Source organism: Yoonia maritima, from assembly GCF_002933395.1.
GTDB classification, from domain to species: domain Bacteria; phylum Pseudomonadota; class Alphaproteobacteria; order Rhodobacterales; family Rhodobacteraceae; genus Yoonia; species Yoonia maritima_A.
The window spans coordinates 223,296-335,038 of record NZ_PKFN01000008.1 but is presented as its reverse complement, the minus strand read 5'-3'; the positions used below and the strand labels follow the sequence as shown (position 1 = coordinate 335,038).

At 54.4% G+C, this 111,743-nt stretch carries 114 protein-coding genes and 1 other RNA gene (2 of these 115 cut by a window edge); 54 read left to right on the top strand and 61 right to left on the bottom strand.

Annotation, left to right across the window (positions count from 1 at the left end):
- Positions 1-316, top strand: the 3' portion of a protein-coding gene (locus CYQ09_RS08165; RefSeq protein WP_106744920.1) for a hypothetical protein. The gene continues 23 nt to the left of window position 1, outside the view; the window shows 316 of its 339 coding nt (coding positions 24-339); the start codon falls outside the window, past its left edge; its stop codon occupies positions 314-316.
- On the opposite strand, the gene CYQ09_RS08160 is transcribed toward CYQ09_RS08165, so the two are convergent.
- From CYQ09_RS08160 to CYQ09_RS08145, 4 genes are read right to left on the bottom strand one after another with little or no spacing between them, the layout of a single operon-like run.
- Complete coding sequence (locus CYQ09_RS08160; protein WP_106744919.1) at positions 313-2,379, bottom strand: hypothetical protein; 2,067 nt, start codon at positions 2,377-2,379, stop codon at positions 313-315. The genes CYQ09_RS08165 and CYQ09_RS08160 overlap by 4 nt on opposite strands.
- Positions 2,376-5,129 carry a DUF4159 domain-containing protein gene (locus CYQ09_RS08155; protein ID WP_106745459.1) on the bottom strand — a complete coding sequence of 918 codons (2,754 nt, stop codon included), beginning with the start codon at positions 5,127-5,129 and terminating at the stop codon, positions 2,376-2,378. The genes CYQ09_RS08160 and CYQ09_RS08155 overlap by 4 nt, the downstream gene beginning before the upstream one ends.
- Positions 5,130-5,181: 52 nt before the next feature.
- A complete protein-coding gene (locus CYQ09_RS08150; protein WP_106744918.1) occupies positions 5,182-6,051 on the bottom strand; it encodes a DUF58 domain-containing protein in 870 nt (289 codons plus the stop codon).
- The gene (locus CYQ09_RS08145; RefSeq protein WP_106744917.1) at positions 6,048-7,052 is read right to left on the bottom strand and encodes an AAA family ATPase; all 1,005 of its coding nucleotides are present in this window, start codon (positions 7,050-7,052) and stop codon (positions 6,048-6,050) included. Before CYQ09_RS08145 ends, CYQ09_RS08150 begins: the two co-directional genes overlap by 4 nt.
- 70 nt (positions 7,053-7,122) lie before the next feature.
- On the opposite strand from CYQ09_RS08145, the gene CYQ09_RS08140 reads away from it, so the two are divergent.
- Positions 7,123-7,698: a DUF1285 domain-containing protein gene (locus tag CYQ09_RS08140; protein ID WP_106745458.1), complete on the top strand. Its 576-nt coding sequence runs from the start codon at positions 7,123-7,125 to the stop codon at positions 7,696-7,698.
- Here CYQ09_RS08140 and tmpT read toward each other — a convergent pair.
- The 15 genes from tmpT to CYQ09_RS08065 form a co-directional block, all read right to left on the bottom strand.
- Positions 7,695-8,333, bottom strand: a complete 639-nt coding sequence (gene tmpT / locus CYQ09_RS08135) for a thiopurine S-methyltransferase (RefSeq protein WP_106744916.1) — start codon at positions 8,331-8,333, stop codon at positions 7,695-7,697. The genes CYQ09_RS08140 and tmpT overlap by 4 nt on opposite strands.
- A 353-nt stretch (positions 8,334-8,686) precedes the next feature.
- Positions 8,687-9,346: a DUF4130 domain-containing protein gene (locus CYQ09_RS08130; protein WP_106744915.1), complete on the bottom strand. Its 660-nt coding sequence runs from the start codon at positions 9,344-9,346 to the stop codon at positions 8,687-8,689.
- Between the two features lie 86 nt (positions 9,347-9,432).
- On the bottom strand, positions 9,433-10,812 hold the full coding sequence (gene cysG, locus CYQ09_RS08125; RefSeq protein ID WP_106744914.1) for a siroheme synthase CysG: 1,380 nt from the start codon (positions 10,810-10,812) through the stop codon (positions 9,433-9,435).
- The gene (locus CYQ09_RS08120; RefSeq protein WP_106744913.1) at positions 10,809-11,762 is read right to left on the bottom strand and encodes a glycosyl transferase family protein; all 954 of its coding nucleotides are present in this window, start codon (positions 11,760-11,762) and stop codon (positions 10,809-10,811) included. The genes cysG and CYQ09_RS08120 overlap by 4 nt, the downstream gene beginning before the upstream one ends.
- On the bottom strand, positions 11,759-14,335 hold the full coding sequence (locus CYQ09_RS08115; protein ID WP_106744912.1) for a nitrate reductase: 2,577 nt from the start codon (positions 14,333-14,335) through the stop codon (positions 11,759-11,761). Before CYQ09_RS08115 ends, CYQ09_RS08120 begins: the two co-directional genes overlap by 4 nt.
- Positions 14,332-14,670: a nitrite reductase (NAD(P)H) small subunit gene (locus CYQ09_RS08110; RefSeq protein WP_106744911.1), complete on the bottom strand. Its 339-nt coding sequence runs from the start codon at positions 14,668-14,670 to the stop codon at positions 14,332-14,334. Before CYQ09_RS08110 ends, CYQ09_RS08115 begins: the two co-directional genes overlap by 4 nt.
- A complete protein-coding gene (gene nirB, locus CYQ09_RS08105) occupies positions 14,667-17,111 on the bottom strand; it encodes a nitrite reductase large subunit NirB (RefSeq protein WP_106744910.1) in 2,445 nt (814 codons plus the stop codon). The genes CYQ09_RS08110 and nirB overlap by 4 nt, the downstream gene beginning before the upstream one ends.
- 3 nt (positions 17,112-17,114) lie before the next feature.
- A complete protein-coding gene (locus tag CYQ09_RS08100; RefSeq protein WP_106744909.1) occupies positions 17,115-18,791 on the bottom strand; it encodes an ABC transporter ATP-binding protein in 1,677 nt (558 codons plus the stop codon).
- Positions 18,792-18,795: 4 nt separating this feature from the next.
- Complete coding sequence (locus tag CYQ09_RS08095) at positions 18,796-19,869, bottom strand: ABC transporter permease (protein ID WP_106744908.1); 1,074 nt, start codon at positions 19,867-19,869, stop codon at positions 18,796-18,798.
- A gap of 74 nt (positions 19,870-19,943) precedes the next feature.
- Complete coding sequence (locus tag CYQ09_RS08090) at positions 19,944-21,314, bottom strand: CmpA/NrtA family ABC transporter substrate-binding protein (RefSeq protein ID WP_106744907.1); 1,371 nt, start codon at positions 21,312-21,314, stop codon at positions 19,944-19,946.
- Positions 21,315-21,561: 247 nt separating this feature from the next.
- Entirely contained in the window at positions 21,562-22,737 is a 1,176-nt protein-coding gene (locus CYQ09_RS08085; RefSeq protein WP_106744906.1) for a CmpA/NrtA family ABC transporter substrate-binding protein, read from the bottom strand.
- Entirely contained in the window at positions 22,734-23,318 is a 585-nt protein-coding gene (locus CYQ09_RS08080; protein WP_106744905.1) for an ANTAR domain-containing response regulator, read from the bottom strand. Before CYQ09_RS08080 ends, CYQ09_RS08085 begins: the two co-directional genes overlap by 4 nt.
- Before the next feature lie 132 nt (positions 23,319-23,450).
- A complete protein-coding gene (locus CYQ09_RS08075; protein ID WP_162617601.1) occupies positions 23,451-24,665 on the bottom strand; it encodes a hypothetical protein in 1,215 nt (404 codons plus the stop codon).
- On the bottom strand, positions 24,596-25,399 hold the full coding sequence (locus CYQ09_RS08070; protein WP_106744903.1) for a glycosyltransferase family 25 protein: 804 nt from the start codon (positions 25,397-25,399) through the stop codon (positions 24,596-24,598). Before CYQ09_RS08070 ends, CYQ09_RS08075 begins: the two co-directional genes overlap by 70 nt.
- Positions 25,392-26,423 carry an N-acetylneuraminate synthase family protein gene (locus CYQ09_RS08065; RefSeq protein WP_106744902.1) on the bottom strand — a complete coding sequence of 344 codons (1,032 nt, stop codon included), beginning with the start codon at positions 26,421-26,423 and terminating at the stop codon, positions 25,392-25,394. The genes CYQ09_RS08070 and CYQ09_RS08065 overlap by 8 nt, the downstream gene beginning before the upstream one ends.
- 129 nt (positions 26,424-26,552) lie before the next feature.
- Here CYQ09_RS08065 and CYQ09_RS08060 point away from each other — a divergent pair, with 129 nt between their 5' ends.
- The gene (locus CYQ09_RS08060) at positions 26,553-27,260 is read left to right on the top strand and encodes a tyrosine-protein phosphatase (RefSeq protein WP_106744901.1); all 708 of its coding nucleotides are present in this window, start codon (positions 26,553-26,555) and stop codon (positions 27,258-27,260) included.
- Positions 27,261-27,288: 28 nt separating this feature from the next.
- Here CYQ09_RS08060 and CYQ09_RS08055 read toward each other — a convergent pair whose 3' ends face one another.
- Positions 27,289-28,005 carry an acylneuraminate cytidylyltransferase family protein gene (locus CYQ09_RS08055; RefSeq protein ID WP_106744900.1) on the bottom strand — a complete coding sequence of 239 codons (717 nt, stop codon included), beginning with the start codon at positions 28,003-28,005 and terminating at the stop codon, positions 27,289-27,291.
- A gap of 10 nt (positions 28,006-28,015) precedes the next feature.
- The gene (metG, locus tag CYQ09_RS08050) at positions 28,016-29,728 is read right to left on the bottom strand and encodes a methionine--tRNA ligase (protein WP_106744899.1); all 1,713 of its coding nucleotides are present in this window, start codon (positions 29,726-29,728) and stop codon (positions 28,016-28,018) included.
- A 131-nt stretch (positions 29,729-29,859) separates the two neighbouring features.
- Between metG and CYQ09_RS08045 the strand changes: the two genes are divergently transcribed.
- On the top strand, positions 29,860-30,324 hold the full coding sequence (locus tag CYQ09_RS08045) for a hypothetical protein (protein ID WP_162617600.1): 465 nt from the start codon (positions 29,860-29,862) through the stop codon (positions 30,322-30,324).
- Between the two features lie 41 nt (positions 30,325-30,365).
- On the opposite strand, the gene CYQ09_RS08040 is transcribed toward CYQ09_RS08045, so the two are convergent.
- The gene (locus tag CYQ09_RS08040; protein WP_106744897.1) at positions 30,366-31,115 is read right to left on the bottom strand and encodes an SDR family NAD(P)-dependent oxidoreductase; all 750 of its coding nucleotides are present in this window, start codon (positions 31,113-31,115) and stop codon (positions 30,366-30,368) included.
- Positions 31,116-31,288: 173 nt separating this feature from the next.
- Here CYQ09_RS08040 and CYQ09_RS08035 point away from each other — a divergent pair, with 173 nt between their 5' ends.
- Complete coding sequence (locus CYQ09_RS08035) at positions 31,289-32,332, top strand: aldo/keto reductase (RefSeq protein WP_106744896.1); 1,044 nt, start codon at positions 31,289-31,291, stop codon at positions 32,330-32,332.
- A gap of 35 nt (positions 32,333-32,367) precedes the next feature.
- Here the strand turns inward: CYQ09_RS08035 and CYQ09_RS08030 are convergent, their stop codons facing one another.
- Positions 32,368-32,811, bottom strand: a complete 444-nt coding sequence (locus tag CYQ09_RS08030; RefSeq protein WP_106744895.1) for a GNAT family N-acetyltransferase — start codon at positions 32,809-32,811, stop codon at positions 32,368-32,370.
- Positions 32,812-33,069: 258 nt separating this feature from the next.
- Between CYQ09_RS08030 and CYQ09_RS08025 the strand changes: the two genes are divergently transcribed.
- Genes CYQ09_RS08025 through CYQ09_RS08005 form a run of 5 tightly spaced genes read left to right on the top strand, consistent with a single transcriptional unit; the run spans position 33,070 to position 37,108 of the window.
- Positions 33,070-33,984 (top strand): 3-keto-5-aminohexanoate cleavage protein, encoded by a 915-nt coding sequence (locus CYQ09_RS08025; RefSeq protein WP_106744894.1) that lies wholly within the window; start codon positions 33,070-33,072, stop codon positions 33,982-33,984.
- Positions 33,981-34,496, top strand: a complete 516-nt coding sequence (locus tag CYQ09_RS08020) for a lipocalin family protein (RefSeq protein WP_106744893.1) — start codon at positions 33,981-33,983, stop codon at positions 34,494-34,496. The genes CYQ09_RS08025 and CYQ09_RS08020 overlap by 4 nt, the downstream gene beginning before the upstream one ends.
- Positions 34,493-34,738: a hypothetical protein gene (locus CYQ09_RS08015; RefSeq protein ID WP_106744892.1), complete on the top strand. Its 246-nt coding sequence runs from the start codon at positions 34,493-34,495 to the stop codon at positions 34,736-34,738. The genes CYQ09_RS08020 and CYQ09_RS08015 overlap by 4 nt, the downstream gene beginning before the upstream one ends.
- Positions 34,739-34,744: 6 nt before the next feature.
- Positions 34,745-36,199, top strand: coding sequence for a carnitine 3-dehydrogenase (locus CYQ09_RS08010; protein ID WP_106744891.1), 1,455 nt, complete (start codon positions 34,745-34,747; stop codon positions 36,197-36,199).
- 6 nt (positions 36,200-36,205) lie between these two features.
- A complete protein-coding gene (locus CYQ09_RS08005; RefSeq protein ID WP_106744890.1) occupies positions 36,206-37,108 on the top strand; it encodes a DMT family transporter in 903 nt (300 codons plus the stop codon).
- Here CYQ09_RS08005 and CYQ09_RS08000 read toward each other — a convergent pair.
- Positions 37,105-37,782 (bottom strand): NUDIX hydrolase, encoded by a 678-nt coding sequence (locus CYQ09_RS08000; protein ID WP_239495888.1) that lies wholly within the window; start codon positions 37,780-37,782, stop codon positions 37,105-37,107. The two genes, CYQ09_RS08005 and CYQ09_RS08000, sit on opposite strands and share 4 nt — an antisense overlap.
- Before the next feature lie 16 nt (positions 37,783-37,798).
- Positions 37,799-38,185, bottom strand: a complete 387-nt coding sequence (locus CYQ09_RS07995) for a DUF983 domain-containing protein (protein ID WP_106744888.1) — start codon at positions 38,183-38,185, stop codon at positions 37,799-37,801.
- A gap of 198 nt (positions 38,186-38,383) precedes the next feature.
- On the opposite strand from CYQ09_RS07995, the gene CYQ09_RS07990 reads away from it, so the two are divergent.
- From CYQ09_RS07990 to CYQ09_RS07975, 4 genes are all read left to right on the top strand, one after another.
- A complete protein-coding gene (locus tag CYQ09_RS07990; RefSeq protein ID WP_106745457.1) occupies positions 38,384-38,881 on the top strand; it encodes an EF-hand domain-containing protein in 498 nt (165 codons plus the stop codon).
- A 74-nt stretch (positions 38,882-38,955) separates the two neighbouring features.
- On the top strand, positions 38,956-39,543 hold the full coding sequence (locus CYQ09_RS07985; protein ID WP_106744887.1) for an RNA polymerase sigma factor: 588 nt from the start codon (positions 38,956-38,958) through the stop codon (positions 39,541-39,543).
- Complete coding sequence (locus tag CYQ09_RS07980; RefSeq protein WP_162617599.1) at positions 39,536-39,886, top strand: hypothetical protein; 351 nt, start codon at positions 39,536-39,538, stop codon at positions 39,884-39,886. Before CYQ09_RS07985 ends, CYQ09_RS07980 begins: the two co-directional genes overlap by 8 nt.
- Positions 39,879-40,379, top strand: coding sequence for a periplasmic heavy metal sensor (locus CYQ09_RS07975; protein ID WP_106744885.1), 501 nt, complete (start codon positions 39,879-39,881; stop codon positions 40,377-40,379). The genes CYQ09_RS07980 and CYQ09_RS07975 overlap by 8 nt, the downstream gene beginning before the upstream one ends.
- Here the strand turns inward: CYQ09_RS07975 and CYQ09_RS07970 are convergent.
- On the bottom strand, positions 40,368-41,759 hold the full coding sequence (locus CYQ09_RS07970) for a diguanylate cyclase (protein ID WP_106744884.1): 1,392 nt from the start codon (positions 41,757-41,759) through the stop codon (positions 40,368-40,370). The genes CYQ09_RS07975 and CYQ09_RS07970 overlap by 12 nt on opposite strands.
- A 92-nt stretch (positions 41,760-41,851) precedes the next feature.
- Here CYQ09_RS07970 and CYQ09_RS07965 point away from each other — a divergent pair, with 92 nt between their 5' ends.
- Together CYQ09_RS07965 and CYQ09_RS07960 are read left to right on the top strand one after the other, a co-directional pair.
- On the top strand, positions 41,852-42,130 hold the full coding sequence (locus tag CYQ09_RS07965) for a DUF3572 domain-containing protein (RefSeq protein ID WP_106744883.1): 279 nt from the start codon (positions 41,852-41,854) through the stop codon (positions 42,128-42,130).
- 72 nt (positions 42,131-42,202) lie between these two features.
- Positions 42,203-42,901 (top strand): HAD family hydrolase, encoded by a 699-nt coding sequence (locus CYQ09_RS07960; RefSeq protein ID WP_106745456.1) that lies wholly within the window; start codon positions 42,203-42,205, stop codon positions 42,899-42,901.
- On the opposite strand, the gene CYQ09_RS07955 is transcribed toward CYQ09_RS07960, so the two are convergent.
- The gene (locus tag CYQ09_RS07955; RefSeq protein WP_106745455.1) at positions 42,898-43,857 is read right to left on the bottom strand and encodes a zinc ABC transporter substrate-binding protein; all 960 of its coding nucleotides are present in this window, start codon (positions 43,855-43,857) and stop codon (positions 42,898-42,900) included. The two genes, CYQ09_RS07960 and CYQ09_RS07955, sit on opposite strands and share 4 nt — an antisense overlap.
- 70 nt (positions 43,858-43,927) lie before the next feature.
- On the opposite strand from CYQ09_RS07955, the gene CYQ09_RS07950 reads away from it, so the two are divergent.
- The 3 genes from CYQ09_RS07950 to CYQ09_RS07940 are packed head-to-tail and all read left to right on the top strand — an operon-like array spanning position 43,928 to position 45,945.
- Positions 43,928-44,413: a transcriptional repressor gene (locus tag CYQ09_RS07950; RefSeq protein ID WP_106744882.1), complete on the top strand. Its 486-nt coding sequence runs from the start codon at positions 43,928-43,930 to the stop codon at positions 44,411-44,413.
- The gene (locus CYQ09_RS07945) at positions 44,410-45,156 is read left to right on the top strand and encodes a metal ABC transporter ATP-binding protein (protein ID WP_106744881.1); all 747 of its coding nucleotides are present in this window, start codon (positions 44,410-44,412) and stop codon (positions 45,154-45,156) included. Before CYQ09_RS07950 ends, CYQ09_RS07945 begins: the two co-directional genes overlap by 4 nt.
- Entirely contained in the window at positions 45,157-45,945 is a 789-nt protein-coding gene (locus CYQ09_RS07940) for a metal ABC transporter permease (RefSeq protein ID WP_106744880.1), read from the top strand.
- Here CYQ09_RS07940 and dtd read toward each other — a convergent pair.
- The 12 genes from dtd to CYQ09_RS07880 form a co-directional block, all read right to left on the bottom strand.
- Positions 45,942-46,379: a D-aminoacyl-tRNA deacylase gene (dtd, locus tag CYQ09_RS07935; RefSeq protein WP_106744879.1), complete on the bottom strand. Its 438-nt coding sequence runs from the start codon at positions 46,377-46,379 to the stop codon at positions 45,942-45,944. The genes CYQ09_RS07940 and dtd overlap by 4 nt on opposite strands.
- Positions 46,376-47,281: a carbohydrate kinase family protein gene (locus CYQ09_RS07930; protein ID WP_106744878.1), complete on the bottom strand. Its 906-nt coding sequence runs from the start codon at positions 47,279-47,281 to the stop codon at positions 46,376-46,378. The genes dtd and CYQ09_RS07930 overlap by 4 nt, the downstream gene beginning before the upstream one ends.
- An 18-nt stretch (positions 47,282-47,299) precedes the next feature.
- Positions 47,300-48,403: a TFIIB-type zinc finger domain-containing protein gene (locus CYQ09_RS07925; protein ID WP_106744877.1), complete on the bottom strand. Its 1,104-nt coding sequence runs from the start codon at positions 48,401-48,403 to the stop codon at positions 47,300-47,302.
- A gap of 67 nt (positions 48,404-48,470) precedes the next feature.
- A complete protein-coding gene (locus CYQ09_RS07920; protein ID WP_106744876.1) occupies positions 48,471-49,583 on the bottom strand; it encodes an SPFH domain-containing protein in 1,113 nt (370 codons plus the stop codon).
- A 2-nt stretch (positions 49,584-49,585) separates the two neighbouring features.
- Positions 49,586-50,398: a hypothetical protein gene (locus CYQ09_RS07915; RefSeq protein WP_162617598.1), complete on the bottom strand. Its 813-nt coding sequence runs from the start codon at positions 50,396-50,398 to the stop codon at positions 49,586-49,588.
- 11 nt (positions 50,399-50,409) lie between these two features.
- Positions 50,410-51,375, bottom strand: a complete 966-nt coding sequence (locus CYQ09_RS07910; RefSeq protein ID WP_106744874.1) for a DUF2927 domain-containing protein — start codon at positions 51,373-51,375, stop codon at positions 50,410-50,412.
- A 6-nt stretch (positions 51,376-51,381) separates the two neighbouring features.
- A complete protein-coding gene (locus CYQ09_RS07905; RefSeq protein ID WP_106744873.1) occupies positions 51,382-52,572 on the bottom strand; it encodes a toxic anion resistance protein in 1,191 nt (396 codons plus the stop codon).
- Positions 52,569-53,465 (bottom strand): 5-bromo-4-chloroindolyl phosphate hydrolysis family protein, encoded by an 897-nt coding sequence (locus tag CYQ09_RS07900; RefSeq protein WP_106744872.1) that lies wholly within the window; start codon positions 53,463-53,465, stop codon positions 52,569-52,571. The genes CYQ09_RS07905 and CYQ09_RS07900 overlap by 4 nt, the downstream gene beginning before the upstream one ends.
- Entirely contained in the window at positions 53,465-53,668 is a 204-nt protein-coding gene (locus tag CYQ09_RS07895; protein WP_106744871.1) for a hypothetical protein, read from the bottom strand. Before CYQ09_RS07895 ends, CYQ09_RS07900 begins: the two co-directional genes overlap by 1 nt.
- A 14-nt stretch (positions 53,669-53,682) precedes the next feature.
- Positions 53,683-54,501, bottom strand: coding sequence for a TerC family protein (locus CYQ09_RS07890; RefSeq protein ID WP_106744870.1), 819 nt, complete (start codon positions 54,499-54,501; stop codon positions 53,683-53,685).
- Positions 54,502-54,566: 65 nt separating this feature from the next.
- Positions 54,567-55,367 carry a pseudouridine synthase gene (locus CYQ09_RS07885; protein ID WP_106744869.1) on the bottom strand — a complete coding sequence of 267 codons (801 nt, stop codon included), beginning with the start codon at positions 55,365-55,367 and terminating at the stop codon, positions 54,567-54,569.
- A 9-nt stretch (positions 55,368-55,376) separates the two neighbouring features.
- Entirely contained in the window at positions 55,377-56,120 is a 744-nt protein-coding gene (locus CYQ09_RS07880) for a class I SAM-dependent methyltransferase (RefSeq protein WP_106744868.1), read from the bottom strand.
- A 57-nt stretch (positions 56,121-56,177) separates the two neighbouring features.
- Here CYQ09_RS07880 and CYQ09_RS07875 point away from each other — a divergent pair, with 57 nt between their 5' ends.
- The 7 genes from CYQ09_RS07875 to rnpB all read left to right on the top strand — a co-directional run bounded on the left by CYQ09_RS07875 (position 56,178) and on the right by rnpB (position 60,920).
- On the top strand, positions 56,178-56,636 hold the full coding sequence (locus CYQ09_RS07875; RefSeq protein ID WP_106744867.1) for a nucleoside deaminase: 459 nt from the start codon (positions 56,178-56,180) through the stop codon (positions 56,634-56,636).
- Positions 56,633-57,283, top strand: a complete 651-nt coding sequence (locus CYQ09_RS07870) for a ceramidase domain-containing protein (protein WP_106744866.1) — start codon at positions 56,633-56,635, stop codon at positions 57,281-57,283. Before CYQ09_RS07875 ends, CYQ09_RS07870 begins: the two co-directional genes overlap by 4 nt.
- A 39-nt stretch (positions 57,284-57,322) precedes the next feature.
- Positions 57,323-57,610 carry an Asp-tRNA(Asn)/Glu-tRNA(Gln) amidotransferase subunit GatC gene (gatC, locus tag CYQ09_RS07865; RefSeq protein ID WP_106355076.1) on the top strand — a complete coding sequence of 96 codons (288 nt, stop codon included), beginning with the start codon at positions 57,323-57,325 and terminating at the stop codon, positions 57,608-57,610.
- Positions 57,610-59,091, top strand: coding sequence for an Asp-tRNA(Asn)/Glu-tRNA(Gln) amidotransferase subunit GatA (gene gatA, locus CYQ09_RS07860; protein WP_106744865.1), 1,482 nt, complete (start codon positions 57,610-57,612; stop codon positions 59,089-59,091). Before gatC ends, gatA begins: the two co-directional genes overlap by 1 nt.
- 40 nt (positions 59,092-59,131) lie before the next feature.
- On the top strand, positions 59,132-59,860 hold the full coding sequence (locus tag CYQ09_RS07855) for a hypothetical protein (RefSeq protein WP_106744864.1): 729 nt from the start codon (positions 59,132-59,134) through the stop codon (positions 59,858-59,860).
- Positions 59,861-59,919: 59 nt separating this feature from the next.
- The gene (locus CYQ09_RS07850) at positions 59,920-60,540 is read left to right on the top strand and encodes an N-acetylmuramoyl-L-alanine amidase (RefSeq protein ID WP_106745454.1); all 621 of its coding nucleotides are present in this window, start codon (positions 59,920-59,922) and stop codon (positions 60,538-60,540) included.
- Between the two features lie 11 nt (positions 60,541-60,551).
- Positions 60,552-60,920: RNase P RNA component class A (gene rnpB / locus CYQ09_RS07845), an RNA gene on the top strand.
- 47 nt (positions 60,921-60,967) lie between these two features.
- Here the strand turns inward: rnpB and CYQ09_RS07840 are convergent.
- Positions 60,968-62,083: a glycine cleavage T C-terminal barrel domain-containing protein gene (locus CYQ09_RS07840; RefSeq protein WP_106745453.1), complete on the bottom strand. Its 1,116-nt coding sequence runs from the start codon at positions 62,081-62,083 to the stop codon at positions 60,968-60,970.
- 118 nt (positions 62,084-62,201) lie between these two features.
- A complete protein-coding gene (locus CYQ09_RS07835; RefSeq protein ID WP_106744863.1) occupies positions 62,202-62,603 on the bottom strand; it encodes a hypothetical protein in 402 nt (133 codons plus the stop codon).
- A 173-nt stretch (positions 62,604-62,776) separates the two neighbouring features.
- Here CYQ09_RS07835 and rpmG point away from each other — a divergent pair, with 173 nt between their 5' ends.
- On the top strand, positions 62,777-62,944 hold the full coding sequence (rpmG, locus tag CYQ09_RS07830; RefSeq protein WP_008233681.1) for a 50S ribosomal protein L33: 168 nt from the start codon (positions 62,777-62,779) through the stop codon (positions 62,942-62,944).
- 281 nt (positions 62,945-63,225) lie between these two features.
- The gene (locus CYQ09_RS07825; RefSeq protein ID WP_162617597.1) at positions 63,226-64,437 is read left to right on the top strand and encodes a sugar-transfer associated ATP-grasp domain-containing protein; all 1,212 of its coding nucleotides are present in this window, start codon (positions 63,226-63,228) and stop codon (positions 64,435-64,437) included.
- Between the two features lie 36 nt (positions 64,438-64,473).
- On the opposite strand, the gene CYQ09_RS07820 is transcribed toward CYQ09_RS07825, so the two are convergent.
- From CYQ09_RS07820 to CYQ09_RS07810, 3 genes are all read right to left on the bottom strand, one after another.
- Positions 64,474-64,947 carry a cupin domain-containing protein gene (locus CYQ09_RS07820; RefSeq protein ID WP_106744861.1) on the bottom strand — a complete coding sequence of 158 codons (474 nt, stop codon included), beginning with the start codon at positions 64,945-64,947 and terminating at the stop codon, positions 64,474-64,476.
- Between the two features lie 74 nt (positions 64,948-65,021).
- On the bottom strand, positions 65,022-65,798 hold the full coding sequence (locus CYQ09_RS07815) for a Bax inhibitor-1/YccA family protein (RefSeq protein WP_106744860.1): 777 nt from the start codon (positions 65,796-65,798) through the stop codon (positions 65,022-65,024).
- Positions 65,799-65,920: 122 nt separating this feature from the next.
- Complete coding sequence (locus CYQ09_RS07810) at positions 65,921-66,136, bottom strand: DUF1127 domain-containing protein (RefSeq protein ID WP_106744859.1); 216 nt, start codon at positions 66,134-66,136, stop codon at positions 65,921-65,923.
- 114 nt (positions 66,137-66,250) lie between these two features.
- Here CYQ09_RS07810 and CYQ09_RS07805 point away from each other — a divergent pair, with 114 nt between their 5' ends.
- Positions 66,251-67,123, top strand: a complete 873-nt coding sequence (locus tag CYQ09_RS07805; protein WP_106744858.1) for a LysR family transcriptional regulator — start codon at positions 66,251-66,253, stop codon at positions 67,121-67,123.
- On the opposite strand, the gene CYQ09_RS07800 is transcribed toward CYQ09_RS07805, so the two are convergent.
- Positions 67,113-68,072, bottom strand: a complete 960-nt coding sequence (locus tag CYQ09_RS07800) for an NADPH:quinone oxidoreductase family protein (RefSeq protein WP_106744857.1) — start codon at positions 68,070-68,072, stop codon at positions 67,113-67,115. The genes CYQ09_RS07805 and CYQ09_RS07800 overlap by 11 nt on opposite strands.
- Positions 68,073-68,346: 274 nt before the next feature.
- On the opposite strand from CYQ09_RS07800, the gene CYQ09_RS07795 reads away from it, so the two are divergent.
- The 3 genes from CYQ09_RS07795 to CYQ09_RS07785 all read left to right on the top strand — a co-directional run bounded on the left by CYQ09_RS07795 (position 68,347) and on the right by CYQ09_RS07785 (position 70,926).
- Complete coding sequence (locus CYQ09_RS07795; RefSeq protein ID WP_106355104.1) at positions 68,347-68,718, top strand: helix-turn-helix domain-containing protein; 372 nt, start codon at positions 68,347-68,349, stop codon at positions 68,716-68,718.
- A 71-nt stretch (positions 68,719-68,789) separates the two neighbouring features.
- Positions 68,790-69,599 (top strand): inositol monophosphatase family protein, encoded by an 810-nt coding sequence (locus tag CYQ09_RS07790; protein ID WP_106744856.1) that lies wholly within the window; start codon positions 68,790-68,792, stop codon positions 69,597-69,599.
- On the top strand, positions 69,592-70,926 hold the full coding sequence (locus CYQ09_RS07785) for an 8-oxoguanine deaminase (protein WP_106744855.1): 1,335 nt from the start codon (positions 69,592-69,594) through the stop codon (positions 70,924-70,926). The genes CYQ09_RS07790 and CYQ09_RS07785 overlap by 8 nt, the downstream gene beginning before the upstream one ends.
- Here the strand turns inward: CYQ09_RS07785 and guaD are convergent.
- On the bottom strand, positions 70,923-72,215 hold the full coding sequence (gene guaD, locus CYQ09_RS07780; RefSeq protein WP_106744854.1) for a guanine deaminase: 1,293 nt from the start codon (positions 72,213-72,215) through the stop codon (positions 70,923-70,925). The two genes, CYQ09_RS07785 and guaD, sit on opposite strands and share 4 nt — an antisense overlap.
- A 99-nt stretch (positions 72,216-72,314) precedes the next feature.
- On the opposite strand from guaD, the gene mgtE reads away from it, so the two are divergent.
- On the top strand, positions 72,315-73,688 hold the full coding sequence (gene mgtE / locus CYQ09_RS07775; RefSeq protein WP_106744853.1) for a magnesium transporter: 1,374 nt from the start codon (positions 72,315-72,317) through the stop codon (positions 73,686-73,688).
- Entirely contained in the window at positions 73,685-74,236 is a 552-nt protein-coding gene (locus tag CYQ09_RS07770) for a 5-formyltetrahydrofolate cyclo-ligase (RefSeq protein ID WP_106744852.1), read from the top strand. The genes mgtE and CYQ09_RS07770 overlap by 4 nt, the downstream gene beginning before the upstream one ends.
- A gap of 77 nt (positions 74,237-74,313) precedes the next feature.
- Here CYQ09_RS07770 and CYQ09_RS07765 read toward each other — a convergent pair whose 3' ends face one another.
- The 3 genes from CYQ09_RS07765 to CYQ09_RS07755 all read right to left on the bottom strand — a co-directional run bounded on the left by CYQ09_RS07765 (position 74,314) and on the right by CYQ09_RS07755 (position 77,781).
- The gene (locus CYQ09_RS07765) at positions 74,314-75,063 is read right to left on the bottom strand and encodes a YebC/PmpR family DNA-binding transcriptional regulator (RefSeq protein ID WP_106744851.1); all 750 of its coding nucleotides are present in this window, start codon (positions 75,061-75,063) and stop codon (positions 74,314-74,316) included.
- A gap of 72 nt (positions 75,064-75,135) precedes the next feature.
- Complete coding sequence (locus tag CYQ09_RS07760) at positions 75,136-76,917, bottom strand: SLC13 family permease (RefSeq protein ID WP_106744850.1); 1,782 nt, start codon at positions 76,915-76,917, stop codon at positions 75,136-75,138.
- Positions 76,918-76,965: 48 nt separating this feature from the next.
- On the bottom strand, positions 76,966-77,781 hold the full coding sequence (locus CYQ09_RS07755) for a TIGR00282 family metallophosphoesterase (protein ID WP_106744849.1): 816 nt from the start codon (positions 77,779-77,781) through the stop codon (positions 76,966-76,968).
- 106 nt (positions 77,782-77,887) lie between these two features.
- Here CYQ09_RS07755 and CYQ09_RS07750 point away from each other — a divergent pair, with 106 nt between their 5' ends.
- Positions 77,888-78,790 carry a DMT family transporter gene (locus tag CYQ09_RS07750; protein ID WP_106744848.1) on the top strand — a complete coding sequence of 301 codons (903 nt, stop codon included), beginning with the start codon at positions 77,888-77,890 and terminating at the stop codon, positions 78,788-78,790.
- Positions 78,791-78,805: 15 nt separating this feature from the next.
- Here CYQ09_RS07750 and choV read toward each other — a convergent pair whose 3' ends face one another.
- The 3 genes from choV to choX are packed head-to-tail and all read right to left on the bottom strand — an operon-like array spanning position 78,806 to position 81,638.
- The gene (gene choV / locus CYQ09_RS07745; RefSeq protein ID WP_106744847.1) at positions 78,806-79,825 is read right to left on the bottom strand and encodes a choline ABC transporter ATP-binding protein; all 1,020 of its coding nucleotides are present in this window, start codon (positions 79,823-79,825) and stop codon (positions 78,806-78,808) included.
- Complete coding sequence (gene choW / locus CYQ09_RS07740; protein ID WP_106355128.1) at positions 79,822-80,655, bottom strand: choline ABC transporter permease subunit; 834 nt, start codon at positions 80,653-80,655, stop codon at positions 79,822-79,824. The genes choV and choW overlap by 4 nt, the downstream gene beginning before the upstream one ends.
- 59 nt (positions 80,656-80,714) lie before the next feature.
- On the bottom strand, positions 80,715-81,638 hold the full coding sequence (choX, locus tag CYQ09_RS07735; RefSeq protein WP_106744846.1) for a choline ABC transporter substrate-binding protein: 924 nt from the start codon (positions 81,636-81,638) through the stop codon (positions 80,715-80,717).
- Positions 81,639-81,729: 91 nt separating this feature from the next.
- Between choX and betI the strand changes: the two genes are divergently transcribed.
- From betI to CYQ09_RS07705, 6 genes are all read left to right on the top strand, one after another.
- Positions 81,730-82,311 (top strand): choline-binding transcriptional repressor BetI, encoded by a 582-nt coding sequence (gene betI, locus CYQ09_RS07730; protein WP_106744845.1) that lies wholly within the window; start codon positions 81,730-81,732, stop codon positions 82,309-82,311.
- On the top strand, positions 82,308-83,816 hold the full coding sequence (gene betC / locus CYQ09_RS07725) for a choline-sulfatase (RefSeq protein WP_106744844.1): 1,509 nt from the start codon (positions 82,308-82,310) through the stop codon (positions 83,814-83,816). Before betI ends, betC begins: the two co-directional genes overlap by 4 nt.
- Positions 83,817-83,859: 43 nt before the next feature.
- Positions 83,860-85,311: a betaine-aldehyde dehydrogenase gene (gene betB / locus CYQ09_RS07720; RefSeq protein ID WP_106744843.1), complete on the top strand. Its 1,452-nt coding sequence runs from the start codon at positions 83,860-83,862 to the stop codon at positions 85,309-85,311.
- Positions 85,311-86,969 (top strand): choline dehydrogenase, encoded by a 1,659-nt coding sequence (gene betA / locus CYQ09_RS07715; RefSeq protein WP_106744842.1) that lies wholly within the window; start codon positions 85,311-85,313, stop codon positions 86,967-86,969. The genes betB and betA overlap by 1 nt, the downstream gene beginning before the upstream one ends.
- 106 nt (positions 86,970-87,075) lie before the next feature.
- Positions 87,076-87,672, top strand: coding sequence for a thermonuclease family protein (locus tag CYQ09_RS07710; RefSeq protein WP_239495886.1), 597 nt, complete (start codon positions 87,076-87,078; stop codon positions 87,670-87,672).
- 78 nt (positions 87,673-87,750) lie between these two features.
- Positions 87,751-87,993 carry a YdcH family protein gene (locus CYQ09_RS07705; RefSeq protein WP_106744840.1) on the top strand — a complete coding sequence of 81 codons (243 nt, stop codon included), beginning with the start codon at positions 87,751-87,753 and terminating at the stop codon, positions 87,991-87,993.
- 8 nt (positions 87,994-88,001) lie between these two features.
- Here the strand turns inward: CYQ09_RS07705 and CYQ09_RS07700 are convergent, their stop codons facing one another.
- The 3 genes from CYQ09_RS07700 to CYQ09_RS07690 are packed head-to-tail and all read right to left on the bottom strand — an operon-like array spanning position 88,002 to position 91,155.
- Positions 88,002-88,463 (bottom strand): CoxG family protein, encoded by a 462-nt coding sequence (locus CYQ09_RS07700; protein ID WP_106744839.1) that lies wholly within the window; start codon positions 88,461-88,463, stop codon positions 88,002-88,004.
- A 27-nt stretch (positions 88,464-88,490) separates the two neighbouring features.
- Positions 88,491-89,891, bottom strand: coding sequence for a helix-turn-helix domain-containing protein (locus tag CYQ09_RS07695; protein ID WP_106744838.1), 1,401 nt, complete (start codon positions 89,889-89,891; stop codon positions 88,491-88,493).
- A 52-nt stretch (positions 89,892-89,943) separates the two neighbouring features.
- Positions 89,944-91,155 (bottom strand): multidrug effflux MFS transporter, encoded by a 1,212-nt coding sequence (locus CYQ09_RS07690; protein WP_106744837.1) that lies wholly within the window; start codon positions 91,153-91,155, stop codon positions 89,944-89,946.
- 191 nt (positions 91,156-91,346) lie between these two features.
- On the opposite strand from CYQ09_RS07690, the gene CYQ09_RS07685 reads away from it, so the two are divergent.
- The 4 genes from CYQ09_RS07685 (at position 91,347) to CYQ09_RS07670 (ending at position 95,934) form a co-directional block, all read left to right on the top strand.
- Complete coding sequence (locus CYQ09_RS07685) at positions 91,347-92,873, top strand: acyl-CoA carboxylase subunit beta (protein ID WP_106744836.1); 1,527 nt, start codon at positions 91,347-91,349, stop codon at positions 92,871-92,873.
- A 58-nt stretch (positions 92,874-92,931) separates the two neighbouring features.
- Complete coding sequence (locus CYQ09_RS07680; protein WP_106744835.1) at positions 92,932-93,294, top strand: hypothetical protein; 363 nt, start codon at positions 92,932-92,934, stop codon at positions 93,292-93,294.
- Positions 93,295-93,636: 342 nt separating this feature from the next.
- On the top strand, positions 93,637-93,843 hold the full coding sequence (locus CYQ09_RS07675; protein WP_106355155.1) for a hypothetical protein: 207 nt from the start codon (positions 93,637-93,639) through the stop codon (positions 93,841-93,843).
- A 93-nt stretch (positions 93,844-93,936) separates the two neighbouring features.
- The gene (locus CYQ09_RS07670) at positions 93,937-95,934 is read left to right on the top strand and encodes an acetyl-CoA carboxylase biotin carboxylase subunit (RefSeq protein WP_106744834.1); all 1,998 of its coding nucleotides are present in this window, start codon (positions 93,937-93,939) and stop codon (positions 95,932-95,934) included.
- A 5-nt stretch (positions 95,935-95,939) separates the two neighbouring features.
- Here the strand turns inward: CYQ09_RS07670 and CYQ09_RS07665 are convergent, their stop codons facing one another.
- The gene (locus tag CYQ09_RS07665) at positions 95,940-96,410 is read right to left on the bottom strand and encodes a DUF4174 domain-containing protein (RefSeq protein ID WP_106744833.1); all 471 of its coding nucleotides are present in this window, start codon (positions 96,408-96,410) and stop codon (positions 95,940-95,942) included.
- 89 nt (positions 96,411-96,499) lie between these two features.
- On the opposite strand from CYQ09_RS07665, the gene scpA reads away from it, so the two are divergent.
- Positions 96,500-98,626 carry a methylmalonyl-CoA mutase gene (gene scpA / locus CYQ09_RS07660; RefSeq protein WP_106744832.1) on the top strand — a complete coding sequence of 709 codons (2,127 nt, stop codon included), beginning with the start codon at positions 96,500-96,502 and terminating at the stop codon, positions 98,624-98,626.
- Between the two features lie 31 nt (positions 98,627-98,657).
- Here the strand turns inward: scpA and nhaA are convergent, their stop codons facing one another.
- Complete coding sequence (nhaA, locus tag CYQ09_RS07655; RefSeq protein ID WP_106744831.1) at positions 98,658-99,830, bottom strand: Na+/H+ antiporter NhaA; 1,173 nt, start codon at positions 99,828-99,830, stop codon at positions 98,658-98,660.
- Positions 99,831-99,918: 88 nt separating this feature from the next.
- On the opposite strand from nhaA, the gene CYQ09_RS07650 reads away from it, so the two are divergent.
- Genes CYQ09_RS07650 through CYQ09_RS07635 form a run of 4 tightly spaced genes read left to right on the top strand, consistent with a single transcriptional unit; the run spans position 99,919 to position 102,696 of the window.
- A complete protein-coding gene (locus CYQ09_RS07650; protein ID WP_239495885.1) occupies positions 99,919-100,545 on the top strand; it encodes a VOC family protein in 627 nt (208 codons plus the stop codon).
- A complete protein-coding gene (locus tag CYQ09_RS07645) occupies positions 100,542-101,009 on the top strand; it encodes a GNAT family N-acetyltransferase (RefSeq protein ID WP_106744829.1) in 468 nt (155 codons plus the stop codon). Before CYQ09_RS07650 ends, CYQ09_RS07645 begins: the two co-directional genes overlap by 4 nt.
- Positions 101,010-101,020: 11 nt before the next feature.
- Positions 101,021-101,701, top strand: coding sequence for a molecular chaperone DjiA (locus CYQ09_RS07640; protein WP_106744828.1), 681 nt, complete (start codon positions 101,021-101,023; stop codon positions 101,699-101,701).
- Positions 101,698-102,696, top strand: coding sequence for an endonuclease/exonuclease/phosphatase family protein (locus CYQ09_RS07635; RefSeq protein ID WP_106744827.1), 999 nt, complete (start codon positions 101,698-101,700; stop codon positions 102,694-102,696). Before CYQ09_RS07640 ends, CYQ09_RS07635 begins: the two co-directional genes overlap by 4 nt.
- Position 102,697: 1 nt before the next feature.
- Here the strand turns inward: CYQ09_RS07635 and CYQ09_RS07630 are convergent, their stop codons facing one another.
- The 4 genes from CYQ09_RS07630 to CYQ09_RS07615 are packed head-to-tail and all read right to left on the bottom strand — an operon-like array spanning position 102,698 to position 108,264.
- Positions 102,698-104,245, bottom strand: coding sequence for a Ppx/GppA family phosphatase (locus CYQ09_RS07630; protein WP_106744826.1), 1,548 nt, complete (start codon positions 104,243-104,245; stop codon positions 102,698-102,700).
- A 33-nt stretch (positions 104,246-104,278) separates the two neighbouring features.
- The gene (locus CYQ09_RS07625) at positions 104,279-106,447 is read right to left on the bottom strand and encodes an RNA degradosome polyphosphate kinase (RefSeq protein WP_106744825.1); all 2,169 of its coding nucleotides are present in this window, start codon (positions 106,445-106,447) and stop codon (positions 104,279-104,281) included.
- Between the two features lie 57 nt (positions 106,448-106,504).
- A complete protein-coding gene (locus CYQ09_RS07620; RefSeq protein WP_106744824.1) occupies positions 106,505-107,158 on the bottom strand; it encodes a DnaA ATPase domain-containing protein in 654 nt (217 codons plus the stop codon).
- Positions 107,159-107,160: 2 nt separating this feature from the next.
- Positions 107,161-108,264 (bottom strand): AI-2E family transporter, encoded by a 1,104-nt coding sequence (locus CYQ09_RS07615; RefSeq protein ID WP_106744823.1) that lies wholly within the window; start codon positions 108,262-108,264, stop codon positions 107,161-107,163.
- A 171-nt stretch (positions 108,265-108,435) separates the two neighbouring features.
- On the opposite strand from CYQ09_RS07615, the gene proS reads away from it, so the two are divergent.
- The 4 genes from proS to CYQ09_RS07595 form a co-directional block, all read left to right on the top strand.
- The gene (gene proS / locus CYQ09_RS07610; protein ID WP_106744822.1) at positions 108,436-109,776 is read left to right on the top strand and encodes a proline--tRNA ligase; all 1,341 of its coding nucleotides are present in this window, start codon (positions 108,436-108,438) and stop codon (positions 109,774-109,776) included.
- Between the two features lie 163 nt (positions 109,777-109,939).
- Positions 109,940-110,548, top strand: a complete 609-nt coding sequence (locus CYQ09_RS07605; RefSeq protein ID WP_106745452.1) for a DUF2937 family protein — start codon at positions 109,940-109,942, stop codon at positions 110,546-110,548.
- Positions 110,545-111,255 (top strand): ThuA domain-containing protein, encoded by a 711-nt coding sequence (locus CYQ09_RS07600; RefSeq protein WP_106744821.1) that lies wholly within the window; start codon positions 110,545-110,547, stop codon positions 111,253-111,255. Before CYQ09_RS07605 ends, CYQ09_RS07600 begins: the two co-directional genes overlap by 4 nt.
- 16 nt (positions 111,256-111,271) lie before the next feature.
- Positions 111,272-111,743, top strand: the start of a protein-coding gene (locus CYQ09_RS07595) for an ABC transporter permease (RefSeq protein ID WP_106744820.1). The gene runs 785 nt beyond the window's last position; 472 of the gene's 1,257 nt are visible here — the first part of the coding sequence; the start codon lies at positions 111,272-111,274; its stop codon lies off the right edge, out of view.

The following is a 111,743-nucleotide window of genomic DNA, read 5'->3' as shown; positions in this document are numbered from 1 at the left end:
TTTTGCTGCGACGACCGCTTTGGCGGATGCACCCCAAGTGCAGAATGTCATCGTAACTGGCGATAGGGTTGATGTAACCGTGCTGCATCCCGATACGGGCTGGGACCATTATGCGGATGGTTGGGAAGTTCTTGATGCCGATGGCAACCGATTAGGGTTTCGTGAACTGTTCCATCCGCACGAAAACGAACAACCCTTCACGCGATCACAAGCCGGGATCGTCACTCCCGAAGGCGCGACATCGATATTCATCCGCACGCGCTGCAACGTTGATGGTTGGTCGGATGAATTGTTCGAAGTTTTGCTTAGCGACTAACGCCGCCCCTCGCGCAGCCATGCACCTATAATCAGCACCGATGCTAGTAGCAGCCATGCCCATGCCGGCAGTATTGGCGTGATCCTGATGTCTGCCGTTTGGTATGCGCCGCGCGGTGTGATCCCGATCCAGCCGCGCCCATTTGCCGGGCGACCTGTGCGGACCGTACGTATGCTGATGTCGCCGTCCGATACCGGCATGATGCCACCACCTGTAGCTTCGACAAGAGGCGCCAAGGTTTCGCCAGTCGCGATGGTTTGTTCAAACTCGCGGGGGGCAGCGGGGCCAAGCGCGATGACGGATGTCTCTATTCCGTCATCCAAACGGTACAGCCCGATCTCAGGACCGTTCCATAGCGTTTCATACCGTCCGGGTGATACTTCTTTGAGAGTGAGGACCGTTTCAGTCCCATCGGGATGGGTAACCGTCACGTCACCAGTTTCCTCGCTCAGTGTGCGGCGAATGATGCGCATTGTCTGACCGCTTGGTTCAGCCCAAAGCGCCTCTTCCTCAAGTTCGGGTTCTTTCATCATCCAGTGGGCAAGGCGACGCAGCAGTTCCAGTTGCGGACCGCCACCTTCGAAACCGCGATCCCATAGCCAGCTATGATCCGAGGCAATCAGCGAAACGCGCCCTTCTCCGATGCGGTTCAGTGTCAGCAGCGGCCGGTCGTCTAAGCCAGACATGACCGTCGTGGCCTCTGTTGGGACAAGAACGTCAACCAAGCGGAACCAACGCCCCCAACCGGGGCCTTCACCGTCAAGATTGGGTGAGAATTCTTCTAGCCCTTCGGTCACTGGATGGCGCTGTCCGATGTCGGTGATCTGGGGCACGAACCCTTCTTCAAAGACCCGTGCGGTCGGTGCACCGGGCAGGATTTGTCCGAGCGGAGACCGATAGATGCTTTCTGCTGCGCCGTATTCAGGCCCAGATGATACCAGCACTGCGCCGCCTTGTTCAACATACTGACGGATGTTGTCGAAATAGCTGGCGGGCAAAATCCCGCGGCGGCGATAGCGGTCAAAGATGATCAAGTCAAAGTCGTGGATTTTGTCCAAGAACAATTCACGCGTCGGAAACGCGATCAGAGATAGTTCATTGACGGGAACGCCGTCTTGCTTTTCGGGTGGGCGCAGAATGGTAAAGTGAACGAGGTCGACGGTTTGGTCAGACTTCAACAGGTTCCGCCAAGTCCGTTCGCCTGCATGCGGTTCACCTGACACAAGCAAAACACGCAAACGATCACGTACACCGTTGATTTGTACGACGGCAGTGTTGTTACGCGCAGTGAGTTCGCCATCTGCCTCTGGGATCGAAAACTGTAGGACGTTCATGCCACCATGGGGCAGTTCAATTGGGATCTCGATGTCTTGGCCAATGGGGATTGGCAGGCTGATCGGCGTGTCTCCATCCACTGCAATTGATAGCACAACCGCATCAGTTGTCGGAGCAGCCCCTTGGTCGTCTACTCGCAGGGTCAACGTGACTTGTTCGCCCAGAATGGCAAAGGCGGGGGCGTGCGACACAACAAGCCGTCGATCCCAATCGTCGGGTTGGCCGGTTAGCATCAAATGCATCGGGGCGGGCAGGCGCGGTGCGCGTTCAATGTCATGAAGCCGCCCGTCACTAAGTAGAATTACACCAGCGATCCGGCCTTGTGGTTCCTCTGACAGCGCCTCGGACGTTGCGGTCATAAGGGCGGTGCCGCTGTCGCCCTCTCCATCGGCTAAACGCACGATCCGCAGTTCGGTGTTCGGATGCCGGGCGAGCTCTGCCTCGACATTCGCAATCGCGGTTGCGTTCTGGTCGGCCCGGTCAGCAATTTTCTGGCTGGCGCTTTCGTCGACAACAAGCAGGACAATGTCCGACAGTGGCGCACGGTCTTCTTGTTGCAAAGAAGGGCCCGCGATTGCGGCCAGCAAGGCAAGGCCCGCCGCTCCGCGCAGCCAACTGCCGGGCAGGCGGCGCCAAAGCGCAAATGCAAAGGCGAGCACAACCACTGCCGCCACGCCAAGAAGCATTGGCAATGGGATCAGCGGATCAAAAATCAAAGTCTCGGTCATTGTCCCAACCTATCCAGCAGGTCCGGCACATGGACTTGGTCTGATTTATAGTTCCCAGTGAGCACGTGCATGATGACATTCACGCCAAAGCGCAGTGCGATTTCGCGCTGGCGTTCACCTGCCATACCGCGCCCGACGGGTAGCATGGGGGAACCATTCGGGTTTACGGCCCAAGCAGCGGCCCAATTGTTGCCGCCGATGATGACTGGGGTAACGCCATCATTCAGATTGCGGAATGGCATGCCTTCGACTTGGGTCGCACCAATGGGGGCGGCTTCGACCCATACGTCGCGGCTTGCGTAACGGCCGGGGAAATCCTGCAAAAGATAGAAGGTACGCGTCAGCACATGGTCTGACGGGACAGGCTCAAGCGCGGGAATATCAAGTGATCGAGCGATAGCTTGCAGCTTGCGACCTTCGGGTGATCCCGATCCAAATCGCGCGGTGTCAGCGTCACGCGTATCAAACATGATCATGCCACCTGAACGCAGATAGCGGTTTAACTTGGCGTATGCATCATGTGACGGCAGCGGTTGATCTGCGGTAATCGGCCAATAAAGAAACGGAAAGAACGCGAGCTCATCGGTCTCTAAGTCGACACCGATAGGTGCTGACGGCTCGATCGAGGTGCGACGGAATAGGGTTTGCGATAGCCCCAATAGGCCCGCTTCGGCGATTTCGTCAGCTTGGGCGTTGCCGGTTATCACATGGCCCAGCACGACTTGCGACGTGGCCTGAAGCGCGAAGGCGTCATCGGTCTGTGCTTGGGCATCGGGGGCACTAAACATCATCAGCGCGAGCAATGCAGCAACGTCGGCTCTTGGGCCGCGCAGACGCCCGCCAACAGCAAGCGATACGATGACATCAAATAATAACAGCAAGATTGCGGCGCTAAGCAGCCAACCCTTTAATGCGGTCTCATGCAGTGTGGTCATACCTTCTACCGCGATGCGGGCAGGCCAGTTTGCAACGGATAAGACGGTCTCGGGGCTGATCACGTTGACAGCAAGCTGGCGGTCGTCACCCGCGTACAGGCCGGGTTGAAGCAACGGACCGGGGGCTGCGGTAGCAAGAGTCTCGCCTGCGACACCTGGTAGGGCGCTGCCATCTTCGAGCCTGCCGTATGCGTCCAGAACCTTGTTCGGCAACCATGTCGTGCCAGCAAGTTCTGTGGCGTCGGGTGTCGCGGGGCGGGTCGAGACCGCCAATCGTTCAAGCATTTGTACAAAAAGCCCTGAAAGCGGAAGCGAGGACCATTCTGCGTTTGCGGTGACGTGAACCAACACGACCTGTCCTTCGCCTGTGATTTTACGGGTGACCAGCGGCGTACCATCTGCCAGTTGCGCGATGACGCGATCTGCTAGCGTGGGATCGGGCTGCGCCATGACTTGGCTGGTGACGTTGACGTCTTCGGGGATCGAAAGGCCAAAGAAAGGGCTGTCGTTTTCAAACGGGGCCAGTGTCTTGGGTTCACCCCAGCTCATTGCGCCGCCGACAGTGCGGCCACCACTGCGTAAGCGAACGGGCAAAAGTGGGTCTTCTTGGTTGCGACCAAGATCACTCGCCGCCAGTCGCGGCCCAGCAAACCGCAGCAACATACCACCGTTTTCGACCCAATCGTGGACAGCGTCTGTTTCAGTTTCACTTAGCGTTGCAACATCTGCCAGCACGATCACGTCTGGATTGGCGAGCAAGACATCTGACAGAGTACCATCAATAAGGTCGGCAGTCGGTTCTAACGCCTCGCGCAGGTAATAGAGTGGGGAAAGCAATTCCAAACCTTCGCGGCTATCGCTTCCTGCGATCAAAGCTACCTCGCGACGTTTCAGCGCATCATCCGTCAGGCTGACTGCACCGGCAGATCGGTTTCCAGTGACCTCAAACCGTGTGATCCGGTTGCGGAGCTCGGGCGGGAGAACCATGGCTGTTTCGGCATCCGCGTCACCCGCTTCAAATGCCAACGGAACGGTGGCAAGTTGCCGTTCGACACCAGCAGGATCAAGCCCGACTGCAGTGATTTGTGTTTCATAGGCGGCACCGATAGGCGTGCGGGTTGCTGATACGATGACTTGGCCATCTTCGAACCGCGCGGGGCGTACTCCTACTGTCAGTTGGGGCGTTTGGAAAACGGTTACGGGACCTTTGGCTTCAAGGGCTTCAAGCAGCGCGTCACGCCCTTCAAAATCAACGCCGTCAGACAGCCAATAGGTTTCATAGCTGCCTTGTTGCGTGTTGAAATAATTTGCGGTGTCCTGCGGTTGCCAAGGCTTTGGTTGCAGGTTTGGCAAACGGTTTTGCCATTCGTTTGGGGCAGTAAATGGGAGCGTGTCACTCGGAAGGTCAGTCAAGGCAACAACGGCGACGCGACGATCGGCAAGCGCGGCCTCGGTCAGTAGGGCGTTCACACGGTCCATGCGGGCCTGCCAATTGGCTGCTCCGGCCCATGTGCCGTCCAATGCAATGACTAAATCGCCTTGACCTTCGCGTGCGGCCTGCGGGTTCAGTACTGGTCCGGCAAAACCGATAATCACGGCAGCTACAGCCAACAGCCGGAGCAAAAGCAACCACCAAGGCGTGCGGTCCGACTGGCTATCCTCGTCCGCAAGCCCAAGGAGCAACGCCACGCCGGGGAAACGCCGCCGGATTGGCGCAGGTGGTACGGCGCGCAGCAGTACCCATAGGATGGGTAGCGCCGCCAAAGCAACAAGAAGCCAAGGCGCGGTGAAACCTATCGGGCCTAGCGTCCACATCATAGGTCGTCCTTTTGAGTATTTTGAACAAAGCGAGGGGCAGGAGAGTGTATCATGTTCGCCGTTCCAATGCGCCATACAGCCAAAGCAGTGCAGTGGTTGCTGGTTGTCCCGTGTGATGGGTCTGGAATTGCCAACCTGTGGTCCGGGCCAAATGCGTCAACCTATCTTTACGCTCAGCCAATCGGTCGAGGTAACGCTGTTTTAGATCACCAGCTTTGTGCGTTTCATGTTCCAACGCACCAGTCATTGAGGTGAAGATGGTGCGCCCGTCAAAGGGGAAGTCTTCTTCTTGCGGATCAAGGACCTGTAATAGCGCGCCGCGCACGCCACGGTCGGCTGCGCGAAGCAGGGCTTCTTCTACGGGTGCGATGTCCCCTAGAAAGTCGCTGATAAACAGTGCGCGCGAATGCGGTAGCATGCCTTGGGTTTCTGGCGCGCCGTAATCATGGTCACTGTCTTCTGAAAGGATTTGCGCCATTTGCATGATCTGGGCTTCACCGCGACGCGGTGGCAGGCGTAACCCAGTTAGACCGACCCGTTCGCCGCCACGGATAAGCAAGATTGCGGTTGCCAGCCCAAGCATGCGGGCGCGGTTGCCCTTGGTTGGAAGATCGCCGGATTGAAAGCCCATTGATGCCGCTTGATTGACCCATAGCAAGATCGATTGCGCAATCTGCCATTCTTTGTCCTGAACGAAATTAGTGTCGGATCGGGCAGACCGTCGCCAGTCGATACTACGTGCTGCATCAGTCGGTTGCGCAGGTCGATATTGCCAAAATGTATCCCCCACACCTGCGCGCCGCCGTCCGTGGTCACCCAGCAGAACGGTGGTAGCCAGATGTTCTGCCTCGGCCAAAAGTGCGGGCAGCGACGCGGCCAAGCTTTCGGCGTCGGCGCGGAGGTTCAGCGGTGCAGTCATGCGGCGGTTGCGACCTCGGTCACTTGGCTCGCAACGGTATTGATAATATCGGCAATGCTTTCGCCACGCGCGCGCGCAGCAAAGGATAACGCCATGCGGTGTTCCAGAACGGGAACAGCCATGGCACGGACATCTTCGGCAGATGGGGCAAGCCGCCCATCAAGCAACGCTTGGGCACGTACGGTCAGCATCAGCGCCTGCGCGGCACGCGGGCCTGGGCCCCAGCTGACATTCTGGCGGATAATATCTGGTGCATCCGCATCAGGGCGACAGGCGCGGACCAGATCAAGGATTATTTCGACGATATTGTCGCCTACAGGCATACGGCGCAGTAGGGCTTGGGCATCTAGCAGCTCTTGGGCTGTGAACACTGGCGTTGCATCTGCTTCGGCCACGCCGGTCGTTGCGATCAGAATGTCGCGCTCGGTCTGGCGATCTGGATAAGGCACGTCGATTTGCACAAGGAAGCGGTCAAGCTGAGCCTCGGGCAGAGGGTAGGTGCCTTCTTGTTCAATCGGGTTTTGGGTGGCGAGTACATGAAATGGTGCCCCCAGCGGGCGGTGTTCTCCCGCGATGGTGACTTCTTTTTCCTGCATCGCCTGCAATAGCGCGGATTGTGTCCGGGGCGAGGCACGGTTGATTTCGTCGGCCATCAACAGCTGGCAGAAAATCGGCCCTTCGATAAAGCGAAAGTTGCGTGCGCCGCCTTCTGCCGTTTCTAAAACCTCGGACCCAAGAATATCCGCGGGCATAAGGTCAGGCGTAAACTGAATACGGTTGCCATTCAGACCCATCACTGTGGACAACGTGTCGACCAGACGCGTTTTCCCTAGTCCCGGCAAACCGATCAGCACGGCATGTCCACCGCAAATTAGCGAGGTCAAAGTTAGATCAACAACACGGGGCTGGCCAATGAACCGGGCAGCGATGCTGCCGCGTGCGTCTTGCAACTTTGCACCCAAGTTTTCGATTTGGGCGACAAGATCGGCGTGATCTGCCATGACTTTCCTCCGGTTGAACTATATAGGTCTATACCAACAGATAATTGACCGAACCCCAATGGCAAAATCAATGAGCACACAAAAGATTGTGACCCCGTCGGCAGAAAGCATCGCACAGAGCGCGCGCGCGGCCCAAAAAGGCGGATTACCTCCGGTTCACATGTGGAATCCGCCGCATTGCGGGCATATCGACATGCGGATCGCACGTGACGGCACCTGGTTTTATATGGGCACGCCCATTGGTCGACCTGAGCTGGTACGCTTGTTTTCGACGATTCTACGCAAAGACGGTGACGATTACGTACTGGTTACTCCGGTTGAAAAGGTCGGGATTACGGTTGACGATGCCCCATTTGTCGCTGTCGATTTTAATCATGTTGACGATAGTCTTGTGTTTGAAACGAATGTTGGTGACAGTGCAATAGCCGGCAAGGATCACCCGATACGCGTTGAGCGTGATCCAAAGACCGGCGAACCAAGTCCCTACGTACACATCCGCGCAAACCTTGAGGCCTTGATTGACCGCAAATCATTTTATCGGCTGGTTGAGATTGGCGAACATGACACCCATGCCGGTGAACAATGGTTTGGGGTAAGGTCGGGCGGTGTATTCTTTCCCATCGTTCCGGCCAGCGATTTGGATTAACGCGGCGCCAAATGCCAGATCGTTTCCGTTGCGGGTGTCGCTTTGCGCAAGCCACCGCTGACGGGGGCAGTTTGTAGTCGTTCAATCATGTAGGTTTTTTCGTACCGTGCGAACACTTCGTCGGTTGAGATCGAAAATGGCGGCCCATTCGTGGCGGACTGATCATATTCGAAGGTCACAAGTAGTTGCGGAGAAGTGGACGACAGCTCCGCAAGATGCGATGCATAATGTCCCCGCATTTGGTCTGGTAATGCAACAAAAGCGGCACGGTCGATAACTGCGTCAATTTCGCCCAATATTTCTTGGGATAGGGTAAAAATATCGCCTACGAAAATGTCTAACTGTGGTGCGCGGTAGAGTTTGTGATCAGCGCGATCCACTATCTGTGGGGTAACGTTTAGTTCCTCAAACAGTTGGGTGATTGCAAGCGCGCTAAGCTCTGCCCCGACAACGCGATGTCCCTGAGAAAGCAACCATGCGATGTCTCGGGTTTTGCCACATAGTGGGACAAAGATCCGACTATTCGTCACGAGTTGCAGCTTTGGAAAATGCGCGGCGATGAGCGCATTTTCAGTCCCTTCGTGAAACGCGATTTTATTACGTTCCCATCGCGAGTGCCAAAATTCATGTTCCATAGGCGGACCTTTCCAGCAGGGTTACCACGTATCAATGATTGTAGATGCAAAACACACGGCATGTGAATACGTAGCTAAACATTGACGTTTTACGCAAGAACACGCGATGGAGCCGTCTAGCTGGTTCACATGCTGCAAAAGAAATTAGGTATGGCAGCAGTCCGGGCCACTTAACCCTAGGAAGGCTTTACCCCCATACGTTTGTCCGTTTTTTGAAGGGCCATGCGTAAACGATACTGTTGATTTATGAGTGATTATATAAACGTCACCCATTTCGATGCGAAAGAACCCGTCAAATCATGTATCTCCAGCTGGCGTTCGTGGGGGCATCGCGTGAAATCTGTTTGCTCGGGTCAAGCGCCGGGCGCTTGTATTTCGCCCGATGGATTAAACAAATCTCCCAAATACTGGTCGATCCGCGTTTTGCTGCTGGGCCAGTCGGGTTTGGGTTGGCCGGGGTGGAAGCTTAGGTTGCCGTTGATGAATTGGGCAGTCACGTCGGGGGTGGCGATCATCCAGTCTAGATCGGGCAGTCGTTGCGCGAAGTAGGGGGCAATTGGTTCGACCACGTGATGCGTCGGCGCATACCACGCAGCAAAGCTGTGGCGCGCGCCGCCTTGCCGTAAGTCCCGAAAGCTAAGGGATTTGCGCATACGTGCTTGGGCGCGTAGAACATCGTCGTCTAATTGCCGCAACGCGATCAGGTCTGGGTCGCCGCCGTCATTCATCAATCCAGTTTCATTCCGCAACCGCCAAAGCACCGCGTAAAGTCGCGTGAACCTGTCGTCATCCCGATGCCAGACAACCGTCTGCGCCAGTGTCAAGAAGCTTTGCGGGGCCTGCACCCGACGCTTAGCCTCGGGAAGCGGGGTCGCATTGTCGAGCAGCGGCGTGAGCGTTCCTGCGAAATCCCAAAGCACCTCTTTTGGTGGGACGCCAGCGCTGATCAGTCGTTTTGCGGCATCACGCCATACAACGTCGGTTCCGATGCGGGGAAGGGGGACAGTGAACATCAAAGGACTCAGCGCTGTGGTCGTTATGCGTTCATGTTATGTTCCAATTTCGGCAAGGGCAAGTAAAGCTTTGCAATTTGCTTTAGTTAACCTGTGTGCGCGAGCTGAACTGGGGCCGTTTTCCTGTGGCTGAGGAACAGGATCGCTGGGTTGGTGATGCCATGATCGTTGATTGTTTGCGTCAAATCAGCGGCCTTGCATTGCGCGATCTTTTGCGACGGCATCTGTGCATTGGCGACGATGTCGACCTCAACAATATGGGCGAGGCCCGCTGTCGCGAGCGCGGCTTCGATCCGGTCTGCAGTGCCGACGCCCATGTAAACCGCGACGCGCCGTCCTTGCGTCAATAACCCAGCCCAATCGGGGGTGTCGTCGATATGTTCACCGCGGCCTGTGGTCAGCACCAATGTGTCGCATTGGCCGCGTTCAGTGAGGAAGCCGCCCATGGCTGCGGATGCCGCACTTGCCGCTGTGACGCCGGGCACGATTTCGAACGGGATGCCTGCGGCGGTCAGGGCGTCTGCTTCTTCTGCGCCGCGTGCGAATACGCCGGGGTCGCCACATTTCAGGCGTACAACCCGTTGACCTTGGCGCGCCGCTGCAACCAGCAATCCGCTGATTTTATCTTGTGGCCAGCTGTGGGCACCGGGGGCCTTACCGACATAAACGCGTTCCGCGTCGCGGCGTGCGAGGTCTAGGATTTCGGGGTCAATCAGCCGGTCATAAAAGATGATGTCGGCCTCTTGCAGGCGTTGGACACCACGCAATGTGATCAGGTCTTTTGAGCCCGGACCCGCCCCCACAAGGGCCACTGGTGCGGGACCAGCTTGCCCAAATTCGGCTGTTGCGATTGCGTCTTTGATCAGTTGCGCTGCTTCGCGTTCTGCGCCGCGTTTGTGTGCATCGCGGGCAGGGCCGTTAAACACCCAGCGCCACAGGTCGCGGCGTTGACGCGGCTGAAGCCGCATTGCGGCACTGTCACGCAATCGACCAACGACCGCAGCCAGATCACCAAGTCGAGGCTCGAGCAGTTCTTCCATACGCGTTTTGATTTGCCGGGCCAGCACGGGTGCTGTGCCTTCGGTGCCGATCGCGACAACAACGGGCGAACGGTCTACAATAGACGGAGTGATGGCGTCGCATAGGTCTGGGCGGTCCACGACGTTCACGGTCGCGCCTGCGTCCTTGGCCAACGCATGAAGCGCCGAGTCGATGCCGGGGCAGCCGGTTGCGATAAAAACCAGCGCGGTGTCTGTAAAATGTTGTGCCGTGATGGGCGTGTCATCCCATGCGATCTTTCCGGCGGTATGCAGGTCCGCCAGTTCAGGGTCTAGCGACGGTGCGAGGATGGTGATCTGTGCTTCTGTCTTCAGGATCAATCGGCATTTTTGTGCGGCCTGTTCGCCACCGCCTGCAATCACGACACGGCGACCTGCCATGGTTAGGAACATTGGAAAGGTTTTCATGCAGATATCCTTTGCTGGCTATGCCGCTCTGCCCATAGGGCGGCGGCCATCGCGTCGGCTTGTTCAACTGTGTCAGCGGCACCCAAGGTCCACAGGGCGATCCCTGTCGTGCCGATAACTGTGGCTTCGGCAAAGGCATCGGTTTGCGTGCCTGCCCAGATTTGGGTGGCGTCCACTTGGGCTTCGGGTTCGTTCATGCGGCGCGTGTCGTCGCGAAGCGCAAAGGCTTCGGTCTGGTGATGTTCACCATTGCGCAGGCCAAAGATTTGGATGCCCTTGGCAGGGTTGCGTTCAAATTCACCGCCGCCGCCTTTGATCACCGTAAGGTCAGATTGATCCAATAGCGCAGCGGCCTGCGCCTGCAGCCCGCGATAAGACGGGTGGAACACGCCCTGAACCGTTGCGCGGGCGCTGGTCGGGTTCCACATGCGCAGCACGGTGTTGATGCAAGACCGCAGGCCAAAGGTATCGCGAAGCCGCAAGACATCGAATGCCTCTGGCGCGTGGGTTTCAACGGGCAGATAGGTGATTGGCGCGTCGCTGGCATCAAACGGGATGTCAAGCACACCAAGCGCATCGCGCACAGACGCGCCTGTGCTTTGATGAGAGTTCCAGCCGTGCATGACCACGCGGTAGCCTGCCTGCGCAACCAATTTCGCCGACAGCAAGAATAGGGGCGCACCGCGTGTGCGGCCCGCTGCATAAGACGGCCAGTCCAAATCGGCGGACATTGGCGCCGGTGATTTGGCGCGTAGGGCTTGTGTGAAACCTGCGATTTCTTCAGGTATTTCCCCCCGGAAACGCAGGACCATCAAAAAGGCACCTAATGCCTCTGGCTCTGCCTTGCCGTCCAAGATGACTTGCATGGCATTCGCCGCTTCGTCCTGTGTCAGAGGGCGGGCGCGGCCAGCGCCGCGAGCTACTGTTTGGACGAAGGGAGTGAGGGTCATTCAGCGGCCACCGGGATTTGGAATTGCGCGATCAGGGCCGCCAATTCGGGTTTGCAGGACCCGCAGTTGGTGCCAGCGCAAGTTGCTTCGCCCAATGCGGCGACGCTCATGGCACCTTGGCCAATCGCGTCTCGCAATGTGTTTACGCCGACATTGAAGCAGGCGCAAACGGTGGCACCGGGGTCTGGCATGTCTGCTGCTGTTCGACCGGCAAGCGCCGCAAGGCTTGCAACCCCTGATCCAATCAGCGTTGCCGCATGCTGACGGGCGACAACAACGGGGGTGGTGCTCGCAAAGAACAGGGCGCTGATTTGATCATCTTCGATGATTGCAACGCGGACATCGCCAGTTGTGGCGTCATGCATAATGGCCGCGCTACCTGCCTTTGTTCCAGTAATATTGCGCGCCTCATGCTCCCAGTCGCTGGGGGCTTTCATACCCGCAAATTCTGCCTGCCAACCTGTGCTTGTCTTGGCGATGGCATGGTAGGGGCGGCTGGGCTGCATTTGTGCTGCGCTGACCGCAAAACCGTACCAAGCAACGGCGCATTTGCTGGCATCAACTTGTGCGCTTTTCGTGGCGGGTTGGCCCGAGATAGGGTCAACGCCAGTTTCGACCGCGCTATTGACGATACCCGCGGCAGACAGTTGGCGTGTCCAATGCAGTGGCGCGAATAGGTTTCCGGGCGTGACCTTATCGCTGATCAGTGCGCGAAAGATACCTTTGCCCTTTGGACCATAAAGCGTGATCAGTTCTGCAGTATCAACGCCAATTGCATCAGCATCATCGGGATGGATTTCGACATAAGGCTCTGCCAAATGCGCGCCAAGCCGCTGCGATTTGCCAGTACGGGTCATCGTATGCCACTGGTCGCGATTGCGGCCAGTGTTTAGGCGAAATTTACCAGTGCTGAGTTCTGGCGCGGTAGCCGCAATCATGCGTGCCTTGCCGTCCGGGTGATAAAACGCACCATCTGCAAAGAACCGGGTTTGCTTGCCAACGGGCCATTGGGTTGGCGCAAGGCTGTCATAGTCCGCATCAGTTAGCGCTGTTAGATCAAGGTCTTTGCCAAATTGTTGGCTTAGCGCTGTTGTGGCTGCATATTCAGCGAAGATATCGCCAGCGGTTTCATAGCCGAACCCTTCAAAGCCCATACGCTCGGCCACGTCACAGATGATTTTCCAATCGGGGCGCGCCGCACCGGGGGTAGGTAGAAAGGCGCGTTGGCGTGAAATGCGGCGTTCAGAGTTCGTGACGGTTCCGTTCTTTTCGCCCCAACCAGTGGCGGGCAGCAATACATCAGCCAAGTCGCCGGTATCCGTCCGCGCCATGATGTCGGTGACAACCGTGAACGGCACGTTGCTGATCGCCTCTGCCACGCCATCTGCATCAGGAAGGCTAACAGCGGGGTTCGTAGAAATGATCCACAGCGCCTTGATCGTGCCATCGGCGCAGGCCTTGAACAGGTCGACCGCTTTTAACCCCGGCTTGGTGCAGATGGTCGGGCTGTTCCACGCGGCCTGAATGGCATCGCGGTGGTCGGCGTTTTCAATATCAAGGTGATTGGCGAGCATATTGGCCAGTCCGCCTACCTCACGGCCGCCCATCGCGTTGGGTTGTCCGGTGACGGAAAACGGGCCCATGCCGGGTTTGCCGATGCGCCCCGTGGCAAGGTGGCAGTTGATGATCGCGTTGACCTTATCTGTCCCCGACATCGACTGATTAACGCCTTGCGAGTAGATCGTGACTGTCTTTTCTGTACCAGCCCACATCGCGTAAAACTGGGTGATTTCATCGGGGGTTAACCCGCTTGCGGCAGGATCGTCCGCAGTTGCGCTTTCTAGCGCAAGATCAAAGCCGTTGACGTGGGCATTGATGTAATCGCTATTAAGCTTCCCACTATTAGCCAGATGGCTAAGTAACCCGTTGAACAAGGCAACGTCACCGTCGCCTTTGATCTGCAGATGAAGGTCGGCCAAATCGCTTGTTGCAGTAATGCGTGGGTCGATGTTGACGACGCGCATTTCCGGGCGTGCGGCCTTTGCTGCTGCAATGCGTTGATACAGGACCGGATGGCACCACGCGAGGTTGGAACCAACAAGAACGATCAGGTCCGCTTCTTCTAGGTCTTCGTAAGTACCGGGAACCGTGTCAGTGCCAAAAGCGCGTTTATGTCCGGCAACAGAGGATGCCATGCAAAGGCGGGAATTCGTGTCGATATTGGCCGACCCGATGTAGCCCTTCATCAGCTTGTTGGCGACATAATAATCTTCGGTCAGCAACTGCCCTGACACATAAAAGGCAACGCTGTCTGGACCATAATCGCGGATTGCTGCGCTGAACTTTGTCGCGACCAGATCGAGTGCATCGTTCCAACCCGCTTCACGGCCAAGGATCTGCGGTGCGAGAAGACGACCATCGAGATCGATGGTCTCGCCGAGCGCCGACCCTTTGGAACACAGCCTGCCAAAGTTGGCGGGGTGATCAGGGTCACCCTTGATTGTGCCGTCGGGCTGCGCAAGCACGCCACAGCCCACCCCACAATAGGGGCAGGTTGTTTTTACGCATGTCATTCTGCGGCCACCCGTCCGGCAATCGCAGCGCTTGATAACAGCAGTCGCCCACCTTCGACCTTCATCTCATAGGTGCCAACACAGCCTTCGTCCGCGCCTTGGGCTTCGCCTGTTGCCAGATCGAACACCCAGTTGCGCATTGGGTCAGTGACCTTTTCGCCGTGCTGGATACCGTTTGATAGTGGGCCTGCTTTTCCTTCAAGGTATTCGTCCACCGCGTAGAAGTGGCCGGATGCTGTGTGAAATACTGCGATGTCGCCATGCGCTGTACGAACGATACGTGCGCCTTGGACGGGAATGTCAGTTACGCTTCCGATGTCGATGAAATCAGTCATTCTGCAGCTACCTTTGTAAAGTCAGCGAGCGGGGTAAATTCGTGTGAATCCACACCTTTGCGCGCGCGTTCTGCCCATGGGTCAACTTGGTAGAATTTCTGCGAATAGCGGAACCGTTCCGCAAGCGCCGCACGATTTTCTAGGTCGTCTGCGACTTGTTCTTTCACCCAATCAAGACCAACTTTCGCGATCCATTTATATGGGCGGTGCAAGTACTGTGCACCTTCACGGTACAGCTGATAGAAGGCGGATGATACTTCGATTGCTTCTTCTTCGGTCGCGACGGTGACCAACAGTTCTGCTTCTAAAAGGTCCAAACCGGCAGCACCACCGACAAGAATTTGGTAACCACTATCGACGCAGATAATCCCCAAATCCTTACAGGTGCTTTCGGCGCAGTTGCGTGGGCAGCCTGACACGGCAAGTTTGAACTTATGCGGCGACCAAGCACCCCACATCTCGGATTCGATCTTGATACCGAGGCCCGTGGAATCTTGGGTGCCAAAGCGGCAGTGGTCACTCCCGACACATGTTTTCACTGTGCGCAGACCTTTGGCATAGGCTTGGCCGGACATCATGCCTGCCTCGCCCAAATCATACCAAATTGCTGGCAGGTCTTCTTTTTTGACGCCCAGAAGGTCAATGCGCTGGCCGCCAGTGACCTTCACTGTTGGGACCTTGAATTTATCGGCAACGTCGGCGATGGCGCGCAATTCTTTAGGTGTTGTAATCCCGCCAAGCATCCGAGGCACAACAGAGTAGGTGCCGTCTTTTTGGATGTTGGCGTGGACGCGTTCGTTGATGAAACGTGATTTGCCGTCATCGACTTCTTCGCCGGGCCATGCGCAGACCAGATAATAGTTCAGCGCGGGACGGCAAACGTGACAGCCGCCGGGGGATTTCCAGTCCAGGTCCTGCATAACATGCGGGATGGATTTCAATTCTTTGGCGATGATCAGCTTGCGCACGTCGTCGTGGGATAGGTCAGAGCACTTACATATCGTCTCTTTCTCGGGCATCTTGAATTCGTCGCCCAATGTCACGCCCAACACCTGGGTGACTAAGCCAACACATGACCCGCACGATGATCCCGCTTTGGATGTTGCCTTTACCGCGTCAAGTGTATCGGCACCGCCGTTGATTGCAGCGATGATTTGACCTTTGGAAATGCCGTTACACCCACAGATTTCCGCGTCATCTGGTAAGGCTGCAACGGCTGCTAACGGGTCCATGGGGGTTCCCCCCTGATAGGCTGGTCCAAAGATCAGCGTATCGCGCATGTCGGACACATCCGTTGCTTCTTTGATTAGTCCAAAGAACCAGTTGCTGTCGGCGGTGTCGCCGTACATGACCGCACCGATCACTTTGTTCGATTGCAGTACAAGGCGGCGGTAAACGCCACGTGCAGGGTCACGGAACACAATGTCTTCGCGGTCTTCGCCTTCGGCAAAGTCACCAGCGCTGAACAGATCACAGCCTGTTACTTTCAGCTTGGTCGAAATCTCGCGCTGAACGAACGTCGCGGGTTTATCAAGTAGCGTTTTAGCCGCAACTTTAGCTTGGTCATAAAGCGGGGCAACCAGACCAAAAATGGCACCGTCATGTTCGACACATTCACCAACCGCAAGAATATCAGCGTCAGACGTCAGCATTTGGTCGTCCACGTGGATGCCTTTGCCGACAGCCAAGCCGATATCTTGGGCGAGCTTCACATTTGGACGGATTCCGACTGCCATTACCAACAGATCGCATGGCAGTTCAGTGCCATCGTCCAATTGCAGCGCACGTACTTTGCCGTTTTCACCAAGGATTTGTTTGGAGTTCGCCTGACAACGGACAGTGATGCCTTTGTCCACGAGCGCCTTGCGCAGTAGGTAACCTGCGGCTTCGTCCAGCTGACGTTCCATCAGGTGGCCCATGATGTGCACCACGGTCACATCGACGCCACGCGCGGCCATGCCCGCTGCGGCCTCTAGCCCAAGCAAACCACCACCGATGACGACGACCTTGTTGGTTTCGTTCATCGACATCATCAATTCGGTGTCTTCAAGATCACGGTAAGCAATGACGCCTTCCAGATCGTGACCGGGCATTGGGATGATGAATGGGTTCGAACCTGTGCCGAACATCAGCTTGTCATAGGGTAGCTCATCGCCGTTCTCTGCTATCACAACCTTGCGCGCGCGGTCGACACTCGCGACGCGTTCGCCAAAGCGGCAGGTGACGCCGTTCTCTTCGTACCATTCGGCGGAATGGGTGACGATTTCTTCGTATGTCTTTTCGCCCGATAGGACAGGGGACAACATAATCCGGTTATAGTTACCGCGTGGTTCTGCGTTGAACAGGGTCACGTCATAGGCGTTCGGGTCAGCCTCGATTAGTTGTTCCAGCGCGCGGCCAGTAGCCATGCCAGCCCCGATTATGATTAATTTCTGAGTCATGGTTTACTCCGCTGCTATCGATTGTGGCTTTGGTTTCGGCTTGGCGCCGTGTTCGTATTCCTCAAGGAAATCCAGAACCTCTTGGCGGTAGGTGTAGTAATCGGGGTGTTCAAGTAGCGCCTTGCGTGTCCGTGGGCGCGGCAGTTTGACGTCGGTGATTTTACCGATGGTTGCCTGCGGGCCGTTGGTCATCATCACCACGCGGTCAGCAAGCAAGATCGCCTCGTCCACGTCGTGGGTCACGCAGATCGCGGTGACCTTGGTGCGCGACCAGACTTCCATCAACACTTCTTGAAGTTCCCAACGGGTCAGGCTGTCGAGCATCCCGAATGGTTCATCCAACAGCAGCAGTTTGGGAGACAAAGCAAAGGCGCGGGCGATACCGACGCGCTGCTTCATGCCGTTTGACATGCTGACGGCGGATTTATCCATGCTGTCGGCCAGACCAACGCGTTCAAGATAGTATTCGACAACGTCTTGGCGTTCCGCTTGGGACGCTTTGGGGTAGACCTTGTCGACACCAATCGCGACATTTTCTTTGGCTGTGAGCCAAGGGAAAAGATTGGGCGATTGGAACACAACAGCGCGCTCTGGGTCGGCACCTTGCACGTCCCAACCATCAAGACGGATCGCACCCTTTGAAATCGGGTTTAGTCCTGCGGCCATTGTCAACACGGTGGATTTACCACAGCCCGAATGCCCGATGAGGCTGATGAATTCACCTTTGTTTACCTTGAGGTCAAAGTCTTCGACCACAGTCAGGGGACCCTTTGGGGTGGGGTAAATTTTATGCAGCTTCGAGAACGTCAGAAAACCTTCGTCGCGGACGCTTTCTTGGGCTTTGGCAACGGCGGCTGGTACACTATGGATCGGCGTGACATCTGGCAAGAGGCGTGTGCCTTCGACCTTGGACGCGATGCCTTTGTCCATCAGGTATTTCGTGACTGACGCACGCAGTTTCTTGAAACCATCATGGTTGTTCATTTCGGTCCGGTCGCGTGGGCGCGGAATATCGACGCTGAATTCATCGCCAAGCGTGCCATCAGGGTTCAGGGCGATGATCCGGTCGGCCAGAACAATGGCTTCGTCCACGTCGTTGGTGATCAGAACGCAGGTCTTTTTGTCGGCTTCCCAGATGTGTTCGATTTCATCCGCGAGGTTCGCACGTGTCAGCGCATCAAGCGCGGACAGTGGTTCGTCCAGCAACAGAACCTCTGGGTTCATGGCCAACGCGCGCGCGACGTTCACACGTTGCCGCATACCGCCGGACAATTCAGCAGGGCGACGTCCCATCGCATGACCAAGCCCAACCATTTTGACGTAATGGGCAACTTTTTCGGCCTTTTCAGCCTTAGGCATCTTTGGGAACACGCTATCAAGTGCAAGCTGCACGTTGCCCGCTACCGTCAGCCACGGCATCAGCGAATAGTTCTGAAAGATCACGCCGCGTTCCGGGCCGGGGCCTGTAATGGGCGCTTCTTTGAAGGTGACCTTTCCAGATGTGGGCTGTTCCAGCCCTGCCATCAGGTTGATTAAAGTGGTTTTACCGGTGCCGGAAAAACCAAGGAGGACTAGGAATTCGCCCTCTTTCACTTCGAGGTCGATGTTCTTGAGCACATCAGACTTATGCAGTCCTTCGCCAAAGCTTCTTGAGACGTTGTCGAACTTGAGAATGCTCATGGTCTTACCGCTGCTCTGTGAATGTGAACATGGATTGCAGGGCGTACATGACCCGGTCGAGCATGAACCCGATGATCCCGATGGTCAGAACGGCAACCATGATTTTAGCAAGCGACTGTGACGAGCCGTTTTGGAATTCATCCCAGACGAATTTGCCAAGACCGGGGTTCTGCGCCAGCATTTCTGCGGCAATCAGCACCATCCAGCCAACACCCAGTGACAGGCGAAGACCTGTAAAGATCAGCGGCAGCGCCGAAGGTAGCACCAGCTTGGTGATCTTTGTGTAGGTGTTCATTTTCAGAACTTTGGAAACGGACACGAGGTCTTTGTCGATGCTTGCCACACCCAATGCGGTGTTGATCAGCGTTGGCCAAAGTGAACAAAGGGTAACGGTAATCGCAGACACAAGGAACGATTTTGAGAACATACCGTCATTGGTTGCGTAGACGGCTGAGACAACCATCGTCACAATCGGCAACCAAGCGAGTGGTGAAACAGGTTTAAAGATCTGGATCATTGGGTTGATTGCTGCGTTCGCCGTCGGGCTAAGGCCCGCCATGATCCCCAGTGGGATTGCAACGATTGACGCAATCAAGAAGCCAAAGAATACCGTTTTTATCGAGGTCCAGATTTGGTCGTAGTACGTTGGTTTGCCAGTGTAGGGGCGATCACGAACCTTATCCATGTCGCCGTTGGCGATGTGTTCAGCGTTGCGCGCGTCTTGGCGTTCATAGAATGCGACTTCTTTTTCGCCTTCGCGGATAGCGTCAGCGTGCAGGTTGCCGACCTGTTCCCACACGGCCGCAGGCCCGGGGATCGCACCAAGGGATGTTTGTACCTTTGGCGCAAGCGTGCCCCAAGCCACAAGGAAAATACCAATCGCAAGGATCGGCACACCCAACAGACGCCAAATTTCGGAAAACTGGGCGCGTGGGTTGTCGCCTGCGACGGCTTTGAGAATGGGGGTTACCCATGACAGGCCCAAAACTTGGAACCATGCGTCTGCCTTGTTGATCCTTGTGAACAGGCGCGCGCGGCGTGCTTCTGCGTCAAGGGTATCTGGGTCGATTGCGGTCATGATGCTGTTGTCCTGTGGTCTGTTAGGGCAAGTGAGGTGCCCCACCCCAAAGCGGGGTAGGGCGTTATGTTGCGTTAGCCTTGGATTTCATTACCGACGATGATCTGTTCGCCCTTGAGGCCAATAGGCAGGCTGTCCAGATAAGCGTTTGGTGTGCGGCCATCGTAGGCAATGCCGTCGATGATATCCTCAGCAGGTGTTGGTGCTTTGAAGCCGTCGCTGTCCCATGGGAAATCAGCCTCGTCCGCCATGCCTTCGTCGACCAGCAGGCGTGCTGCTTCGAGGTAGATGTCAGGACGGTAGACGTCTTGGGCTGTCTCAATGAACCATTCGTCGGTCTTAGGCTCCGCGATTTGGCCCCAGCGCCGCATTTGGGTCAGGTACCAGATAGCGTCTGAATAGAACGGGTAAGTCGCGTTGTAGCGGAAGAACACGTTGAAATCAGGCACTTCGCGAACGTCGCCTTTTTCGTATTCAAACGTACCAGTCATCGAGTTCGCGATTACTTCGGCGTCTGCACCGACGTATTCAGAGCGCGCCAGAATTTCCACGGCTTCTTCGCGGTTGGCGTTGTCGTTTTCATCCAGCCAGATAGCAGCCCGGATCAGCGCCTTGGTCAGAGCCAATGTGGTATTCGGGTTCTCTTCTGCGAATTCAGCTGACAGGCCGAACACTTTTTCAGGGTTGTTCTTCCAAAGCTCATAATCGGTGATCACTGGAACGCCGATGCCTTTGAATACGGCCGCTTGGTTCCATGGCTCACCAACGCAGTAACCAAAGATTGTACCCGCTTCGAGAGTGGCCGGCATCTGAGGAGGAGGTGTCACAGACAGCAGCACGTCAGCGCCAATCTGGCCGCTGATGTCGTCAGTTGAATAGTAACCCGGCTCTAGCCCGCCTGCGGCAAGCCAGTAACGCAGTTCATAGTTGTGCGTAGAAACGGGGAAAACCATGCCCATGTTGAATGGGATACCTTGGTCTTTGTAGTCTTCAACAACGGGTGCCAGGGCGCTTGCGCTGATTGGGTGCTGTGGACGACCATCGTCCATCAGGGGCACGTTTGGTTTCATCTGTTCCCAGATTTCGTTGGAAACAGTAATACCGTTGCCGTTCAAATCCATAGAAAACGGTGTGATGATATGTGCTTCGGTACCAAAACCGATTGTCGCGGCCAATGGTTGACCTGCAAGCATATGCGCTCCGTCTAGCTGGCCGTCGATGACGCCATCCAGCAGAACTTTCCAGTTCGCTTGTGCCTCAAGTGTGACGTACAGGCCTTCGTCTTCGAAATAGCCGTTTTCATAGGCAACAGCCAAAGGTGCCATATCTGTCAGTTTGATAAAGCCAAACGTCAGGTCCTCTTTTTCTAGGTCAAGGGTTTGACCAATGGCAGTGGTGCCAAGAAGAATGCTGGCTGTCAGCGCAAGTGGGAGGGTCTTAAGCATATTCGCGGTCCTTTCCGTGTAACGCGGCAATGAAAAAAGCCGCCCGATAAATCTACGCAGGGAGGATTGCGCAGAGGTATCGAGCGGCTTTGCTCAAATTAATTTGTCGCCAATCGGTGGAGACATTTAAAAGACGCCATTGTCTTTGTTAGGTCCATCATGGCTTTTGTGTCGGGGTATTCAAGTCGATGTTCGCGGCGGAACGGCGCATAATGCTGCGGTACAGCATTTGCACAATTTTTCATCGCTATTGCGTGTCGAAGTCGAATATCGCGCCATCAAAGAATGCGTCGGGTCCCAGAATCATTTGGCCTGCCGTCGATGAAACGGCGGTGGATGCACGAAGTGCGCCTTCGACTTTTACGGATGCTCCGGGCATGTCGATTCCAAGCGGGCCAAGATATTCGCGGTATAAATCACTACGAAAGCAAGCCATCCCGCGACGCACCGCGTCCTCGTGATCCAGTCCACCCCAGGCCGCTATCCGTTCCGCGATCCAAGCTGCCTGACTGCGCCAAGGAAAATTGCCCGCATTTTTTTGGAAGAATAAAAAATGGTCAGGGCTGATTGGTGGCGTACCTTTGCGGCGGACAATTTGGCCTGAAATTGCGGGGTCAATCGCTTCGTGTGGGAGATCGATATGTTGGCTGCGTGCCAAGATTTCGACTGCGAGGGGCTTATTGGTTGGCTGATCAAGCCAGCGCGTCGCGCGGTAGATGGCGCGGACTAAGCCACGGCTGGCGTCAGGATGCTGTTCAACCCAATCATGGGTTGCGCCCAGTACTTTTTCTGGTGCGAATTGCCAAATGGCGGACCCAGGAAGGATCAGTTCGGCGACCCCTTGTTGAACGGCCGCCGTGCCCCACGGTTCGCCCACGCAAAACATATCGAGCGTCCCGTTTGCGACGGCATCGGCCATGCGAGGCGGTGGAACGGTTATAATTTCGACACGGTTGCTTCGGAATGAAGGATGCGCCGACAGCCAGTGTTCCAACAGCATACGGTGCATCGAAAAAGGAAAGGGGATGCCGATCCGGATGATTTTTCGTTTTGAGCCAAACAATGCCGTTGCAGCAGGGGCTGGGCTGGAAAAATCAGCGGTCCAGCCTGTTTTCTCCATGTCCCGTGCAAGGCTTTGCGATACCCCAATGACGGTGCCATTCACAGATAGCACCATTAGCGCATCGACGGCTGTTGGCATGCCGCTTTGCCCTAATGTCATGGCGAGTGGCATCGGTGACAGCATATGTGCCGCATCAATTTGACCAAGTGCCAAAAGATCACGCAATGCGGACCATGATGGCTGTCGGATTAACTGCAGCTCAATGCCTTCATCGTGTGCAAACCGTAGCTCTCGGGCTATAATTAACGGCGCTGCGTCTATCAGTGGAAGAAAGCCGCATTTTACTTCGTGTATTGTCATCCCAATAAATCCGCGGCTGTGACAAGCGCATGGGCGACATCGATGACCTTGCGGCCTTGGTCCATCGCAGTTTTGCGTAGCAGGCTATATGCGTCTTCTTCATTTATATTGCGCGCGTTCATCAACAGCCCCTTGGCGCGATCAATTGTTTTACGGTCCGTTAGTGCCTGCTTTGCTGCGTCAAGTTCACGGCGCATTTGTTCGACCATTTTGAAGCGCGCGATTGCGGTTTCCAAAACTGGCTTAATGCGGTTTTTCTGCAGTCCGTCAACAACATAGGCGCTCAGCCCCGCAGTGATCGCCGCCTGTGTAAGATCCGCATCTGATCTGTCCACGAACATTGCGACAGGGCGCGCCTTGGCATGCGATATTGCCCCGATATGTTCCAAAGTATCCCGATCAGGGTGGGCGATGTCGATCAGCACAATATCAGGGTCGATCTCTGTCAGCTTAGGGGCAAGCGCCGAAATGTCAGAGACGATAAATACATTCCCCCAACCACCGTCTTTTAACGCGTCAATAATATCTTGCGCGCGCGCAGCGTCAGGTTCAACAACCAAAATTTTCAAGGCGACATCCATAGCACCTGCTAGCAGCGAAGAGGAAAAGAGATAAGCCGCATCGGGGGAAATGCTTTTGGGTGAATGGTATTATAATTTAAAAGTTGAAATTTTAAGCGATGTGGCGTGCTTTTAAGCGGAGCGGTTCATGCCCTAAGCCTCGGGCTGAAATGTGCTGTTCATAAAATTTTGCGTATCCTGATCAATCAGGCCGTCTGCAGCGAGAGGCGCATTGCGATTGGACTTCCATGACGTACTGATCTGTTTGCAATGATAGAATTGAAAACTGTTAAATGGCTTGAATATGTGACGATTGATCTTTTCAAGACTGTGAACACCCCATGTCATCCGGCCCAATCGACTGTCCGGTACGATGCAGTACTTTGTTGGGCACTTACGGTCGCTGTCACGAGCAAAAATGTGATCGCTATGATGGATTTGCCCTTTTGAGCTTTGTGCGTAACGCCAAACTCCGTTGAAGCTTTTGTATTTGAGGGGGGACGCGACAACTGCGTCAAATATGCTGCGATTATTGGGTTCATGAACCAATTCGTCGACATCACAAAGCAACACAGCGCGGGCTTTGGCTAAAAAGCGATCTCGGGCAAGATTAAGGAGTGCGGGCTGTAAAAACTTAGTACTGCCCGCGCCAGTGCAGGTTGTGTGATGCGCGCCGTGGCTGTGTGGTGCGGTCAATACGTCTGCGACCTTCAGGCCGGGAATGCGTGCCAACGTTCGCCGCAGATCTTCGCTGCTGTATGCAGTACTACCGTTATCAGCGATCAAAATGGCATCGACGCCGTGATTGCGCTGATGTGCAAGGCCCCAGTCGTAAACCCAGTTCAGATCATCATTTTTAATCTGCGTATACAATACGTTACATCCGTCATAGCGGCTGTAGTTGGCAGGGTTTACCGGAAGAGTTAAACGTTCTTTTTCAATTTGAATGGATAGGGTTGAACCGATTGCATCGCAGGGCAGATCTAGCGTGTCGAATTTCAAATTCTCGCTAAGGCGATACTGAATTGATGTGTCGTCGACTTTGATATCAGCACTAAGCAGCGTTTTTTTAAAGTCTAGAAGCTTCGGCATAACTAGCCGTACGCACCCTTGGGTTGGCATCCACACACAGTCATAAATGAGTGTGTTGTTGTCGTATCCATCCCAGAATGCTTTATCCTGCACTTCTGTTCCGCGCGGCAGGCCCCTTGTGCCAAACGCGCTGTGGGGCGCGCGCAGGCTTGCGAGAGTGTAAATTTTGCTAAGCAAGAGTTTGGCCATTATGGAAGGATGACATCCTATTTGGGGGGAATGTTTAGCTTGAGAGGCCGAGAGCTCGGCCTGATGCGGCGTTGTTTTATCAACCACCAAGCGCGGCGAATGTAGTTTGCGGCCTTGAGCCGGTAATGTGGTAAACGTTTGTACCATTTGAATTTGTTAACTAAGCCGAAATTGGCCCCGGTGATCGAACTTACGTCGCCGTCATCAACATGGCTTGAAAATGGTTCAAGTCCCATTTGTCGAAAGTCATGTTTGAAGAACCGGTTCAGTTCATGGTCAAATGCTCGAGTTTGTGGCCACAAATTTGGCAACAGCCGTTCTGCAACGCCCTTGTGAAGCAGATAAGTCGCGTTTCCTGTGAATGGCCCAGCATATGCGTTAAGTGTGTATGGTCCCAACGTGCCTTGGCGAATTGGAAGCTTCGCACGGATGCAGTTGAAACGAACGGTATCCCAGTGATCAGCGCCAGCAAGAGCAACGTCAAGGCTTTCTAAGAAGTCTTCGTGAAAGACGACGTCGTCTTCTAAGATCAGCGCCACTTTATAGTCAGATGCTATGAATGCTTCCCAGACGGCGATATGGCTGGCGTAGCAGCCCATCTTTCCGGGAATGATCGGACTGCCCATGTTCCGTGCATAGGCATCAGCATCAGCACGTTTAGCCAATTCATCAGCGTGATCTTTGCCGTAAATCGCTGAGAACCGGGTGTAATTCAACCCGAGCGTGTTCAGCTGATCTTCCATTTCAGCGCGACGCTCAGTGTCACGATCTAGGTTGATTAACCAAATGCCGACATCCGCGCGGGTTAATGGATTAGCCATCGAGATCGGCCCATTTAAGTTGGGTATTCCGTGTGACGGCTTGGGTCAGGGTTTTGCCGACGACTTTGTCAAAATCGTATCCGGCGATTTCACCAGATCCCGGGCGACGGGCCCATATGTCGGCTTCGGTTATGACGTGTCCGGCTGGTAAGTCCCGGTCTGCAACAACGCTGGCACGGGCAAAACGGTAGACGTCTTCTTCGGCGCTTGTACGTTGTTTGGGATTCATCAGGGCCGTATGAATTTCACGGGACCGATCAATGATGTGACGTAGTTCTGACGGATCCATCGAGTTAATAATATCCGGGCCCTTGCGATAACGGCTATCGGTGTAGTGGCGTTCTAAAATGCATGCGCCAAGTGCGACCGAGGCCAGTGCCATTTCTGGCCCAATGGAATGGTCCGAAAATCCGACAATGGCATTGGGGAATGCGTCTTTAAGGTCCGTTACACCTTGCAGTGAAACAATCTCCGGGGGCGATGGATACAGGTTTGTACATTCTAGCAGCGCATATTCGATGCCTGCATCTTCGAGAATTTGTACTGAGGCTCGGACGCTGTCGATACTTTGCATGCCCGTCGACATGATCACAGGTTTTCCCATCCGCGCAATGTGACGGATAAGGGGGAGGTTGTCTGCTTCGCCCGAACCAATTTTGAACGCAGGAACGTCCAGATCGTTTAGGAAATCGGCAGCGGCACGCGAAAATGGAGTGGAAATCCAGATCATGCCGAGGCTCTCGGTGTATTCTTTCAGCGCCTTTTCATCGTCAAGCGATAGTGCGCAGGCGGCCATGACATCCCAGATGGACACATCGGCGTTCGGCGGAAAGATCTGTTTAGCCTCTTCGGTCATCTCATCTTCGATGATGTGGGTCTGGTGCTTGATCATTTCGCAGCCTGCACCAGCAGCAAGACGCACCATTTTCTTGGCGACCTCAAGGTCTCCTCCATGGTTAATGCCGATTTCAGCGATCACCAGCGGCGGGTGCTCTGGGCCAATTTTGCGACCTGCGATTTCCATGTGCATGCTCCTGCGGTATTGTTAATGTGGTTCTACGGTCTTTGACGCGGCGGAGCAATTGCAGTGTGAGCATTGCAATGGATCGGCTCTTGGTCCAAGTGAGATACGATTGATAAAGTAGGGCCTGTGATGATCCGTCGAATAATGAAAAAGCTCGAAAAAAAAGAGCAGAACCTGCGCCAATCATTTGGCCATGACATCACTGATCCGCAAGAACGTAAGCGGTCACAGTTTCATTTCAATTGGCTCGATCATGGGATATTGCGCCTGCGTTGGCATAATTTTGAAGAATTCGCGCCTGGTGCGTATCGCTCGAACCATCCAAATCATGCGCGGTTCGAAGCCTATGCCGCGATGGGGATCAAATCTGTTTTAAACCTGCGTGGTGTGGCTAAGCAGCCGCATTACTTGTTCGAAGTCGAAAGCTGTGAGAGGCTGGGTCTAACCTTGGTGAACTCTCAGATGGCGGCGCGGCGGGCGCCATCGGTCAAAGAACTTACATCTTTGATCAGCGCCTTTGAAACAATCGAACGGCCGTTTTTGTTGCATTGTAAATCAGGTGCCGACCGTACCGGGTTGGCAGCAGCGATTTATCTCATGATGTTTGCGGGGGCGCCATTAAGTGTCGCGCAAAAGCAGCTTAGCTTTCGATTCCTGCATATCCGCAAAACGCATACCGGAATTTTGGATCACTTCTTAGATGTTTATGCGGCACGCATTGCACGATCGCCCATCGCGATCGACGACTGGATTACGACTGAATACGATCCAGAAGCGTTAACGAAGAGCTTTGCGGAAAAGCAGGCAACTTTGAGGTTTTGGCAGGGATGGCGGTAGGCGGCGAAAGAATTTAGCTAAATTCTTTCTATTGTGCTGGCGCACGAACCCCGTCAGAAATTTGTTTACCCATCAAATATTCGATCACGTCCCAGTCAAACGGACTATCGACATCGAGACTGCGTTCATTGGGTACGATGAGCGGAATTACGTGGCCTTCGAATAGGCGGGTCGCGCTGCGCAGGTACGAAGGCTTTACCACATAGACCAATCCAACGTGGTCATATACCATAGGCGCCTGTTGGCGGGCGACAACGCCATGGGGTAGGGGCTTTGACACATGTAGCCCACCAGTCTCGTCGGTCTCTAACATATTGAAATAGGGGTTCTTGCGGCTTTCGCAGCAGGACATGACCATATCGGGCTGTTCTTTGAAGAATAGGTCGAGGCCAGCGTCCACATCCTCGGGCAGGCGCAGGGGAGATGTACAATCCAGATCAAGGAATGCATTCGCAGGGCCGGTTTGTTTTTCGACCTCAAGCAGTGCGTGCTGCCACACGTCCCATTTGGCGGCTGTATCAGTCGCCAAATGGTCGGGGCGCAGCCCGATATCCAATGCGCCGCGTTTCAGCCCATGTTCATACATCTTAGGGCAATCAGTGGACACGACAACATGATCAACGCGGTCATTTTCGAACAACTGGTCCAGCGCCCAATCGATCAGGGGCTTACCATGTAGGTCGCGAAAATTCTTGCCCGGGACGCCCTTGCTGCCCGCACGGGCGCCGATGTGACCAATGATCATTGTCGTCCCCTTAGTCGCGTGTGCCAGCGAAGCGTTCAGCCCATTCTTCGCGCTCTTCGTCGGTGATTTTGCGGAACAGGTTTTCGGGCACCGTGAACGCGTGGCCTGCGGGCAGCGTTTCCACCGCTGCCGCCACATCAGTGGGCCAACTGTCATCAGTCGTCTGCATCGCGGCGATCATCGTCGCTGCAGCATCTGGAATGAACGGTGCTGATAGAACTGCATAGATCCGTATCAGGTTCAGCGCGAGGCGGATTTGCATCGCGGCGGTTTCTGGATCGGTCTTAAACGTCGTCCACGGCGCGTTAGATTGTAGGTATTCATTGCCCAACACCCAAATTGCGCGTAGCTCGGCTGCTGCTTTGCGGACTTCGGTCGCTTCCATATGGGTTTCAAAGGCGCGGATGCGGGTCGTGAGGTCGGCGATCAACTGTTCTTCGGCGCGACCATAGGTGCCACCTGCGGGAACATCCTCAGAGAACTTTGACCGGCAAAATTTTGTCACGCGGCTCACAAAGTTGCCGAGCACATCGGCAAGGTCTTTATTGGTGTCTGTTTGGAACGTTTCCCACGTGAATTCAGCATCTGAGGATTCCGGTGCGTGGGACAAAAGCCACCAACGCCAATAGTCAGAGGGTAGCAATTCAAGCGCTTGGTCCATGAACACGCCACGTCCACGCGAAGTGCTGAACTGACCGCCATCATAGTTCAGATAGTTGAACGATTTGATGTAATCGACCAGCTTCCAAGGCTCTTTTGTCCCCATGATTGTCGCAGGGAACGATAGGGTGTGGAATGGCACGTTATCCTTGCCCATGAACTGGGTGTAGGTCACGTCGTCGGCACCTTTATCTGTGCGCCACCAGCGTTCCCAATCGGTGCCTTTACCTGCATCTTCCCATTCTTGCGCGCAGGCGATGTATTCGATGGGCGCGTCGAACCAGACGTAGAACACTTTGCCTTCCATGCCGGGCCATTCGGCGTCTCCGCGTTTGACGGGTACGCCCCAATCCAGGTCACGGGTGATCCCACGGTCTTGCAGGCCGTCACCGTCTGTCAGCCATTTCTTAGCGATCGATGTCGTAAGAATTGGCCAGTCTGCTTTACTGTCGATCCAAGCTGCCAAGTCGTCCTTTAGCTCTGACTGGCAGAGATACAGGTGTTTTGTTTCGCGGACTTCAAGATCGGTTGAACCGGAAATCGTGGAATGCGCGTCGATCAGGTCGGTCGGGTCAAGCTGTTTGGTGCAGTTGTCACATTGGTCGCCACGGGCGGACTCAAACCCACAGTTAGGGCAGGTGCCTTCGATGTAGCGGTCGGGTAGGAAACGACCGTCTGCAACAGAATATACCTGTTCTTCGGTAACTTCGCGGATCAACCCCATATCGGCCAGACGGCCTGCAAAGGCTTGCGTCAGCTTTTGGTTTTGCGGGCTGGATGAACGACCAAAGTGATCGAACGAAAGGCGAAAGCCGTCGGCGATTTTGGCCTGCACGTCGTGCATTTCGGCGCAGTATTCTGCGACAGGTTTACCTGCCTTGGCCGCAGCCAGTTCCGCCGGTGTACCGTGTTCATCGGTCGCGCATAGGAACAAAACTTCGTTACCACGTGCGCGCATGTAGCGGGCGAACAGGTCAGCGGGCAATTGGCTGCCCACAAGGTTACCAAGGTGTTTAATCCCGTTGATATAGGGGATTGCTGACGTAATGAGGTGACGGGCCATCGTGTTTTCCTATCAATTTGGGCCTATCTAACGGGGTAATGCGTTAGATGCCAGATGTAGTAGGCATCTACTGGCGTTGAACGTTTTGCGACGATACGATGCACTTAGAAAAATCAAAATTGGGACTAACCATGAAAACAATCATATTAGGCGCAGCATTTGCTGCATTGGCGGGCGCTGCAAGCGCACAAAATTTCTACGCAGGTGCGGCACTTGATTATGCATATCCGCATTCGGGTGACACGCAAACACTTGGGTCGCTGATTGGCGGCATTGGCTTTGGGCAAGGTCTGTACAGCTACGGTGCCGAGGTCGAAGTTGGCGGTCACGCGGGCGGCGATGCTGATTATGGCACTCAGCGTTTGCGCGCATGGGGCTCTTACGATCTTGGGACAGTTTCGGCACGCGTCGCTGGTGGTATCACCGAGTATGACCTGCAAAGCGGAAGTGCTGACGGATATAACTTAGGTGTTGGTGTGGAAACCGGGTTTACCGATCGCGTAACACTACGTGCTGAATTTATTCGCGACTTCATGGATGACAATTCAACTGCGGCCGTCACGACAACGCGAATTGGTGCATTCTACAACTTTTGAATAATGTGGTCCGGCCCCGAAATGGGACCGGGCCTTTTCTGTTATTGGGCGGTGTAGCCGCCATCGACCAAGTGATAACTGCCTGTGATGAAACTGGCGTCTTCTGAAAGTAAGAATAGGGTGAGTTTTGCGACCTCTTCTGGTGTTCCAAGCCGCTTGGTTGCGTGCTGGCTGGCAAGATAGGCCATTGTGTCTGCATCCAAATTTTCATCCAGCAAAGGTGTTTTGATAAAACCAGGCCCGATCGAATTGATACGGATGCCTTTATCGCCGTATTCTAAAGCTGCCGATTTTGTCATACCCACGACCCCGTGTTTTGCCGCAACATATGCGCCAGAATTGGCGATCCCCACGGACCCTAAAACAGAAGCAATGTTCACAATTGCGCCTGACCCACCGGTTTCGAGCATCTTTGGGATACCATAGCGAATACCGTAGAAGACGCCGGTTAGATTCACATCAATAACTTTTTGCCAGCTTTCAATGGGGTATTCACCCAATGGTGCGGCCGCGCCGCCAACACCGGCATTGTTGACCAGCATATCAAGGGTCCCGCCAAATTCGGCTGCGGCTTGAACCATGGCGCCAACGTCTTCGGCATCTGAGGTGTCGACCTTAAATGCTCTGGCGTTTTTGCCCAAATTTGCGGCCAGTTCTTCAGCGTGATCCATATTCAGGTCGGCGATCAACACCTTTGCGCCAGCGGTTACAAGTTCTTCGACGATAGCCTTGCCAATGCCGGAACCTCCACCAGTTACGATTGCTGTTTTACCATTGAAATCATAGGCCATTTTGAACTTCCTTTCGAAAATGTCTGTACAACTTATCTAAGTACCAGAGCCCCGAACTAGGAGGCCACTGGCGCGCATCATCTGTGTGTATATGCACAACGCTATTGCAGGGGTTGCGTTGATGAAATGGGTCATTAGTTTTACCCTAACGCTCTCTAAATAGGATAAATTTCATGAAGACCCTTCCCCTTGGCCGCACCGGCATCCAAGTCACTGAATGGTGCCTAGGAACCATGACCTACGGCAACCAAACCCCAGAAGATGATGCGCATAATCAGATTGATATGGCGTTAGATGCTGGGATCAATTTTTTGGATACGGCCGAGGCCTATCCCGTTAACCCGATCAAAGCAGAGACTGTCGGCCTGTCTGAAGAAATCGTTGGCAACTGGTTGGCCAAGACCGGGCGCCGCGATGAGGTTATTATTGCGACCAAAGTTTCCGGAAATAATCCGGGCTGGGTGCGCGACGGCAAAGGTTTTGACGGTGGTAACATTCGCGAAACGACTGAGGCGTCGCTGAAACGCTTGAAAACAGACGTTATCGACCTTTACCAACTGCATTGGCCCGATCGAGGGTCCTACATGTTCCGCCAAAACTGGACCTTTGATCCGTCAGGTCAGAACCGTCAAAAGACGCTTGACCATATGATGGGCGTGCTGACCACATTGGGTGATTTGGTGAAAGAAGGTAAAATTCGCGCTGTTGGTACATCGAACGAATCCGCATGGGGTATGACCAAATGGGTTGATCTGGCCGAAGAGGCTGGCTTGCCGCGTATGGCATCAGTGCAGAACGAATATTCCCTGCTTTGCCGTCTGTACGACACTGATATGGCCGAGATGTCCGTGAACGAAGATGTGACGCTTTTGTCGTTCTCTCCGCTTGCATGTGGGTTGCTGACAGGGAAATACCAGAACGGTGCATTGCCAGAAGGTAGCCGTATGGCGATCAACGGCGACCTTGGCGGCCGCAAATCAGACCGCGTGTTTGAAGTGACACAAGCCTATCTTGATCTGGCTGCGAAACACGGTGTCGATCCCGTGCACATGTCGATGGCATGGCAACGCACACGTCCGTTCCCCGTTTCCGCAATCTTCGGCGCGACCACGTCTGCGCAGTTGGAGCAAATTTTGGGCGGCAAAGACGTTGTACTTAGCGATGAGTTGGTTGCTGAGATTGATCAGGTGCACAAAGCGCACCCAATGCCCTATTAAGTAGGGTGGATCGGGATCCACCCTACGGGGTGGGTCTAAATCGTCATTTGAAATCTTGGGCCGGGGCGCGTTGTGATCTCGGCCCAACCCATTGCCCGGTAGGCGGCCGCAGCGCCGGGGTTATCGGGGGCGGTGCCAATTGTTAGCCTGGTCGCGCCGTGCGCCTGAGCATGCTCTTTGGCCGCTGCGACAAGGCGCCGACCAACCCCGCGCCCCCGCATTTCTTCATTCACATACAAATGCAAGATATCGACGCTATCGCCGTCGTTCATGGGCCGCCAATGCATGACCAGTGCGGCATAGCCGACGGCCTGTGCGCCCTTGCGTGCGATCAACCCAACCAGTGGTCCGTCAATGAATTTCGTTTGGGTCTCTGCAAATCCGCGCGTGCAGGTGTCGCCGTGGAACGCACAAAGCTTGCTTATCATATCCAGAAGCTCTGGGATGTCTTTTGGTGAGACTTGATTGATTTTTATCATCGGAATTGTCCTTTGCGTTTGCCGCAAGGACACAAGAATAACCTGAACACCCTTGCGGGCGTATCGGTGTCTTTGATGTCAGGAAAGAACCGGCCGCCGCGATATGGGGCCGGTAAAATAAACTGCTGCGATGTGCATACAAATGGTCATGCCGCAGTCCTGCCAGATGCCGGGATGGTCTGTCAAGAATTCCGCCTTGTGGCACTGGCATTTTTCAGTGAGTGTCGCAGCAAGTTGATCTAACCACGGGAGTTCCCCATGCCACTCACTATGAACCGCGAGGTTTTTATCACCTGCGCTGTGACCGGATCGGGCGCGACCCAAGACCGTAGCCAACATGTGCCGCGTTCACCGAAGCAGATTGCAGATAGCGCGATTGATGCTGCCAAAGCGGGCGCTGCCGTCGTGCATTGCCATGTGCGTGATCCCGATACTGGCGCACCTTCGCGACGGCTGGACCTGTACCGTGAGGTCACCGACCGCATTCGTGACGCAGAGGTCGATGTCGTCTTGAACCTGACCGCAGGGATGGGGGGCGATATTGTGTTTGGTGGCGTTGAGGCACCGTTTCCGACCGTAGAGGGTACCGACATGATTGGCGCGACAGAACGCGTTGCCCATGTCGCCGAATGCTTGCCAGAGATTTGCACGCTTGATTGCGGCACGATGAACTTTGCCGAGGCAGATTATGTCATGACGAATACGCCGGGCATGTTGGTTGCAATGGGGCGCATGATGACCGAATTGGGCGTGAAGCCTGAAATCGAAGCCTTTGACACCGGGCATCTTTGGTATGCAAAGCAGCTTGTCAAAGATGGTGTGTTGGACAGTCCCGCGCTCGTTCAGCTTTGTATGGGGGTGCCTTGGGGTGCGCCTGATGATCTGAATACATTTATGGCGATGGTGAACAACGTACCTGATGACTGGACGTTTAGTGCCTTTGGGCTTGGGCGGTCGCAAATGCCCTATGTCGCAGCAAGCGTGCTGGCGGGCGGTAACGTACGTGTTGGGTTAGAAGATAATCTGATGCTAGATCGTGGCGTTATGGCGACAAACGCGCAGTTGGTTGAACGGGCGGTCGGAACGATTGAAAACCTTGGCGCACGTGTGATCGGCCCCGCAGAGGTACGTGCCAAATTGGGCCTAACCAAACGCGCACCGGTGACCACATGAGAATTTTATTCGCAATACTCCTGCTTGCTAGCTGTGCGCCGATGGCCGTCTACCGCGATGTCGATGCACCGATTTCATCGAAAGCGCTGTTTGAACCAGCCCGCTATGTTGGTGTGTGGCACGAGGTGGCGCGCTATCCCGTGCCGTTTGAAAAGGACTGCGCGCGGGCCATAGCGGAATATGGCCTGCTCGACAACGGCACCCTGTCGGTGCTTAATATTTGCCGCAACGCAGATGGCACCGAACGGTCGCGCATCAATGGAAGTGCAAACGTCGTTGGCCCCGGCCGCCTAGTGGTGCGTTTTGACGGCGTGCCGTTTGTCGCTGCCGATTACTGGGTTCTTTGGGTGGATGACGGCTATCGCACGGCGGTTGTTGGCGCACCCAATGGCAAGTCGGGGTGGATTTTAAACCGTGATCCTGAAATACCCGCGGATAGGTTGCGCGCTGCGCGCGATATTTTAAAGTTTAATGGCTATGACCTTAGCCAGTTGATGGAGGTTACCCCATGAAGAAATTGATCTTGGGATGTATTGTATTTTTGTCTGCTTGCGAGACTGGCGGGGCGATGGGGGGAAGTGCGGGAATGCACGAATACCTTGTTATCGGAAACCGGATGACGTTTGAGCAGTGCCGCGCGCGTGGTGGTTTGATTATCCGTGACCACGGCAGTGCGATGGTGGCATGTGATCCATCGGTCCGTGGTGAACCTGTTCCGGCTGATGAATTCAATCACCCTTCTGCACAAGGCTAGTACCAAGTGACACAAACGGCAGCAATCATCGGCGGTGGCGTCATTGGCGGTGGTTGGGCCGCTCGGTTTTTGTTGATGGGCTGGGATGTCCGGGTTTTCGACCCTGATCCAGAGGCCACCCGGAAGATTGGCGAAGTCATTGCCAACGCACGTCGTTCCCTACCGGGGTTGTCAGACGTTGCGCTACCAGCCGAAGGCAATCTTAGCTTTCACGACACGATGTCTGATGCGGTTCAAGGCGCATCGTGGATTCAGGAAAGCGTACCGGAACGCCTACCACTTAAGCGCAAGGTTTATCAGACGCTGCAGGACCATTGCGCGCATGACGCTGTGATCGGGTCATCGACCAGTGGTTTCAAGCCCAGCGAATTGCACGGATGTGCTACGCGCCCCGAACAGATCGTGGTCGCGCATCCGTTCAACCCGGTTTATCTGCTGCCCTTGGTGGAACTGGTTCCCGGCGAGAAAACGTCGGCAACTATCACCGCTACAGCCAAAGAAATCCTGACCGCCATCGGCATGTACCCTTTGCACATCAAGGCCGAGATCGACGCGCATATCGCAGATCGCCTGCTAGAGGCAGTTTGGCGAGAGGCCCTTTGGTTGATCAACGATGGGATCGCCACGACGGAAGAAATCGACGACGCCATCCGCTATGGCTTTGGCCTGCGCTGGGCGCAGATGGGTCTGTTCGAAACCTACCGCATTGCCGGTGGCGAAGCAGGCATGCGCCATTTCATCGAACAGTTCGGCCCTTGTCTAAAATGGCCTTGGACCAAGCTGATGGATGTGCCGGAACTGACGGACACGTTGATTGATAAGATCGCAGATCAGTCTGATGCGCAGTCGGGCGCCATGTCTATTCGCGAACTTGAACGCACCCGCGATGATAACTTGGTCACGATCCTTCGGGGACTAAAGGCGCAAGATTGGGGGGCGGGGGCGTTGCTGAATGCCCAAGACCAGCGGAACGCAGGCAAGCCCGTTCTGCCCAATGACCGCAAACCAATTGTGACGGTTGAACGGGCCGTTCCGCTAGATTGGACAGATTACAACGGTCACATGAACGAGGCACGGTATCTACAAGCCTTTGGTGATGCGTCTGATCAGATGATGCTGCTTGCCGGTGTTGATGCGGATTATATCGCTGCCGGTGCCAGCTACTTTACCGCTGAAACTCACATCCGCCACATCGACGAAGTGCATGCAGGTACAGTGATCCGTGTCGAGACCCAAGTGCTTTCTGGTGCGGGCAAAAAGATGCATCTGTTTCACCGGATGCTTGCTGGTGACCGCGAACTCGCGACGGGGGAACATATGTTGATCCACGTGAGCCTTGAAACGCGCCGCGCCTGTGATCCGTCATCAAAAGTGTCTGCCGCTCTACAACAGGTCGCCACCGCACACGCCGCGTTGCCAATGCCGCAAGGCGCGGGCAAGTCGGTTGGTGTGAAGGGGTAGCCCAACATGGAGCTTTGGATCCCGATCACGCTTGCAGCGGCATCGGCGCAGGCGCTGCGGTTTATGCTGCAAAAACACTTGCGTGGTATGCAGCTATCGACGGCAGGCGCGACCTTTGCACGGTTTATCTATTCGTCACCATTGGTCGTTCTAATCGCGATCATCTATGCGCGTACCAGCGGGCAGGGTGTTCCCCAAATCCCTGCGTCTTTTTGGCCCTATGCGATTGCTGGCGGTGCCTCGCAGATCTTGGCGACGATGTGTGTTGTAGCACTGTTCAGTCATCGCAACTTTGCTGTCGGGATCACGTTTAAGAAAACCGAAGTCTTACTAAGTGCGCTGATTGGGTTTGTGATCCTTGGTGATGTCATCACTGGCTGGGCCATTGGTGCGATGGTTATCGGCCTTGTCGGGGTGTTGTTGCTTTCTGATCCGCCCAATGCGATTGGGCCGTGGCACCAACGGATTTTTAATCGCGCGACGGCGCTGGGCCTTGGGGCAGGGGTGCTGTTTGGCGTGTCTGGAAACGGATACCGTGGCGCGTCACTGTCGTTGCTGGAAGGTGATGTATTCTACCGCGCGATTGTAACACTCGCGATTGTGACTGCGCTGCAAACGGTAGCGATGGCACTATGGTTGGTTTGGCGTGAACGCGGAGAAATTATGCGCGTGATGCGGGCTTGGCGGGTTGCAGGGCTTGTCGGATTAACCAGCATGGTCGGGTCGATCTGTTGGTTCAACGCTTACACTTTGCAAACTGCGGCCTATGTGAACGCACTGGGGCAGATTGAACTGCTACTGTCGTTGGCGATTGGTGCATTCGCATTTGGTGAAAAGATCAGCCGCCGGGAATGGCAGGGGATTCTATTTCTTGCGGTTAGCATCGTGCTATTGGTGCTTGTCACCTAAAGTGGGCTTTGACCGCCAAGGCGGCTGACCAAACGTGCCTCATCGTTGTTGCGAAAGAATGGTACGGTCTTGGGTCGCACACCAGACGCAATTTGCGCGGTGAGCTCAGCCAACACGACTTGCGTGATAAATGGCAGATCAAAACGGCGCGCATCCATAAGCGGGACCCATTGCAAATGCGCGAGTTCGTCTTCGGCCCGGCTGAAATCATCGGGGTCCGTAACAAATGCCGAAACATCTGTTAAAAAGAAACGCGCATCAAAACGGCGTGGCCGACCGGGCGGTGTAACGGCCCGAAAGAAAAACTGTAAAGCAGAACCATTTGGGTGATGCTCAGACCGCGCAAACCCACGCCACCCCTTTGGTGCATCTGACCATGATGCAGGTGTGCCAACGATATGACCGGTCTCTTCCCACAGTTCGCGAATTGCGGCTGCGGCAAGGGTGGTTGGCGCAAGATTGCTGTCTTCGCGCAGTTGCGTATCGTCAATGCTGGACAGGGCGGTGATGGGGACGGTGGCATCGACTGGGTCCACCGCGCCACCCGGAAAAACGAACTTGCCCGGCATAAACGCAGCTGACGAACCGCGCTGCCCCATAAGAACTGATGGATTTGTCGTTGCATCGCGTAACACAATAATTGTTGCTGCGTCGCGGACTGCTGATTTATCCATCTGGTCCCTTTTTATACTACTTTTGCCCGAACCCATGCATGCGGCGCGACCATTGAATTGCGACAATCATGCCCTTCAGTCGTGGCAAAAGAAAGAGCGACAAGGCGACCGCACCAATTGTAAGTGTGGTGGCCATCACAATGGGTTCGGGTTGCCACAAGTTCCACATGAGGTGGATCGCAAAGCCAAGGATGTGTGCGACCAGAAGAATGGTCAGATAGGCAGGACCATCGTCGGCGCGGTGTTGGCTCAAATCTTCTTCGCAGACCGGGCAGTTGTTGACGACTTTAAGGTATCCGTCAAACATATGTCCTTCACCGCATTTGGGGCAACGGCGGCGTAGACCGCGCAAAATTGCGGGTTTGCTTGGGCGTTCAGAAAGGAAAGTTTGGGCGTCTGACATGATGTGTCTCCGGAGTTTCAATCAACTAAATGGCGCATCAGGGCCTTTTTTAAAAGGGGCATGGTGGCGATTGCGGCGCCGTGTCGCGTGAGGTGCGAAAGTTTTTTTGCCTGTTCGCGACGGAAACCTGACGCACCGGCGTTGAAGGAGGGTCTGCGGCAAACAATCGTCGCACATAACCTTAACTGAGGAATGACAATGAAAACTAAGATTTTGATGGCAGCACTTCTTTCAGGCGTCGTGATGACAGCAGGCGCAGTTACCGCACAACCGGTGCCGGAAAACATGCCTGAACGTCCCGACTTTGCTACGCTTGATACGGATAGCGATGGCACACTGACAATGGCCGAACTTGAAGCACGCGCAAACGCTCGCTTTACAGATGCGGACGCTGATGCGGATGGCGCGCTTACCGCTGAAGAGCTGGTCGCACAAGCAACTGCAAATGCAGAAGAGCGCGTTGCGCGGATGATCACCCGATTGGACACCAACGATGATGGCATTTTGCAGATGGACGAAATGCAGCCTCGGGGCGGTGCCCGGTTTGAGCGCATGTTTGAACGCATGGATGCCGACAAAGACGGCGTTCTAAACGAAGAAGAGTTCGCGGCAGCCCAAGAGCGCATGCAAGAGCGTGCAGGTGGCCGCCACGAGCGCGGTCACGGTGGCGGACATGGTTCACGCGGTAAGCACTGACACGGTTTATGGCAGGGGGGCGTCGCGCCCCTGCCATTTGCCAAGAATACAAAATATCGGTAGCACAAGAATTAATGAACGCGATGCCAGACCCCTTTGCGCGCGCCCCAGACGAGGCGCTGCTGATTGCATTTGCCAATGGCGATGCAGAGGCCGCGCGTGCGTTGACGGTCCGTCTTTTGCCAAGGGTGTTAGCACAAGCGACACGCATGTTGGCGAACACGGCAGAGGCCGAAGATGTCGCACAAGAATCTATGATCCGTCTGTGGAAGCAGGCAACCGAATGGCGTCAGGGCGAGGCATTGGTCAGCACTTGGCTGTACCGTGTTACTGCGAACCTTTGCACAGATATTTTACGCAAGCGTCGTGGTGGCGTGTCGCTGGATCAAATCGCAGAACCAACCGATGGCACGCCAAGTGTCGCGGATCAAATGCAAACAAATACGCGCATGCAGGCGTTGTCGGATGCGTTAGCAGCCTTGCCAGAACGGCAAGCACAAGCTGTTGCGCTACGGCATCTAGAGGGGCTGTCCAACCCCGAAATCGCGCAGATTATGGACATTAGCGTGCGGTCAGTCGAAAGTTTGACTGCGCGGGGGAAACGCGCCTTGGCTGATATTATGGCAGGGCGGAAGGCTGAACTGGGGTATGATGATGACTGATCATAATGACGACATGCTGGAAGACATTTTTGCGCAGGCACGTGCTGTTGCGTCGACCCCATCTGATGACCTGATGGCGCGGGTTCTGGCAGGGGCCGTGCCGCCGACGCCGCCAGTGATCTCTGCACCGCCCACGAGTGTGGGTAAGCGTTTGCTTGACATGTTGGGCGGATGGCCTGCCGTCAGTGGCTTGGTCACCGCAACTTTTGCAGGTGTATGGATCGGCGTTGCACCGCCTGCATCAATCCAAGATTACACAGCTGCTTATTTCGGCGACGAGGTCAGTGTGAGCATCTTTAACGACGACGCGGTATTCGCGACAGGAGATTTGACTGATGGCTGATGAACAAGCAAAAAACGGGCGCACCGTGCGTATCATGCTGGTGGCATCGCTTGCGTTGAACCTTGCTGTGGCAGGGTTGGCGATCGGGTCTCTTGCGTCTGGACGTATAGGAGACGGGCCGCCGCGGAGCTTTGATTTAGGGCTTGGCCCGATTTCGCGGGCGTTAGAATCCGAAGACCGACACCAAGTTGCGATTGCATTACGGCGTTCACGACCAATGGCCGACTTTGACGTGCGGGGGCAGATTGCCAAGATGGTTTTGACGTTGCGCGCTGATCCGTTTGATCCAGATGCGCTACGGATGTTGATGGCTGAGCAAAGCCAGCATACCGAACAGCTTCAGCGCAATGCCCAAGAGGTATTGATCAGCCATCTCGCGACAATGTCTGTCAATGAAAGGAATGCATTTGCGGATCGGTTGGTTGCAGAACTTTCTCATGCGCGCGAACGCGGAAACCGTGGTGACCGTGATGGCCGTAAGTCACGCGACTGAGCCTGCCATCGCAACTTGGTCGCGCCCGGCTGATTTGGCAGCATAAAGCGCTGTGTCGGCCTCTTTGCAAATTACGCTAGGGCGACACCTTTGTTGTGCTTTTGTTGGGCTGACTGCGACCCCGATGGACATTGTGACCGACAGCTTTGGATGCGCTTCGCCGATGTCGAATGGTGATCCGTTAACCAGTTGCCGCAGTCGGTTCGCGGTTGATTGTGCTTGTTTGGCAGTCGTGCCAGGCAACGCGATCAAGAATTCTTCGCCGCCGACGCGGGCAACCATATCAACAGCGCGAACGTTATCCTGAAGCCGTTTTGATAGCTGTTTAAGGACGCTATCACCGGCCGCATGCCCATAGGTATCATTGATTTTCTTAAAATGATCGATGTCGACCATCATGACTGCCATCGCGTCGCCTGATATCTGTGCCTGATGTGCCATGCGTGCCAAATGTGGGTCGACGTAGCGCCGGTTGAACAGACCAGTCAATGGATCGGTTACTGCGGCCTGCAGTCCGTCACGGAGGGTGTCGCGCAATCTGTCGTGAAGGCGTTTACGTTTTATCAACGACTTGGCTCGCAGTGCGATTTCAGTTGTCGATACATCTGCAGGAATAACGTCATCTGCTCCAAGGTCCAAAAACATTGCGGCCATTTCATCGGCGCCTTTTGGAACGACAATCAGTTGCGTCGATTGTCGCGTTTCCGCGCGTGCGCGCAAGTCGGACACCAACCCAAAGAACCGGGATTCTAGAAAATCGGGGTCGCTTGCATCTATCACAAATAGGTCTGGCGTTGGGGTCAGTCGGCCCATGCGCAGTACTTTTTCAGGATCAAGCGAGCGAATAATATGACCCAAACCATGGGTTAAAGATGCGAGTAACACACTATCCGGCGCACCTGCCGCCGACAATAGCGCCACGTGCGCGGCCGTTTCAAATGTGCTGGCGGATTCTTCAAAACCAAGCGCGTTGCGTGTGCCATCGCGTAGTTGTAATTCTTGATGGGTACTGTGAACGCGCAAGAGACTGCGAATGCGGGCAAGCAGTAGCGCGTCGTTTGTAGGGCGCGACAGCACATCATCTGCGCCCGCATCTAGGGCAGCGAATCGAGCGGTGGCGGTCTCTGCCACGCCCATCGCAATGATTGCGACATTCTGTGTGCTTGGAGATGTCCGTAGTGTCTGGCAAAAATCGTGCAGTTCCGTCGCGGGCTCACCAAGGCTGACCAAGATCAGATCGGGCCGGTTTTTTTGAATGCTGGCATCTGCTTCTTTTCGGTTGGCGCAAACGTCCACCCGAAATTGGGCGGCCAGCATTTTTACCTTCATAACGATCCGATTTGTGGCGACGGTATCGACGATCAATATGCGTCCGGGCATTCTGCTATCCTTCACGGGGTTTCCCCCATTTCATTCAGACAATTTGAATGACATTAGTTAAAAAACAGTTTCCGAAAACTTAAGGATCGCTCATGGATCATGAACAAGCACAGGTAATCGCGCTGCAGGCTTTGGCGTGGTTGGTCGGTAATGACGAACTTTGCCCTGTATTTTTAGGCGCGACCGGCGGGTCAGCTGATGACTTGCGTGCAAAGGTGGCTGATCCCGCGTTTCTGGCTGCGGTGCTTGAGTTCATCACGATGGACGATGCATGGGTTGTCGCGTTCTGCGACACTGTGGATTTGGCATATGATAAACCGCTGCGCGCGCGTTACGCGCTACCGGGGGCAGAGGCAGTTCACTGGACCTAAATATCGAAATCTTAATTGACATGGTTTGCTTGCCGGGGTCGTGTGACCAAGCGCAACAAAAAGGGTAGCGACGTGATCAAGGGCATCATTTTCGACAAAGACGGCACATTGTTCGACTTCAATGCAACTTGGGGCGCGTGGACCCGCCAAATGTTAGAGGCCGAAGCAGGTGATGATCAGGCCCAGTTCGACGCATTGACTGAGGCGTTGGGGTATGACGTGACGGCCAACCGTTTCTTTCCGGGAAGTGTTGTCATCGCGTCGACCGTCGATGTCGTCGCTGACCATATTCTGACGGTGCTTGGGGATGTGTCTAAAGCTGACCTGCTCTCGCGCATGAATGCGGGTGCGGCACTGGTTGAACAGCAAGAGGCTGTGCCGCTTGCGGATTACTTCACTTCTTTGGCGGCGATGAATTTGGTTTTGGGAATAGCGACGAACGATGCCGAAGCCCCCGCGTTGCGTCACCTCGAACGTGCCGGGGTACGGTCCCATTTTGATTTCATCGCTGGATATGACAGTGGCCATGGTGCAAAGCCAGAGCCGGGTCAGTTGCATGCGTTCTGTTCCCAGACAGGACTAGACGCGGCAGAATGCGCGATGGTTGGCGATAGTACTCATGATCTGGATGCTGGGCGTGCAGCCGGAATGCTAACGATAGGTGTTTTGACTGGTCCCGCGCCGCAAGAGGAACTTGCGCCGCGTGCAGATGTTGTATTGCCGGATATCGGCGCGATCCCAGGTTGGTTGCGCGCCGAAGGGCTGGTTTAGGATAGGCAGTCGATGAAGGCCGTTGTGAGCCCCAGAAGCAGCGCCTCATAAAGGTCAGCGCCGGGTGTCAGTGTCATCCCGAGCCCGTCGATTGTGTGAACTTTTGCGCCGGTGCCTTCGGTAATCAGGGCTGTTGTGCGTGGGCTTATTTCATTGTCGCTAAAGACACATTGCACCGCTCCATCAGCGACCAGATCGCGCAACGCGGCAACCTGTGCCGGCCCCGGAGCACGTGCGTCGATTCCTGCGATCATGTCGACAGGTTCCAAGCCATAGCGGTGTTCGAAATACTGGTAACCATCGTGCGGTAGCATATAGCCAGTGTTTGGGACGTGGGCGAGAGCCGTTTCGACTTGCGTATCAAGTGCGGTCAGTCGTGTGACGGCAGCTTGGGCGTTTGCCTCATAGATTGCCGCGTTATTGGGGTCTACGGTACCAAGGTCAGCCGCGATAATTGTGACCCATTTAGCAGCAATTGTTGGATTTAACCATGCATGGGGGTCGACATCGCCGTGGTCGTGAAGATGATGGTCATCATGGTCATCATGGTCATCATGGTCATCATGGTCATCATGGTCATCATGGTCATCATGGTCATCATGGTCATCATGGTCATCCGCAACTCGTGGGGCCAGCTGTTCCCAGCCTTCTGTTGCCAGCAATTCAAGCTGTGCAGCGTCAGGTGCGAGCGTTGTTAGCGGTTTTTCTAACCATGGGGTTAAACCTTCACCCACCCAGACGATCAAATCTGCATTCGACAAGCGGCTTGCGTCACTCGGGCGGAGCGAAAAATCATGCGGATCAGAACCCGGTGGCAGTAGTAAGTCAGGGGTGCCAAGATCACCCATGACCTGTGCTGTAAGGCTGTGGATAGGGGCGATATCTGTCATAACCTTTGGAACTTCGGCTAGGGCAGACAGTGGAAGCAGGCAGAGTGCGGTGCATGTGCGAATCATGATTAGGTCCTTGTCCTTTGATGACGGCACGGCTATATTGTGTATGTTATAACATCACAAGGTCAAATATATGCCCTCGGATACGCTTGGCTTTGAAAGCCATGATCACAGTAGCTGCGTTGTAGCTGCGCTTGAAACTGCTGAACGCCAGTGCAAGGAAAGCAAAGCACAGCTTACGCCTGTTCGCAGGCGCGTGCTGGAGATTTTGCTTGAAAGCCATGCCGCGATGGGGGCCTATGACGTGTTGGCGCGGCTTGACGCCGAAGGCCTTGGCTCAAAGCCGCCAGTGGCGTATCGCGCGTTGGGATTTTTAGTAGACCAAGGGTTTGTACACCGTATTGAACGCCTGAACGCATTTATTGCCTGCACACATCCCGGTGCATCGCACGATCCCGCCTTCATGATTTGTCGTGAATGTGGGCTTGTGGCGGAAGCACAAGCAGCAAATCTTGCCTTGCAGCAGGCTGCTGCCGACAGTGGTTTTCTGCTAGAACAAACCGTCATCGAAGCCGAGGGCCTGTGCCCGGCTTGCCAAACCACCGGCGCAACCGCATGAGTCTGATTGCGGCAAAAAACATCGACTTTTCGCATGGTGGTCAACAGGTTCTGCAAGGTGTGAGCCTGTCACTAGAGCCCGGAGAAATCGTGACAATTGTTGGTCCTAATGGGTCGGGCAAATCAACGATGCTGCGGCTGTTGATCGGGGCGCTGAAACCGCAAAAGGGCAGCGTGACACGTAAGCCCGGGTTGCGGGTCGGGTATGTGCCGCAAAAACTGCATATTGATCCGACACTGCCGATAACGGTCGAACGTTTTCTGAACTTACCACATCGCGTTGCCGCAAATGATGCAGCTGCCGCGCTGGAAACAGCAGGTGTGCCGGGGGTAGGCCAAAGACAGATGTCGCAACTGTCCGGCGGGCAGTTTCAACGTGTGCTGCTGGCGCGTGCCATTCTAGGTAAACCTGATGTGCTAATGCTGGATGAGGCAACGCAAGGCTTGGATCAGCCGGGATCGGCATCTTTCTATCGCCAGATCGAATCCGTGCGCCGGGATTTGGGTTGTGCTGTGTTGATGGTCAGCCATGAATTGCACGTCGTGATGAGCGCATCTGACAGGGTGATCTGTTTGAACGGTCACGTGTGTTGTGAAGGCACCCCAGAGGTCGTTTCCGTCGCACCCGCCTATCGCGAATTGTTTGGCACGGGGACGGGCGGCGCACTGGCGCTGTATCGTCATGAACACGACCATGGACATGACCATGATCACCACCACCACAGTCACGAGGCTGCAGAATAAATGTTAGACGATTTTTTGGTACGCGCAGCCCTTGCGGGGGTTGGAACGGCGATTGCTGCGGGGCTTTTGGGGTGTTTCGTGGTTTGGCGGCGGATGGCCTATTTCGGTGATGCTACGGCACACGCGGCGATCTTGGGCGTTGCGGTTGCGTTGGCGTTTGGCACATCAATTACCTTTGGCGTCGTCGTTGTGGCGCTCGCGATGGCGGTGTTGATCCACGGGCTAAGTGGGCAGGGGGTTGCGATCGATACGATGCTTGGCGTGCTTTCGCACGGTGCTTTGGCGCTTGGCCTTGTGGCTGTGACGATGATTCCTGGGCAACGTATTGACTTGGATGCTTATTTGTTCGGCGACGTTCTAAGCGTGAATCGCTTTGATCTTGCTGTCATTTGGGGCGGTAGTGCCATTGTCGCCGCTGTATTGTGGTGGCACTGGGCGGGGATGCTCACTGCTACGCTAAGTCCGGATCTTGCCTATGCCGCAGGGATCAACCCGCGCCGTGAACAACTGGTACTGACGTTGTTACTGGCTGGTGTGGTTGCTGTCGCGATCAAGGTTGTTGGCGCACTGCTGATCACCGCATTGTTGATCATCCCCGCCGCAACCGCCCGTGGTTTCGCCCGCACCCCAGAACGCATGGCACTACTATCGGTTTGTGTCGGGGTGTTAGCCGCACTTGGCGGGCTACGTTTTGCGCTGATCTTTGACACGCCAGTAGGGCCGTCAATGATCTGCATGGCAGCCGCGCTGTTCGGGCTGGGCACTGTCGGTGCAAAACTAAGGGCTTAAACGTCCATCCAAATCGTAACCGGGCCGTCGTTTATCAGGCTGACAGCCATGTCAGCCCCGAACTGCCCGGTCGCAGTTTCGATACCAAGCGCACCGACATCCGCAATGAACTGTTCGTATAGCGCTTTACCTTCCGCCGGTGGGGCCGCCGTAGAAAAACCGGGACGGTTACCGCGCGACGTATCAGCGGCCAATGTAAATTGGCTCACGATTAGCGCGGAACCCCCGGTATCAAGCAGGGATTTGTTCATCTTGCCTGCGTCATCAGTAAAGATACGCAGCTTGCTGATCTTCGCGGCGAGCTGCGCAGATTTCGCAGCATCATCACCTTGCATGGCGCAGATCAGGATCAGTGCGCCATGGCTGATTTCACCAATCACTTGCCCGTCAACGCTGACGGATGCCTGCGTGACGCGCTGGATTAGTGCTCTCATAGTTCAGAAGCCCAAGGTGGGTTTGCGCCTGCGCGGCTGACTGTAATCGCTGCAACGCGTGCGCCAAAGGCGGTGGCCGCATTCAGGTCATCTTGGGTTGCCTTGGTGATCGTTTCTTTTGTCAGTAAACCGCGCTTGTCCATCTCAGAAAGGAAACCCGCGCTGAATGTATCGCCTGCGCCGACAGTATCAATAACCGTCGCCTTTTGTGCGGGCACGTCAAAGCTGCCAGTGGCGGTGACCACTGTGACACCTTCGCTACCGCGTGTCAGCAAAACGATTTTCGCGCCCGTACTGGCTAATAGCGCCTGAGCATCAGTGTTTCCGGTGATCCACTCAAGGTCTTCGTCCGAGGTTTTGATAATGTCCGCAGCGCCCAACATGCGGGTTAGGCGAGCCCGATAGCTTTCTTCGTCGGTGATAAAACCGGGGCGAATATTCGGGTCAATCATTGTGACACGGGTTGGGGCCTCGCGCAGCATCAACGCCTCATAGGCGGCACCGCAGGGTTCCACGACAAGGCTGATCCCACCAAAGAACAGTGCGTCTGGGCCGGACGGGGGCAGATCATCGACAGACAGCATACGGCCAGCAGTGTTTTCATCATAGAACGCATAAGACGCATGGCCGTCGGTCAATGTGACAAAGGCTAGCGTCGTTGGACGATCCGAGATCGCAGCAGGGCTGCTATCGACGTTTGATTTAGCTAACTGATCGCGCAGGATGTCCCCGAACAGGTCCGAAGAAAGCCCCGAAAAGAACTGCACGGGCGTATCAAGCCGCCCCAGCGCGACCGCTGTGTTAAAAACCGCCCCGCCAGCATGCGGGGCGAATGCGGTTTCGCCAGCCTCTGTTTGGCGTGGCAGCATATCAATAAGGGCTTCGCCGCAGCAGATGATCATGACAGTTCTCCGGAATATTCACTGACTGTTAGCGATAACAAATCCAGCGATAAGCGCAAGGATCAGACTGATCAAAACTGCAAATCCGATCTTCCAGGCGGAATAAGGCCGCTCTCCTTGAACGCGGCCAGTCCGGCCGTTCACGACAAACCGATAGGTTTTGCCTCGGTATTTATACGCGGCCAGCCAGACAGGCAGAAGGATATGCTTAAAGGTAACATCACTGACGTTGGTATCGACCGAACTGATCCGTTGCTCATCGCCGCCGATGTCGTATTTCACGTCGCGCCGGATCATGCGGTCCATATAGACGCGGGCCTCTTTAAACCCTTCGTCCAATTCAATCTGATAGCCTTCGGCGCGAAATCCGGCCAGATATTCAGGTTTGTAGGGTTCCAAAGCCGATAGATCCCATGGCTCTAACCCATCGGTGTATTTCTTCGGCAGCGACTTTGACGCGAGCACCAATACATCATCAAAAAACCGCGCGACCCGGCCCGACGCGGCACGCCACCGCGTCTTGCGCACGCGTACTTGTGTCCGCTTGCCGTCCCGCATCACGGTTTTTGTTTCATAGTAATGCGTGCCGCGTTGACCGCGATAGCTGCTTTTTGTGTCGGCGTCGAATGTCCAATAAGGAACGTAGATGCCGTTCATTTTGCGACCCTTGCGGGCATATTCCGTGAGGCCGTTTGGCGCGAACCACAGGCTGCCTAGCCAATCCGTCAGTGCACCGTGTGCGGATTTTTCGTCTAGATCAAACGGCAGCAAACCACGTGGTTTGATATGTCGGTGGGTGCCCGTGTCTGTGACAACAGGTGTCGCGCAAAACGGGCATTCTGCGGCGTGCACATCAGCGTCGAATTCCGTCTGCGCCCCACAGTTGGGGCAGGTGGTCACGCGGACTTCTTCAATTTCTTCGTTCGACAGCCGGTGATCAAGGCCTGCCCGAAAGTCGAGCTCTTTGATGCCGCCAGCAACATGGCGCGAGCCTTCGATTGGCTCAATATTCCCGCAGTGGTCACAGACCAGTTGGTGTTCGCCGGGATCAAAGCGCAGGTCGGACCCGCAGGTATTACACGGAAATCGGTGTTCGACTTCGGAGACGAGTTCAGCGGTCATGTGTGCACTTTGTGTCAAACGCAAAAAGGGAAAGGATGCGGCACGCTGAAACGTGCCGCACTAATGGTTAAGCGCCCGGTGGCGGTGGTGGCATGATCGTGAATAGCTGCGCAAGTTCAATGACTTCACTAGCCTGTAACCAGCCATCTTGCCCTTGCGTCCAGACCATGCTGTCGCGAGAAAGCGTGCCTTCAGTCACCATGCGACCCATCGCAGCCTTTGAGAACGGTCCCGTCACTTCGCCAGCGTTCGCAATGTGCCAAACATGTTCAACGGGCGGTGGTGGCGGAGGTGTAGCCGCTGCCGGGGCAGGCGCTGCACCCCAAGGCCCTTGTTGAGCCATTTGACCGGCCATAGCCATACCCATGCCAGCGCCTAGGCCTGCGGCCATCCCGCCACCAGCGGGGTTGTTCGCGGCGGCTGTCATTGCCTCGGCTGCGGAGTACTGTGTGAATTTACCCAAATCTCCGGCAAGCCCCATGGACGTGCGTTTATCCAATGCGGCCTCGACCGCAGGCGGCAGGCTGATGTTTTCGATATAAAGTTCTGGGATCGACAGGCCGTATTGTTTCATAGTTCCGTCGATCGCGGTCGCAATCAGCTTGCCGAGATCAGCAGTGTTCGCGGCCATATCCAGAACTGGAATGCCGGACGATGCAATCACGCGGCTGAATTCTTGGACGATGATGTTGCGGATTTGATAGCTGATTTCATCCATTGTGAATTCGCCATCGGTGCCAACGATTTCACGCAAGAACACAGCAGGATCACTGACCTTAACCGTATAGGTGCCATAAGCGCGTAGGCGTGTTGGCCCGAACTCTGGATCACGCAGCATGATCGGGTTTTTGGTGCCCCATTTCAGGTCAGAAAACCGAGTCGTGTTGACGTAGTAGATTTCAGACTTGAACGGGCTTTCAAACCCATGATCCCAATGTTGCAGGGTGGTCATGATGGGCATGTTGTTGGTTTCAAGCATGTAAAGACCAGGCGTGAACACGTCAGCCAACTGACCTTCGTGCACGAACACTGCGGCCTGACCTTCACGAACTGTCAGTTTGGCACCGTATTTGATCTCGTGCTCTTCACGTTCAAACCGCCAGACCATCGTGTCGCGGGTGTTGTCGGTCCAGTGAATAACGTCGATGAATTCGCCCGTCAGAAAATCGAAAATGCCCATATCTAGTTCTCCTCGTTCTTAAACAGTTTGCGCGTCTCATCACGAAATCTCTCTTGAGATTCATCATGCTCTGCCTTTGTTTCTGTAATAACTGCTATCGATTTCTGGTGACTAAGCAAGTTGCCTAAATCCTTTGAAATGCTCTCGAGACTCTTTGCCACCTTCGTTTCGTTTGGCGTATGCGCCTGTTGGAAGCGTAATTCTCTTACGTCTATGATTTGTTGACTAGAGTAGACCGTGCCTTCGATGTTTTCGTACGTGATCTGGAGGGTAATTGGTTCAAGGGGTTCGTACTTGTCAGCACCTAACAAATTAAACCCCGCTCCGAAATTGTATGAAACTGAGTGGCTTTGTGGAATTGCCCTGATTGGATGATCTAACTTTTCTAGGTCGATGACTACACGACGGCTTTCAGGGGCTGGTGCACCATTCAAAACTTTGACACTGACGTCCATCGCAGCACCCGCTCCTACATTCCGAACTTCAATAGTCGTGAGCATTGGGGCGTCATCTCGTTTACCAAGGTGAACCAAGATTACAGGATCTGTTCCTGCTTGACGCATCAAACGATTTTCGGACAGAACCAAATACGAGATTAGGAGGGATGCCAGAGCCACGAAAAGTGCACCTGCAGCGGGCGCAATCTGCAGGACGTTTTGGATGCTTAGTCTTTCTTCCGATAAGCTGGACAGAAACCAGACAAGAAGGGCAACGCACAAACCTGAAACAAGACCGAGTGCAAACCGTCCTTCGCCAAGGAGGCCCCTACGAACTGACATGGAACTTTCTTTTACAATATCTGATCTTTGTGGCATTTACCCTCCTTCTATGAAGCGCCTGCAGACAAGATTTCACGCGCGATGAGCCGTGCGATGGGGGCGGCAGTTGCGGGGTCCATGCCTGTTTCGAGACGTGGATCATATAACATTTGCAGAAGCAATTCGTCATGCGTTGTCAGCAGCGCAAATTCTTCGTCATCGTTAAAAATTGAGGGGCGCGCGCCGGGGCTGTCGTTGGCAAGGCCCATGCCTTGGGCTAATTCTTCGTGGATGCAGGCGCTACGCATCAGGTTCGGATGTTCGGCGCGGATCACGGCCACTGCTTTGCTATAGCTCGATTGACCCGGCTTAAATGTCCCGATGACAACACAAAGCTGGTCACGCGGGAGATTTACGAATGCCCGCACCGTCGCGTCCGAAATTGACGGGATAAGCGCGCGTAGCTTTGGTTCGAAAGCATGACGGTCGTCTTCGTTTAGAAATATGACATGATAGTTCGGATTAGGGTCGTTAAATGTGATCGGCACGCCCGTCAGGCGCGATAGCCGTGCGGCATATGTTTGAACGCTTGTTATGTCCTGATCGCGTTGAGGAGAGGTGACGGTATTGCCAAATTCGACCGACATGCGGATGGGCTGATCCCAGCGGCGAAGGTTGGACACTGTGCTGTGGGCGTTCCGAAAATCGCTGTCGTCGCGGTATTCGTTAAATAGGGCGATACGCACAAAATTGCGTGCCAATTGCGTGTCAGTGAATTGAGTATCGGGGCCGCCGCCGTCGCCGCGCAATAGGCCTTGGGTCAAAAGGTCGTTTTGCAGGCGTTTATAGTAGGTTGCCAATTGCTTGCTGGCTTCGCTTGGTTCGACAACCTTTGGCGGCGCAACAGCTGTCACTACTTCGGGTGCCGGTTGTTCGGGAATCTCAGGTGGGGGCGGGGCAAATGCCACGCATCCGGCCGTACCCGCCAAAGTGACGAGCAGACCGAAACGCTGCAATTTGCCCCCAAAACCCATGGTGTCTTAGCTATTGACCGAGGTGCCAACAACGTCGCCTGTGCCAGTTGCCTTTGCTTTGGCAGCAGCGAGCGTGTCTTTCAGCTCAGTTTCCATCTTCTGCATCTCAACTTCGGCTTCCGCACGCTTGCGTTTACCTTCGTCTGCGATCTCTAAGCTTTCGTTGATTGTTGCGATCAGGTTGGCGTTGGCTTCTTTGACGGCATCAATATCGAACACGCCGCGTTCCATTTCTTCGCGGATGGTGCGGTTGGCCTGGCGCAGGTTTTTGGCGTTGGCGGTTAGCAGTTCGTTGGTCAGATCATTTGCATCGCGCACGGCTTCTGCGGCCTCAGACGAGCGCTGGATCGTGACGGCTTGTGCCAGTTGTGTTTCCCACAGCGGTACAGTGTTCACGAGGGTCGAATTGATCTTGGTGACCAGAGACTTGTCGTTTTCTTGTACCAATCGGATGGATGGCAAGGACTGCATCGTCACCTGACGTGTCAGTTTCAGATCGTGCACACGGCGTTCCAGATCGTCACGGGCAGAACGGATATCGCGCAGTTCTTGCGCTTTCATCACGGCCTGATCTTCTGGGGCTGCCTGAACTTCAGCTTCTTTGGCTGGGATCGTTGTGGCATCTAGGTCAGCGATCTTGGCTTCGCCAGCAGCGATATACAGCGCCAATTCGTCATAGAATTGCAGCGTTTTATCATAAAGCACATCAAGGCTTTCGATGTCTTTTAGCAGAATATGTTCGTGGCCAAGCAGATCATCAGTGATATGGTCGATCTGACCTTGAACATCTTCGAAACGGGCAACGAATTTCGCCATTGGCGCTGCGCGGCCCAATAGTTTTTCCCACCAGCTACGTTTGCGGCGTACATCCAGTTCAGAGATCGAGAAGCCGCGGATCGTGGTCACGATGTTGCGCAGGCTGTCACCAGCTGGGCCAACGTCTTTGTTACGTACGCCGGCTAGCATTTCTTGGCTGATGACTTGCAGTTCAGCCTGTGCCGAAGAACCAAACGACACGATAGAGTTGGTGTCTGTGACATCAATTTCCGCGATGCGGCGCGTGATTTCAGCGCTGGTTGGTGCGTCGGCTTGTTCAAGCGTCACAAGTTCGCCTTTTGGTTCAGGTAGAACGACGGCTGTCACTTTCGCCACTTCTTCAAGTGCCGCTTCGGCCTTTTGGCGGGTGTTCTCGGTCATTCGTCATTTCCTTTCGGTTTCAAGCTGACGCCTTCGCGTTGGAGGCGGTCACGCAATACGTTAATTTCGATATCCATGTCGCTGCGGTCGTCCAGCATCATCTTGTCTGTACGCGCGGCAAAGTTTTGTTCCAGATCGTCCAACAGCGCCTCATAGTTTGAACGGGCGCTTTTGTCTTCTTTGCGCTGGTACAGGTCAACGAATTTAGATGTCGCGTCGCTGGCGCCTTGCAAATAAACGCCAAGGAACTTGCGTGCTCCGGTTAGATCGCGTGGGTCTTCTTCTACAGTGCGGATCATTTTGCGTGCGACTGTTTGGAACGTAGCAACACGCATGGTCAGCTTACGGTCGTTCAGAATGTCGATCTGGCCGCGCATGGCTTCTAGGTGTGCTTCGGCCTTGTCCACGACGCGTGCAACGCGATCTTGTTGGAAATCGTCGATGCCTTCCATCCGTTTGTCCGCGAACGGATCAATCCCAAAGGCCGCAACATGCAGGCCAAGTGCCGCAACGCCGTATAAAACCGAACCGATAACTCCGGTGTCGCCTGTATAAGCGGCAATTGCGACCCCGATCCCAGTCAGTAGCGAAGCCATCATCTTGCGTGGTAGTGCAGGGCGGCGAGCCACTTTGCGGGCGTTATACGCAGCCTCAGCGACGAGGCCCTCTTGGAGTAGCCACGCTGCCAGCGTCAGAATGCCGCCACCGACGAGCGCGGCTACCAATGTCGCCGGACCGTCGTTGATTGATGTGAGAACCAGAATAACTGCTGGAACATATAAAATCCGGGCAGGGGATCTAGCCGCGCGGGCCTCTCTGACGTCAACAACGGCCTCGCGCGGGGCGTTATTTGTACCGTCAGGGCTATATTTTCCGCCAAATCGCTTTGCCATCAAGAGGCCCCTAACATGCCGGAAGTGATACCAAACATGAGAATGACGAGAACAATATAACTGATCCGCTTAAATGTTTGCGGCATCTGGTCTTCTTCCTTTCCTTTGGCCCACAGGGCCACCGCCTGCACTGTTCCTAGCAGCGCCAATCCAGCAATCGCGAGGATTGCGAGAAGGGCGATAGCAAGGAACAAGCGGGCCATTGCATAGCTCCGGCTTAGTGTTTCTGCTCAGCGTGGCGCTGTGCATTGAGTTTGCGGCTGTAGCCCGATTGGATGATCTCGACAGCAACTAGCACGACGACAGAGAAGTAGAATGTAGACTTAGACATTGGGATGATATCCTTGCCAAAGACCTTAATATTCAACGTGTCGTCGTGAACGGCGTGGGCTGCGGCTGGGCCAGCTTCGCCCAAAAGAACGACACCTACGATCAGCAAAATAAACAGGCCGAGAACCTCGTACATCCGGTTCTTTTCCAAGAAACGCGTCACGCCATCAGCCAGCAACAGCATCGCGAGCCCCGAAAGAATGATCGCAATCGCAAGAATTGGAAACACATCCGTAATCGCCAGCGCCGACAGCACCGAGTCAAACGAGAAGATCAAGTTCATGATCACGATCAAAACAACAACCTGTGTCGCGGATTTTCCAGATTTACCGCTTACGTCATGCCCAAGGTTATCCATCGACAGCATGTGCGCGATTTCTTTCACCGCAGTGTACATTATGAAAACACCACCAACGACAAAGACGATGGTCGCAAAGTTAACGCCGCCTTCCAGTACGCCGACCCAATCCATGATAAAGAAGGGTTCGGACAGTGCATCAATCAGCCGGATCATGGTGAACAGCAGCACTACGCGCAGCGCGACAGCAATAATGATACCCCATGTGCGTACCGATTTTTGCTGCGCCACGGGCGCGCGTTGGCTCTCGATTGAGATATAAAGTAGGTTATCAAAGCCCAAAACAGCCTGCAAAAAGCAAAGCATGAGCAAATTAGTTGCGTTTTCAAGCGTCAGCAGGTCGGCCAAAGCGAATTCCCCCAGAAAGTTTTGTTACCTTTAACATGCACAACGCAATGTAACAGAACAAGGGTTCAACTGCGCCGATTTTTCCCCGCGCTAGGGCGGTTTACCGGTTTCCGCACACGTGTTGGGGTCGGTTTCGACGAAAGCCCTAACTGGTCGCGGACAACCCGTTGTTTTAGCTCTTCGACTTCGCCTTGCTTGAGGTCGCCTAGCTGGAATGGCCCATAGCTGACCCGGATAAGGCGGTTCACGGATACGCCGATGGCTTCCATGACGCGCCGAATTTCACGGTTTTTACCTTCGCGGATGGATACAGTTAGCCATGCATTCGCACCTTGCTGGCGGTCGAAGGTTACGATCATCGGCTGGTATCTGATACCTTCGACTTCGATTCCGGCCCGGAGCTGGTCGAGCTTTGCTTCGCTGGCGCTGCCTTTAATCCGCACGCGGTAGCGGCGCAGCCAGCCAGTGGCAGGAAGTTCCAGTTTGCGCTTTACGCCGCCATCATTGGTGAGCAGCATTAAACCTTCTGAGTTCAAATCAAGACGGCCAACAGACATGACGCGCGGCATGTGGTCGGGGAGCGCGCCAAACACAGTTGGGCGGTCACGTTCGTCGCGTTCGGTCGTCACGAGGCCGGCTGGTTTGTGATACAGCCAGATGCGTGGCACATCGGGTTCACCGACCAGCTTGCCATCGGCCGTGATCTTGTCGCTTACAGTTACGTTTAACGCAGGGCTGTCGATTATCTTGCCGTTCACGGTCACGCGGCCGTCGGCAATCATACGCTCGGCCTCGCGGCGGCTTGCAATGCCAGCGCGGGAAAGGACTTTGGCGATGCGATCGCCCGAAGGTGTGTCATTGGTCATACAAAGGCTTTAGGCTGCGCCCACGTTATGCGCAATTGGCTTCTTTCCGGAAACGCTAGTTGCGCAGCCGAAAAAGTGTTTTCGATATGTGACCTCTAGCCCTGCATCGGTTAGCGCCTTTGCCATATGCTTGCAGTCAACAAAGTTGCGAGTGTAGATCCCTATCATGCTGAAATCATTCGCGCCCTTAAGGAATAAACGTTCCACGAGGGGCAACATACTATCCATGTAAAATCGATAAAACGGACGCAGCGGCCAGCCTTTCGGGTCTGATGCTTCGATCAAAGAAAAGTGCCCGCCCGGTTTTAAGATACGCGAGATTTGTTGGGCCAATATGGTTTGCTGAGCTTGATTGAACGTCTTCAGCCCAAAAGTTGATAGCAAAATGTCAGCATGATCAGACGGAAGATCGGATGTCAGCGCGTCGGCTTCTAAGTGCGTAATGCGATCTGCGCGGCTATCATGAAGGCGTTCAACGGCATCGGTGTGCATCTCGTGAGAGATATCGAGAGCGGTAATTGTGCGTAGCGAAGGTAGTCGCCTCAATAAATAGGGCCAAACCTCGCCGGTGCCGGCCATGAGGTCGACGGCAACCGCATCTGGGTTAACGTTTTTGGGTAGCAAGGCCACGCATTCGCGGCGCCATCGCCGAACGAACCCAAATGAGCTTACTGCGCTCCAGTTTCTATAATTGTTGGAGCATCGATCGAATAATGCGGCCACGTAAGTGGGGTCATAGATGTCGTTCGTCATCAAAATCTCTCTATATTTGCACTTGTGTGGCATAGGCGGTCGCGGCAAGAAAGGGTTATGCCGTTTCGTAGCTACATGAATATTGCCCTTACCGAGGCACGATCTGCCGCTGACCGTGGCGAGGTGCCAGTTGGCGCTGTTATCGCGGGTCCGGAAGGTGTGATTGCACAAGCGGGCAACCGCACACGCGAATTGAACGACCCCACCGCACATGCCGAGATGCTTGTGATCCGGGCGGCTTGCGCGGCCTTGGGCCAAGAACGACTGACTGGTTATGACCTGTATGTAACCTTGGAGCCGTGTCCGATGTGTGCTGCAGCAATAAGTAATGCGCGGATCGCGCGATTGTATTACGGTGCTGCTGATCCTAAGTCTGGCGGTGTCGGGCAGGGGCCGCGCGTGTTTTCGCACCCGCAGTGCCATCACAAGCCCGAGGTCTATGACGGAATCGCTGCACGGGAATCGGAGGATCTCTTGATGGATTTTTTCGCGGCACGACGCGTACCCGTTAAGTGAATTGGCTTGCGCAAATTGATGGGTATTGTGAACGCACCGATGCGGCCTATTGGTCCGAGCCGGTAAACGCGCTTACGAACCTCGCCTTTGTTATTGGCGCAGCACTGATGTCGCGGCGAACGAACGGTCAGCCATTGGCGCGCGCGCTTTGCGTGATTTTGGCATTGATCGGGATTGGCAGTTATCTGTTTCATACCCATGCCACTGCTTGGGCAGCGCTTGCGGACGTCACGCCGATTGGCGTGTTTATCTTGGTATACCTGTTTGCGGTGCATCGCGATGTCGTGGGACTTATGCCGCGCATCGCGATGTTCGCGACAGCACTGTTTGTACCGTACGCCGCGATCACCGTTCCGGTTCTGCATGCGATCCCATTTGTCAGGATCTCCAATTTCTATTGGACTGTTCCGATCTTGTTATTTGCTTATGCCTTCGCACTGCGAAAGCGTTTGCCGGATACCGCCAAGGGGTTTGCAATTGGCGGTGCATTGCTTTGCTTGTCTATCGCGTTGCGTTCGCTTGATGAAATCCTATGCGCGACTTTCCCAATTGGGACCCATTTCATGTGGCATTGCCTGAATGCCGCAATGTTGACGTGGATGATTCACGTTTACAGCCGCCATATGCTTGCGACCCGCAGTTTGTAGCGGTAAACGCGGGTGAAAGATTTACCGGAGACGCGTTCCATGTCGATTGACACAGAAACCGCCCGCCGCGTGGCGAAACTCGCCCGCATTAAGGTGGAAGACGATGCACTGCCCGCTTTGGCCGCTGAATTCAGCGCGATCCTTGGCTTTATCGAGCAACTGAATGAAGTCGATGTCGAAGGCGTTGAGCCAATGACATCTGTCACTCCGCAGCGCCTAAAGCGCCGCGAAGATGTTGTTACTGATGGCGATCAACAAGAAGCAGTTCTTAAGAACGCTCCTGATGCTCGCGAAGGGTTCTTTGCCGTGCCGAAGGTGGTTGAATAATGACTGATCTAACAAAACTGACCATCGCGCAGGCCCGTGACGCAATGCGCAAGGGCGATACATCCAGCGCTGAAGTCACAGCCGCTTGTCTGACGGCGATCGAAGATGCGGGTGCGTTGAACGCATTTGTTCACAAGACGCCAGAAATTGCGACCAAACAGGCCGCTGCAGCTGACGCACGTATCAAAGCAGGCGATGCGCCAGCAATGTGCGGCATCCCGCTGGGTATCAAAGATCTATTTTGTACCAAAGGTGTCCCTTCGCAGGCCGCCTCTGGCATCCTTGAAGGGTTCAAACCTGAATACGAATCAACCGTGACAAGTCAATTGTTCGACGCGGGCGCAGTGATGCTGGGCAAGTTGAACATGGACGAATTCGCGATGGGTTCGTCGAACGAGACGTCTGTCTATGGCGATGCCGTAAACCCGTGGAAAGTCGACGACCGCAAGCTGACACCCGGTGGATCATCGGGTGGTTCTGCTAGTGCTGTTGCGGCTGACCTTTGCCTTGCGGCCACAGGTACAGATACCGGCGGTTCAATTCGTCAGCCTGCCGCCTTCACTGGTATTACTGGTCTGAAGCCAACATATGGCCGTGTGTCACGTTGGGGCGTTGTCGCCTTTGCATCGTCGCTTGATCAGGCTGGCCCAATGACAAAAGACGTGCGCGATGCGGCAATCATGCTGCAGTCCATGTGTGGCCACGACCCAAAAGACAGCACGAGCGCCGATCTGGCTGTGCCCGATTTTGAGGCTGCCTTGACCGGCGACATCAAAGGCAAGGTCATTGGCATTCCCAAAGAATACCGGATGGACGCGATGCCAGCTGAGATCGCGAAGCTTTGGGAAGACGGCACTGCTATGCTCAAAGACGCAGGCGCTGTGATCAAAGACATCAGCCTACCGCACACGAAATACGCTTTGCCAGCATACTATGTGATTGCCCCAGCCGAGGCATCGTCAAACCTTGCCCGTTATGACGGCGTTCGTTTTGGTCACCGCGCGAAACTAGACGCAGGCGATGGCATTACTGAAATGTACGAAAAGACCCGCGCCGAAGGCTTTGGTCACGAAGTACAGCGCCGTGTGATGGTCGGTACTTATGTGCTGTCCGCTGGTTTCTATGATGCGTATTATAACCGCGCCCGCCGTGTTCGTGCCTTGATCAAACGTGACTTTGACAATGTGTTTGCTGACGGTGTCGATGCGATTCTGACGCCAGCGACGCCTTCGGCTGCGTTTGGTTTGGGTGAAATGACGGATGCTGATCCGATTCAGATGTATCTGAACGATGTGTTTACGGTCACCGTGAACCTTGCGGGATTACCCGGTATTGCGGTGCCAACAGGCACTGATGCCAGTGGCTTGCCGCTTGGTTTGCAGTTGATTGGGCGTCCGTGGGAAGAAGCCGATTTGCTGAATGTGGCCTATAGTCTTGAGCAGTCAGCGGGTTTTGTAGCCAAGCCGAACAAGTGGTGGTAATCTTCTTGAAAAGAAGATGTTGAGTAGCAGGTGATCATCAATGAAAATTAGCTATGGTATTGCACTAAGCATTCTAACGTTGAGCGCTTGCGCGACAACGGATGCACAGCGTGCGCGTGGCGTTGGTTTTGATGATTACTCTAACTACGAACTGGAACGCGCGCGTCGCGAGGCGGCGTTAACGTCGCCGCAGACGTCAATTATTCCACCCGCAAAGGTGAATTCCGTTGTACGTAACGACCCTGCACCTCTGCCCGGCACCCAAGCGATTGCTTCTTCGGAGCTTGCTAGTGCTGGTATCGGACAGGCGCAACCCACGCAGACGGACCTTGAGCCGCTGTCGGCGCTAAAGCCAGCTGCTGTTGGAGCAAATAACACCAGTATCTCTGATGAGCAGAACTTTGATGCGGTGTCTGAACGCGAAACAATCGAAAGCGATGCCGCGCGCCGTGCTGCACAGGCAGCCGCACGCGAACAGGTCGCGCCAACCGCAGTGCCAGATCGCCCGTCCAACACTGGTCCAAACATTGTTGAATACGCGGTGAATGCGCCAAATGTGAAAGGGCAGGAGTGGTATAGCCGTTCCTTATTGTCCACACAGGGGCGCTATCAGCGAAATTGTGCAACCTACGCCACACCAGACGATGCGCAGCGCGACTTTCTTTCGCGAGGCGGGCCAGAACGGGATCGTCGCGGAATTGATCCTGATGGTGACGGATTCGCCTGTGGATGGGACCCTGCACCGTTCAAGATGGCCTTCGGCAACTGAAACTGACCACATATAATTCGCCCAACTGTGGGCCTCGGCGTGGTGTTGCACAGCCTGATATGGTTGTGCTGCATTATACTGCGATGAAATCGGCAGCTGCTGCACGCGATACGTTGTGTAGTCCTGCCAACGAAGTGTCCGCGCATTACCTGATTGCAGAAGACGGTGAAGTGATGTCGCTTGTGCCAGAGGCGCTTCGCGCGTGGCACGCCGGTGCAGGGCGCTGGGGCGCGGTCGCAGACGTCAATAGCCACTCTATCGGGATAGAGATCGCGAACGACGGCCTTAGCCCCTTTGCGGCCCCGCAAATGGACGCGCTGGTCGATCTACTGCAAGGTATCAAAGTGCGCTGGGACATCCGCCCTGAGCGCGTGATCGGGCATTCGGACATGGCGCCGGGGCGCAAAATAGATCCGGGTGGGCGATTCGATTGGCGCAGACTTGCGCTGATGAGCCATGCGGTATGGCCGGAAGATGTTGCACCGCAGGACACCGCATTTTTTGCACCGCGTATGCGGGCCTTTGGCTATACGGCCACGGATGATGTGGATTTGTTATTGTCTGTCTTTCGGATGCGTTTTCGCCCGTGGGCGACGGGACCTCTTGATGAGGTTGACGCTGGTATGATCAGCGATCTTGCGCGCCGTTTCCCCGTTGACGTGAACCCCACGAGCACCTAACTGCGTCTTGCGCGGATGGCTGGATGACCGCGGGCGGTAACGTCCGAGGAAAGTCCGGACTCCAAAAAGCACGGTGCCGGGTAACGCCCGGCGGGGGTAACCCTAGGGATAGCGCCACAGAGAACAGACAGCTTTGCATGCAAAGTGATGGTGAAACGGTGGGGTAAGAGCCCACCGCGCGAGCGGCAACGTAAGCGGCACGGCAAGCCCCACCGGGAGCAATGCCAAATAGGGACTACGCGCCGCAAGGTAGGGATGCTTGAGCCCGAGTAGTCCGGGTTGGCAGCTAGAGATCGTCTGGTAACAGGCGGTGTAGATGAATGGTCATCCATTTGGGGCAACCCAAAGGACAAGATCCGGCTTATAGGCCGTCCGCGCAAATTACCTTATCCACAAAGGGTGACCCGTTTCCCGTCAACGTAAAGCGTTACTTGATAAACGGAATCATGTGGCGATCAGCCGGATATGATGTGTCACCGATGTGTACTGCTAGCGCATGCGCTGTATTAGCAAAGTTGGATGCGATCATGCCGACGGCTATTGTTTTGCCAAGCCGTTTCGAAAACGCCAGTTCACTGACAAATCCCACATTTTTGCCGTTGCAGGTTAAATGTACGGGGTGCCCCGGTAGCGCGGCGTTCCCGTTGATCACAAGTCCGATACGTTGACGTGGAGTGGGTTGCTGGGCAAGCGCCTTAAGTGCAGCTTTGCCAACGAATTCGATATCCGAAGCCAAATCAACCAGCCCGCCAAAACCCATTTCAAATGGTGTGGCGCGGTAGTCTTGCCAGCGCATGTCAGCACCGTATGAGATTAATCCGCTTTCCAATCGCTCTACGTCATTGGGCGCACCGGGACCGATGTCATACGGTGCGCCGGCTGCTTTGACTTTGTCCCACAGTTCGGTGCCACGGCTGAGATCCATGAGATACAATTCATAGCCGCCTTGTTTTGACCAGCCTGAACGGGCCAAAACCAGCGGTATGCCGTCTAGGGTTGTTTCTTCGAAGCCAAAGTAACGATAATCACGGATTTGTTCGCCAAACAGCGCCGCCACAACATCGACCGCCTTTGGTCCTTGGATCGCAAGCGGCGACACGTCCGGTTCTGATACCTCTACATCCCACTCTTTTTCGGCAGCAAGTGCTGCGGCCCATAGGTGGATGTCACTATCAGCAACTGACAGCCAGTACCGGTCTTGGGATAGCTTCAAGAGGACAGGGTCATTGATAACCCACCCCTGATGGTCGCACAGAGGGACATAGCGGCCCTGACCGATTTTGGTGCCCGACAGGTTGCGCGGCGTCAGGTATTGGGCGAGCTTGCCCGCATCTGGGCCAGACAGCTGTACCTGACGCTGTGCTGCAACGTCCCACATCGTGACTCCCGAGATGAGGCGATCATATTCGGCTTCAGGGTCGCCGAAATGGGCGGGAATATACATGTGGTTATAGACGGAAAAGCTTTTTACGCCGTCGCGTACTGTCGCGTCAAAATAGGCTGACTTGCGGATGTTGGGGCCGATGCCAATCGAAAATGCCATAACCTGACCTTTGCTAAGATGTTTAACTGCCAATTTCATTTAATATCAGGTGCTGCAATAAAAATATCATGCGGATCGATGTGATGCGCATCCGAGTCCACGGTCGCGTTTTTTACGTTCAGCTGAGTTTAGGGGGAGCGTCAGGATAGGGTAGATCATCCAGCAATACATTACGAAAGTCGTAGGGTGGTGTTTCTTGGAATTGCACGGCTCGAATGGTTTCGTGGTTTTCGCTTAGTGCTTTGACGACACGATGCATTCCGTCCATGAGCCAACCCTTGGCGCATAGGATGATTGGATAGGCCAGGTCTGCCTGCTGAACCAATCTTATATGTTGCGCGATTGATTTCGGTGTCGGCACCGAGCCGGATTCTTGATACCACCAGTTTTCGTTAACCTCGGCAATATCGGTAAGGGGGAAGTCTTGGATTGGAAGAACGACCGACGCTTCGACCAGTTTGTGTACATCCCAGATATACGTATCTGATCCGATTATGCGCAAATGATATTGCTTTCGCATGCTATCTGGCTTCCCTGTTGGTCAGAACGCCAAATGATTCTGCATCATTTGACCCGGGAAGCAATATAATGCGCGTCTTTACGGTTGACTCGGGGCGCGGCTGGCGTAAAAGGCAGCCTCAATGATATTTATGCGTAGCGCCGATGACGGCCCGCAACCAGGAGAGATGAGACATGGCGAAGCCTACCACCATCAAGATCCGCCTGAACTCCACTGCGGGGACCGGGCACTTCTACGTCACGAAAAAGAACGCACGTACAATGACCGAAAAAATGGTCATCAAAAAGTACGACCCAGTTGTGCGTAAGCACGTCGAATACAAAGAAGGCAAGATCAAGTAATTGATCGTCACTTTGGATCGAATGAAAAGGCCACGCAATCGCGTGGCTTTTTTCGTATCTATATGAGTGGATCGCGATGATTTGGCGTTTTATCTTTTGTTGTGCGGCCCGGGTCGCAATAAGGCGTTCCATGATCTCTATGAAGTACGATGCTTGACACTATTGGGTCAGGCTAGTCAGAATTTCATTCTTTAGATCAAGGATATAACAGAAAGTTGTTAGCGTTGAACGAAGATGGCATAGTAAATCTACTGAGGCGCTTGAATAATAAGCCCGCCCGCATGAAAGCAAAATTTCAGCGCCGTATTTATAGCAGTAAGTGCGCTGTTTTGCTTCCCTATTTTTCATATGCTTTTAGCGATGATGTCATTGCGTCCGTTCATCGACAGGCATTAACGAACCACAGTAAACGGCAAGGGATACTGCTGGTCGTTTTCTATTCGCTATATTGGCCGATTGCTGCGGGTACCCTCGCTTGCTTTGCTGCATTGAAGATTGACTGCAAAGCCTGCGCAATTCCGCTCTCGCAGTTCCGGTTCTTTATCAGCCTTTGGGCGCTTAAGGTTCGGCACAACATCACGACAGACACCTTTTTACATTACAAATTGTGGCTGCCGGAGAGGAAAGCAATTTTACACGAATACCTACAAAGGCACGAGATCGCGACGCTATTAGATTGGCTAAATAGGCATACTGACACTTCTCAAATAGAGTGTAAGGCTTCCTTTGATACGCTGTGCCAAGAAAACGGAATTGAAAGTACACGTAATGTTGCTGTTATTTCGAACCACAAAGTTACATTGCGTGAAGGGACTAGTCTTCCCAAAAGGGACCTTTTTTCCAAGACTGATGGTATGTTTGGAGGAAGTGATGCACAGGCTTGGACGTATGATCCAGTGTCTTCAACGTGGTCAGATGGGCAGCATCGCGTTGTGGAACGCCAGTTACTGAATGTTCTCGAAACGGCATCGGCTCAGAAGTCCATTGTCGTTCAGCTAAGTCTAACCAATCATGAAACAATGACCCGGTTTAGTTCCGGTGCTCTCTGCACATTTCGAGTCGTCACCTTCAAGCTGCCTCGTGGTCGCGCTGAACATTTCCGGTCAGTATTGAGAATGCCTGTGGGCGAGATGTCAGTGGATAACTTTGGTGCAGGCGGATTGGCTGCAGGTATTGATGATCAAGGGCGCCTAACTTCGGCAGTCAAGAAGGGCGTTGTGAATGAAAGTTGGAACACGCATCCTGATACCAACGCGCCGATAACGGGTATTCAGCTTCCGTTCTTTGATGAGATAGTCAACTGCGCGCTGAATGCTCATAATTTGCTGACAGACATAGTATCTGTTGGTTGGGATATCGCGTGGACCCAGCACGGCCCAATCATCGTTGAAGGGAACGTGTCGTGGGGTGGTGACACTTTGCAAATTCCATCAGGTATTCCGTTAGGTCAAAGGTTTTGTGAGCTATATGAAAGCGCAAAACATGCGACATAGGCGGTCGCCGTAACCCTATGTGAAGTCGATCTGGTACTATGTTCTTAGGTCAGGAGACTTTGCGGCGCTTCCATCCAAAGTTTCATAACGTCGCTCTCCTGTCTTCCGATCAAACCGTAGTACCCTGTCATGGTCAGGGTAGGTGATGACGTCACTTTCCGCGCGGGTGCCTATGACCAGATAGGTGGCGTCTGCAGTGCCATTGTTTTCTAGGTAATGGCCATTTTGTTCGCCAGCTTTAAAGGTTGCAGCGTCGCCAGGGGTTAGGGTGCCTGTGCTATCGCCTTCGTGCACGGTAACCGTACCAGATAGCATATAGATCATCTCGTCTTCGGTTTGATGCCAGTGACGGAGTGACGACTTTGATCCGGGCGGCAGGGTCTCTGTAAATGCCCCAAACTGCGTTAGGCCACCGCTGTCGCTAAATAGTCTAGCACTGTATGGGCCCAAAACCGCGTGTGTCTTTTCGGGTTCATCTCGCTGTGCTTCATTGGCGCGGATGATGGGCATCGGTACACCTTTGCGAGTAAACGAAAAAAGGCCAGCGTTTCCGCCGGCCCTTTGTGTTTGCTATGCTATCTTGCTTACTCGCGGTTGCCGAACAACTGCAGCAAGAAGATGAACATGTTGATGAAATCAAGATACAGGTTCAGCGCACCCATGATTGCAGATTTCGCCAACCATTCGCTGTCGCCATGTGCGGCGTGCGCGATGTAGTCAGTTTTGATCTTTTGTGTGTCATACGCTGTCAGACCCGCAAAGATCAGAACACCAATGCCAGAGATCGCGAACATGATTGCAGGTGACTGCAAGAAGATGTTGACGATAGACGCAACGATCAGACCAACGACGCCCATGATCAAGAATGTGCCCCAGCCGGACAGGTCTTTCTTCGTGGTGTAACCCCACAGTGAGAGGCTCGCGAACGCAATCGCAGTGATCAAGAATATCTGAACGATCGAGGTGCCTGTGTAGACAAGGAAGATGGAACTAAGCGAGAGGCCCATCACCGCGGCGAATGCATAGAATACAAGCTGCGCTGTTGCTGCAGACATACGGTTGATCATCGCGCTAAGGCCAAAGACGAACGCCAGCGGTGCAAACATGATGACATAACGCAGCGGTGATCCGTAGATCAGTGCGCCAAGGTCAGTTAACATTGTGCCGTTGCGCATCATAGATACGGCTGCTGATGGATCCGTCGTTGTTGCCAGACCTGCGATAGCCCATGCTGCCGCAGCCGTGATAACCATGCCAATCGACATGGTCGCGTAAACTTTGTTCATGTGAGCGCGCAGGCCCTCGTCGATCGCACTTGTGCGTGCGCCGGCGCCTGTGTCTGCCCAATCGTATTGTGCCATTGTGACCTCCAGTTAATATCGTGGTTCCGATCGTTGGAACCCTTGCTGTCGATATTGGCAGCTATGGCTAATTTTTCAAGGTTCTAGAACGATAACAACGCTGTTTTCGTACGATTGTGTATTTAATGCGTCCAATGGTTGGGAACGTCCCACGGGGCTTTGTTTGCTTCGGTTATTGCCTCGTGCCTACTGACGCCGATATCACGCAACATGTGGTCATCAAGCCTGCGAAGCTGATGGCGCTGGCGTGCGATGTGCAGATATTCGCGTAAACGCAATGTAATGCGGCGTCGCTGTGAGGGGGTGCATTGAATGTTGCTTTGAACAGAAACTGTCATGATATGTCCTTTTGTGATGGTTTGTCTGAATAATATTTCGATGCTTGATGGATAGCCCGGTGATGTGCATAATGAAAATGAATGTTTGAGTTATTAATCATTAGGAATATTGATATGGCGCGAAATCTTGACACAACGGCCTTACGCTCATTTGTTGCTGTCGCGGACACGGGTGGCGTGACGCGGGCTGCTGGGTTGTTAAACTTGACGCAATCGGCGGTTTCTATGCAATTGAAACGCCTAGAGGAATCGCTAGGGGTTGGTTTGCTTGATCGGTCGGCGCGCAGTATTGGCCTGACCCCTCAGGGGGAACTATTGCTTAGTTATGCGCGCCGAATGCTTGAACTGAACGACGAAGTGTACGGCAAGCTCACGGCGACTGAATACGAAGGCGAGGTCACGCTCGGGGTGCCGCATGACATCGTTTACCCGGTTATTCCTGTCGTTTTGCAGCGGTTCGCGGCGGCATATCCGCGTGTTCGCGTGCATTTGGTGTCTTCGTTCACGCGCGGGTTGGTCGAAGATTTTCGGCGCGGCGCGATTGATGTCATCCTAACGACCGAAGATTCAGTAGGAGAGGGCGGCGAAACGCTTACTAAAATTCCGCTGATTTGGGTTGGGGCGCCGAACGGGCAGGCGTGGAAAAAACGCCCTCTGCGGTTGGCTTATGAAGAAAGCTGTATCTTCCGACAATTCGTGCAACGCCGGCTGGATGAGGTGGGTATCCCTTGGGAGATGGCAGTTGAAAGCAACTTTAGCCGCACCATCGAGGCAACGGTCAGCGCTGACCTTGCTGTGCATACGATGCTGGAGGGTACAGAGCCGCGTCATCTGGAACGAATAGAACACGGCGGCCAGTTGCCCAGTTTGCGCGAAATGAACGTGAATCTCTATCAAGCGAATCTTGATCAGGGGCCGGTCGTTCGAGATTTAGCAAAATTCGTCCGTGATGGTTTTTACACGCTAAAGGCACCTGTCATGGCGTAACGACGACCTTACCAATGGACTTGCGGATGCGCAGCAGGTCCAACGCATCAGCAGCTTTATCCAATGGTAAGACATGGCTGATGTGCGGCCGAAGCCTGCCTTCGGTGTACCATGTCATCAATTCGGCAAGGCTATCAGTAAGCGCGGTTGGGTTGAATTTGAGATAACCACCCCAATAGAAACCGATCACACTGATGTTTTTGACAAGAAGAATATTGGCCGGGATCGGTGGGACTTCACCGCTTGCGAAGCCGATCACGATCACGCGTGCCTCTCGGTTACAAGCGCCAAGCGCTGCTTTGAACAGGTCACCTCCTACTGGGTCATAAACCACGTCAGCACCGCCAAGTGCTTTGACGGCTTCTTTGACATCATCTGCGTCACTATCGATTAAATGATCTGCACCAGCTTCTTGCGCCGCTTTTAGTTTTTCCTGTCCGCGGGCGACTGCAATAACGCGCGCACCCATTGCCTTGCCGATTTCAACCGCGGTGAGCCCAACCCCACCAGCCGCACCAAGCACAAGTAAGGTTTCACCCGCCTGCAGCTTGGCGCGCCGAGCTAGAACCAAATGGGACGTACCGTATGCAACCATAAAGCCTGCGGCTGCATCCGAGGGCATATCGTCAGGCACCGGCGTACAAAGATTTGCGGGGAAAATACCACGCTCTGATAGTCCGCCTTGGCCGCCAAATACGGCCACTCGCGTTCCAATGGCAGGGGTAATTACACCTTTTCCTTGGGCGATAACTGTACCGCAGACCTCCATGCCTAGAGTGAATGGCAATTTGGGCGTGTCTTGATATGTTCCCTTAGCCATAAGAAGGTCCGCAAAGTTCAGACCGCATGCTGCAATGCTTAAGACTACCTCTCCTGCGTGTGGGATTGGTTCTGCGGAATCGACAATCGCTGGCGGTTGAGAGTGCGAAGTTACTTGAAAAGCGCGCATGTGACCCCCGAATCACTTTGGAAATTATTGTGAATTCTTATGCGGAAACTTTGGGATATTTACAATTTGCTCGTTTTTTTACCGTTTGATCGAGAATGAACGCGCGCGAACCTGTCCTTAAGGTAAGGTAGAGGGCTGCAACCGTTGCGTGTTCTTTTACGGAGGTGCATTCCGTTAGCACGGGACCGGATGTGGCTTACTCAGGCAAAGCATTCGGTGCCTATCGGGAGGCGGAAAACTAACAACCGCAATTTTTGAACTAAGGAAACGATCAATGAAACACCCAGTCGATGTACACGTGGGGAAGCGTATTCGTCATCGCCGTTGGATGAACGGCACGACACAGCAGCAATTGGCTGAAAATGTTGGGATCAAGTTCCAGCAAATTCAGAAATATGAAACCGGTATGAACCGCGTCAGCGCGTCCCGTCTGTGGGATATCGCAAAGGTATTGGACGTTCCTGTATCTTTCTTTTTTGAAGGTCTGGACGAACAGGTGCAGGCAGATGGCGCAAACGGCAACATGCCGGGCGATATTCTGACAGACAAAGAAGCGCTCGAGCTTCTGCGGTCTTACTATGCTATACCAGAAAACCAGCGTCGCCGCCTCTTTGATTTGGCGCGCGTTCTAAGCGAAGCTGCTTAAGCGGCTTGACCATCACGACTGCCGCACGTTACCGCATAAAGGTAACGTAGCGCAGTTGGGAAAACAGCCTCATGCCATTGGACACGACCCTTCAGGCGGAGTTGATCCGCGTGGCAAATTTACTTGCGGATGCAGCGCGGCCCGTGACCCTGCTGCATTTTAGAACTCCTGCATTGGTTGCAGACGACAAGGGCGGTCAGGTCTTTGATCCAGTCACCGTTGCAGATCGCGCTGCTGAACAAGCAATGCGTGAAATCATCGCCCGTGAGCGACCCCAAGATGGTATCTTGGGCGAAGAATACGGCGAAACCCCTGGCACGTCTGGATTGACTTGGGTGCTTGACCCAATTGATGGCACGCGCGGCTATATCAGCGGCACCCCAACATGGGGGGTTTTGATTTCAGTTGCAGATCAAACTGGCCCGTTGTTCGGCCTGATTGACCAGCCTTACATCGGTGAACGGTTTGCGGGCGGTTTTGGTATGGCTGAAGTAACCGGACCGATGGGTACGCATCCGTTGCAATGTATCGTGCAAAGTAAACTGTCGGAAGCGACAGTACTAACGACTTTCCCAGAGGTGGGCACAGCCGACGAAGGACGCGCATTTCACGCCGTTGCCTGTCAGGCGAAACTGACCCGTTACGGCATGGACTGCTATGCCTATGCGTTGCTGGCTGCAGGACAGGTCGACCTCGTGATCGAGGCCGGGTTGAATGCATATGATATCCAAGCTCCAATTTCTGTCATCCAAGCGGCTGGTGGTATTGTGACTGATTGGGATGGCGGACCTGCACACCATGGTGGTCGTGCGCTAGCAGCGGCCAACCCAGACATCCACGCTGAGGCGATGGCGATCCTGCAAGAGAGCCTGAATGACTGAGACGCTCATCAAAAATGCCGACATCGTTCTGACGATGGACGACGCGCGCAGTGAATTAAAAGGTGCGGATGTTCTGATCCGCGATGGCGTTATCGCAGAAATCGGGCAGGGGCTGGAAACCCAAGGTGTGACTGTTCATGCAAAGGGTCGCATTGTGACGCCGGGCCTCGTGAATACGCACCACCATCTATATCAAACACTGACCCGTGCTGTGCCGGGTGCGCAAGACGCTTTGCTGTTCGGCTGGCTGCAGCGCCTCTATCCAATATGGTCCCGATTTGGCCCTGAAGAAATGTTCATCTCTGCCCAAGTTGGGCTTGCTGAATTGGCGCTATCGGGCTGTACGCTGACGTCGGACCACTTGTACCTTTATCCAAACGGATCGCGGTTGGATGATACAATCGCCGCCGCCCAACAGGTTGGCTTGCGTTTTCATGCCACGCGCGGTGCGATGAGCATTGGCGAAAGCGATGGGGGCTTGCCGCCTGATGCGCTTGTTGAGGACGAAAAAGCGATTTTAGAAGACAGTATCCGCGTTATTGATGCGTTCCACGATCCAAACCCGGGCGCGATGGTGCGTGTCGGCGTGGCCCCATGCAGTCCGTTTTCCGTATCGCGTGATTTGATGCGCGATGCTGCTATTCTTGCCCGTGATAAGGGCGTAATGATGCATACCCATCTGGCCGAGAACGACGAAGATATCGCCTATTCCCTAGAGAAATTCGGCTGTCGCCCTGGTCAATACGCCGAAGATTTGGGCTGGACAGGTGATGATGTCTGGCACGCACATTGTGTAAAGTTGGACGGTCAAGAAATTGATCTGTTCGCGCGGTCCCGTACAGGCGTTGCGCATTGTCCCTGTTCCAACTGTCGGCTTGGATCTGGTATCGCGCCTGTTCGCGAAATGCGTGACGCTGGTGTGAATGTCGGGCTAGGCGTCGATGGATCGGCAAGCAATGACATCGGCAACTTGATTGGCGAAGCACGGCAAACGCTGCTTTTGCAGCGCGTCAAAAACGGGGCGGATGCGATGTCGGCCCGCGAAGCGCTAGAAATCGCGACACGTGGCGGTGCACAGGTTTTAGGGCGCGATGATTGTGGACAGATTGCCGTTGGAAAACGCGCGGATATTGCCATTTGGGATGCGCAGACTGTTGAAAACGCCGGGTCGTGGGATCCGGCTGCAATGGTGCTGGCTGGACCTCAGAAGGTACGCGATTTGTTTGTCGAGGGCCGTCAGATTGTTGCGGATGGCCAATTGGCAACGATTGATCTGGGCGCGACCATTCGCAGACAAAACGACTTGGCGCAGCGACTGGCGAATTAAGCCCGTCGCCTTTGCCCCGCGACCCACACGTCTTTGATCGCGCGGTCATCGCCCATCATGATCGTCGGGAATAGCGCGTCCCAAATGTCGGTCGCGCGGCCTGAACGCTGCGCAATCGCGGGCGTTGAACCAAGGTCAAGGACTGTAATGTCCGCCATCGCACCCGCACCCAGATGACCGATTTGCCCGGACATATGTAGTGACTTTGCCGACCCTTCGGTCGCAAGCCACATCAGTTGGGCAGGGTGCAATGCAGTACCGCGCAGCTGGCCGATCTCATAAGCCGCAGCCATGGTGCGCAGCATCGAAAACGACGATCCGCCGCCGGTGTCAGTGGCAAGGCCGATGGACAGCCCGGTCTTTGCCAACCCCATCAGATCAAATAGTCCTGATCCGATGAACGTGTTCGACGTCGGGCAATGCACGACCGCGCCACCGACTTCGTTCAGGCGATCAATTTCGCGCTGTTCAAGATGGATGGCATGGCCGTAAAGGCCCTTAGCACCCAACAGCCCGAATGCCTCGTAAGTATCTAGATAGTCGCGGGAATCGGGGAACAGGTCTCGCACCCAAGCAATCTCGGGGAGCTGTTCGCTCAGGTGTGTTTGCATCAGGCAATCGGGGTGTTCAGACCAGAGCGCGCCAAGTGCGGCCAATTGTTCTGGCGTCGATGTTGGCGAAAACCGCGGCGTAATCGCATAGCTGGCTCGCCCTTTGCCATGCCACATTTCAAGCAACACCTTGCTGTCATCATAGGCGGACTGCGCGGTGTCTTGCAGATTGTCAGGTGCGTTGCGATCCATACAGGTCTTACCCGCAATCACGGCCATATCGCGATCAGCTGCAGCGCCGAAAAACGCATCTACGCTGGCGGGGTGGATTGTACAAAAACTAATGAGCGTAGTGGTGCCATGATCAAGCGCAAGGTCGAGCGTACGTTCCGCGACTTCGGTTGCATACTTGGGGTCGCTGAACCGGGCCTCCTCGGGGAAGGTATAGGTATTTAGCCAGTCGATCAGCTGTTTGCCCCAGCTCGCGATGATGCCAGTTTGCGGGTAATGCATATGGGCATCGACAAAGCCTGCGCTGATCAGCGCATCGCCGTAATCGGTGACTTTTGCGTCTGGATGGGCGGCGCGCAGGGCAGCGGCAGAACCAACCGCGCTTATCTGTTTTCCGTCAATTAGCACAGCGCCTGCGCTGTCGAACTGCACGGCGTCATTCCAATCCCCAATCAAAGGATTGCCCGAAAAGCCAAGCGTTTGGCCAAGAAGAAGTTGCTTTGTCATATGCTGATCATATGGCGCGTCTACGGCGGGGTAAATCGCTGAATGGCGTTGCCAGCAGGTCGTGATTGGCTATGTTGCAGGAGGTAGCGAGGGCAGGTCATGGCAGAGCAACTAGAAATCAATGAAGATGAAGCATTCGGTATCACCGACAGGCTCGTCTCTGATGTGTTGGACGCTGTACAGGCCGAAGATTCGGACGCGATTGACACGCTGCTGGATCCGCTTCATCCCGCTGATATTGCGCATCTTATCGAACAAATTGACAGCCGCGACCGCCGCGACCTCATTACCGTTTGGAAGGGGGGGATGGACGGGGATACCCTGTCTGAACTGGACGAAAGCCTGCGCGAAGAGATTATCGAACAACTGGCACCCGCCGATTTGGCCGAGGCTGTCCGGGAATTGGAAAGCGACGATGTCGTCGATCTGGTCGAATATCTAGACGATGATCAGCAAGAGGCGGTTCTGGGTGCTTTGGACGCCGGTGATCGGGTCGTTGTTGAACAAGCGCTGTCGTATCCAGAAGAATCGGCCGGTCGCCACATGCAGTCTGAACTGGTGCGCGCACCAGAACACTGGACTGTAGGTGATGCGATTGACTATTTGCGATCTGACGTGGTGCTGCCTGAGCAGTTTTATCACGTGATTTTGGTAGATCCGCGGCTTAAGGCAACGGGGTACGTCACGCTTGGCCGGATCCTAAGCCATCCGCGTGATACGGCACTGGACACCCTAACCGAAGACACGTTCCGCACATTCCACGTGACCCAAGATGTCGAAGAAGTGGCACAAGCGATCAATCACTACCATATGATCACCGCGCCTGTGGTCGATGATGATGATCGGATCGTCGGCGTGATTACGATTGATGACGCGATGGCGTTCCTTGAGGAAGAAGCAGAGGAAGATATTCTGCGCCTTGCTGGTGTTGGTGAAGGGTCGCTGTCTGACCGTGTGATCGAAACGACCAAGCAGCGGTTTCCTTGGTTAGCAGTGAACCTTTTGACCGCGATCTTTGCGTCACTGGTGATTTCATTGTTCGAAGAAACGATTGCTGGGCTTGTTGCTCTGGCCGTGTTGATGCCGATCGTCGCGTCAATGGGGGGGAACGCGGGCACGCAGTCTTTGACAGTCGCCGTGCGCGCCATCGCAACCCGAGATTTGACTGCTGCAAACGTCTGGCGGGTCATCCGGCGCGAAGTGTTGGTTGGTCTGATCAACGGGCTCATCTTTGCGGTGGTGATGGGTGTTGTTGGCATCTTATGGTTCGGTTCCCCTATGCTTGGCGCTGTGATCGGCGTCGCGATGGTGATCAATATGGTTATTGCAGGGTTGGCCGGTACGGTTATCCCTGTCATGCTCGAACGCATTGGTATTGATCCGGCACTTGCTTCTGGTGCTTTCGTGACAACGGTCACGGATGTGGTCGGTTTCTTTGCCTTCCTTGGTCTCGCCGCGATGTGGTTGCTATGATCGACAAATCTGCCGCCCGCAAAGCTGCCTTTGTGCGTCGTAAGGCGGCACATGCGGGCGCTGTGGCTGCGTCAGGGTACTTAAGCGAAGTACTGGCCGGGTATCGTGGTGTGCCGATTGCAGGCTACAGCCCGATCCGAACCGAGATCAATCCGGTGCCTGCATTGGCAGAGGCCGCAGCCCACGGGCCCGTCGGTATGCCGGTGATCATCGCAGAGGCACAACCTTTGAAATTTCGGTTGTGGGAACCGGACTGCGCTATGGTGGCTGGCGCATTTGGTGCGTTGATCCCCGAAACGGGCGAATGGATGACACCAGAGATCGTGATCGTGCCTTTGGTCGCATTCGACCGACAGGGGGGCAGGCTGGGGTATGGTGGAGGTTTTTACGACCGTACGCTGGAACAGCTACGCGCGGTTCAGCCAACAATGGCGATTGGATTTGCCTACGCGGCACAAGAAGACAGTGCCTTACCGCTCGAGCCGACAGATCAACCACTTGATCTGATCGTGACTGAGCAAGGCGTCATTACACCCGTCCAAAAATAAACCCCGCCGGATACGACAAATCCAATGTGGAAATGCGTATCTGACAGGGCCTAATCGATTGGCGTATTTAGCAAAAGTTACTCTTCTGCGAATGCGGCCATAACCTCGTCCGAGGCTTCAAAGTTCGCCGTAACGCGCTGTACGTCATCGTCTTCTTCAAGCGTATCAAGGAGCTTCATCAGTTTGGTCAGACCTTCGGCATCGACCTCTGTGGTCATGTTGGGCTTCCAAATCAGCTTGGTGGATTCGGATTCGCCAAGTTCAGCCTCTAGCGCAGTAGATACGTCATTTAGGTCAGTATCCGCGCAATAGATCACGTGGTTGTCTTCGTCACTTTGAACGTCGTCTGCACCTGCCTCAATCGCGGCCATCATCACTGTGTCTGCATCGCCAACAGACGCTGGATAGACGACTTCGCCCATGCGGTCGAACATGAAGCCAACGGAGCCGGTTTCACCAAGGTTTCCGCCATTCTTTGAGAATGTAGAGCGTACTGTCGAGGCCGTCCGGTTGCGGTTATCTGTCATCGTTTCAACGATTACAGCTACTCCGCCAGGGCCGTAGCCTTCATACCGGATTTCATCATAGTTCTCAGCATCGCCGCCTTGCGATTTCTTAATTGCGCGGTCGATCACGTCCTTGGGCACAGAGCTGGATTTGGCTTCTTTGACAGCCATCCGTAGACGCGGGTTTTTGTCGGGGTCCGGGTCGCCCATTTTGGCGGCCACAGTGATTTCTTTGGCCAGCTTTGAAAATAGCTTGGAACGCAGTTTATCCTGACGCCCCTTGCGGTGCTGAATATTCGCCCATTTTGAGTGGCCAGCCATTGAAAACCTCGTCTTTATCGATGTAAATTTGCGTCTCTATACGGCATCCATCGGTACCCCCGCAACCCTTGCTTACAAGGGCCAGAAATAGGGGATTGCGAAGGAAACGATAGGCGCGAGCGATAGATTAAGTGGAATGCCAAACTTTAAAAAATCAGCAAACTTATAGCCACCCGGCCCATAGACCAACGTATTCGTCTGATAGCCGATTGGCGTCGCAAAGCTTGCGCTTGCCGCGATCATCACGGCAACAACCAAGGGCCGCGGATCAACACCAAGCGCGCTGGCCAAACCGATCGCAATAGGGGTCATGACAACGGCGACTGCGTTGTTGGAAACCAATTCTGTCAGTGTCGACGACAAAAGGTACACCGACAGCACCACAAAGAAGGGCGGTAAAACCATCATCACCGGCGACAATGTATCTGCGATCATCGCAACAGCACCCGACGATTGTAACGCAGAGCCAACGCCGAGCATCGCAAAAATAAGCGCAAGTAAGCGACCATCAATGGCCGAGAACGCCTCGTCTGCATCAATACAACCTGTCGCCAAGACGGCGGTCACCCCCAGTATGGCAAGAAGCAGGATTGGCGCGACGCCCATAGCCGCCAAAATAACCACCAGCAGCAGGGCGCAAATCGCAATTGGTGCGTGGCGGCGGCGATAGGCCCGTTGTGATGGTTTGGAAACATCACCAAGGTTCATATCTTCGGCTAAGCGTTGAATATCTTCGGGTGCACCTTCAATCAAAAGTGTATCGCCAACGCGCACAACCATATCGTCCATTTGCTGGCCGAGGTTGGTATCGCGACGGTGTACAGCCAATGTATAAACCGCATAGCGGCGACGCAGGCGCAGCGAGCCAAGCCGGCGGCCGACCATCCTGCAGTTCGGTGTGATCAGGACTTCAACTGTCGTAGTCTCAACAGCAGAAAGCTGGTCAACGCGACGCAGGTCTTTGGTGGCTTGCAATGACAATAGTTCTGCCATCGCTGTCCGTAATACGACGCGGTCGCCGACCTGTAGTGTCACGTCCTTCAGTTTTCGCCGAAGCGATTCGTCGCCGCGAACAACATCAATGAGACGCACGCCCTCGCGTTTAAAGAGCTGAACCCCCATCACTTCACGCCCAATAAGGTTGCTTTCCGCAGGAATGACAGCCTCGGAAAAAAAGCGCATTTTGGATCGATCTGACAGCATCGTTGCCATGCTTGTGCGATCGGGCAACAAGCGAGGACCGGCGAAATAAAGATAGGCAAAAGTCCATGCAACCACGATCACACCGACGGGAAGCACTTCGATAATACCAAACGGCTCCATCCCAGAAGACCGCGCAACGCCGTCCACTAATAGGTTGGTCGATGTGCCAAGCAATGTCATCGTCCCCCCCACGATCGCGGCGTAGCTTAGCGGGATCAACAGCTTTGATGCTGAGGTGCCTAAAGTTCGCGCAAGCTGAACGAACACAGGGATCATAACGACAACAAGAGGGGTGTTGTTCATAATCGCGCTGGCGATCGCCACGAACACAAGGCTGCCGCCAATGGCGCGGGCAGGGCTAATTTTTGCCTGCCGTTCGACAACTTGGGTCATCGCATTAAGGGCTCCGGTGCGCACCAGTGCTCCGACGATGATGAACATCGCGGCAATCGTCCACGGCGCGGGGTTGGCCAACACGGCGACCGCTGCTTCATAGGGTAAAACCCCTGATATCAACAAAACCGATACACCGATCATCGCGACGACTTCGGTGGGGTATGCTTCGCGCAGGAACATAATGAACATACCCGCAACCACTGCCATGGTCAAAAACGCGGATTGCGCCTGTGAAAGCTGAAAAATGGTTTCCATAAACTACAGTCTTGCGAAGAGTTTGGCCAAGGGCAAGCGTTTGCGCATTTACGCGGGACCCGCCTGTGCTAGGCGCCCGCCTTGGCGCACCATTTCAACGCGGGTGGCTTTGCCGGTGCGGTCGTCGGTTTCAACATAAAGGCCAGATAGGGTGGCTTCTTCGTTGGCAGGGGTAAAGCGAGCCTTGGGCATACCAGTGATAAAGCGGCGCATCGGTTCAGCCTTGTCCATGCCGATGACTGAATTGTAATCGCCGCACATACCTGCGTCGGTCATATAGGCGGTTCCGCCGGGCAAGATCATCGCGTCACCTGTTGGGACATGCGTATGCGTGCCCACAACAATGCTTGCGCGGCCATCGCAGAAATGGCCCGTCGCCATCTTTTCCGATGTGGCTTCACAGTGAATATCGACAAGGCTTGCCTGAATTTGACCGCCCATTGGGTATTGTTTCAACAAGCCATCAAGCGCCGAGAACGGATCGTCAAACGGGCGTTTCATAAACACCTGACCAAGCGCCTGCGCAACAAGCACCTTGCGTCCGCCGGGGGCGTTGAAAATTCGGGCCCCAACACCGGGGGCAGATTTTGAAAAGTTCAAAGGTCGGATGATGCGCGGCTCGTTTGCGATAAAGGACAGCATATCCTTTTGATCAAACGCATGGTCGCCCAGCGTTAGAACATCAGCACCCGCATCAAGCAGGATCTTCGCATGATCGCCTGACAGGCCCATGCCAGCCGTCGCGTTTTCGCCATTCACGACAACAAAGTCGAGCTTCCATTCACTCCGCAGGCGCGGAAGATGTGTGCTAATTGCTGTGCGGCCGGCGCGGCCCATAACATCGCCAAGAAACAGTATTTTCATGGACACTGTGTTATGCTGCCTGCGCGGCTTCTACCAGATGATTTTTAGCTAAAAATCATCGCGCCCCCTGCTTGCCAATTCTAGGTCGGGGTGCGACGATTTGGCCATGGATAATCAAAAACAATCCCGACCCATTACTGGGGTCGGCTGGATGGTCGTCACAGGCGTGATGTTCGTCTGCGTAACTGCTGTTGTGAAACATGTTGGTAACGGGGTGCCCGCCGCACAGGCCGCATTTTTGCGCTATCTACTTGGGATCGTATTTCTGACCCCTATGATCAAGCCGATATTGGACGCGCATCTAACGAAACGCCAGATTAAGCTTTTTGCTTTTCGAGGCGTCGTTCATACAGTCGCTGTGATCCTTTGGTTCTTTGCGATGGCGCGCATTCCCATCGCCGAGGTCACGGCGATGAACTACCTTTCTCCTGTCTATGTTTCGATTGGTGCCGCGTTGTTCTTGGGGGAACGTTTGCCGCCGCGGAGGCTGGCTGCTGTGATCGTTGCTTTGATCGGGGCGGTCATTATCCTACGACCGGGCGTCAAAGAAATCGAACCCGGCCATATTGCGATGTTGGGGACTGCCGTGTGTTTCGCCATCGGCTATCTGATCGCAAAGCAATTGTCTGGTGAAGTCTCTGCCCCTGTGGTCGTTGGTATGCTGTCTATCACAGTCACCATCGGCCTTGCCCCAGCCGCGATAGCGGTTTGGGTGACCCCGACACTGCCGCAATTAGGGTGGCTATTCTTGGTGGCCTGTTTCGCGACTGCTGGCCACTATACGATGACGCTGGCCTTTGCCGCCGCACCGCTGACGGTGACTCAGCCTGTCACATTCCTGCAACTTGTCTGGGCGGTGCTATTAGGGGCCGTGGTGTTTGGCGAAGGCGTTGACGGCTGGGTTATTTTTGGTGGCGCTGTGATTATGGCGTCGGTCAGCTTTATCACTTGGCGCGAAGCCGTCGCGCGTCGTCAGATTACCCCGCCGGTCACAGCCACAAAGGTGTGACCGGCGGGGGTTGTTTTATTCAGTTGGTGTTGTCGGCGCGAGCCGCGCAAGAAGCGAACTTTGCGTGATCTGACCAACTGGTGCACCGTTTTGGGTGACTTGCAATGCTTCGGTTTCGATCTGTGAAATGATGTCATTCACAGGCGTTTCAACGTCGATCTCTGGCCCATCACAGGTGCCATCGGTCATCACATCACGCGCTGTAAGAACACCTAGCGGGTTCATATGCGCGACGAATTCAGCCACATAGTCGTTCACTGGATTCGTAAAGATATCACGCGGCGTGCCGCATTGTACGATCCGGCCACCTTCCATAATTGCGATGCGGTTGCCGATTTTGAACGCCTCGTCCAAATCGTGGCTCACAAAGATGATGGTGCGGTTGCGTTCCTTTTGCAGGTCCAAAAGTTCGTCCTGCAATTTGGTGCGGATCAGCGGATCAAGCGCCGAGAACGGTTCGTCCATCAGAAGGATTGGGGCATCAGTCGCGAATGCACGGGCAAGTCCCACGCGTTGCTGCATGCCGCCGGACAATTCACCCACCAGCGCATCCGCACGATCAGCAAGCCCAACCAATGACAATTCTTCGATCACGCGCTTGTTGCGCGCCGCCTTGTCCATGCCAGCCAGTTCAAGACCAAGCCCGACGTTGTCGCGCACAGTGCGCCACGGCAGCAGGCCAAACTGTTGAAACACCATCGCGACATCATGCAAGCGCAATTCGCGCAGTGTCTTTTTGTCGGCGTTGGTGACGGATGTCATGCCTTGCGAGGTCTTTATCCGAACATCACCGCGCACGACGGGATTCAGCCCGTTGACCGACCGTAGCAATGTCGATTTGCCCGACCCAGATAGCCCCATCAGCACAAGGATCTCGCCTTCTTCGACGTTCAGCGAACAGTTATGCACGCCAAGGATTTGGTCAGTGGCCCCACGAATTTCTTCGCGTTCCTGTCCTTCATCCATAAGCGGCAAGGCGGTCAGTGGTTTGTTCCCGAATACGATCGAGACGTTATCAAATTCTACAGCACTCATTTTGTGTTCACCCGCAGCATCCGGTCCAGCATGATTGCGACGGCCACGATGACAAATCCAGATTCAAATCCTAGGCCGGGGTCGTTGCGCCCCAAGGCCTGCACGACAGGCTTACCCAACCCGTTTGCACCCACATAGGCCGAGATCACAACCATCGACAGTGATAGCATGATGACCTGATTAAGGCCCGCCATGATTTGCGGGAATGCATAGGGCAGTTCGACTTTCCATAACCGCTGCGAGGCTGTTGCACCGAAAGATTCAGCGGCCTCTAGCAGCGGGGTCGGGGTGTTGGACACGCCCAGATATGTCAGACGAATAGGTGCGGGCAGCACGAAGATCACCGTCGCAAAGAGGCCCGGCACCATCCCAAGTCCGAAAAATACGATTGCAGGGATTAGATATACAAAGGCAGGCAGCGTCTGCATCAAGTCCAAGATCGGGCTAAATGTTTGGTACAGCTTTGGGCGGTGCGCAAAGAAGATTCCCAGCGGCACGCCTAGCCCCATGCAAACCACACACGACGATAGCACCAGCGCAAGGCTGTCAGTCGTTTCTTCCCAGTATCCTTGGTTCACAACGAAAAGTAGGCAAAGCAGCACCAACACGCATACTTTCCAAGAGCGTTGCAGAACCCAAGTCAGGGCAATGAATAGGGCAATAATCAAAAACATCGGCGGCGTTTGCAAGCACCAGACGATCCCGTCGATCATCCAATCCAATCCGTCGCTTAGCGTGTCGAAAAATGCGCGCCCATAGGTCTTGAGCCAGTCCACCGCGGTCTCGGCCCAGTCTCCGACTGGTATTTTATGTTCTGTTAGCCAGTCCATCATCGTCCCTTTAGTCGTAATGAAAAGGGGACCGCGTCATGCGGCCCCCCAATCTGTTTTTATTCAGCCAGTGCAGCTGTCACAGCAGCAACCGCGTCGCCGCCATCCATTGTCGTTACGCCGTCCAACCATGGTGTCCATGTGTCAGCGTTGCCAGCAAGCCATGCTTTGGCTGCGTCTGCTGGATCAACGTTATCATTCAGGATCGCACCCATGATTTCGTTTTCCATAGCGAGCGTGAACTCAAGATTTTCCAGCAGCTTACCTGTGTTCGCACATTCAGCGACATAGCCAGCACGTGTGTTAGTCGCAACGATCGCGCCACCAAGGTCCGGACCAAAGTAGTCATCGCCACCGGGCAGGTACGTCATTTCGTAGTTTGCGTTCATTGGGTGTGGTTCCCAGCCCAAGAATACAACAGGCTCGTCACGGTCGTTTGCGCGCTCAACCTGTGCCAGCATGCCTTGCTCAGAGCTCTCGACAACGTCGAAACCGTCGAGGCCGAACGCATCAGCATCGATCATGTCCATGATCAGACGGTTGCCGTCGTTACCTGCTTCGATGCCGTAGATGTTGCCGTCCAGCGCGTCTTTGGCTTGGGCAATAGATGCGAAGTCAGTGATTCCTGCAGCAACACCAGCAGCGTTTGTCGCCAGCGTGTACTTCGCGCCTTCAAGGTTTGTGCGCACTGTGTCGACTGTACCAGCTTCGCGGTATGTCGCGATGTCGCCTTCCATTGTCGGCATCCAGTTGCCCAAGAACACATCGATGTCGCCTTCGGCCATTGATGCGTATGTGACAGGTACAGACAGGATGTCCGTTGTTGTCTCATAGCCCAGTGCCTCAAGCACAATAGACGTCGCCGCAGTTGTCGCAGTGATGTCTGTCCAACCTACGTCGGAAAAGCGCACTGTGTCGCAGTCTGCTAGCGCAGGTGCCGCAGCACAGATCGCCAGTACGGACAAAGTTGATTTGAGTTTCATTTCATAGCTCCCAGTTTTGGATCTTTTTCTTGATTGACGAGTCAATAAAGAACAATCTAGTCTGCTTTGGCAACCTCACAGTGAGAATTAGATGCCAAAGCTTGGGATGGAACCTATCCGTCGTGCCGCGCTAGTGAAAGCGACGATTGACGAAATCGGTGCCGCAGGGACGCTGGACATAACGGTTAGCCGTATTGCTAAGCGTGCCGGTATGTCATCTGCCTTGGCGCATCACTATTTTGGTGGCAAAGACCAAATTTTCTTGGCCGCGATGCGACATACGCTGACGGTCTACGGTGCCGAAGTACGCGGTGCATTAGCCATGGCAGACGATAATGTGTCGCGATTGCAGGCAATTATCCGCGCAGGCTTTACCAATTCGAATTTCCGTCGCGAAGTTATTGCCGCATGGCTGAATTTTTATGTGCTGGCGCAATCAAGCTCCGAAGCACAGCGGCTGCTCATGATTTATCAACGGCGATTACATAGTAATCTTGTCTATAACCTTCGTCCGCTTGTTGGTGATCGTGCAGACATCGTCGCCGAGCGAATCGCTGGGCTGATCGATGGACTTTATTTACGTCACGGGCTCGACCAAAACGGTGACGCTGGCATGGATGCCGCAGAACATGTGCTTGCCTTGTTGCAAGCCGAACTAAGGGAAACGACATGAGCCAGCCAAATATCTTGATCATCATGGTGGACCAACTGAATGGAACACTCTTTGAAGACGGCCCTGCTGATTGGCTACATGCGCCAAACCTCAAAGCGTTGGCCGCGCGTTCGACGCGTTTTAAGAACAGCTATACGGCGTCACCGCTCTGCGCACCTGCGCGTGCTGCGTTCATGTCTGGCCAGTTGCCCAGCCGGAACGGGGTCTATGACAACGCTGCCGAATTTACATCTAGCATCCCAACCTATGCGCACCACTTGCGCCGGGCGGGATACCAAACTTGCCTATCGGGCAAAATGCATTTTGTCGGTCCCGACCAAATGCATGGGTTTGAAGAACGGCTCACCACCGATATCTATCCAGCTGATTTCGGCTGGACCCCTGACTACCGTAAACCCGGCGAACGGATTGACTGGTGGTATCACAACATGGGGTCGGTCACCGGGGCAGGTGTCGCGGAAATTTCCAATCAGATGGAATATGATGACGAGGTCGCATATCACGCGACCCGTAAAATCTATGACCTGTCGCGTGGCCACGACGCGCGCCCTTGGTGCTTGACCGTCAGCTTTACGCATCCGCACGATCCCTATGTGACCCGCAAGAAATACTGGGACCTGTACAACGATTGCGAACATCTTGATCCGACAGTCGGTGAAATCGCTTATGACGATCTCGATCCGCATTCCAAGCGCCTGTATGACGCGATGGATGCCAAGAATTTCGACATCACACCCGAACATGTCCGTCGGGCACGTCAGGCGTATTTCGCGAACATCAGCTATCTCGACGATAAAATCGGTGAAGTCCTGCAAACGCTAAAGGATTCGCGGCAAGAGGCGACGATCATGTTCGTGTCCGACCACGGCGATATGCTGGGCGAACGCGGCATGTGGTTCAAGATGTCGTTCTTTGATGGATCGGCGCGCGTGCCGCTGATGATCGCTAGCCCGGAGATGAAGCCGGGGCTGATCGAAACCCCCGTGAGCACCATCGACGTAACACCAACGCTTTGTGATATCGCGGGCGTGGATATGTCCGAAGTCATGCCATGGACCAGCGGCGAAAGCCTTGTGCATCTGGGGCAGGGCGGTGAACGCGATACACCCGTCGCAATGGAATACGCCGCCGAAGGCAGCTATGCGCCGCTTGTGTCCCTGCGCTATGGTAAATGGAAATATAACCGTTGCGCACTAGATGCGGATCAGTTGTTCGACATGGACGCCGATCCGCAAGAACTTACCAACCTTGCCGACGTGCCTGCGCACCAAGGTACAGTCGCACAGCTTCGCGCCAAATCCGAGGCCCGTTGGGACCTTGCCAAATTCGACGCCGATGTGCGCCACTCACAAGCCTGCCGCTGGGTCGTCTATGAGGCCCTGCGCAACGGTAATTACTACCCATGGGATTACCAGCCGTTACAAAAAGCGTCTGAGCGATACATGCGCAATCACATGGACCTAAATGTTCTTGAGGACGGCCAACGCTTCCCGCGTGGCGAATAAACCCCTCGCTTTGTTTGAAATACTCCCGCCGGAGGCACCTGCCATGACCACACAACCCACCGCCAGCCACTTTATCGATGGCCAATATGTCGAAGACACCGCAGGCGAGGTGATCGATGTGATTTACCCCGCGACGGGCAAATCCATCGCGACCCTACATGCCGCGACCCCGGCGATTGTTGAACAAGCATTAGCATCAGCCAAACGCGCGCAGAAAGAATGGGCCAGCTGGACCGCGACCGACCGTGGTCGCGTGTTGCGTAAAGCTGCTGACATCATGCGCGAACGCAACCATGAACTTTCAGTGCTGGAAACCTATGACACGGGTAAACCATATCAAGAAACTTCTGTTGCAGATGCCACATCCGGTGCCGATGCGTTGGAATATTTCGGCGGGTTGGCCGCTAGCATCACGGGCGAACACATCCAATTGGGCGAAGATTTCGTCTACACCCGCCGCGAACCGTTGGGCGTTTGTGTTGGGATCGGCGCATGGAACTACCCCACACAGATCGCATGTTGGAAAGCTGCGCCTGCGCTCGCTTGTGGCAATGCGATGGTTTTCAAACCGTCTGAAATGACACCGCTTTGCGCGCTGAAAGTCGCAGAAATTATGGTCGAGGCAGGCGCGCCCGCTGGCGTCTATAACGTGATCCAAGGCTATGGCGCAGTTGGTGCATCGCTGATCACCGACCCGCGTGTCGATAAGGTCTCACTGACCGGTTCCGTGCCAACGGGCCGCAAGGTCTATGCCGCTGCTGCCGAAGGCATGCGCCATGTGACCATGGAGTTGGGCGGCAAATCCCCATTGGTTATCTTTGACGATGCTGATCTCGAAAATGCCGTTTCTGGCGCGATCCTTGGCAATTTCTATTCCAGTGGTCAGGTCTGTTCGAATGGTACACGCGTGTTCGTGCAAAAGGGCATCAAGGATGCGTTTTTGAAACGTATGACCGAACGGCTTGCGGGTATCAAAATGGGTGATCCGCAAGATCCTGAGGTGAATTTTGGCCCGATGGTATCCGAACGCCAGCGTGACATTGTTGAAGGCTTCATTGCCAAAGGCAATGAGGAAGGTGCAACGCTTGTCACGGGCGGTAAACGTGTGGATGGCGAAGGTTTCTACCTAGAAGCCACAGTATTCGCAGACGTCACTGACGGCATGACCATCGCACGCGATGAAATCTTTGGGCCGGTGATGTCCGTGCTTGATTTCGATACCGAAGAAGAAGTTCTAGAGCGCGCCAATGCGACCGAATTCGGCTTGGCCGCTGGTGTGTTCACCGCCGATCTAACCCGTGCGCATCGCATGGCCGCCGGTTTTGAGGCAGGCACATGCTACATCAACACCTATAACCTTGCACCGGTCGAGGCCCCATTTGGCGGGTCGAAAATGTCAGGTGTCGGGCGCGAAAACTCAAAAGCGGCCATCGAACATTACAGCCAGATCAAAGGCGTGTATGTGGCGATGGGCGAAGTCGAGGCACCGTTCTAATGCAAGCAGATTATGTAATTGTTGGGGCCGGTTCGGCCGGTTGTGCCATGGCGTATCGTCTGGCCGAAGCTGGTAAGCATGTGCTTATCATCGAACACGGTGGTTCAGATCGTGGTCCGTTCATTCAGATGCCAGCGGCGCTGTCTTATCCAATGAACATGAAGATGTATGATTGGGGACTGAAAACAGAACCTGAACCGCATCTAGGTGGCCGCTCGCTGGTCACACCACGCGGCAAGGTCATCGGGGGATCGTCGTCGATTAACGGGATGATCTATGTGCGCGGTCACGCGCGTGATTTTGATCACTGGGCCGAAAGCGGGGCGCATGGTTGGTCCTATGCAGATGTGCTGCCCTATTTCAAACGTATGGAACATTGGCATGATGGCGGCCATGGTGGTGATCCTGCATGGCGCGGCAACGACGGCCCCCTCCATGTCACACGTGGCCCACGCAAAAACCCACTGACCCGCGCGTTTGTGAAAGCGGGCGAAGAGGCGGGTTATCCTGTGACTGGCGATTACAACGGTCAGCAGCAAGAGGGATTTGGCCCCTTTGATGCGACGATTTATAAAGGTTACCGTTGGTCCGCAGCGAACGCATATCTGCGCCCTGCATTGAAACGCGCCAACTGCAACATCACGCGTGCCTTTGCACGTCGTATCGTGATCGAAAATGGCAAGGCTGTTGGTGTCGAAGTCAGCCGCGGTAATAAGATCGAAGTGATCAAAGCCAACGTCGAAGTCATCGTTGCTGCGTCTTCGCTAAACTCACCAAAATTGCTGATGTTGTCTGGCATTGGCCCAGCGGAACATCTGGCCGAGCACGGTATTGACGTGGTCGCAGACCGTCCCGGCGTGGGGCAAAACCTGCAAGACCACCTTGAACTTTACATTCAACAAGCCGCGACAAAACCTGTCACGCTGTTTTCCTATTGGAACCTGCGTGGCAAGGCCAAGATCGGGCTGGAATGGTTGCTTTGGAAAACCGGTTTGGGATCTTCGAACCAGTTTGAAAGCGCTGGCTTTATTCGCTCTGACAAGGGCGTTGATTACCCTGATATCCAGTACCACTTCCTGCCGATTGCAGTCAGTTATGACGGCAAGGTCGCGCCAGAAGGGCATGGTTTCCAAGCACATGTCGGCCCGATGCGGTCGAAGTCGCGCGGGCAGGTCACGCTGCGGTCAAGCGATCCGAACGATAATCCGAAGATTGAGTTCAACTATATGTCCGAGCCTTCCGATTGGGAGGATTTCCGCAAGTGTATCCGCCTCACCCGCGAAATCTTTGGACAGGCCGCGTTTGACGAATATCGTGGTCATGAGATCCAACCGGGTGAAGCCGCGCAGTCTGACGAAGAGTTGGATAACTTTATCCGCGAACATGCCGAAAGTGCTTATCACCCGTGTGGTACCTGCAAGATGGGCGCGGTTGATGACCCAATGGCTGTTGTTGATCCAGAGGCCCGCGTGATCGGAGTAGAAGGTCTGCGGCTTGCTGATAGTTCGATCTTCCCGCGTATTACCAACGGGAACCTGAACGCGCCCTCCATTATGGTCGGAGAAAAAGTGTCTGACCACATTTTGCAGCGTAACCCGTTGCCAGCTGTGAACGATGAGCCTTGGATCAATCCGAACTGGGAAACATCACAGCGTTAACCTTTATTAACATCACCCCTTGAACGGGGGTGATGTTAACATTTACTTAACCGGCATGTTCCGGTTTTGGTCTCTTCTCATTTTTATAATTAGCGCCTCGGCTGCTATGGCTGCGCCTAATGGCACGATCCATGTGATCGACGCTGATACGTTGGATGTCGGCGGTGTGCGGGTGCGTTTGCATGGCATTGATGCGCCCGAGATGGGGCAGCCTTGTTCCGTGAATGGTGACGAATGGGATTGCGGTGCGTGGGCACGTAATGCCGTGTTGGCCCTATACGAGGGTCGCGACGCACGATGTGCCAAAGTTGATACTGATCGATATGGGCGCGTCGTTGCACGCTGCACTGTCGATGGTGCGGACATGGGTGCAACGATTGTGAGTGCAGGATATGCTTGGGCCTATCGGCAATATTCAGGCGATTATGATCTGGATGAAAAGGCGGCGGCCATAATGGGTCGCGGACTTTGGGGATTTCAGGTGCAAGCGCCAGCCGAGTATCGGTCGGAACAGGTCGCCGAACGCAACGCGCCAACGACCGACTGCGTGATCAAGGGCAACATTTCGGGTGGTGGTCGTATCTATCATGTTCCGGGCAATCAAAACTATGACCGAACCGGGATAAACACGGCAACTGGTGAGCGCTGGTTTTGCACGGTGACCGAGGCCGAAGCGGCGGGTTGGCGCCCCGCACGTCGTTAAATTTGTTGATCCGGATCAATGTGAGGCCATACGGGCCGCTTTATGATGACCTCAATTGGACATCAGAAGGATAGAACCATGTCTCACACACCTCATGAATTGCTAGCGGAATTCCCTGACCAGCTTGAGGTAATGCAGCAGCTAAAAGCATCTAACGCGCATTTCGCAAAGCTGTACGATGAATACCACGATCTTAACCGTGCGGTTCACCGCGCCGAGACTGACGTAGAGCCGACAGATGATCTGAACATGGCGCAAATGCGTAAACAGCGGATGGCTTTGAAAGACAAAATCGCAAATTTGCTAGCAAACGCGGCCTAGTTCACATCTTAGGCAGAGGTTTCATTGTCTCTGCCTTCGACGGTATCTTGGAATTTTTCAAAGAACTGATCGGCCATCTTTTTGGCAAATCCGCCGATCACGCGGCTGCCCAATTGCGCTAGCTTGCCGCCGACTTTTGCATCGACCACATAGCTAAGTTCGGTCCCTTCAGTGACGGGTGAGAGCGTTACATCGGCCCGCCCTTTGGCAAATCCTGCAACCCCACCTTTGCCTTCGCCAACGATTGTATAGCTATTAGGTGCGGCAACGTTTTCAAGTGTGACTTCACCCTTGAAGGTCGCGGATACCGGGCCGACCTTTTGTTTGACGACTGCGGCAAATCCGTCTTCGGCTGATCCCGTCAATTCCTGACAGCCCGGGATGCAGGCTTGCAAGGTTTCAGCATTGTTAAGATGCGCCCAGACTGTATCGATGTCTGCTGTGATGACACGTGTGCCTGTCAGTTCCATATTGTGTTTTCTTTCCTAGAATGACGTTCAGTCGATTTGATAGGGTAGTACGCCGCGCGTATTTGGATCAACGCGAAGCTGGCGTTCAAGTGGGGGTACTGACCGCTGATGACAATTGCGGCGTTCGCAGATTCGGCACGAAATCCCGATCGGGGCATAGGCATCTGCCGCGCCCAAATCCATGTGATCGGCGTAGACCAGCGCGGGTGCGTGGCGCACCTCGCACCCTAACCCAATTGCATAACGCCGTGTTGGGACATTATATGCGCCGCCCGATTTGCTGACGTCGCGGGCAAGGCAGAAATAGCGTGCACCGTCTGGTGTTTCGGCAAGTTGGCGCAAGAATTGGCCCGGTGTTTCGAACGCTTGGTGCATGTTCCACAGCGGGCAGGCCCCACCGTATCGTGCAAATTGCAGTGTCGTGGCCGAATGGCGTTTGGTGATCGTTCCGGCCTGATCGACCCGAACAAAGAAGAATGGAATGCCCTTTGCGCCAGGGCGCTGCATGGTCGAAAGGCGGTGCGCGACTTGTTCGATGGACGCGCCGAAACGTGTCGCAAGCACCTCTAGGTCGTGCCGTTCTTTTTGTGCGGCGTCTAGGAATGCGCCGTATGGCATCAGGGCGGCCCCTGCAAAGTAGTTCGCAAGCCCAACTTTCGCGATGCTGCGGGCCTCGGGTGATTGAAAACGGGCAAGGTCCAGTGTTGCGTCTAATAATGCTTCTTGCGTGATCAGCGCGAGCTGCAGTAACAATTGAAAGCTTTGGGTTGCAGGGTGCGCATAGCGCGAAATAGTCAACGTTTTGCTAGGGGCATCGTAGTGGCGAACCGTATTGGTGTCGCCGTAAACGACATTGATTTGCTGGGCTGACAGCGCGCGAATAACGGCGTCTGCGATTGTCTCATCCGGTTCGCGTTGGCTTGCGAAACGTTCGGCACTGCGATCCACGGCATCGATATAGTTGTCGCAATAGTGAAAGAAATCACGCACCTCTTCCCATGGGCTGGGTTGCAGGCGGGCGTCTTCACGGCCCAATGCCTCGTCTAGGGATGCAAGTCGTTCATGGGTTTGGCGATAAGCGGCGTGTAGATCTAGGAACGCGCGGGCTATCGAGGGGGCGTTTGCGGCGACCAGCCGCAGGTCAGCAAGGGCAGGGGCCGCGCCGCTTAGGACCGGATCGGCCATCGCTTCGCGCATATCCCCTACAAGGCGGGCTTCGTCCCCGGCTTGTAATTCGGTCACGTCGAACCCGAACTCTTGCGCCAAGCCCAGTACCACCGCAGTCGAAACGGGGCGGTTGTTATTTTCCATTTGGTTTAAGTAGGGCAGGGACACGCCAAGTTTTCCGGCGAAATCCTTTTGCGTCAGCGATAGCCGTCCACGGAGTTCGCGCAGCTTTGCGCCCGCATAGAGTTTCTGAACGGCCATTTGGCTACCTTTGCAAGTTTGCTAACTTAAATTAGCCAATGCAAAGGTGGGGTCAAGCGATCTTGCGTTCGCGCCAGATGACGAACAGCACGGACAAGAGTGAACATACTGCTGTCGCGAGCATCAGAAGTTGAAGGGGCAGAGTGCCTGTTTCGACTGTCAAAATTCCTCCTGCCAGTTGAGAAAGGGCCGCGCCACCGCCAATCATGATTGCCCCGCTTAGTCCGCTGGCTGTACCTGCAAGGTGGGGTCTGACCGAAATTGACCCAGCCATCACATTCGGTAAGACGATACCGTTGCCGAGGCCAAGAAATATACAAAACCCAAAGAAATTAAGCGGATGTACGATGCCTCCTATTGTGAGGGCTGCAGACATTCCAAGGCCGATAATGGTGAGGCTGGTTCCAATGACTGCCATTTTATTGATGCCGACGCGTATCGAATATTTGCCTGACAGGAAGTTCCCGACCGCATATCCAATGGCTGGCGCGCCAAGGGCAATGCCGCTCCACATTGGGGAAAGCCCAAAGATCGTACTGCCGACAAAGGATGCTCCGCCCAGTAGGGCGAAGAATGCACCTGACGAAAACGCACTGCACAGCGCGTAACCCCAGAAACGCGGCGAACTTAGTAGCTCTGGGTAGGCTTTGACCTGATCGCGAAAGCTAACGCCACCCTTTGCAACCGTTTCGCCAAGATCCAGATATACGAGAATAAGGGTGGCAGCCCCTGCGAGTGCAAGAAAAACGAATGTTGCATGCCAGCCGAATGCCTCGTCTAGTAGTCCACCGACCATCGGGCCGAACATCGGAACTAGTGCTGTGCCCATCGTAACATAGCCCATCATTGATGCGGCTTCTTCTTGGGAAACGATATCGCGTACGATTGCGCGGCTGAGCGCGAGGGATGTGGCGACCGCGGCCTGCAGAATACGGAAAAATAAGAAGGCTTGTACTGTCGGTGCAAGAAATGCGCCGATTGACGCGATGACGAAAATTGCCAGTGCACCCATGATCATGATGCGCCTGCCGTAACGGTCCGAGATTGGGCCGATGAATATTTGCAGCACAGCAGTCGCGGCCAAGTAGCCAGATAACGCGATCTGCATGATGGCGTAGTCGGTGTCGAAGTAGGTCGTCATCTTGGCGAGTGAGGGCAGAAAAATCGACATGCTTAGCGCTGACATGCCTGTGATAAGCACAAGGGTGACAATATGTGGTGGCGTGCTGCGATCTAAAAAACGAATGAAGGGTAAATTGCTCATTGCCAAGAGTTAGGTGCGCGCGTTTGGGTTGTCTATCGGTGAGCGTGATAAATTTTTATCAAAAGGCAAAAGTTTGCATGTTTGCATAATGTGGGTTTAGCTAAACGTAGAATTTGCAAATATTCCGCTTCGTGCTTCGCGATAAAACCGATTAGGGTTAAGAGAGTATATCGAATTGGCGAAGGGGCGATCTGATGGATGTTTTGCAAGAGCTCGAAAACCGGCGTGACATCGCGCGGCTTGGCGGTGGTGAACGTAGGATCGCTGCACAGCACAGCAAAGGCAAGCTAACCGCGCGCGAGCGGATTGATCTATTGCTGGACGAAGGGTCGTTCGAAGAATTCGATATGTTTGTCGCGCATCGCTGCACCGACTTTGGGATGGAAGATGACCGTCCAGCGGGTGATGGTGTTGTAACGGGCTGGGGCACGATTAACGGTCGTATGGTCTATGTGTTTTCACAGGATTTCACTGTCTTCGGTGGTTCGCTATCCGAAACGCATGCCCAAAAGATTTGCAAGATCATGGATATGGCTATGCAAAATGGCGCGCCAGTGATTGGTATCAACGACTCAGGTGGCGCGCGTATCCAAGAAGGCGTTGCATCGCTTGCGGGCTATGCCGAGGTTTTCCAACGCAATATTATGGCATCGGGCGTTGTTCCACAGATCAGCCTGATCATGGGCCCTTGCGCGGGAGGTGCCGTTTATAGCCCGGCGATGACCGACTTTATCTTTATGGTCAAAGATAGCAGCTATATGTTTGTGACTGGTCCTGACGTTGTGAAAACTGTCACGAACGAAGTCGTGACCGCCGAAGAACTTGGCGGTGCATCGACCCATTCCAAGAAATCCAGCGTTGCAGATGGCGCGTTTGATAACGATGTCGAGGCTTTGGCCGAAGCGCGCCGTTTGGTTGATTTCTTGCCGTTGAATAACCGCGAGAAACCACCGGTACGTCCGTTCTTTGATGATGTGAACCGGATTGAAGACAGCCTTGATACGCTGATCCCTGATAACCCGAACGCGCCTTATGACATGAAAGAGCTGATTCATAAGCTCGCAGATGAAGGTGATTTTTATGAAATTCAGGAAGAGTTTGCGAAAAACATTCTGACTGGATTTATTCGCCTTGAAGGATCGACAGTCGGTGTCGTGGCTAACCAACCGATGGTGTTGGCTGGCTGTCTTGATATCGATAGTTCACGCAAAGCCGCGCGTTTTGTGCGGTTCTGTGATGCCTTTGAAATTCCGATCCTGACCCTCGTTGACGTGCCCGGTTTCCTCCCTGGTACATCACAAGAGTACGGTGGCGTTATTAAGCACGGAGCGAAATTGCTCTTTGCTTATGGTGAGGCCACTGTACCCAAAGTGACTGTTATCACCCGCAAAGCTTACGGCGGCGCATATGACGTGATGGCGTCCAAACACCTGCGCGGCGATTTCAACTATGCGTGGCCGACGGCTGAAATCGCGGTGATGGGCGCCAAGGGCGCAACCGAGATCATCCACCGCGGTAAAACGCCCGAAGAAATCGCGGAGCGGACGAAAGAATACGAAGATCGTTTCGCGAACCCATTTGTTGCCGCTGAAAAAGGGTTCATCGACGAAGTGATCATGCCGCATTCGACACGCAAACGGGTATGCCGGGCCTTTGCATCGCTAAGGAGCAAGAAATTGCAAAACCCGTGGAAGAAACACGACAACATTCCGCTGTGATATTATGGCGCTGCGTGGTTAATGCACGCAGCAAAGATCACATCGAAAGGGAACAATAATGGCACTGCCATATATGGATAAACATCGTGGCTTTCCTGGGCGATTGCCGGGGACGGATTTTCAGTTCGTGCTTCGTCGCGCCAATAAGGACGGTGCGACAGAATTGACAGAACGCGTGCGTTACCCTGATCGCCGCCCACCCGATAAACGCGCGGATGCAGGCTTTATGCAGGCGCTGTGGGAACATTTCGGCGAAGAGCCATTCGTGCGCGGTAATCTAGATGCGGGGCGCATCAGTTGGTTGTTTGGCCGCGAAGTGATCCCAGCCGAGGATCCATTTGATCCCGCTGATTACGAGGCCATGTTGAAGATCGATGTAAAAGTCGCGCAGGTCAGCTTTCCCGAAGTATTCGGAAAATAACGAGATGGTGGCGGGGGTTCATATGCAGTGCGGTGTCACAAGTGGGCGAAAATTAGCCCAATTGTGGGGGGGCATCATAAGTGGGTATGCAGATGCGTTCCGGTCGCACAGACTAAAGTTAGCGTATCAAAGGTCTGCCAACAGACTTCGCATAGATCGCCCATCCACCGACCCCTCAATTTACCGGTCTGCCTCCTCACTAGGTGGACCGGACCTCGATTTTGGTCCGAATATCGGCGGAAAAGCGACTGTTATTGAATATCACGCAACTGTGTCTATTGATTTAGCTGTGAATAGGGCCAATTCTTGGTCTGCAAACACAATTTCAAAGGGCAGAAAACTATGCAAAAGACATCAATCATCCTTGCCGCAGTGGCTATGTTCGGCCTTGCTGGCTGTCTTGAAGGCGACGTGGAGCGCGGCGTTGCAGGCGCAGGCGCAGGTCTTGTTGCGGCTGAAGTGCTGGGCACAGATCGTACCGGGACCATTCTTGCTGGTGCGGCCGCAGGCGTACTTTGCGATGATGCAGGCATCAACGGTTGTAGGTAATACGAATACGCGCGCCATTTCGGCGCGTATAAATCAAATGAATCGCCGCCCGGGTATTACTCCGGCGGCGATTTTTTGTTTGGGGGAGCCAACATGTTCAAGAAAATCCTAATCGCTAACCGAGGCGAGATTGCCTGCCGTGTGATCAAGACCGCACGCAAAATGGGCATTCAGACCGTCGCGATTTATTCTGATGCTGACAAAAATGCGCTGCATGTCAAAATGGCAGACGAGGCCGTTCACATCGGCCCGCCCCCTGCGAACCAGTCTTACATCGTCATCGACAAGGTGATGGATGCGATCAAGCAGACCGGCGCAGAAGCGGTGCACCCCGGTTATGGCTTTCTGTCCGAAAATTCCAAATTTGCCGAAGCGCTAGCCGCTGCTGGCGTTGCCTTTATCGGTCCGCCAACGGGTGCAATTGAAAAGATGGGCGATAAGATCACGTCCAAGAAAATTGCCCAAGAGGCGAATGTTTCGACCGTTCCTGGTTATATGGGGCTGATTGAAGACGCCGAAGATGCGGTCAAGATTTCCAACCAAGTTGGTTATCCCGTCATGATCAAAGCCTCTGCCGGTGGTGGTGGTAAGGGTATGCGTATCGCGTGGAACGATGACGAAGCACGCGAAGGTTTCCAAAGCTCCAAGAACGAAGCGGCCAGCAGCTTTGGCGATGACCGCATCTTTATCGAAAAATTCGTGACCCAACCGCGCCACATCGAAATTCAGGTCTTGGCGGATAGTCACGGTAACGCTGTTTATCTGCACGAACGCGAATGTTCGATCCAGCGCCGGAACCAGAAGGTGATCGAAGAAGCACCAAGCCCATTCCTTGATGAGGCGACCCGCAAAGCGATGGGCGAACAGTCTGTCGCATTGGCGCAGGCCGTTGGCTACACAAGCGCGGGTACGGTGGAATTCATCGTTGATGGTGACCGGAATTTCTATTTCCTGGAAATGAACACGCGCTTGCAGGTGGAACACCCCGTCACCGAACTGATCACGGGTGTTGATCTGGTCGAACAGATGATCCGTGTCGCCGCAGGTGAAAAGCTGCCGTTCGCGCAGTCCGATCTGAAAATTAATGGCTGGGCGATGGAAAGCCGCCTGTACGCCGAAGACCCATATCGGAACTTCCTGCCTTCAATCGGCCGTTTGACCCGTTATCGCCCCCCAACAGAAGAGGCGACACCTAGCCGGGCAGTTCGCAACGACACGGGGGTGTTCGAAGGCGGCGAGATCAGCATGTATTACGATCCGATGATCGCAAAGCTTTGTACTTGGGCACCGGATCGCGCCACTGCGATTGAAGAAATGCGTTTGGCGCTGGATGGGTTTGAACTCGAAGGTATCGGTCACAACCTTCCGTTCTTGGCTGCGGTCTATGACCACCCGAAATTCACCAGCGGCAACATGACGACTGCCTTTATCGAAGAAGAATACCCCGACGGGTTTGAAGGCGTAACGCTGGATGAGGATGCTTGCATCCGGATCGCAGCGGCGACCTCTGCCATGCACCGTGTTGGCGAAATTCGACGCGCACGCATTTCAGGCACGATGGGTAATCATGAACGCCACGTTGGCGAAGATTGGGTCGTAAGCCTTCATGGCGCGTCACATGAAGTAAAAATAGACGCCGACCGTGATGGCGCTACTGTCACAATCGGTGACGCAACGCTGCGTGTCGAAAGCGATTGGACACCGGGTGACCCGCTTGCCCGTTTAACGGTCGATGGTTCGCCACTGGTTCTTAAGGTTGGCAAGATTTCGGGCGGGTTCCGGGTGCGGTATCGTGGGGCTGATATTAAGGTACACGTACGCAGCCCGCGTCAGGCGGAGCTCGCCAAACTGATGCCAGAAAAGCTTCCGCCGGATACCTCAAAGTTCCTACTGTGCCCGATGCCCGGTCTGATCGTGAAGGTCGATGTGCAAGCAGGCGACGAGGTTCAAGAAGGCCAAGCACTGTGCACTGTTGAGGCGATGAAAATGGAAAACATCCTACGCGCCGAACGAAAGGGCATCGTGAAAAAGGTCAACGCAGCCGGCGGTGATAGCCTCGCTGTGGATGACGTGATCATGGAGTTCGAATAAGTGACCTACTGCGCCAACAAACGACGGTCTTCGACCTCTTGCTGGCGCAGGGGCATTTTGTCGATGGATCGCGATAGCTCTCGTACGCTCCATGGTGTGGGTTTGCGCAGCGCGACACGCCCGTCTTTGCCGAGCAATGCCATGGAATATCCGCGTGGACGTAGTGTTGTGCGTACAGACGTTAGCGCGGCTGGGTCTGTGTCGGTGATGATGATCACGTCACGCTCAGCTAGATCATCGCGACCGGAAGAAAGCAGGTCCATTTGTTGCTGGAAACGTGGGTCGTTGGGACTGTCTGCAAAGACAATCAAAGGCCGTGCGATCCAGTGCAATTCGTCTAGCGACACATCACTTGCATCGAAAATTTCTGTGTGGTCAGCCTCCCAGCGTTCCAGAACAGTTCGTTCTTGGGCTGCAAGCGCGTTGCCGAAAGCGATGATGAAAACGGTTAAACCGATGTGCGTTAGTAACTTCATAACATTAGATATAGCTGTCGCTTGCCCAAATTCTAAGGGCCAAGCGCACATTCGCGAAATTAATTTCGCACCCTCAGCAGGAGGCCAGCATGACCGATAAGAAAAAATGGGAAGAAATCGCCACAAAAGAACTACGTGGCAAACCCTTGGATGCCCTGACATGGGACACATTGGAAGGCATCGCGGTCAAGCCGTTGTACACCGCCGAAGATACCGCTGACCTGCCGCATATTGGGGGCATTCCGGGTGCTGCGCCTTTTACGCGTGGTGTAAAGGCCACGATGTATGCGGGCCGCCCTTGGACGATCCGGCAATATGCAGGTTTTTCGACAGCCGAAGAATCGAACGCGTTTTACCGCAAGGCCTTGGATGCCGGTCAGCAGGGTGTGTCCGTTGCTTTTGACCTAGCAACACACCGCGGCTACGACAGCGACCATCCCCGGGTCGAGGGTGACGTTGGCAAAGCTGGCGTTGCGATTGATAGTGTTGAGGATATGAAAATCCTGTTCGATGGTATTCCGTTGGATAAGGTTTCCGTGTCGATGACGATGAACGGCGCAGTGATCCCGATCCTTGCGAATTTCATCGTCGCTGGCCAAGAGCAGGGCCACGATAAAGCGTTGCTGTCCGGCACGATCCAGAACGATATCCTCAAGGAATTCATGGTTCGGAATACTTATGTGTATCCGCCAGAGCCGTCGATGCGGATCATTGCGGATATTATTGAATACACCTCGAATGAGATGCCGAAGTTCAACTCTATCTCGATCTCTGGCTATCACATGCAAGAGGCGGGCGCGAACCTTGTCCAAGAGCTGGCTTACACATTGGCCGATGGCCGCGAATATGTCCGTGCCGCGATTGCGCGGGGCATGGATGTGGATGCATTTGCTGGGCGCCTGTCGTTCTTCTTTGCTATCGGCATGAATTTTTTCATGGAGGCCGCAAAGCTACGCGCGGCCCGATTGCTGTGGTCGCGGATCATGGAAGAGTTCGAACCAAAGAACCCAAAGTCATCCATGCTACGTACACACTGTCAGACCAGCGGCGTTTCATTGCAGGAACAGGACCCATACAACAACGTAATCCGCACAGCGTATGAGGCGATGGCGGCCGCACTGGGTGGTACGCAATCTTTGCACACAAACGCCTTGGACGAGGCTATCGCGCTGCCAACCGAATTCAGCGCGCGTATTGCTCGCAACACGCAGCTGATCTTGCAAGAAGAAACAGGCATCACCAATGTCGTCGATCCGCTGGCGGGGTCGTACTATGTCGAAAACCTGACCGCTGAACTCGCGGATAAGGCGTGGGCGCTGATCGAAGAAGTCGAAGAATTAGGTGGCATGACCAAGGCGGTGGCCTCTGGGATGCCCAAACTGCGTATTGAAGAAACCGCCGCCCGTCGGCAAGCGGACATTGATCGCGGCACCGAAGTGATCGTCGGAGTGAATAAATACCGCAAGGACAAAGAAGACCCGATTGATATCCTTGATATCGACAATAACGCGGTCCGCGAGGGCCAAGTCAAACGTATCGCCGCGACCAAGGCTGGCCGCGATGCGGCCGCTGTTGACGCGGCGCTCGATGAACTCACCCGCCGTACGACCGAAGGCGGAAATCTTCTAGAAGCTGCAGTCGAAGCCGCGCGCGCGCGCGCCACAGTCGGAGAAATCAGCATGGCGATGGAGAAGACATTTGGACGGCACCGCGCAGAGGTCAAAACGCTCGCTGGTGTATATGGGGCCGCTTATGAAGGCGACGAAGGCTTTGCTGAAATCCAGCGCAGTGTAGAAGCCTTTGCCGAAGACGAAGGTCGCCGCCCGCGGATGCTGGTGGTGAAGATGGGCCAAGATGGTCACGACCGGGGGGCGAAGGTCATCGCGACCGCATTTGCCGATATCGGTTTTGACGTCGATGTTGGCCCACTGTTCCAAACGCCAGCCGAAGCCGCACAAGACGCGATCGACAATGACGTGCATGTCATCGGGATCAGCTCGCAAGCTGCGGGTCACAAAACGCTGGCACCACAGTTAGTGCAGGCGCTTAAGGATACGGATGCCGACGATATCATCGTCATCTGTGGCGGCGTGATCCCCCAACAGGACTATCAATTCCTGTATGATAACGGCGTTAAGGCGATCTTTGGGCCCGGAACGAACATCCCCAAGGCTGCTCAGGATATTTTGAGCTTGATTAGGGATGCACGTTCTTAGGGTGTATTGAACAGAAATAGTCGCCGAAACGTTAGGCGGCTAATCTGCGATTTGAAGCGATCATCAGAACGCCATAGCCCAGCAATCCTGAGACAAGCGAACCAGAAAGCACGCCAAGGCGGACTTGGTTCATCAGTTCTGGGCTATCAAAGCTAAGGGACCCAATAAAGAGAGACATCGTAAAGCCGATACCTGCAAGGCAAGCCACGCCATAGATATGCGCCCAATTCGCTCCGTGAGGCAGGCGGACGAGGCCCAACTTAACCATCGCATAGCTTACGCCAAAAACACCGACCTGCTTGCCGATGATGAGTCCCAACGCGATACCGATTGGAAGCGGCGCAAAAAGATCGCTTACTGAAAGCCCCTTTAGCACGACACCAGCATTCGCAAATGCGAATATCGGTATGATAAGATACAAAACGTAAGGCGTTAATCCATGCTCTAGCGCGTGAAGCGGTGACTTTCCGTAGCGATCTTTGATCGGGATAAGGAATGCCGTGATCACCCCTGCGAGCGTCGCATGGACACCCGATTTCAGTACAAAGAACCACATGATTGCGCCCAAAAGAATTGCGGGTGCCAGTCGGTGCGTGCCACGTAGATTCAATACTATCAGACCGATCAGTGGCAAAATTGATAAGAACAGGTAATCGACCTTAAGGTTCGCTGTATAGAATAACGCAATGATCAAGATTGCGCCGAGATCGTCCAAGATGGCGAGCGTTAGTAAAAACACCTTGAGTGATGCAGGTGCGCGTGCGCCGACAAGAGCCAGTATACCCAGCGCAAACGCGATATCTGTTGCGGCGGGGATCGCCCAACCGCTGATAGTTAGCGGATTGCCCCAGTTGAAGGCGACAAAGACAAGCGCGGGCACGATCATACCACCGATGGCGGCCATTCCCGGTAAAATCACGTCACGCGGGTTCTTTAGTTTCCCTTCTAAAATTTCGCGCTTTAGCTCAAGCCCGATGAGGAAAAAGAAGATCGCCATCAATCCATCATTGATCCATAAAATGGCAGGCTTTTCTATGCCTTCGCCGTTCACTGTGATGGCAAGATACGCACCTAGGAAACGATCGTATAATGGGGATAGGCCAGAGTTCGCGACAATCAATGCCACTACGGCTGAAGCCATTAACAGTAATCCCCCAAAAGCGTCGTGACGAAAAAAACGATCGAGCGCGGCGCGTAGAGCCATGTGCTTATCCTATAGATATGTGAATTATCACTTCTATCTAACGTGCTGCGTGCTTGCATCAAGGCTTGAATGAGGGTTTCTTGAGAAATTGACTGATGCTTTGGGGGCCGTTTGGATGTTTGTGCTAGATCATTTGGCCGTTGGGGCGGCGACCCTTAATGAAGGTGTCGACTGGGTGCAATCGCAGTTGGGTGTTGTGCTTGAACGGGGTGGTTCGCACGAAAAATACGGTACGCATAATATGCTGCTTGGTCTCGAAGATGGTCTTTACCTCGAAGTGATTGCCAAAGATCCTGATACCATTCCTTCTGCCGAACATAGTTGGTTTGGGTTGGACGATTTTACAGGTCCGCCACGTTTGGCCAATTGGATCTGTTGCGCCGATAATCTGAGCGACTATGCCGATACGGCTGGACCCAAAAGACGATTGGAGCGTGGCAATTTGCGCTGGGATATTACCGTTCATGATGGTGGCAGACTGCCGTTTGGTGGGGGTTTTCCCACGTTGATAAAGTGGGGCGCGTGTACTGTTCACCCTGCCCAAATCCTCAAACTGTCTGGGTTGCGATTGCGTGAATTTACAGTCTCGCATCCAGAGGCCACGAAAATTGCCAGCCTTGCGCCGCTAGATGATCCACGCATTCGGTTTAAAGTCGGACCACAGGGTTTCGTTGCCCGGTTTGATGGTCCGAACGGATTGAAGGAACTACGATGATACGCCCAGCCGTGGCCGGTGACGCGCCAGCGATCGCGCAGATATGGAATGCTGCCATCCGTGATACGACGATCACGTTTAACCCGGATGAAAAATCAGTCGATGACGTTGCTGCTCTGATCGAACAGGCTTGTCTTGTGTGGGAGGTCGAAGGCCGTGTTCAAGGCTTTGCGCGGTACTTTCAGTTTCGCGGTGGTGCGGGTTATCGGTACACGGCAGAACATACGATCATGCTACATCCTGATGCGCACGGGCAGGGTGCAGGGCGGCAATTGATAAAGGCGCTGTGCGACCATGCGAAAAATGCTGGCATGCATACCCTGTTTGCTGGCTGCAGCGCAGAGAACCCCGGTGCGGTGCGATTTCATGCCGCGCTTGGGTTTCAGACGGTTGCAACCTTGCCCGAAGTGGGGTTCAAGTTCGGCCGTTGGATCGATCTCGTATTGATGCAAAAGCACCTTTGAAAGGAATGCATATGTCGATCTGGTCGCGCATTGCCGAAGCGCTTGCCGCACTTACAGCGGGCGAAGGGCTTTCTGCGGTCTTTGAAAAGCTGCGGACATCACCAGACCGGACTGTGGCCTTTGCGATTGCTGTGATTGCCTTGGGTGCAAAGATGGCCAAAGCAGACGGAATCGTGACACGCGATGAAGTTGTGGCCTTTCGTGAAGTATTCGTCATTCCCCCAGAGGAAGAGGAGAACGCAGCGCGTGTGTTCAACCTCGCGCGGCAGGACGTCGCTGGGTACGAAAGCTATGCCCGCCAGATCAAGGCAATGTTTGGCGATGATGACCGGCCACTATGCCACCTGATGGAAGGCCTGTTCCAGATCGCGATGGCTGACGGTGTTTATCATCCGAAAGAGGATGATTTTTTGCATAATGTCGCCCAGATATTCGGTTTCGATGATCGGCGTTTTCGCGGTATCCGCGCGCAGTTCGTGACCGAGGCTGAACGCGATCCATACGATGTGTTGGGTGTGTCACCTGAGACACCTATGGACGAGGTTCGCAGCGCTTGGCGGCAGTTAGTACGCGATACGCACCCTGATCAAATGATAGCGCGTGGCGTCCCAGAAGAGGCCGTGAAACTAGCAGAACGCCGCATGGTTGCAATAAACCGTGCTTGGGAAGAAATCCAAGGTGCCAGCAGATGAGAATAGCGACCTACAACGTCGAATGGTTCAATAGCCTGTTTAACAACGCAGGAGAGCTGATCAATGACGGTGGGTGGTCATCGCGCTGGGACGTGACGCGTGCGCAGCAAACCCAAGCCTTGGGTGATGTGTTCACTGCGATGGATGCTGATGCCGTTATGATTATCGAGGCCCCCGACACAAGCCCGCACAGACATACTGTTACTGCGCTTGAAAGCTTTGCAGCGTATTTTGGACTTCGTGCGCGTTCAGCCGTGATGGGGTATCCAAATGACACCCAACAAGAAATTGCGATGCTATACGATCCTGATGTGGTTACGGCGGTGCATGATCCGAAAGGCGACGATAAATTTCCAAGATTCGACCAAACCTTCGCCATGGATATTGATGTTGATGCTGCTCCAGAGCCGATCCGTTGGTCCAAGCCGCCGCTTGAATTGGCCGTGACTGGCCCGACAGGGCCCTTGCGTTTGATCGGTGTCCACGCAAAGTCTAAGGCCCCGCACGGTGCCCGTAACGATGCCGAAGCAATCCGAATTTCAATCGAGAACCGCCGTAAACAATTGGCGCAATGTGTCTGGTTGCGTGGGCGGGTCGAAAGCCATTTGGCGGCTGAGGAACACTTGATCGTGTTAGGCGATTTCAACGATGGTCCGGGTCTGGATGAATACGAAAAACTGTTTGGCAGATCAGGCGTCGAAATCGTTCTGGGCGAAGGCAATGGAACGCAGATGTTTGACCCGCATGCGCGACAGGCGCTTAGCAGCCGTTTGGGGGCGATGCCAACCACATCTCGGTTCAAGCGCAAGGGTGAACCGTATCTTCAGGCGCTGTTAGACTACATTATGGTTTCACCAAGCCTGCGGTCAAAGAAACCTCAATGGCAAATTTGGCACCCGTTTGATCACCCTGATTGCTATGAAAATGAGCCTTTGCGGAATGCATTACTGCTTGCGTCTGATCATTTTCCGGTGGTTTTGGATTTATCAGCCTAGGCTATTTGGTGAATTTGACCGTCGCAGTGGCATCAAGTGCAGATGCAAGCGCTGCAAAGCGTGCTTCGGCGACTTCGCCGTAAAGCGGGCGGGCGTGTTCGGTTAGGATAAGCGTCAGCTCTCTGGTCTTTGCTTTCCACTTAAGCGTTCCGGGGGGTTCATCTGGGGATAACCATAGCATTGCCCCAAGACGAAGCGCCTTACCAAGCACCTCGGCCTCTTTTATTTGTGGGGGTTCCAACATTTCAAAAAGCGGCGCAAAGCGGGTTTTGTCTGTCTTGTTCGTGTAGCGGTTCATCAGCGCGAGGCCCAACAGCACGCGCTCATAGTGCTTAAGCCCACCAAGATTGGCACGGGTGGCGTTATCAAACGTAACTTCGGCGCGGTAATCGGGGTGCGCCCGCCAGCTGACATCATGCAGCAAGCACGCGGCCTTTATGATCCGCTTGCGTTGCCAATTGGCGCGGGGGAACAATGGTTTTATAAAGTCATATAGCAGGCGACCAAAGCCGGGCATGCGCGCATCTTTAGCCTCGGCAAAGCGGCAAGCCTCGACCAGTGGATCACGGTCACGCAGTTCACGCGGCATTTGTTCGAACAGCATGCCTTCGCGGATACCATAAGACGAAATTGCAACGTCTTTGGGCTTAAAGGTGCGCATCAGTTCTTTTAAAACAATCGATGCCAGCGGCACGAGCGACATCCGGCTATCCGATATATTGCAGCGGCCGCGTAAGTCTTGCAGGTCTGATTTGCTAATATAATCGGCTGTCTTACTGATTTGGCGCGACGACATGCGGTATTCATGCAAAACGGTTAGCGGATAGTTGCGGCGTTCCATATCAATGCGTGCGATTGCCCGCCAAGACCCGCCCACAAGGAATAACCGCATACCGGTTTCATTGCCCATCTCGTCGTGTAAACGTGTCATCGTTTCGCGGACATAGGCCTTAACCGCCTTTTTGCCGCCCTTGATTTCACGTAGCTTAAGCGGGCCAAGGGCAGAGGTCACGCGTTGCCCAACACGCCCTTCGGCAAGGTCTGCGAGTTCCATTGACGATCCGCCAATATCACAAACCAACCCATAGCTACCCGGCCAACCAAGCAACACACCTTGGGCCGAAAGCCGAGCCTCTTCTTTGCCGTCGATGATCCACAGTTTTACACCGGTTTCTTTTAGAATCTCGTCGCGAAAATCTTGGCCGTCACTGGCTTCGCGGACAGCGGCCGTCGCGACCGCCGTCAGGGGCAGGATACCCATACCTTCGGCCAGCGCAGCAAAGCGACGGATTGCGGAAAGCGCGCGTTTGCGGCCTTCGGGGTTCAAGTGGCCGGTTTCAGATAGGCCAGCACCCAAGGCGCACATGATCTTTTCGTTATAGAAATAGGCGGGTGACCGCGCTGCCCCGTCAAACACAACCAATCGGACAGAGTTTGAACCAACGTCAATGACACCAACGCGACTAAGGTTTTTTGCCGCTGCATCTTCGAACAGTGGTCGCCCAAAGGGACCCCAATCAATGGTGTCCGGATCTGGTTGTGTTGTCATGTGATCCCCGCATCTTCCCTTTTCAGGTATCGGTCAATCGTCGGTATGCGTCAACCTCGGGACATCAGATGCCCCTGCTGAACCACGACCAGACAAAGAGGGATTTTCCATGAAGAAACGGTGGCAATTAAAGGCGAACGCGCCTTCGGGTATGATTGCGCGGCTAAAACTGCCGTCCGCTGCCATAACCCAACTTTGCGCGACGTCAGCCATATTCGCAGCCATGACCTGACTGACAATTTGCGCCTTGACGGTAGCATTCTTAATTTCGACGAGTGTTTCAACACGTCGGTTCAGGTTGCGTCCCATCCAATCGGCAGAGCTGATATAGACCTTCGCTTTTTTGGACGGCAGGTCAGACCCATTACCGAAACACACGATCCGCGAGTGTTCCAAGAAACGCCCGACGATAGATTTAACCCTGATGTTTTCGGACAGTCCTTTGACCCCGGGCCGAAGGCCGCAGATGCCACGGATCACAAGGCTGATTTTTACGCCGGCCTGCGACGCCGCATAAAGCGCATCAATGACATCGGATTCGATCAAAGAGTTCATCTTTGCCCAGATCATTGCGGGTTTGCCTTCGCGCGCGTTATCTGCTTCGGCTGCGATGCGATCTAACAACGTTTGTTTCAGACTTAGCGGCGAAATCGCAAGGTTTTCAAGCGTCTCTGGCTGTGCGTATCCAGACAGGTAGTTAAAGACCTTGGTCGCGTCACGGCCCAGCTTTGCGTCGCAAGTGAACAGGCTTAGGTCTGTATATATCCGCGCTGTGATCGGGTGATAGTTGCCAGTTCCAAAGTGCGTGTATGTGACCAGTTTCTCGCCCTCGCGGCGGACGACAGTGCTGATTTTCGCATGTGTTTTATAGTTCAGGAAACCATAGACCACATGTGCGCCAGCGCGTTCCAAGCGGCGCGACTGACGGATATTGGCAGCCTCGTCAAAGCGGGCCTTTAGCTCGACCAGCGCGGTGACCGATTTCCCGTCTTCGGCGGCTTCGCACAGGGCTTCAACAATCGGGGATCGATTGGATGTTCGGTAAAGCGTTTGTTTGATCGCAACCACATCAGGGTCGCGCGCTGCCTGTTGTAGAAACCGCACCACCATATCAAATGTTTCGTATGGGTGATGCAGTAGCATGTCTTTTTGCCGGATCGCGGCGAACATATCGCCATCGTGATCTTGGACACGTTCCGGAACACGTGGGGAAAACGACGGCCACAATAGATCGGGGCGTGAATCCAGCACCAGTTCGCTAAGGTCCGCAATGCCGATCATACCATCAACTTCGACGACGGCCTCTGATGTGACATGCAGTTCGGACATGATGAGCGTTTGCAGCGCAGCGGGCGCTTCGGCAGAAATTTTAAGGCGTACAACTTCGCCGCGCCGACGGCGTTTCAGCGCAACTTCGAATTCGCGCACTAGATCTTCGGCTTCGTCTTCAACCTCAAGATCACTGTCACGCAAGACTTTAAAGGCGCAGCTGCCTTTTACTTTGTAGCCCGGGAAAAGCTGCCCAATGTGTAACAAAAGCAATTCTTCCAACGGTAAAAACCGATTCCCCTGATCTGTGGGAAGCGCGATGAAACGGTCGATCTGTGCAGGGACAGGCAGTAGTGCGCGCAAACTGCGTTTATCGCTGCTGCGCTCAAGTTGCAGGGCAAGCGCAAACCCTTCGTTCGGAATGAATGGGAACGGGTGCGCTGGGTCAATCGCGAGCGGTGAAAGAACCGGGAATACTTGTTCAAGAAACACATTTTCGAGGTAGGCGATGTCGCCGGTGCTTAGATCATTCCGGGTGAGCAGGTGAATGTCCTGCGTTGCCATCTCGGCTTGTAGGACAGTGAAGACTGTTTGCTGACTGGCCATCAGGCGGCGTGCGTCCGCGTCGATCAACAGCAATTGTTCTGCGGGCGTTAACCCGTCAAGGCCGGGTGTCACATTCCCGGCGTTTGCCAGTTCACGTAGCCCAGCAACACGAACACTAAAAAATTCATCCAAGTTGGCGGCGGAAATTGATAAGAACCGCAACCGTTCAAGTAATGGAACGCGCGTGTTTTCGGCCTCTTCTAAGACGCGCCAGTTGAACCCAAGCCAGCTCAGCTCGCGGTTCACAAAACGCGCAGGCGTCGCCAGATCAATGTCGAGTTCGGTCGGGGTCGGAAACGCCCCTTCAAGAAAGTTTGTTGTGTTCATAATTGCCTTATGTGCCGCAACTATTGCGACTTTGTGACAATTATCGCGATACTGGCACTAGTTGTCCAGCAAGTCGGCAGCCAGTGCTTTGTTGATCTTACGACCAGTCGTAAGCGCAGCATCATCAAGTTGGTTCACAATGTCTGCGGCGGCGGCAAATGACCGTTCAATCCGCGTCATCAAATATTGTACGAGCGCAGGTTTCGGCATCATCTGGCGATCTGAAAAGAGTTTCATGATTAACGCTGATAAAAGCGCGTCATCGGGGTTGTCGATTTGTGTCACCGTGGTGGCCTGCATGCGACTGGCCAGATCAGGTAACGCAATTGACCAACGGGTGGGGGCCGTTTGCGCGGTCATCAACAACGTTCCGCCAGTGTTGCGTAGGTGGTTATGAAGATGAAACATGGCCTCTTCTGACGCTTGGGGCAAATTTTCCATGTCTTCGACAATCACGAATTTAGCATCAGTTTGAAAGTCAGGCGCAAGCGATCCGGCATCGACTGTCAACGCATCCGTTTGAATCTGAAAAATCCGGGCGAGGTGGCTTTTGCCGCATCCTTTGGGGCCCGCGACGACCAGCTTGCGATCAGGCCACGACTGCGGGGCGGTGAGCATTGCGAATGCTTGTGCGTTTGCACCTGATACGAAAAAATCGTTCGGCCCCAGCGCAACACCTGTTGGCCAGTTGAATGTAAGTTGATCAGCCATGATTATTCGTCCGTTGAGAGACCGCGATAAAGGCGCCCGTCTTTGTAGTGTTCTATCGCATAACGGGTCAGTACGCCAATGACGGCGGCGACCGGCACCGCGACCAGCATGCCAACAAACCCAAACAATGATCCAAAAACTGACAGCGCAAATAGTAGCCAGACCGGATGCAACCCAACCGAGCCCCCAACCAGCTTGGGCGTGAGAATATTGCCCTCAAGGAATTGCCCTAAGAAGAAGATACCAGCGACAATACCAATCCGTAACCAGTTGGTTGTTTGGGTGACGGTTTCGCCATCGACAACTTCGGTACCGCCCCAAAACTGGAACAGCGCCAGCCCGAGGGCCAGTACACCACCCACCAATGCGCCGACATAAGGAATGAATGTCACTAGCCCGGCGATAAACCCGACAATTAGTCCAAATTTGAGGCCTGCAATCATTAAGGCGACCGCGTAATAAGTGCCCAAGACTAAACATACGGTGCCTTGACCGCGAATGAATGATGCCAATGTACTGTCGATCTGACGCGCAAGCATGCGCACCGTTTCAACGTGATCACGTGGCAAAAGATCATCAATACGGGCGGTCATCTTGTCCCAATCAAGCAACAGATAGAATGCGACGACAGGCACGATCACGAGCAGAACGACAACATTTAGCAATCCGATGGCAGAACTAAGCAAGCCATTTAGCAACTCTCCACCCTTTGATTGGATGGCTTCGCCAATCGCTAACAACTGTTTGTGTACGGTGCTTTCGGAATCGACAAGCGACGGAAACCGTTCGGTCAGCGCCGACCGCAGTCGGTCAAATAGTTGCGGTGCAGTGTCGATGAGCTGTGTCGTCTGCGAGATCAATGTTGGGATCACGAGCAGGATCAATAGGATAAACAGCACCACAGCGATCAGCGCGATGATCGTGACCGAAGCGGTTCGGCTGAAACCCGCAGTTTCAAGCCGATCAGCAATGGGATCAAAGCAATATGCAATCGCGCCGCCCAATACAAAAGGAAGGATCACATCACCCAAAAACCAGAGCACGACGAGCATTAAAACTGTCACGATTCCCCAGTATTTTGCTTGTTGTTGAACTGGCAGTGCCATCTCTTACCCCTTGTTACTCGTCCAAATAGATGCGGTATGGCGCAGTCCTGTGCAAGGGTAGCAGGCAAATTATCAGGCGATTACTGGCCATTTGGGCACATGTCTGCGCTTGCGAGGGCCGCGTGCGCGGATTACACCCGTCCTAACCGAATTTCCAAGAAGGTCGATCCGATGCGCATGAGCCGCTATTTCCTCCCTGTTCTCAAAGAAACGCCTCGCGAGGCGCAGATCGTCAGTCACCGCTATATGTTACAAGCTGGCATGATCAAACAATCCAGCGCGGGCATCTACTCGTGGTTGCCGCTTGGTTTCAAAGTGCTGCGCAAGATCGAAAACATCGTGCACGAAGAACAGGCGCGCGCGGGCCACATTGCAATCCAGATGCCAACGATCCAGTCGGCGGACCTGTGGCGCGAAAGTGGTCGCTATGATGCCTACGGCGAAGAAATGCTGCGGATCAAAGACCGCGGCGGTCGCGAACTGCTGTTCACGCCAACAGCCGAGGAACTGGTCACTGACATTTTCCGTTCGCATGTCACCAGCTACAAAGACTTGCCACTGACGCTTTATCAAATCCAGTGGAAATTCCGTGACGAAGTCCGTCCGCGGTTTGGTGTGATGCGTGGCCGCGAGTTTTACATGAAAGACGGCTATAATTTCGATCTGACCAAAGAGGACGCGCTGCACGCGTATAACCGCCACTTGGTAAGCTATCTGCGCACATACGAACGCCTTGGGCTTCAGGCGATCCCAATGCGCGCCGACGGTGGCCCGATTGGTGGTGATTATACGCATGAATTCCTTGTTCTTGCCGAAACTGGCGAATCCGAAGTGTTCTTTGATAGCGAAATCACGGACCTGAAATTCGGTGACCGCGAGATCGACTATGATTCACGTGAACAATGTGAAGCCGTGTTGGAAGAATTCACCAGCCGCTACGCTCGGACGGATGAAACCCACGATGAAGCGATCTTTGCTGACGTTCCAGAAGACCGCAAGCGGACCGCGCGTGGGATCGAAGTTGGCCAAATTTTCTACTTTGGCACCAAATATTCCGAAGCAATGGGCGCGCTGGTTGACGATGGCAAAGGCGGCAAAGTTCCGGTCCACATGGGGTCGCACGGTATTGGTGTGTCCCGTCTGCTAGGCGCGATCATCGAGGCGAGCCATGATGACAAGGGCATCATCTGGCCAGAAGGGGTCACCCCATTCCACGTTGGCATCCTGAATATGCGTTCAGGTGATGAGGCTTGCGACGCAGCCTGCGAGGACCTGTACAAACAGTTCACCGCTGCCGGTCTAGAGCCGCTTTATGATGACCGTGATGAACGGGCAGGGGCCAAATTTGGGGCAATGGACATGATTGGTTTACCTTGGCGGATCACTATCGGCCCGCGTGGCATCAAAAACGGTGTCGTCGAAGTCACTTGCCGTCGTACAGGTGAGGCCACAGAGATGCCAGCAGCAGAGGCCATCGCGAAGATCACCAAGATCTACGAAGGCATCGCATAAGTGAACACAGCACTTTGATGTGATGGAATGGGCGCGGTCCTTGCGGATCAGCGCCCATTTTTTCAAGATACGTTAACGGGTCGCGAAATCTCTGTTATGCTGCCCGAAAAGAATATGTGTTGAGGCAGCAGATGACACAGACTGATTTGACGGGATGCCGGAAATGATCCGGGTGCTTTGCCTTGCTGGCGGGATTGCAGGGGCTGCCGGTCTGTCCCAATTCCCAGAATTTTCGCAGCAATATCTTCAGCGCCTTGGCGGTCAGGTCGATGAGCTGTCACGTCAAGTGAAAGAGTTTGACGCGACCGCACTGCAAGATGGCTTAGGCCGCGAAGAAATGTTGGAAGCAATGGCGGCGGTTCCCCTCATGCAAGGCCAAGAGGCCATGTGGCGGCGCACCATAGCGCGACATGCCCGTCTAAGTGAAAACCTGATGGTATTGCGAGACGCGTCGCCAATTGAGCGGATGCTTATGCCGCATCGGATGGCTGATACCGACACGTTCCAAGCCGTCTGGCAGGATTTTACCCCTGCTGTACCTGTGAGCACTGCGGGTGCTGCTGCTGCGGGAACGGGGTTTGTTGGTGGCTGGGTCATTTTTGGCGCAGTATTGGGTATGCTCACTATGCCGTTTCGCCGTGCTCGGCCTAAACGGAAACCGGCAAGACCAACGGCTGCGTTAGGTGTTAAGGCCGATCCTCCGGTCCGTAAGCCGGAGCCACATGTTGAACAACAAAGCCATATTCGGCCACTTGCAGGAGCAAAGCGATGACCAAAGCGTTGATTACTTGGGGCGGCTGGGATGGTCATGAGCCCGATAAAGTCGCAGCGATTTTTGATACGATGCTACGTGATGCGGGGGTCGATACAGTGGTCACCAATAGTCTTGATTGCTTTGATGATGGTGATCAGTTGAAGACCTATGACCTCATCGTGCCAGTCTGGACGATGAGCGACCTATCACGTGAAGCAGCGACCAATGTGTCAGAGGCCGTTGCGCATGGCACTGGAATCGCCGGATGCCATGGCGGGATGTGCGACGCGTTTCGCGGCTCTCCGCTATGGCAGTTCATTACTGGCGCAAACTGGGTCGCGCATCCCGGAGGCGATGGTGTTAAACACCGGGTCACAATCACTTCGGATGATCCGCTGGTTGCTGGCATTGATGATTTCGACGTCGAAACAGAACAATACTATCTGCACGTCGATCCGGCCAACAACGTATTAGCAACAAGCTGTACGGATGTGGTGACATGGTATCACAGCCCGAATGGCGCGGTCGAAATGCCTGTGGCATGGACACGGGCCTGGGGGTTGGGACGGGTTTACTACAACTCGTTAGGGCATCAGGCGAATGTGATCGCTGGCGGCCCCGCGCACGAGATGCTACGTCGCGGTTTGTTGTGGGCCGCCCAAAGCAAAGCGGCAGCGGCCGGGCAGGACATTACACAGTTCCACAGTCCCGGAAACCATTGGTAATAGAAAAAGAGATTTCATGACGTCTACTCGCCCATTTGCCAAATTCGAATGGATGATCGCTTGGCGATACATTCGTGCCAAACGTGCCGAAGGCGGCATCAGCGTGATGACTTGGATCAGTCTGATAGGGGTCACTTTGGCCGTTTTCGCCTTGATTGCAACGCTTGCAGTCCGGTCGGGATTTCGCGCTGAATTCGTTGATACGATCGCGGGTGCCTATGCGCATGTTACCGTGCAGCAGCCGGGTGGGACCATCGACGATTACGAAGCCGTCTCGGCGCGTATCCTTGAGCAGGACCATGTCACAGACGTGTTTCCATTGGTGCGTGGTCAGGCGATGGCGAATGCATCTGGGCGGCTGGGGCTGGCAGATATCTATGGGATCAGGCTTGAAGACCTGAAAGTATCGGACGCCATCATTGAAAGCGACCGTAGCTACGGCAACATTGATGACCTGCCCAATGGCATCGCGCTTGGCTCTGAACTGG

Coding starts and splice junctions, on each gene's coding strand:
- CYQ09_RS08160 (WP_106744919.1), bottom strand. CDS start 2,379: ATGACCGAGACTTTGATTTTTGATCCGCTGATCCCATTGCCAATGCTT.
- CYQ09_RS08155 (WP_106745459.1), bottom strand. CDS start 5,129: ATGTGGACGCTAGGCCCGATAGGTTTCACCGCGCCTTGGCTTCTTGTT.
- CYQ09_RS08150 (WP_106744918.1), bottom strand. CDS start 6,051: ATGACTGCACCGCTGAACCTCCGCGCCGACGCCGAAAGCTTGGCCGCG.
- CYQ09_RS08145 (WP_106744917.1), bottom strand. CDS start 7,052: ATGGCAGATCACGCCGATCTTGTCGCCCAAATCGAAAACTTGGGTGCA.
- CYQ09_RS08140 (WP_106745458.1), top strand. CDS start 7,123: ATGAGCACACAAAAGATTGTGACCCCGTCGGCAGAAAGCATCGCACAG.
- tmpT (WP_106744916.1), bottom strand. CDS start 8,333: ATGGAACATGAATTTTGGCACTCGCGATGGGAACGTAATAAAATCGCG.
- CYQ09_RS08130 (WP_106744915.1), bottom strand. CDS start 9,346: ATGTTCACTGTCCCCCTTCCCCGCATCGGAACCGACGTTGTATGGCGT.
- cysG (WP_106744914.1), bottom strand. CDS start 10,812: ATGAAAACCTTTCCAATGTTCCTAACCATGGCAGGTCGCCGTGTCGTG.
- CYQ09_RS08120 (WP_106744913.1), bottom strand. CDS start 11,762: ATGACCCTCACTCCCTTCGTCCAAACAGTAGCTCGCGGCGCTGGCCGC.
- CYQ09_RS08115 (WP_106744912.1), bottom strand. CDS start 14,335: ATGACATGCGTAAAAACAACCTGCCCCTATTGTGGGGTGGGCTGTGGC.
- CYQ09_RS08110 (WP_106744911.1), bottom strand. CDS start 14,670: ATGACTGATTTCATCGACATCGGAAGCGTAACTGACATTCCCGTCCAA.
- nirB (WP_106744910.1), bottom strand. CDS start 17,111: ATGACTCAGAAATTAATCATAATCGGGGCTGGCATGGCTACTGGCCGC.
- CYQ09_RS08100 (WP_106744909.1), bottom strand. CDS start 18,791: ATGAGCATTCTCAAGTTCGACAACGTCTCAAGAAGCTTTGGCGAAGGA.
- CYQ09_RS08095 (WP_106744908.1), bottom strand. CDS start 19,869: ATGACCGCAATCGACCCAGATACCCTTGACGCAGAAGCACGCCGCGCG.
- CYQ09_RS08090 (WP_106744907.1), bottom strand. CDS start 21,314: ATGCTTAAGACCCTCCCACTTGCGCTGACAGCCAGCATTCTTCTTGGC.
- CYQ09_RS08085 (WP_106744906.1), bottom strand. CDS start 22,737: ATGACAATACACGAAGTAAAATGCGGCTTTCTTCCACTGATAGACGCA.
- CYQ09_RS08080 (WP_106744905.1), bottom strand. CDS start 23,318: ATGGATGTCGCCTTGAAAATTTTGGTTGTTGAACCTGACGCTGCGCGC.
- CYQ09_RS08070 (WP_106744903.1), bottom strand. CDS start 25,399: ATGGCTAATCCATTAACCCGCGCGGATGTCGGCATTTGGTTAATCAAC.
- CYQ09_RS08065 (WP_106744902.1), bottom strand. CDS start 26,423: ATGGAAATCGCAGGTCGCAAAATTGGCCCAGAGCACCCGCCGCTGGTG.
- CYQ09_RS08060 (WP_106744901.1), top strand. CDS start 26,553: ATGATCCGTCGAATAATGAAAAAGCTCGAAAAAAAAGAGCAGAACCTG.
- CYQ09_RS08055 (WP_106744900.1), bottom strand. CDS start 28,005: ATGATCATTGGTCACATCGGCGCCCGTGCGGGCAGCAAGGGCGTCCCG.
- metG (WP_106744899.1), bottom strand. CDS start 29,728: ATGGCCCGTCACCTCATTACGTCAGCAATCCCCTATATCAACGGGATT.
- CYQ09_RS08045 (WP_162617600.1), top strand. CDS start 29,860: ATGAAAACAATCATATTAGGCGCAGCATTTGCTGCATTGGCGGGCGCT.
- CYQ09_RS08040 (WP_106744897.1), bottom strand. CDS start 31,115: ATGGCCTATGATTTCAATGGTAAAACAGCAATCGTAACTGGTGGAGGT.
- CYQ09_RS08035 (WP_106744896.1), top strand. CDS start 31,289: ATGAAGACCCTTCCCCTTGGCCGCACCGGCATCCAAGTCACTGAATGG.
- CYQ09_RS08030 (WP_106744895.1), bottom strand. CDS start 32,811: ATGATAAAAATCAATCAAGTCTCACCAAAAGACATCCCAGAGCTTCTG.
- CYQ09_RS08025 (WP_106744894.1), top strand. CDS start 33,070: ATGCCACTCACTATGAACCGCGAGGTTTTTATCACCTGCGCTGTGACC.
- CYQ09_RS08020 (WP_106744893.1), top strand. CDS start 33,981: ATGAGAATTTTATTCGCAATACTCCTGCTTGCTAGCTGTGCGCCGATG.
- CYQ09_RS08015 (WP_106744892.1), top strand. CDS start 34,493: ATGAAGAAATTGATCTTGGGATGTATTGTATTTTTGTCTGCTTGCGAG.
- CYQ09_RS08005 (WP_106744890.1), top strand. CDS start 36,206: ATGGAGCTTTGGATCCCGATCACGCTTGCAGCGGCATCGGCGCAGGCG.
- CYQ09_RS08000 (WP_239495888.1), bottom strand. CDS start 37,782: ATGGATAAATCAGCAGTCCGCGACGCAGCAACAATTATTGTGTTACGC.
- CYQ09_RS07995 (WP_106744888.1), bottom strand. CDS start 38,185: ATGTCAGACGCCCAAACTTTCCTTTCTGAACGCCCAAGCAAACCCGCA.
- CYQ09_RS07990 (WP_106745457.1), top strand. CDS start 38,384: ATGAAAACTAAGATTTTGATGGCAGCACTTCTTTCAGGCGTCGTGATG.
- CYQ09_RS07985 (WP_106744887.1), top strand. CDS start 38,956: ATGAACGCGATGCCAGACCCCTTTGCGCGCGCCCCAGACGAGGCGCTG.
- CYQ09_RS07980 (WP_162617599.1), top strand. CDS start 39,536: ATGACTGATCATAATGACGACATGCTGGAAGACATTTTTGCGCAGGCA.
- CYQ09_RS07975 (WP_106744885.1), top strand. CDS start 39,879: ATGGCTGATGAACAAGCAAAAAACGGGCGCACCGTGCGTATCATGCTG.
- CYQ09_RS07970 (WP_106744884.1), bottom strand. CDS start 41,759: ATGCCCGGACGCATATTGATCGTCGATACCGTCGCCACAAATCGGATC.
- CYQ09_RS07965 (WP_106744883.1), top strand. CDS start 41,852: ATGGATCATGAACAAGCACAGGTAATCGCGCTGCAGGCTTTGGCGTGG.
- CYQ09_RS07955 (WP_106745455.1), bottom strand. CDS start 43,857: ATGATTCGCACATGCACCGCACTCTGCCTGCTTCCACTGTCTGCCCTA.
- CYQ09_RS07950 (WP_106744882.1), top strand. CDS start 43,928: ATGCCCTCGGATACGCTTGGCTTTGAAAGCCATGATCACAGTAGCTGC.
- CYQ09_RS07945 (WP_106744881.1), top strand. CDS start 44,410: ATGAGTCTGATTGCGGCAAAAAACATCGACTTTTCGCATGGTGGTCAA.
- CYQ09_RS07940 (WP_106744880.1), top strand. CDS start 45,157: ATGTTAGACGATTTTTTGGTACGCGCAGCCCTTGCGGGGGTTGGAACG.
- dtd (WP_106744879.1), bottom strand. CDS start 46,379: ATGAGAGCACTAATCCAGCGCGTCACGCAGGCATCCGTCAGCGTTGAC.
- CYQ09_RS07930 (WP_106744878.1), bottom strand. CDS start 47,281: ATGATCATCTGCTGCGGCGAAGCCCTTATTGATATGCTGCCACGCCAA.
- CYQ09_RS07925 (WP_106744877.1), bottom strand. CDS start 48,403: ATGACCGCTGAACTCGTCTCCGAAGTCGAACACCGATTTCCGTGTAAT.
- CYQ09_RS07920 (WP_106744876.1), bottom strand. CDS start 49,583: ATGGGCATTTTCGATTTTCTGACGGGCGAATTCATCGACGTTATTCAC.
- CYQ09_RS07915 (WP_162617598.1), bottom strand. CDS start 50,398: ATGCCACAAAGATCAGATATTGTAAAAGAAAGTTCCATGTCAGTTCGT.
- CYQ09_RS07910 (WP_106744874.1), bottom strand. CDS start 51,375: ATGGGTTTTGGGGGCAAATTGCAGCGTTTCGGTCTGCTCGTCACTTTG.
- CYQ09_RS07905 (WP_106744873.1), bottom strand. CDS start 52,572: ATGACCGAGAACACCCGCCAAAAGGCCGAAGCGGCACTTGAAGAAGTG.
- CYQ09_RS07900 (WP_106744872.1), bottom strand. CDS start 53,465: ATGGCAAAGCGATTTGGCGGAAAATATAGCCCTGACGGTACAAATAAC.
- CYQ09_RS07895 (WP_106744871.1), bottom strand. CDS start 53,668: ATGGCCCGCTTGTTCCTTGCTATCGCCCTTCTCGCAATCCTCGCGATT.
- CYQ09_RS07885 (WP_106744869.1), bottom strand. CDS start 55,367: ATGACCAATGACACACCTTCGGGCGATCGCATCGCCAAAGTCCTTTCC.
- CYQ09_RS07880 (WP_106744868.1), bottom strand. CDS start 56,120: ATGACGAACGACATCTATGACCCCACTTACGTGGCCGCATTATTCGAT.
- CYQ09_RS07875 (WP_106744867.1), top strand. CDS start 56,178: ATGCCGTTTCGTAGCTACATGAATATTGCCCTTACCGAGGCACGATCT.
- gatC (WP_106355076.1), top strand. CDS start 57,323: ATGTCGATTGACACAGAAACCGCCCGCCGCGTGGCGAAACTCGCCCGC.
- gatA (WP_106744865.1), top strand. CDS start 57,610: ATGACTGATCTAACAAAACTGACCATCGCGCAGGCCCGTGACGCAATG.
- CYQ09_RS07855 (WP_106744864.1), top strand. CDS start 59,132: ATGAAAATTAGCTATGGTATTGCACTAAGCATTCTAACGTTGAGCGCT.
- CYQ09_RS07850 (WP_106745454.1), top strand. CDS start 59,920: ATGGTTGTGCTGCATTATACTGCGATGAAATCGGCAGCTGCTGCACGC.
- CYQ09_RS07840 (WP_106745453.1), bottom strand. CDS start 62,083: ATGGCATTTTCGATTGGCATCGGCCCCAACATCCGCAAGTCAGCCTAT.
- CYQ09_RS07835 (WP_106744863.1), bottom strand. CDS start 62,603: ATGCGAAAGCAATATCATTTGCGCATAATCGGATCAGATACGTATATC.
- rpmG (WP_008233681.1), top strand. CDS start 62,777: ATGGCGAAGCCTACCACCATCAAGATCCGCCTGAACTCCACTGCGGGG.
- CYQ09_RS07825 (WP_162617597.1), top strand. CDS start 63,226: ATGAAAGCAAAATTTCAGCGCCGTATTTATAGCAGTAAGTGCGCTGTT.
- CYQ09_RS07820 (WP_106744861.1), bottom strand. CDS start 64,947: ATGCCCATCATCCGCGCCAATGAAGCACAGCGAGATGAACCCGAAAAG.
- CYQ09_RS07815 (WP_106744860.1), bottom strand. CDS start 65,798: ATGGCACAATACGATTGGGCAGACACAGGCGCCGGCGCACGCACAAGT.
- CYQ09_RS07810 (WP_106744859.1), bottom strand. CDS start 66,136: ATGACAGTTTCTGTTCAAAGCAACATTCAATGCACCCCCTCACAGCGA.
- CYQ09_RS07805 (WP_106744858.1), top strand. CDS start 66,251: ATGGCGCGAAATCTTGACACAACGGCCTTACGCTCATTTGTTGCTGTC.
- CYQ09_RS07800 (WP_106744857.1), bottom strand. CDS start 68,072: ATGCGCGCTTTTCAAGTAACTTCGCACTCTCAACCGCCAGCGATTGTC.
- CYQ09_RS07795 (WP_106355104.1), top strand. CDS start 68,347: ATGAAACACCCAGTCGATGTACACGTGGGGAAGCGTATTCGTCATCGC.
- CYQ09_RS07790 (WP_106744856.1), top strand. CDS start 68,790: ATGCCATTGGACACGACCCTTCAGGCGGAGTTGATCCGCGTGGCAAAT.
- CYQ09_RS07785 (WP_106744855.1), top strand. CDS start 69,592: ATGACTGAGACGCTCATCAAAAATGCCGACATCGTTCTGACGATGGAC.
- guaD (WP_106744854.1), bottom strand. CDS start 72,215: ATGACAAAGCAACTTCTTCTTGGCCAAACGCTTGGCTTTTCGGGCAAT.
- mgtE (WP_106744853.1), top strand. CDS start 72,315: ATGGCAGAGCAACTAGAAATCAATGAAGATGAAGCATTCGGTATCACC.
- CYQ09_RS07770 (WP_106744852.1), top strand. CDS start 73,685: ATGATCGACAAATCTGCCGCCCGCAAAGCTGCCTTTGTGCGTCGTAAG.
- CYQ09_RS07765 (WP_106744851.1), bottom strand. CDS start 75,063: ATGGCTGGCCACTCAAAATGGGCGAATATTCAGCACCGCAAGGGGCGT.
- CYQ09_RS07760 (WP_106744850.1), bottom strand. CDS start 76,917: ATGGAAACCATTTTTCAGCTTTCACAGGCGCAATCCGCGTTTTTGACC.
- CYQ09_RS07755 (WP_106744849.1), bottom strand. CDS start 77,781: ATGAAAATACTGTTTCTTGGCGATGTTATGGGCCGCGCCGGCCGCACA.
- CYQ09_RS07750 (WP_106744848.1), top strand. CDS start 77,888: ATGGATAATCAAAAACAATCCCGACCCATTACTGGGGTCGGCTGGATG.
- choV (WP_106744847.1), bottom strand. CDS start 79,825: ATGAGTGCTGTAGAATTTGATAACGTCTCGATCGTATTCGGGAACAAA.
- choW (WP_106355128.1), bottom strand. CDS start 80,655: ATGGACTGGCTAACAGAACATAAAATACCAGTCGGAGACTGGGCCGAG.
- choX (WP_106744846.1), bottom strand. CDS start 81,638: ATGAAACTCAAATCAACTTTGTCCGTACTGGCGATCTGTGCTGCGGCA.
- betI (WP_106744845.1), top strand. CDS start 81,730: ATGCCAAAGCTTGGGATGGAACCTATCCGTCGTGCCGCGCTAGTGAAA.
- betC (WP_106744844.1), top strand. CDS start 82,308: ATGAGCCAGCCAAATATCTTGATCATCATGGTGGACCAACTGAATGGA.
- betB (WP_106744843.1), top strand. CDS start 83,860: ATGACCACACAACCCACCGCCAGCCACTTTATCGATGGCCAATATGTC.
- betA (WP_106744842.1), top strand. CDS start 85,311: ATGCAAGCAGATTATGTAATTGTTGGGGCCGGTTCGGCCGGTTGTGCC.
- CYQ09_RS07710 (WP_239495886.1), top strand. CDS start 87,076: ATGGCTGCGCCTAATGGCACGATCCATGTGATCGACGCTGATACGTTG.
- CYQ09_RS07705 (WP_106744840.1), top strand. CDS start 87,751: ATGTCTCACACACCTCATGAATTGCTAGCGGAATTCCCTGACCAGCTT.
- CYQ09_RS07700 (WP_106744839.1), bottom strand. CDS start 88,463: ATGGAACTGACAGGCACACGTGTCATCACAGCAGACATCGATACAGTC.
- CYQ09_RS07695 (WP_106744838.1), bottom strand. CDS start 89,891: ATGGCCGTTCAGAAACTCTATGCGGGCGCAAAGCTGCGCGAACTCCGT.
- CYQ09_RS07690 (WP_106744837.1), bottom strand. CDS start 91,155: ATGAGCAATTTACCCTTCATTCGTTTTTTAGATCGCAGCACGCCACCA.
- CYQ09_RS07680 (WP_106744835.1), top strand. CDS start 92,932: ATGGCACTGCCATATATGGATAAACATCGTGGCTTTCCTGGGCGATTG.
- CYQ09_RS07675 (WP_106355155.1), top strand. CDS start 93,637: ATGCAAAAGACATCAATCATCCTTGCCGCAGTGGCTATGTTCGGCCTT.
- CYQ09_RS07670 (WP_106744834.1), top strand. CDS start 93,937: ATGTTCAAGAAAATCCTAATCGCTAACCGAGGCGAGATTGCCTGCCGT.
- CYQ09_RS07665 (WP_106744833.1), bottom strand. CDS start 96,410: ATGAAGTTACTAACGCACATCGGTTTAACCGTTTTCATCATCGCTTTC.
- scpA (WP_106744832.1), top strand. CDS start 96,500: ATGACCGATAAGAAAAAATGGGAAGAAATCGCCACAAAAGAACTACGT.
- nhaA (WP_106744831.1), bottom strand. CDS start 99,830: ATGGCTCTACGCGCCGCGCTCGATCGTTTTTTTCGTCACGACGCTTTT.
- CYQ09_RS07645 (WP_106744829.1), top strand. CDS start 100,542: ATGATACGCCCAGCCGTGGCCGGTGACGCGCCAGCGATCGCGCAGATA.
- CYQ09_RS07640 (WP_106744828.1), top strand. CDS start 101,021: ATGTCGATCTGGTCGCGCATTGCCGAAGCGCTTGCCGCACTTACAGCG.
- CYQ09_RS07635 (WP_106744827.1), top strand. CDS start 101,698: ATGAGAATAGCGACCTACAACGTCGAATGGTTCAATAGCCTGTTTAAC.
- CYQ09_RS07630 (WP_106744826.1), bottom strand. CDS start 104,245: ATGACAACACAACCAGATCCGGACACCATTGATTGGGGTCCCTTTGGG.
- CYQ09_RS07625 (WP_106744825.1), bottom strand. CDS start 106,447: ATGAACACAACAAACTTTCTTGAAGGGGCGTTTCCGACCCCGACCGAA.
- CYQ09_RS07620 (WP_106744824.1), bottom strand. CDS start 107,158: ATGGCTGATCAACTTACATTCAACTGGCCAACAGGTGTTGCGCTGGGG.
- CYQ09_RS07615 (WP_106744823.1), bottom strand. CDS start 108,264: ATGGCACTGCCAGTTCAACAACAAGCAAAATACTGGGGAATCGTGACA.
- proS (WP_106744822.1), top strand. CDS start 108,436: ATGCGCATGAGCCGCTATTTCCTCCCTGTTCTCAAAGAAACGCCTCGC.
- CYQ09_RS07605 (WP_106745452.1), top strand. CDS start 109,940: ATGATCCGGGTGCTTTGCCTTGCTGGCGGGATTGCAGGGGCTGCCGGT.
- CYQ09_RS07600 (WP_106744821.1), top strand. CDS start 110,545: ATGACCAAAGCGTTGATTACTTGGGGCGGCTGGGATGGTCATGAGCCC.